The organism is Variovorax sp. CF079 (genome assembly GCF_900101545.1).
In the GTDB taxonomy this organism is placed as follows: Bacteria; Pseudomonadota; Gammaproteobacteria; order Burkholderiales; family Burkholderiaceae_C; genus Variovorax.
In genome coordinates, this window is the sequence record NZ_FMZU01000007.1 from 111,443 (window position 1) to 222,743 (window position 111,301).

112 protein-coding genes and 1 pseudogene (2 of these 113 cut by a window edge) are annotated in these 111,301 nt (G+C 67.9%); 63 read left to right on the forward strand and 50 right to left on the reverse strand.

All coding sequences use genetic code 11. From position 1 onward, the window contains the following. The 3 genes from rpmA to proB form a co-directional block, all read left to right on the forward strand. On the forward strand, positions 1-19 hold the final stretch of the coding sequence (gene rpmA / locus BLS74_RS11155; RefSeq protein WP_093105745.1) for a 50S ribosomal protein L27. Its footprint begins 239 nt before the window's first position; 19 of the gene's 258 nt are visible here — the last part of the coding sequence; the start codon falls outside the window, past its left edge; it ends in the stop codon at positions 17-19. Between the two features lie 68 nt (positions 20-87). Beyond that, positions 88-1,140 (forward strand): Obg family GTPase CgtA, encoded by a 1,053-nt coding sequence (gene cgtA, locus BLS74_RS11160; RefSeq protein WP_093105747.1) that lies wholly within the window; start codon positions 88-90, stop codon positions 1,138-1,140. Between the two features lies 1 nt (position 1,141). Further along, positions 1,142-2,293 carry a glutamate 5-kinase gene (proB, locus tag BLS74_RS11165; protein ID WP_093105750.1) on the forward strand — a complete coding sequence of 384 codons (1,152 nt, stop codon included), beginning with the start codon at positions 1,142-1,144 and terminating at the stop codon, positions 2,291-2,293. 4 nt (positions 2,294-2,297) lie between these two features. Here proB and BLS74_RS11170 read toward each other — a convergent pair whose 3' ends face one another. Together BLS74_RS11170 and BLS74_RS11175 are read right to left on the reverse strand one after the other, a co-directional pair. Further along, positions 2,298-2,942: a CNP1-like family protein gene (locus tag BLS74_RS11170; protein ID WP_348272422.1), complete on the reverse strand. Its 645-nt coding sequence runs from the start codon at positions 2,940-2,942 to the stop codon at positions 2,298-2,300. Further along, complete coding sequence (locus BLS74_RS11175) at positions 2,839-3,489, reverse strand: RNA pyrophosphohydrolase (RefSeq protein WP_093105755.1); 651 nt, start codon at positions 3,487-3,489, stop codon at positions 2,839-2,841. The genes BLS74_RS11170 and BLS74_RS11175 overlap by 104 nt, the downstream gene beginning before the upstream one ends. A 126-nt stretch (positions 3,490-3,615) precedes the next feature. On the opposite strand from BLS74_RS11175, the gene BLS74_RS11180 reads away from it, so the two are divergent. Together BLS74_RS11180 and BLS74_RS11185 are read left to right on the forward strand one after the other, a co-directional pair. Beyond that, positions 3,616-5,361, forward strand: coding sequence for a proline--tRNA ligase (locus BLS74_RS11180; RefSeq protein WP_093105757.1), 1,746 nt, complete (start codon positions 3,616-3,618; stop codon positions 5,359-5,361). Then, positions 5,358-6,002, forward strand: a complete 645-nt coding sequence (locus BLS74_RS11185; RefSeq protein WP_093105760.1) for a lytic transglycosylase domain-containing protein — start codon at positions 5,358-5,360, stop codon at positions 6,000-6,002. The genes BLS74_RS11180 and BLS74_RS11185 overlap by 4 nt, the downstream gene beginning before the upstream one ends. Here BLS74_RS11185 and BLS74_RS11190 read toward each other — a convergent pair. The 7 genes from BLS74_RS11190 to hemA all read right to left on the reverse strand — a co-directional run bounded on the left by BLS74_RS11190 (position 5,994) and on the right by hemA (position 12,625). After that, complete coding sequence (locus BLS74_RS11190) at positions 5,994-7,304, reverse strand: polyamine export protein PaeA (RefSeq protein WP_093105762.1); 1,311 nt, start codon at positions 7,302-7,304, stop codon at positions 5,994-5,996. The two genes, BLS74_RS11185 and BLS74_RS11190, sit on opposite strands and share 9 nt — an antisense overlap. Positions 7,305-7,355: 51 nt before the next feature. After that, on the reverse strand, positions 7,356-8,342 hold the full coding sequence (locus BLS74_RS11195; protein WP_093105765.1) for an AAA family ATPase: 987 nt from the start codon (positions 8,340-8,342) through the stop codon (positions 7,356-7,358). A 112-nt stretch (positions 8,343-8,454) separates the two neighbouring features. Continuing rightward, entirely contained in the window at positions 8,455-8,943 is a 489-nt protein-coding gene (locus BLS74_RS11200; RefSeq protein WP_093105767.1) for a cupin domain-containing protein, read from the reverse strand. A gap of 19 nt (positions 8,944-8,962) precedes the next feature. Next, positions 8,963-9,289: a Grx4 family monothiol glutaredoxin gene (gene grxD, locus BLS74_RS11205; RefSeq protein WP_093105770.1), complete on the reverse strand. Its 327-nt coding sequence runs from the start codon at positions 9,287-9,289 to the stop codon at positions 8,963-8,965. A gap of 29 nt (positions 9,290-9,318) precedes the next feature. Next, positions 9,319-10,170, reverse strand: a complete 852-nt coding sequence (gene prmC / locus BLS74_RS11210) for a peptide chain release factor N(5)-glutamine methyltransferase (RefSeq protein ID WP_093105772.1) — start codon at positions 10,168-10,170, stop codon at positions 9,319-9,321. After that, positions 10,170-11,258 carry a peptide chain release factor 1 gene (gene prfA, locus BLS74_RS11215; RefSeq protein WP_093105775.1) on the reverse strand — a complete coding sequence of 363 codons (1,089 nt, stop codon included), beginning with the start codon at positions 11,256-11,258 and terminating at the stop codon, positions 10,170-10,172. Before prfA ends, prmC begins: the two co-directional genes overlap by 1 nt. A 95-nt stretch (positions 11,259-11,353) precedes the next feature. Continuing rightward, entirely contained in the window at positions 11,354-12,625 is a 1,272-nt protein-coding gene (gene hemA / locus BLS74_RS11220) for a glutamyl-tRNA reductase (protein WP_093105776.1), read from the reverse strand. An 83-nt stretch (positions 12,626-12,708) separates the two neighbouring features. Between hemA and BLS74_RS11225 the strand changes: the two genes are divergently transcribed. Next, complete coding sequence (locus BLS74_RS11225) at positions 12,709-12,987, forward strand: hypothetical protein (protein WP_093105779.1); 279 nt, start codon at positions 12,709-12,711, stop codon at positions 12,985-12,987. 13 nt (positions 12,988-13,000) lie between these two features. On the opposite strand, the gene BLS74_RS11230 is transcribed toward BLS74_RS11225, so the two are convergent. The 6 genes from BLS74_RS11230 to ugpB all read right to left on the reverse strand — a co-directional run bounded on the left by BLS74_RS11230 (position 13,001) and on the right by ugpB (position 20,376). After that, positions 13,001-15,403, reverse strand: a complete 2,403-nt coding sequence (locus BLS74_RS11230) for a DUF3772 domain-containing protein (RefSeq protein ID WP_093105781.1) — start codon at positions 15,401-15,403, stop codon at positions 13,001-13,003. 43 nt (positions 15,404-15,446) lie between these two features. Beyond that, positions 15,447-16,187 carry a glycerophosphodiester phosphodiesterase gene (ugpQ, locus tag BLS74_RS11235; protein ID WP_093105784.1) on the reverse strand — a complete coding sequence of 247 codons (741 nt, stop codon included), beginning with the start codon at positions 16,185-16,187 and terminating at the stop codon, positions 15,447-15,449. Beyond that, positions 16,184-17,191 (reverse strand): sn-glycerol-3-phosphate ABC transporter ATP-binding protein UgpC, encoded by a 1,008-nt coding sequence (gene ugpC / locus BLS74_RS11240; protein ID WP_093105786.1) that lies wholly within the window; start codon positions 17,189-17,191, stop codon positions 16,184-16,186. Before ugpC ends, ugpQ begins: the two co-directional genes overlap by 4 nt. 19 nt (positions 17,192-17,210) lie before the next feature. Continuing rightward, positions 17,211-18,062, reverse strand: a complete 852-nt coding sequence (ugpE, locus tag BLS74_RS11245) for a sn-glycerol-3-phosphate ABC transporter permease UgpE (protein ID WP_093105789.1) — start codon at positions 18,060-18,062, stop codon at positions 17,211-17,213. Between the two features lie 14 nt (positions 18,063-18,076). Then, entirely contained in the window at positions 18,077-18,958 is an 882-nt protein-coding gene (gene ugpA / locus BLS74_RS11250; protein ID WP_093105791.1) for a sn-glycerol-3-phosphate ABC transporter permease UgpA, read from the reverse strand. Between the two features lie 107 nt (positions 18,959-19,065). After that, complete coding sequence (gene ugpB / locus BLS74_RS11255) at positions 19,066-20,376, reverse strand: sn-glycerol-3-phosphate ABC transporter substrate-binding protein UgpB (protein ID WP_093105794.1); 1,311 nt, start codon at positions 20,374-20,376, stop codon at positions 19,066-19,068. Between the two features lie 193 nt (positions 20,377-20,569). Here ugpB and serA point away from each other — a divergent pair, with 193 nt between their 5' ends. The 18 genes from serA to BLS74_RS11345 all read left to right on the forward strand — a co-directional run bounded on the left by serA (position 20,570) and on the right by BLS74_RS11345 (position 38,751). Continuing rightward, positions 20,570-21,799 carry a phosphoglycerate dehydrogenase gene (gene serA / locus BLS74_RS11260; RefSeq protein WP_093105796.1) on the forward strand — a complete coding sequence of 410 codons (1,230 nt, stop codon included), beginning with the start codon at positions 20,570-20,572 and terminating at the stop codon, positions 21,797-21,799. 86 nt (positions 21,800-21,885) lie between these two features. Continuing rightward, the gene (locus tag BLS74_RS11265; RefSeq protein ID WP_093105799.1) at positions 21,886-25,764 is read left to right on the forward strand and encodes a DUF3683 domain-containing protein; all 3,879 of its coding nucleotides are present in this window, start codon (positions 21,886-21,888) and stop codon (positions 25,762-25,764) included. Then, positions 25,761-26,201, forward strand: coding sequence for an HIT family protein (locus tag BLS74_RS11270; protein WP_093105802.1), 441 nt, complete (start codon positions 25,761-25,763; stop codon positions 26,199-26,201). Before BLS74_RS11265 ends, BLS74_RS11270 begins: the two co-directional genes overlap by 4 nt. Next, positions 26,201-26,614: a gamma-butyrobetaine hydroxylase family protein gene (locus BLS74_RS11275; RefSeq protein WP_093105804.1), complete on the forward strand. Its 414-nt coding sequence runs from the start codon at positions 26,201-26,203 to the stop codon at positions 26,612-26,614. Before BLS74_RS11270 ends, BLS74_RS11275 begins: the two co-directional genes overlap by 1 nt. 92 nt (positions 26,615-26,706) lie before the next feature. Then, the gene (gene ubiE, locus BLS74_RS11280) at positions 26,707-27,438 is read left to right on the forward strand and encodes a bifunctional demethylmenaquinone methyltransferase/2-methoxy-6-polyprenyl-1,4-benzoquinol methylase UbiE (RefSeq protein WP_093105807.1); all 732 of its coding nucleotides are present in this window, start codon (positions 26,707-26,709) and stop codon (positions 27,436-27,438) included. Between the two features lie 32 nt (positions 27,439-27,470). Further along, a complete protein-coding gene (locus tag BLS74_RS11285; RefSeq protein WP_093106156.1) occupies positions 27,471-28,520 on the forward strand; it encodes a Tim44 domain-containing protein in 1,050 nt (349 codons plus the stop codon). Between the two features lie 51 nt (positions 28,521-28,571). Further along, the gene (locus tag BLS74_RS11290) at positions 28,572-29,126 is read left to right on the forward strand and encodes a ubiquinone biosynthesis accessory factor UbiJ (RefSeq protein WP_093105810.1); all 555 of its coding nucleotides are present in this window, start codon (positions 28,572-28,574) and stop codon (positions 29,124-29,126) included. Then, positions 29,123-30,688 carry a ubiquinone biosynthesis regulatory protein kinase UbiB gene (gene ubiB / locus BLS74_RS11295; protein WP_093105812.1) on the forward strand — a complete coding sequence of 522 codons (1,566 nt, stop codon included), beginning with the start codon at positions 29,123-29,125 and terminating at the stop codon, positions 30,686-30,688. The genes BLS74_RS11290 and ubiB overlap by 4 nt, the downstream gene beginning before the upstream one ends. Positions 30,689-30,702: 14 nt before the next feature. Then, positions 30,703-32,151 carry a high affinity choline transporter 1 gene (locus BLS74_RS11300; RefSeq protein WP_093105815.1) on the forward strand — a complete coding sequence of 483 codons (1,449 nt, stop codon included), beginning with the start codon at positions 30,703-30,705 and terminating at the stop codon, positions 32,149-32,151. Positions 32,152-32,224: 73 nt separating this feature from the next. Next, positions 32,225-32,575: an FmdB family zinc ribbon protein gene (locus BLS74_RS11305; RefSeq protein ID WP_093105818.1), complete on the forward strand. Its 351-nt coding sequence runs from the start codon at positions 32,225-32,227 to the stop codon at positions 32,573-32,575. Positions 32,576-32,591: 16 nt separating this feature from the next. Continuing rightward, complete coding sequence (locus tag BLS74_RS11310) at positions 32,592-33,212, forward strand: DUF502 domain-containing protein (RefSeq protein WP_093105821.1); 621 nt, start codon at positions 32,592-32,594, stop codon at positions 33,210-33,212. A 31-nt stretch (positions 33,213-33,243) separates the two neighbouring features. Continuing rightward, the gene (gene aspS / locus BLS74_RS11315; protein ID WP_093105823.1) at positions 33,244-35,049 is read left to right on the forward strand and encodes an aspartate--tRNA ligase; all 1,806 of its coding nucleotides are present in this window, start codon (positions 33,244-33,246) and stop codon (positions 35,047-35,049) included. A 76-nt stretch (positions 35,050-35,125) separates the two neighbouring features. Then, on the forward strand, positions 35,126-35,593 hold the full coding sequence (gene nudB / locus BLS74_RS11320) for a dihydroneopterin triphosphate diphosphatase (RefSeq protein WP_093105825.1): 468 nt from the start codon (positions 35,126-35,128) through the stop codon (positions 35,591-35,593). Continuing rightward, complete coding sequence (locus tag BLS74_RS11325; protein WP_093105827.1) at positions 35,590-36,348, forward strand: endonuclease/exonuclease/phosphatase family protein; 759 nt, start codon at positions 35,590-35,592, stop codon at positions 36,346-36,348. The genes nudB and BLS74_RS11325 overlap by 4 nt, the downstream gene beginning before the upstream one ends. A gap of 70 nt (positions 36,349-36,418) precedes the next feature. Then, positions 36,419-37,150, forward strand: a complete 732-nt coding sequence (gene folE / locus BLS74_RS11330) for a GTP cyclohydrolase I (protein WP_093105830.1) — start codon at positions 36,419-36,421, stop codon at positions 37,148-37,150. Between the two features lie 5 nt (positions 37,151-37,155). Continuing rightward, positions 37,156-37,578, forward strand: coding sequence for a BLUF domain-containing protein (locus tag BLS74_RS11335; protein WP_093105833.1), 423 nt, complete (start codon positions 37,156-37,158; stop codon positions 37,576-37,578). Between the two features lie 31 nt (positions 37,579-37,609). After that, entirely contained in the window at positions 37,610-38,437 is an 828-nt protein-coding gene (locus BLS74_RS11340) for a DUF429 domain-containing protein (protein WP_093105835.1), read from the forward strand. A 116-nt stretch (positions 38,438-38,553) separates the two neighbouring features. Continuing rightward, positions 38,554-38,751, forward strand: coding sequence for a CsbD family protein (locus BLS74_RS11345; protein WP_093105838.1), 198 nt, complete (start codon positions 38,554-38,556; stop codon positions 38,749-38,751). Here the strand turns inward: BLS74_RS11345 and BLS74_RS11350 are convergent. The 6 genes and pseudogenes from BLS74_RS11350 to BLS74_RS11375 form a co-directional block, all read right to left on the reverse strand. After that, positions 38,727-39,113, reverse strand: a pseudogene (locus BLS74_RS11350) (ferritin-like domain-containing protein); the annotation flags it as partial. The gene BLS74_RS11345 and the pseudogene BLS74_RS11350 sit on opposite strands and share 25 nt — an antisense overlap. Before the next feature lie 29 nt (positions 39,114-39,142). Continuing rightward, positions 39,143-39,592: a hypothetical protein gene (locus tag BLS74_RS11355; protein WP_244503837.1), complete on the reverse strand. Its 450-nt coding sequence runs from the start codon at positions 39,590-39,592 to the stop codon at positions 39,143-39,145. Then, the gene (locus tag BLS74_RS11360) at positions 39,582-39,962 is read right to left on the reverse strand and encodes a hypothetical protein (protein WP_093105844.1); all 381 of its coding nucleotides are present in this window, start codon (positions 39,960-39,962) and stop codon (positions 39,582-39,584) included. Before BLS74_RS11360 ends, BLS74_RS11355 begins: the two co-directional genes overlap by 11 nt. Positions 39,963-39,995: 33 nt before the next feature. Further along, positions 39,996-40,376 carry a hypothetical protein gene (locus BLS74_RS11365; RefSeq protein ID WP_093105847.1) on the reverse strand — a complete coding sequence of 127 codons (381 nt, stop codon included), beginning with the start codon at positions 40,374-40,376 and terminating at the stop codon, positions 39,996-39,998. Between the two features lie 54 nt (positions 40,377-40,430). Then, positions 40,431-40,592, reverse strand: coding sequence for a DUF1328 domain-containing protein (locus BLS74_RS11370; protein ID WP_093105850.1), 162 nt, complete (start codon positions 40,590-40,592; stop codon positions 40,431-40,433). Between the two features lie 175 nt (positions 40,593-40,767). Next, positions 40,768-42,126: a CHASE3 domain-containing protein gene (locus BLS74_RS11375; protein WP_244503838.1), complete on the reverse strand. Its 1,359-nt coding sequence runs from the start codon at positions 42,124-42,126 to the stop codon at positions 40,768-40,770. A 107-nt stretch (positions 42,127-42,233) separates the two neighbouring features. On the opposite strand from BLS74_RS11375, the gene BLS74_RS11380 reads away from it, so the two are divergent. Continuing rightward, positions 42,234-42,866 (forward strand): response regulator, encoded by a 633-nt coding sequence (locus BLS74_RS11380; protein ID WP_015866882.1) that lies wholly within the window; start codon positions 42,234-42,236, stop codon positions 42,864-42,866. Positions 42,867-42,938: 72 nt separating this feature from the next. On the opposite strand, the gene BLS74_RS11385 is transcribed toward BLS74_RS11380, so the two are convergent. Next, positions 42,939-43,343, reverse strand: a complete 405-nt coding sequence (locus tag BLS74_RS11385; protein WP_093105856.1) for a response regulator — start codon at positions 43,341-43,343, stop codon at positions 42,939-42,941. Positions 43,344-43,629: 286 nt separating this feature from the next. Between BLS74_RS11385 and BLS74_RS35075 the strand changes: the two genes are divergently transcribed. Both BLS74_RS35075 and BLS74_RS11390 read left to right on the forward strand, forming a co-directional pair. After that, positions 43,630-43,836, forward strand: a complete 207-nt coding sequence (locus BLS74_RS35075; RefSeq protein ID WP_244503839.1) for a hypothetical protein — start codon at positions 43,630-43,632, stop codon at positions 43,834-43,836. Continuing rightward, entirely contained in the window at positions 43,833-45,851 is a 2,019-nt protein-coding gene (locus BLS74_RS11390; protein ID WP_244503840.1) for an AsmA family protein, read from the forward strand. The genes BLS74_RS35075 and BLS74_RS11390 overlap by 4 nt, the downstream gene beginning before the upstream one ends. A gap of 6 nt (positions 45,852-45,857) precedes the next feature. Here the strand turns inward: BLS74_RS11390 and moeB are convergent, their stop codons facing one another. The 3 genes from moeB to gpmA all read right to left on the reverse strand — a co-directional run bounded on the left by moeB (position 45,858) and on the right by gpmA (position 48,960). Continuing rightward, positions 45,858-46,619 carry a HesA/MoeB/ThiF family protein gene (gene moeB / locus BLS74_RS11395; RefSeq protein WP_093105861.1) on the reverse strand — a complete coding sequence of 254 codons (762 nt, stop codon included), beginning with the start codon at positions 46,617-46,619 and terminating at the stop codon, positions 45,858-45,860. Between the two features lie 55 nt (positions 46,620-46,674). After that, entirely contained in the window at positions 46,675-48,117 is a 1,443-nt protein-coding gene (locus tag BLS74_RS11400; protein WP_093105864.1) for a S41 family peptidase, read from the reverse strand. Between the two features lie 99 nt (positions 48,118-48,216). Further along, complete coding sequence (gene gpmA, locus BLS74_RS11405) at positions 48,217-48,960, reverse strand: 2,3-diphosphoglycerate-dependent phosphoglycerate mutase (protein WP_093105867.1); 744 nt, start codon at positions 48,958-48,960, stop codon at positions 48,217-48,219. 72 nt (positions 48,961-49,032) lie between these two features. On the opposite strand from gpmA, the gene BLS74_RS11410 reads away from it, so the two are divergent. The 6 genes from BLS74_RS11410 (at position 49,033) to nadA (ending at position 53,351) form a co-directional block, all read left to right on the forward strand. Next, a complete protein-coding gene (locus tag BLS74_RS11410; protein ID WP_093105870.1) occupies positions 49,033-49,440 on the forward strand; it encodes a rhodanese-like domain-containing protein in 408 nt (135 codons plus the stop codon). A 20-nt stretch (positions 49,441-49,460) separates the two neighbouring features. After that, positions 49,461-49,721 (forward strand): glutaredoxin 3, encoded by a 261-nt coding sequence (grxC, locus tag BLS74_RS11415; protein WP_093105873.1) that lies wholly within the window; start codon positions 49,461-49,463, stop codon positions 49,719-49,721. A gap of 108 nt (positions 49,722-49,829) precedes the next feature. Continuing rightward, complete coding sequence (gene secB / locus BLS74_RS11420) at positions 49,830-50,294, forward strand: protein-export chaperone SecB (protein WP_093105876.1); 465 nt, start codon at positions 49,830-49,832, stop codon at positions 50,292-50,294. 25 nt (positions 50,295-50,319) lie between these two features. Beyond that, positions 50,320-51,321 (forward strand): NAD(P)H-dependent glycerol-3-phosphate dehydrogenase, encoded by a 1,002-nt coding sequence (locus tag BLS74_RS11425; RefSeq protein ID WP_093105879.1) that lies wholly within the window; start codon positions 50,320-50,322, stop codon positions 51,319-51,321. A 32-nt stretch (positions 51,322-51,353) separates the two neighbouring features. After that, entirely contained in the window at positions 51,354-52,232 is an 879-nt protein-coding gene (gene nadC / locus BLS74_RS11430) for a carboxylating nicotinate-nucleotide diphosphorylase (protein WP_093105882.1), read from the forward strand. Between the two features lie 3 nt (positions 52,233-52,235). After that, complete coding sequence (gene nadA, locus BLS74_RS11435; RefSeq protein WP_093105884.1) at positions 52,236-53,351, forward strand: quinolinate synthase NadA; 1,116 nt, start codon at positions 52,236-52,238, stop codon at positions 53,349-53,351. A gap of 15 nt (positions 53,352-53,366) precedes the next feature. On the opposite strand, the gene BLS74_RS11440 is transcribed toward nadA, so the two are convergent. The 7 genes from BLS74_RS11440 to BLS74_RS11470 all read right to left on the reverse strand — a co-directional run bounded on the left by BLS74_RS11440 (position 53,367) and on the right by BLS74_RS11470 (position 59,145). Further along, the gene (locus tag BLS74_RS11440; protein WP_093105887.1) at positions 53,367-53,741 is read right to left on the reverse strand and encodes a 6-carboxytetrahydropterin synthase; all 375 of its coding nucleotides are present in this window, start codon (positions 53,739-53,741) and stop codon (positions 53,367-53,369) included. Positions 53,742-53,854: 113 nt separating this feature from the next. Next, a complete protein-coding gene (queE, locus tag BLS74_RS11445; protein ID WP_093105889.1) occupies positions 53,855-54,493 on the reverse strand; it encodes a 7-carboxy-7-deazaguanine synthase in 639 nt (212 codons plus the stop codon). Positions 54,494-54,499: 6 nt separating this feature from the next. Further along, positions 54,500-55,330, reverse strand: a complete 831-nt coding sequence (panC, locus tag BLS74_RS11450; protein WP_093105892.1) for a pantoate--beta-alanine ligase — start codon at positions 55,328-55,330, stop codon at positions 54,500-54,502. A 13-nt stretch (positions 55,331-55,343) separates the two neighbouring features. Beyond that, positions 55,344-56,222, reverse strand: a complete 879-nt coding sequence (gene panB, locus BLS74_RS11455; RefSeq protein WP_093106161.1) for a 3-methyl-2-oxobutanoate hydroxymethyltransferase — start codon at positions 56,220-56,222, stop codon at positions 55,344-55,346. Positions 56,223-56,277: 55 nt separating this feature from the next. Then, positions 56,278-57,849, reverse strand: coding sequence for an L-aspartate oxidase (gene nadB, locus BLS74_RS11460; protein ID WP_093105894.1), 1,572 nt, complete (start codon positions 57,847-57,849; stop codon positions 56,278-56,280). 180 nt (positions 57,850-58,029) lie between these two features. Continuing rightward, the gene (locus tag BLS74_RS11465) at positions 58,030-58,827 is read right to left on the reverse strand and encodes a segregation and condensation protein A (RefSeq protein WP_093106164.1); all 798 of its coding nucleotides are present in this window, start codon (positions 58,825-58,827) and stop codon (positions 58,030-58,032) included. Positions 58,828-58,938: 111 nt separating this feature from the next. Continuing rightward, complete coding sequence (locus tag BLS74_RS11470; RefSeq protein WP_093105897.1) at positions 58,939-59,145, reverse strand: DUF3460 family protein; 207 nt, start codon at positions 59,143-59,145, stop codon at positions 58,939-58,941. 132 nt (positions 59,146-59,277) lie between these two features. Between BLS74_RS11470 and BLS74_RS11475 the strand changes: the two genes are divergently transcribed. Together BLS74_RS11475 and BLS74_RS11480 are read left to right on the forward strand one after the other, a co-directional pair. Continuing rightward, positions 59,278-59,943, forward strand: a complete 666-nt coding sequence (locus BLS74_RS11475) for a hypothetical protein (protein ID WP_093105899.1) — start codon at positions 59,278-59,280, stop codon at positions 59,941-59,943. After that, complete coding sequence (locus BLS74_RS11480) at positions 59,944-60,444, forward strand: outer membrane protein assembly factor BamE (protein WP_093105902.1); 501 nt, start codon at positions 59,944-59,946, stop codon at positions 60,442-60,444. Here the strand turns inward: BLS74_RS11480 and BLS74_RS11485 are convergent. From BLS74_RS11485 to metG, 3 genes are read right to left on the reverse strand one after another with little or no spacing between them, the layout of a single operon-like run. Then, the gene (locus BLS74_RS11485) at positions 60,441-62,117 is read right to left on the reverse strand and encodes a SulP family inorganic anion transporter (protein WP_093105904.1); all 1,677 of its coding nucleotides are present in this window, start codon (positions 62,115-62,117) and stop codon (positions 60,441-60,443) included. The genes BLS74_RS11480 and BLS74_RS11485 overlap by 4 nt on opposite strands. Positions 62,118-62,145: 28 nt before the next feature. Beyond that, the gene (locus tag BLS74_RS11490; protein ID WP_093105907.1) at positions 62,146-62,358 is read right to left on the reverse strand and encodes a hypothetical protein; all 213 of its coding nucleotides are present in this window, start codon (positions 62,356-62,358) and stop codon (positions 62,146-62,148) included. An 8-nt stretch (positions 62,359-62,366) separates the two neighbouring features. Beyond that, on the reverse strand, positions 62,367-64,445 hold the full coding sequence (metG, locus tag BLS74_RS11495) for a methionine--tRNA ligase (protein WP_093105909.1): 2,079 nt from the start codon (positions 64,443-64,445) through the stop codon (positions 62,367-62,369). Positions 64,446-64,530: 85 nt separating this feature from the next. Between metG and BLS74_RS11500 the strand changes: the two genes are divergently transcribed. From BLS74_RS11500 to BLS74_RS11515, 4 genes are all read left to right on the forward strand, one after another. Continuing rightward, complete coding sequence (locus BLS74_RS11500; protein ID WP_093105912.1) at positions 64,531-65,070, forward strand: DUF1697 domain-containing protein; 540 nt, start codon at positions 64,531-64,533, stop codon at positions 65,068-65,070. Between the two features lie 68 nt (positions 65,071-65,138). Beyond that, the gene (locus BLS74_RS11505) at positions 65,139-65,432 is read left to right on the forward strand and encodes a BrnT family toxin (protein ID WP_093105914.1); all 294 of its coding nucleotides are present in this window, start codon (positions 65,139-65,141) and stop codon (positions 65,430-65,432) included. Further along, positions 65,410-65,748, forward strand: a complete 339-nt coding sequence (locus BLS74_RS11510) for a hypothetical protein (protein WP_212733654.1) — start codon at positions 65,410-65,412, stop codon at positions 65,746-65,748. Before BLS74_RS11505 ends, BLS74_RS11510 begins: the two co-directional genes overlap by 23 nt. 7 nt (positions 65,749-65,755) lie before the next feature. Beyond that, entirely contained in the window at positions 65,756-66,427 is a 672-nt protein-coding gene (locus BLS74_RS11515) for a YceH family protein (RefSeq protein ID WP_093105920.1), read from the forward strand. Here the strand turns inward: BLS74_RS11515 and BLS74_RS11520 are convergent, their stop codons facing one another. From BLS74_RS11520 to BLS74_RS11565, 10 genes are all read right to left on the reverse strand, one after another. Then, positions 66,428-67,642, reverse strand: coding sequence for a patatin-like phospholipase family protein (locus BLS74_RS11520; RefSeq protein WP_093105922.1), 1,215 nt, complete (start codon positions 67,640-67,642; stop codon positions 66,428-66,430). 45 nt (positions 67,643-67,687) lie between these two features. Continuing rightward, positions 67,688-68,629 carry a CysB family HTH-type transcriptional regulator gene (locus tag BLS74_RS11525; protein WP_093105925.1) on the reverse strand — a complete coding sequence of 314 codons (942 nt, stop codon included), beginning with the start codon at positions 68,627-68,629 and terminating at the stop codon, positions 67,688-67,690. 106 nt (positions 68,630-68,735) lie between these two features. Further along, positions 68,736-69,692: an ABC transporter substrate-binding protein gene (locus BLS74_RS11530; RefSeq protein WP_093105927.1), complete on the reverse strand. Its 957-nt coding sequence runs from the start codon at positions 69,690-69,692 to the stop codon at positions 68,736-68,738. A gap of 37 nt (positions 69,693-69,729) precedes the next feature. Next, positions 69,730-70,887, reverse strand: coding sequence for a c-type cytochrome (locus BLS74_RS11535; protein WP_093105930.1), 1,158 nt, complete (start codon positions 70,885-70,887; stop codon positions 69,730-69,732). 6 nt (positions 70,888-70,893) lie between these two features. Next, positions 70,894-71,673 (reverse strand): ABC transporter ATP-binding protein, encoded by a 780-nt coding sequence (locus tag BLS74_RS11540; protein ID WP_093105932.1) that lies wholly within the window; start codon positions 71,671-71,673, stop codon positions 70,894-70,896. Then, complete coding sequence (locus BLS74_RS11545) at positions 71,667-72,692, reverse strand: ABC transporter permease (RefSeq protein WP_093105934.1); 1,026 nt, start codon at positions 72,690-72,692, stop codon at positions 71,667-71,669. The genes BLS74_RS11540 and BLS74_RS11545 overlap by 7 nt, the downstream gene beginning before the upstream one ends. Then, on the reverse strand, positions 72,689-73,687 hold the full coding sequence (locus BLS74_RS11550; RefSeq protein WP_093105937.1) for an ABC transporter substrate-binding protein: 999 nt from the start codon (positions 73,685-73,687) through the stop codon (positions 72,689-72,691). Before BLS74_RS11550 ends, BLS74_RS11545 begins: the two co-directional genes overlap by 4 nt. A gap of 16 nt (positions 73,688-73,703) precedes the next feature. After that, positions 73,704-74,534 carry a class II aldolase/adducin family protein gene (locus BLS74_RS11555; protein ID WP_093105939.1) on the reverse strand — a complete coding sequence of 277 codons (831 nt, stop codon included), beginning with the start codon at positions 74,532-74,534 and terminating at the stop codon, positions 73,704-73,706. 3 nt (positions 74,535-74,537) lie between these two features. Continuing rightward, positions 74,538-75,644, reverse strand: a complete 1,107-nt coding sequence (locus tag BLS74_RS11560) for an LLM class flavin-dependent oxidoreductase (protein WP_093105942.1) — start codon at positions 75,642-75,644, stop codon at positions 74,538-74,540. A 30-nt stretch (positions 75,645-75,674) separates the two neighbouring features. Beyond that, complete coding sequence (locus BLS74_RS11565; RefSeq protein ID WP_093105944.1) at positions 75,675-76,685, reverse strand: ABC transporter substrate-binding protein; 1,011 nt, start codon at positions 76,683-76,685, stop codon at positions 75,675-75,677. Between the two features lie 138 nt (positions 76,686-76,823). Here BLS74_RS11565 and BLS74_RS11570 point away from each other — a divergent pair, with 138 nt between their 5' ends. From BLS74_RS11570 to BLS74_RS11685, 24 genes are all read left to right on the forward strand, one after another. Continuing rightward, a complete protein-coding gene (locus BLS74_RS11570; RefSeq protein ID WP_093105947.1) occupies positions 76,824-78,032 on the forward strand; it encodes an acyl-CoA dehydrogenase family protein in 1,209 nt (402 codons plus the stop codon). Beyond that, on the forward strand, positions 78,029-78,988 hold the full coding sequence (locus tag BLS74_RS11575; protein ID WP_093105949.1) for an ABC transporter substrate-binding protein: 960 nt from the start codon (positions 78,029-78,031) through the stop codon (positions 78,986-78,988). The genes BLS74_RS11570 and BLS74_RS11575 overlap by 4 nt, the downstream gene beginning before the upstream one ends. Continuing rightward, the gene (locus BLS74_RS11580) at positions 78,985-79,581 is read left to right on the forward strand and encodes a cysteine dioxygenase family protein (RefSeq protein ID WP_212733655.1); all 597 of its coding nucleotides are present in this window, start codon (positions 78,985-78,987) and stop codon (positions 79,579-79,581) included. The genes BLS74_RS11575 and BLS74_RS11580 overlap by 4 nt, the downstream gene beginning before the upstream one ends. Further along, positions 79,578-80,822 carry a rhodanese-like domain-containing protein gene (locus tag BLS74_RS11585; protein ID WP_093105952.1) on the forward strand — a complete coding sequence of 415 codons (1,245 nt, stop codon included), beginning with the start codon at positions 79,578-79,580 and terminating at the stop codon, positions 80,820-80,822. The genes BLS74_RS11580 and BLS74_RS11585 overlap by 4 nt, the downstream gene beginning before the upstream one ends. Positions 80,823-80,872: 50 nt before the next feature. After that, the gene (gene apbC, locus BLS74_RS11590) at positions 80,873-81,964 is read left to right on the forward strand and encodes an iron-sulfur cluster carrier protein ApbC (RefSeq protein WP_093105954.1); all 1,092 of its coding nucleotides are present in this window, start codon (positions 80,873-80,875) and stop codon (positions 81,962-81,964) included. A gap of 10 nt (positions 81,965-81,974) precedes the next feature. Continuing rightward, on the forward strand, positions 81,975-82,919 hold the full coding sequence (locus BLS74_RS11595) for a LysR family transcriptional regulator (protein ID WP_093105957.1): 945 nt from the start codon (positions 81,975-81,977) through the stop codon (positions 82,917-82,919). Positions 82,920-83,053: 134 nt separating this feature from the next. Further along, positions 83,054-84,862, forward strand: a complete 1,809-nt coding sequence (locus tag BLS74_RS11600) for an NADH-ubiquinone oxidoreductase-F iron-sulfur binding region domain-containing protein (protein WP_093105960.1) — start codon at positions 83,054-83,056, stop codon at positions 84,860-84,862. After that, a complete protein-coding gene (gene fdhF / locus BLS74_RS11605; protein ID WP_093105962.1) occupies positions 84,859-87,807 on the forward strand; it encodes a formate dehydrogenase subunit alpha in 2,949 nt (982 codons plus the stop codon). Before BLS74_RS11600 ends, fdhF begins: the two co-directional genes overlap by 4 nt. A gap of 206 nt (positions 87,808-88,013) precedes the next feature. Beyond that, positions 88,014-90,197: a LamG-like jellyroll fold domain-containing protein gene (locus BLS74_RS11610; RefSeq protein WP_348272423.1), complete on the forward strand. Its 2,184-nt coding sequence runs from the start codon at positions 88,014-88,016 to the stop codon at positions 90,195-90,197. A gap of 108 nt (positions 90,198-90,305) precedes the next feature. Then, positions 90,306-91,442, forward strand: coding sequence for an ABC transporter substrate-binding protein (locus BLS74_RS11615; protein WP_093105967.1), 1,137 nt, complete (start codon positions 90,306-90,308; stop codon positions 91,440-91,442). Between the two features lie 74 nt (positions 91,443-91,516). Next, on the forward strand, positions 91,517-92,101 hold the full coding sequence (locus tag BLS74_RS11620; RefSeq protein WP_093106172.1) for a DUF3305 domain-containing protein: 585 nt from the start codon (positions 91,517-91,519) through the stop codon (positions 92,099-92,101). Then, positions 92,094-92,702, forward strand: a complete 609-nt coding sequence (locus tag BLS74_RS11625) for a DUF3306 domain-containing protein (protein ID WP_093105970.1) — start codon at positions 92,094-92,096, stop codon at positions 92,700-92,702. The genes BLS74_RS11620 and BLS74_RS11625 overlap by 8 nt, the downstream gene beginning before the upstream one ends. Next, a complete protein-coding gene (locus BLS74_RS11630; RefSeq protein WP_244503841.1) occupies positions 92,626-94,740 on the forward strand; it encodes a 4Fe-4S dicluster domain-containing protein in 2,115 nt (704 codons plus the stop codon). The genes BLS74_RS11625 and BLS74_RS11630 overlap by 77 nt, the downstream gene beginning before the upstream one ends. Further along, entirely contained in the window at positions 94,737-95,354 is a 618-nt protein-coding gene (locus tag BLS74_RS11635) for a TorD/DmsD family molecular chaperone (RefSeq protein WP_093105973.1), read from the forward strand. Before BLS74_RS11630 ends, BLS74_RS11635 begins: the two co-directional genes overlap by 4 nt. A 104-nt stretch (positions 95,355-95,458) precedes the next feature. Continuing rightward, entirely contained in the window at positions 95,459-95,683 is a 225-nt protein-coding gene (locus BLS74_RS11640; RefSeq protein WP_093105975.1) for a formate dehydrogenase, read from the forward strand. A gap of 14 nt (positions 95,684-95,697) precedes the next feature. Beyond that, entirely contained in the window at positions 95,698-98,691 is a 2,994-nt protein-coding gene (locus BLS74_RS11645) for a formate dehydrogenase subunit alpha (protein WP_093105978.1), read from the forward strand. Positions 98,692-98,703: 12 nt separating this feature from the next. After that, on the forward strand, positions 98,704-99,324 hold the full coding sequence (fdh3B, locus tag BLS74_RS11650) for a formate dehydrogenase FDH3 subunit beta (protein WP_093105980.1): 621 nt from the start codon (positions 98,704-98,706) through the stop codon (positions 99,322-99,324). Then, positions 99,321-99,575, forward strand: a complete 255-nt coding sequence (locus tag BLS74_RS11655) for a hypothetical protein (protein ID WP_093105983.1) — start codon at positions 99,321-99,323, stop codon at positions 99,573-99,575. Before fdh3B ends, BLS74_RS11655 begins: the two co-directional genes overlap by 4 nt. A 16-nt stretch (positions 99,576-99,591) precedes the next feature. Next, the gene (locus BLS74_RS11660; RefSeq protein ID WP_093105985.1) at positions 99,592-100,812 is read left to right on the forward strand and encodes a formate dehydrogenase subunit gamma; all 1,221 of its coding nucleotides are present in this window, start codon (positions 99,592-99,594) and stop codon (positions 100,810-100,812) included. Then, positions 100,809-101,207 carry a hypothetical protein gene (locus tag BLS74_RS11665; protein WP_093105988.1) on the forward strand — a complete coding sequence of 133 codons (399 nt, stop codon included), beginning with the start codon at positions 100,809-100,811 and terminating at the stop codon, positions 101,205-101,207. Before BLS74_RS11660 ends, BLS74_RS11665 begins: the two co-directional genes overlap by 4 nt. Further along, positions 101,204-102,076, forward strand: a complete 873-nt coding sequence (locus BLS74_RS11670) for a formate dehydrogenase accessory sulfurtransferase FdhD (RefSeq protein WP_093105990.1) — start codon at positions 101,204-101,206, stop codon at positions 102,074-102,076. The genes BLS74_RS11665 and BLS74_RS11670 overlap by 4 nt, the downstream gene beginning before the upstream one ends. Positions 102,077-102,122: 46 nt before the next feature. Further along, entirely contained in the window at positions 102,123-104,639 is a 2,517-nt protein-coding gene (locus tag BLS74_RS11675; RefSeq protein WP_093105993.1) for an ABC transporter permease, read from the forward strand. A 44-nt stretch (positions 104,640-104,683) separates the two neighbouring features. Further along, positions 104,684-106,057 (forward strand): pyridoxal-phosphate dependent enzyme, encoded by a 1,374-nt coding sequence (locus tag BLS74_RS11680; protein WP_093105995.1) that lies wholly within the window; start codon positions 104,684-104,686, stop codon positions 106,055-106,057. Then, on the forward strand, positions 106,054-107,241 hold the full coding sequence (locus BLS74_RS11685; protein WP_093105999.1) for a trans-sulfuration enzyme family protein: 1,188 nt from the start codon (positions 106,054-106,056) through the stop codon (positions 107,239-107,241). Before BLS74_RS11680 ends, BLS74_RS11685 begins: the two co-directional genes overlap by 4 nt. An 18-nt stretch (positions 107,242-107,259) precedes the next feature. Here BLS74_RS11685 and BLS74_RS11690 read toward each other — a convergent pair whose 3' ends face one another. The 5 genes from BLS74_RS11690 to BLS74_RS11710 all read right to left on the reverse strand — a co-directional run. Beyond that, a complete protein-coding gene (locus BLS74_RS11690) occupies positions 107,260-108,255 on the reverse strand; it encodes an isopenicillin N synthase family dioxygenase (RefSeq protein ID WP_093106002.1) in 996 nt (331 codons plus the stop codon). Positions 108,256-108,271: 16 nt separating this feature from the next. After that, positions 108,272-109,015 (reverse strand): amino acid ABC transporter ATP-binding protein, encoded by a 744-nt coding sequence (locus BLS74_RS11695; RefSeq protein ID WP_093106004.1) that lies wholly within the window; start codon positions 109,013-109,015, stop codon positions 108,272-108,274. Beyond that, entirely contained in the window at positions 109,012-109,722 is a 711-nt protein-coding gene (locus BLS74_RS11700) for an amino acid ABC transporter permease (protein ID WP_093106007.1), read from the reverse strand. The genes BLS74_RS11695 and BLS74_RS11700 overlap by 4 nt, the downstream gene beginning before the upstream one ends. Beyond that, positions 109,719-110,414, reverse strand: a complete 696-nt coding sequence (locus BLS74_RS11705; protein WP_093106174.1) for an amino acid ABC transporter permease — start codon at positions 110,412-110,414, stop codon at positions 109,719-109,721. Before BLS74_RS11705 ends, BLS74_RS11700 begins: the two co-directional genes overlap by 4 nt. An 80-nt stretch (positions 110,415-110,494) precedes the next feature. Next, positions 110,495-111,301, reverse strand: the 3' portion of a protein-coding gene (locus BLS74_RS11710; RefSeq protein ID WP_093106009.1) for an ABC transporter substrate-binding protein. 24 nt of this gene lie beyond the right edge of the window; the window shows 807 of its 831 coding nt (coding positions 25-831); its start codon lies beyond the right edge, outside the window; its stop codon occupies positions 110,495-110,497.

The following is a 111,301-nucleotide window of genomic DNA, read 5'->3' on the forward strand; positions in this document are numbered from 1 at the left end:
CAACGTGACCCCGGCGTAAGCCAGTCACTTCGATCTGCTCGAAGCCCCGCTTTGCCGGGGCTTCTTCATTTGTAAACTGGACATCTCATGAAGTTCGTGGACGAAGCCTTCATCGACATCGCCGCCGGCGATGGCGGCAACGGCTGCGTGTCGTTCCGGCATGAGAAGTACAAGGAGTTCGGCGGCCCGAACGGCGGCGACGGCGGGCGCGGCGGCCATGTGTTCGCCGTGGCCGATCCGAGCCTGAACACCCTGGTGGATTTCCGCTTTTCGCGCCGCCACGATGCCAAGCGCGGGCAGCACGGCATGGGCTCGGACATGTTCGGTGCCGCCGGCGACGACATCACGCTCAAGATGCCGGTCGGCACCATCATCACCGACGCCGAAACTGGCGAGGTGCTGTACGAGCTGCTGACGCCGGGCGAGGTGATCACTATCGCCAAGGGCGGCGATGGCGGTTTCGGCAACATGCGCTTCAAGAGCGCCATCAACCGCGCACCGCGCCAGAAGACACCCGGCTGGCCCGGCGAGAAGAAGAGCCTCAAGCTCGAACTGAAGGTGCTGGCCGACGTGGGCCTGCTGGGCATGCCAAACGCCGGCAAGTCCACCCTCATCAGTGCGATTTCCAATGCGCGCCCGCGCATCGCCGACTACCCCTTCACCACGCTGCATCCGAACCTCGGCGTGGTGCGCGTCGGTCCGGAGCAGAGTTTCGTCGTCGCCGATCTCCCGGGCCTGATCGAGGGTGCCTCCGAAGGCGCCGGCCTCGGCCATCTGTTCCTGCGCCACCTGCAGCGCACCCGGCTGCTGCTGCACGTGGTCGACATCGCGCCCTTCGACGACGCCGATCCGGTCGCGCAGGCCAAGGCGATCGTCGGTGAGCTCAAGAAATACGATGCAGCCTTGTACGAAAAGCCGCGCTGGCTGGTGCTGAACAAGCTCGACATGGTGCAGGACGACGAGCGCGCCGCGCGTGTGAAGGACTTCGTCAAGCGGCTGCGCTTCAAGGGTCCGGTATTCGAGATCTCCGCGCTCACGCGCGAAGGCTGCGAGCCCTTGGTGCAGGCGATCTACCAGCACGTCAAGGCGCAACAGGTCGCCGAGCAACCGCCGACAGAGATCGATCCGCGTTTTGCCTGACATGACTTCAAGCTCGACCACCGGTTCCACCGCCCTGCGCGACGCGCGCCGCATCGTCGTCAAGGTGGGCTCCAGCCTTGTCACCAACGAGGGCCGGGGCCTGGATGAAAACGCCATCGGTGAATGGTGCCGGCAGCTCGCGACGCTGGTGCGCGACGGCCGCGAGGTCGTGATGGTGTCCAGCGGTGCCATCGCCGAAGGCATGAAGCGGCTCGGCTGGCGCACGCGCCCGCACGAGATCCACGAACTGCAGGCCGCCGCGGCGGTCGGGCAGATGGGCTTGGCGCAGATCTACGAGACCAAGCTGCGCGAGAACGGCATGGGCAGTGCACAGGTGCTGCTGACACACGCCGACCTGGCCGACCGCGAGCGCTACCTGAATGCGCGCTCGACGCTGGTGACCCTGCTCGCGCTCGGCGTGGTGCCGGTCATCAACGAGAACGACACGGTGGTCAACGACGAGATCAAGTTCGGCGACAACGATACGCTGGGCGCGCTGGTCGCCAACCTGGTGGAAGCCGACGCGCTGGTGATCCTGACCGACCAGAAGGGCCTCTACACCGCCGATCCGCGCAAGAATCCCGACGCGCGCTTCGTGCACGAGGCGGCCGCGGGCGATCCAGCGCTCGAAGCCATGGCCGGCGGCGCCGGCAGCAGCATCGGCCGCGGCGGCATGATCACGAAGATCCTGGCGGCCAAGCGCGCCGCAGGTTCCGGTGCCTCGACAGTGATCGCATGGGGCCGCGAGCACGACGCATTGCTGCGCCTTGCGCACGGCGAACCGATCGGCACGCTGCTGCTGGCGCAGACCGCCAAGCACCAGGCGCGCAAGCGCTGGATGGCCGACCACCTGCAGTTGCGCGGCGCGGTCACGGTGGACGCCGGTGCCGCCGCCAAGGTGCGGGGCGAGGGCAAGAGCCTGCTGCCGATCGGCATGACCAGCGTCGAGGGCGAGTTCTCGCGCGGCGACGTCATCGCCGTGCGGGACGCGCAGGGCATCGAACTGGCGCGCGGGCTGGCCAACTACTCGAGCGCCGAAGCCAGGCTGTTGTGCCGCAAGCCCTCAATCGAGTTCGAGCGGCTGCTGGGCTACGTGGCGGAGCCGGAGATGGTGCACCGCGATAACATGGTGCTGATGCCCGACAGCCGCTGAGGCCTCAGGGGAGCTCGCGCAGCGGGTTCTTGATCTGCTGAACCATCTCCCTCACAGAGGCACGCGGCGCGTGGCCGCGGCACAGGGCCTGCGCAGACAGCTCCTTGGCATAACGCGAGTTGCGATCGTCGATGCGCTTCCATTCCGGTTTGGGCACGTGGTGCCAGGCGCCCTGGTTGTAGCGGGCGTACTGCTTCACCTCCTCGGACGCACAGCGCACGCCTTCGTAGAAGGCATTGGTGGCCCCCCCAGCCTTGTTGCTGGCCACGACCACGTAGCGCACCATGCCGTCGCCGCCCAGGGTGATGGTGGCCGGATCGACGCCGTACTTGAGGCTCAGGTAGGGCGGCATCTCGATCGGGAGCAGCCGCTTTTCGTCGAAAGCGGGGGGTGGCGGCACTTCGCCTTCCTTCCACTCGTCAGCCTGAGCTGTCACCTTTGGCGGCGGCGGCATGCCGGCTTGTGCCCAGTCCGGATTGTCGGTGTCTCTCGGACCCGAGCCGCATGCGGTGAGCACGCATGCGAAGGTGAAGGCAAGAACGTGCCTAGCGCGGCACATGGAGAGGATCGGTTGGGTCGGGCGCTTGATGAGGGGCATTGGGATTCGGGTCGAAACTCGCCCCGGGGGGCAGTTCGAAGGTGGGTTCATGGCCTGCAGCGGGCGGGTGGCGCTCGAATTCGCGAGCGCGCACGTTGCTGCGCAGGAAGCGGTTGCGGAAATCCTGCCGAGGCAGGTAGCGTGCGAGTTCGGTCAGCGCCATTTCATAGACGCCGCGCTTGAATTCGACCACCACGTCCAGCGGGACCCAGTAGTCGTGCCAGCGCCAGGCGTCGAACTCCGGATGGTCGGTGGCGCGAAGATTGAGATCCCAGTCGTGGCCGATCAGCTGCAGCAGGTACCAGATCTGCTTCTGGCCCTTGTAGTGGCCCCGTGCGTCACGGCGGATGAACCGATCCGGCACCTCGTAGCGCAACCAGTCGCGGGTACGGGCCACGATGCGCACATGCTCCGGCTGGAGACCCACCTCTTCGTGCAGTTCCCGGAACATGGCCTGTTCGGGACTCTCGCCGCGATCGATGCCGCCTTGCGGGAACTGCCAGGAATGGGTGCGGATGCGTTTGCCCCAGAAAACCTGGTTTCTCTGGTTGAGCAAGATGATGCCGACGTTGGGCCTGAAGCCGTCCCGGTCGAGCATAATCAAACCCCAATTTTTTGAACTGAGTCGATTATGCATGCCGGGTTGCACTCGGCAAGCGACCGGTTCCGGGCCCTCTCGTGGCTCGCCCCTTGCCCCTGTACCTGGAACCCTCTCTCGCGACCGATGAAAGCTTCCCGATTCTTTATCTCCACCCTCAAGGAAGCGCCGGCCGATGCCGAGGTCGCGAGCCACCGGCTCATGATGCGCGCCGGCATGATCAAGAAGCTCGGCACGGGCATCTACACCTACATGCCGATGGGCCTGCGCGTGATCCGCAAGGTCGAGGCGATCGTGCGCGAGGAGATGAACCGCGCCGGTGCCGTCGAGCTCGCAATGCCGGTGGTGCAGCCGGCAGAACTCTGGGAGGAGAGCGGCCGTTTCCAGGGCTACGGGCCCGAGCTGCTGCGTATCAAGGACCGCCATGAGCGCGGCTTCGTCGTGCAGCCGACCAGCGAAGAGGTCGTGACCGACATCGCGCGGCAGGAAATCCGCAGCTACAAGCAGCTGCCGAAGAACCTCTACCAGATCCAGACCAAGTTCCGCGACGAGCGCCGGCCGCGCTTCGGCCTGATGCGCGGGCGCGAGTTCGTCATGAAGGACGCCTACAGCTTCGACCGCGACCTCGAAGGCGCGAAGGCCAGCTACCAGGTGATGGCGGACGCCTACCGCAAGATCTTCGACCGCTTCGGCCTGCGCTACCGTGCCGTTGCGGCCGACAGCGGCGCGATCGGCGGCGACGTGAGCCAGGAGTTCCAGGTCATTGCGGCGACCGGGGAAGATGCGATCGTCTATTGCCCCGACAGCGACTACGCGGCCAACATGGAGAAGGCCGAGGCGCTCGCGCCCGCCGTGCCGCGCGGTCCGGCGACCGAGCCGCTCGCCAAGACGCCCACGCCGGGCAAGAGCACCTGCGAGGATGTGGCGCTGCTGCTGGGCGTACCGCTTTCGACCACGGTGAAGTCGCTGGTGCTCGCGACCGACATCGTCGATGCTGCCGGCAATCCCAAGGGTTCCCAGGTCTGGCTGCTGCTGGTGCGCGGCGATCACGACATGAACGAGATCAAGGTGAGCAAGGTGCCGGGCCTGGACAACGGCTTCCGCTTCGCGACGAATGCCGAGATCGAGGATCACTTCGGCTGCAAGCCCGGCTACCTCGGGCCGCTCGCGCTGAAGCAGCCGGTGAAGATCGTCGCCGACCGCGAAGTGGCGGTGATGGCCGACTGGATCACCGGCGCCAACGAAGTCGACTTTCACATGACCGGCGTCAATTGGGGCCGCGACCTGCCCGAGCCCGACGCGGTGGCCGACATCCGCAACGTGGTCGCCGGCGACGCCTCGCCCGACGGCAAGGGCGTGCTGGCGATCGAGCGCGGCATCGAGGTCGGCCACGTGTTCGTGCTCGGCACCAAGTACAGCAAGCCGATGAACGCCACCTTCCTCGACGAGGCCGGCAAGCCGCAGTTCCTCGAGATGGGCTGCTACGGCATCGGCATCACGCGGCTGCCCGCGGCGGCCATCGAGCAGAACAACGACGAGCGCGGGATCATCTGGCCCGATGCCATCGCCCCTTTCACCGTGGTGGTCTGCCCGATCGGCATGGACCGCAGCGCCGAGGTCAAGACGGCTGCCGAAGCGCTCTACGAGGAACTGCTCGCAGCCGGCGTCGACGTATTGCTCGACGACCGCGGCGAGCGCCCCGGCGCGATGTTTGCCGACTGGGAACTGATCGGCGTGCCGCACCGCGTCGTCATTTCCGACCGCGGCCTGAAGGAAGGCCAGCTCGAATACCAGCATCGCCGCGACACGGCCGCGACCAAGGTGCCGGCGGCCGGCATCGCGGAGTTCATCAAAGGCAAGCTCGCGATATGAGCTTGTCGCGCCGCGCGTACCTGAGCGGCGCCGCCGCCGCAACCCTGTCGCTGGTGCTGCCGCAGCCGGCGCTGGCGGGCGCGCAGATCGAAGAGCCCTTGATCGATTCGGTGCGCACCGCGCTGAGCTCGGCCATTCACAACAAGGCGCCGCCGATCCCCGAGTTCAGCAACACCGAGGCGCGGCTCGCCTACCTGCGCTGGCTCGGCGCCATGAGCGAACGCCTCAAGAAGAAACTCGTCGACTGGCCGACGCGCAAGGAATTCCTCCAGACGGTCTGGTACGAATCGCGCCGCGCCGGCCTCGACGTCAGCCTGGTGCTGGGCCTGGTCCAGGTCGAGAGCAATTTCCGCAAGTACGCGGTTTCGAGCGCCGGTGCGCGCGGCTACATGCAGGTGATGCCCTTCTGGACGCGCGTGATCGGCGACAGCGACCCGGCCAAGCTGTTCCACATGCAGACCAACCTGCGCTTCGGCTGCGTGATCCTGCGCCACTACCTCGACCGCGAGGCCGGCGACCTGTTCATGACGCTGGGCCGCTACAACGGCAGCCGGGGCAGGGCGCCGTACCCGAATGCGGTGTTCGCCAACCAGCGGCTCTGGGCCTTCGACGACCGGCGTTCGGACTCGGCTTCAGCCTGAGGCCGCAGCGCCTGAGCCGGCGCGGGTGACCATCACCTGGTCGATGCGGTGGCTGTCCACGTCCATCACCTCGAAGGTGTAGCCGCTCCAGCTCACGCTGTCGGTACGCTTGGGCACGCGGCGCAGCATCACCATCAGGAAGCCGGCCAGCGTTTCGTACTCGTCGGCGTGCGGCAGCGCATCGATATCGAGCGCGCGCTGCACGTCCTGGATCGGCGTCACGCCGTCGATCAGCCAGGAGTTCTCGTCGCGCCTGACGATCTGCTGCTCTTCGTCCTGCGGCCCGACCAGGTCGCCCATCACCGTGCTCATCACATCGTTGAGCGTGATCACGCCGACCACCAGGCTGTATTCGTTGACGATGATCGCGAAGTCCTCGTGCGCCTGCTGGAACTGCTCGAGCACCTCGGTGAGCGAGAGCCGGTCGGGGATGACCAGCGCCTTGTGCAGCGGCAGCCCCTGGCCGAAGGAGAGCGGCTGGCCGCTCAGTACGCGCTGAAACATGTCCTTCGCGTCGACGTAGCCCAGCACGTGGTCGATGTCGCCCTCGCACACCGGATAGGCCGAAAAGGGCTCCGCCACGATGCGTGCGCGCAGCACTGCCTCGGAATCGTCTTTCAGGAACCAGGCGATGCGGTCGCGCGAGGTCATCACGCTGCTGACCAGCCGCGTGTCGAGCTCGAACACGTTGGCGATCACCTGCTGCTCGCGCACCGCGAGCACGCCGGCGCGCGCACCGGCCTCGGTCATGGCGAGGATGTCGGCCGAGGTGATCTTGTCGTCGCGCTGCATCGGCATGCGCAGCAGCTTGAAGAGCAGGTCGGTGCAGTGCGTGAACAGCCAGACCAGCGGCTTGAAGGTGGTGATGAGCACCTGCATCGGCCCGACCATGCGCACCGCGAGCCGCTCCGGATCGTTCATGCCCAGCCGCTTGGGAAACAGGTCGGCGAACACCAGGAATACCGCGATGATCGTGATGAAGGAGGCCAGGAAGGCCATGGTCTGCGCGGCCTCGGATCCGAGCCACAGCTCGAACAGCCGTGCGTAGTAGGGACTCAGCGAACCTTCGCCGACCACGCCGCCGAGGATCGCGACCGCATTGAGTCCGATCTGCACCACCGTGAAGTAGGGGCCGGGCTGCTCCTGCATGCGCATCACGCGGTCGGCACGTGCGTCGCCCTCGTCGGCCATCTGGCGCAGGCGCAGGCGGCGCGAGGCGGCCAGCGCGATCTCGGCCAGGGAAAAGAAAGCGCTCGTCGCAATCAGGGCGACGATGACGAGCAGGCTTTGGGTCAGGGTCACAGAATCATGGATCGGTCGACGAGGACCGCCATGGTGCCATGACCGCAGGACTTACTGGACGAAGCCGATCCGGCTGCGCCCGGCGCTCGCACGCGGCAGGTCGTCGATGCGCACCTCGTCGCGGCCGGCCAGCCGGGCGTTGCCGAAACCGGTCATCAGCGCGCGGCGCATCTCGCGCGGCGCGAGCGTCGCCAGGTGGTCGAGCACGTCGCCGGAAGGCTCTTCGGCCAGGAGCCGGCCCCAGTCGTGCTCCTTGCGGATCGAGGCATAGAGCTGGCGCGCGATCTGCCGCGCCGCCTCGGGCGAGGGCGCATCGACCTCGAACACGTTCATGCGGTTGAGGATGGGCTCGGGGATGCCGCGCAAGTCGTTCGCCGTCGTGATCCAGATCACCTGGCTGGCATCGATCGGCACTTCGGCGAACTCGTCGACGAAGGCATGGGCGGTGTCGTGCTCGAGCAGGTTGTAGAGCGCGCCCAGCGGGTCGTACTGGGCGTCGGCGCCGGCCTTGTCGATCTCGTCGATCACCATCACCGGGTTGGCGTACTGCCCGTCGACCAGCGTCTCGAACACCTTGCCCGGCTTGGAACCCTTCCATTGGGACGATGCGCCGGAGAGCAGCCAGCCGGCGGTCATCGAGTTCATCGGCACCAGCGACATGCCGGTGCCCAGCAGTTCGGCCAGCTTCTTCGCGAAGTGGGTCTTGCCGATGCCGGGCGGGCCGAGCAGCAGCATCGGCGTGACTTCGAGCCCGTCGCGGCTGTCCTGGGCCAGCGCGACATGGCGGCGCACGTCGTCGAGCACTTCGGTGAAGTTGGGCAACTGGGCGTAGAGCGCAGCCATCTCGGGGACGCCGCTGGGCTTGACCTGGAAGCGTTCGGGACCGCGTTCGAGCATGCGCTCGTAGGTGGTGCGCAGGTGTTCGTGGTCGCGCTCGGGGAGCTTGGCGAGTTTGCGCTCGACGTCGTGCGTGCGGAAGACGCTGCGCAGGTGGGCCACCGGCAGCTGGAAGGACGCGGGAACCAGATCGCGGGACATGCGGGAATCCATGGGACACCTCCGACTTCGAACACTCGGGTACAGCATAAGCCGTGCCCGATGTCCGTGCGTGTCTATGTTTTCTCGCTTTTGGGGTTTTGTGGCCGGGACTTCAGACGCCACCGTGCGGGTGTGTCGGGTCGACCCACAGCACCGACTCGGGCTTCTCGACCGGTTCGATGTCGAGATTGACCGCCACCGCCTCGCCATCGCTGCGGCAGAGCACGCATTCGAGCGCCTCGGTCGTGCTGGCGTTGATTTCCTGATGCGGCACGTAGGGCGGCACGTAGATGAAATCGCCCGGCCCGGCCTCGGCCGTGAATTCGAGGTGGACCCCCCAGCGCATGCGCGCGCGCCCGCGCACGACGTAGATCACGGATTCGAGGTGCCCGTGGTGGTGGGCGCCGGTCTTCGCATTGGCATGGATGGTCACCGTGCCGGCCCAGAGCTTCTGGGCGCCGACGCGCGCGAAGTTGATCGCCGCGGCCCGGTTCATGCCGGGCGTCTGGGCCGTATTGGTATCGAGCTGGTTGCCTGGAATCACGCGTACGCCGTCGTGCTTCCAGGCGGCGTCACCGTGATCGGCGTGATCGTGGCTCATGGACCGGCCGAGAAAAAGCTCAGGCCGGGCTGCCGTTGAGCATCTGCTGCAGTTCGCCCGACTCGTACATCTCCATCAGGATGTCCGAGCCGCCGACGAATTCACCCTTCACGTACAGCTGCGGAATCGTCGGCCAGTTGCTGTATTCCTTGATGCCCTGGCGAATGGCGTCGTCCTCGAGCACGTTGACGGTCTTGAGCGTGCGCGTGTCGACGCCCACGGCCTTGAGAATCTGGATCGCGCGGCCGGAGAAGCCGCACATGGGAAAACTGGCGTTGCCCTTCATGAAGAGCACGAGCTCGTTGGTCTTGACGAGGTCGTCGATGCGTTGCTGGGCTTCGGACATGGGGGGCTCCTGAAAATTAGCTGGGCGGATTATTTCACCGTGCGCCAGATCCCGCCGGAGCAGCGCGCGATGCCTGCCAAGTCGTCGCGGCTTTGGACTTCGGCGAAACCGCGGACTGCCAGCAGTTCCCGGACCGGGGCGGCCTGGTCGTAGCCGTGCTCTAGCAGCAGCCAGCCGCCGTCCCGCAGGTGCTCGGGCGCCGCCTGGACGATGCGGCGGATGTCGGCTAGACCGTCCGGCCCCGAAACCAGGGCGCCCCGCGGTTCGTGGCGCAGGGCGGCCAGATGGGCATCGTCGGCCGCGACGTAGGGCGGGTTCGAAACCACCAGGTCGTAGCTGGTGCCGGCGCCGTCCAGCCAGTCGGCTTCGACGAAGCGGACGGCCAAGCCGAGCCGCTGCGCGTTGGCGCGGGCAACGGCCAGGGCATCCGCGCTGGCGTCGACCGCCGTGACCTGCGCATCGGGGCGGGCGTGCCGGATGGCCAGCGCGATCGCGCCGCTGCCCGTGCCGAGGTCGATCACCGACGGCGCTGCGCGGCCTTCCAGGCATTGCAGTGCCCAGTCGACCAGGGTTTCGGTGTCCGGCCGCGGCACCAGGACGCGCGCGTCGACCTGCAGGCCGAGCCCGTGGAACTCCTTCTCGCCGACCAGGTAGGCGACCGGTTCGCCGGCCGCGCGGCGGGCACAGAGTTCGGCGAAGCGCAGCCAGGCGCTTTCCGGCAGCGCATCCGTGTCGTGCGCCAGCAGCCAGGCACGGTCGTCCAAGGGCCGGCCCAGCACATGCAGCAGCAGCAGCTGGGCATCGAGCCGCTCCACGCCCAGCGCCGCGGCCGCGGCGAGCATCTCTGCCGCGGTGGAGGGCGAATTCGGAACCGGCGGCATCACGCGGGCAGGCTCGCTTCCAGCTCCGCCAGCTGTTCGGCCTCGCGCGCCGACTGCAGCGCCGCCAGCACGTCACCCAGGTCGCCTTCCATGATCGCCTGCAGCTTGTAGAGCGTGAGGTTGATGCGGTGGTCGGTGAGCCGGCCCTGCGGGAAGTTGTAGGTGCGGATGCGGTCGGAGCGGTCGCCGCTGCCGATCAGGCCCTTGCGCAGCGCGGCGTCCTTGGCCGCGCGCTCGCTGCGGTCTTTTTCCTGGATGCGGGCCGACAGCACCTGTAGCGCCTTGGCCTTGTTGCGATGCTGGCTGCGGTCGTCCTGGCACTCGGCGACGATGCCGGTGGGGATGTGCGTGATGCGCACCGCTGAATCGGTCTTGTTGATGTGCTGGCCGCCGGCGCCGCTGGCGCGGTAGGTGTCGATGCGCAGGTCGGCGGGGTTGATCTGCACGGCCTGCGTTTCGTCGGGCTCGGCCAGCACGGCGACCGTGCAGGCGCTGGTGTGGATGCGGCCTTGGGTCTCGGTGGCCGGCACGCGCTGCACGCGATGACCGCCGGACTCGAAGCGCAGCTTGCCGAAGACCTCGTCGCCCGCGATGCGCACCACCACCTCCTTGTAGCCGCCGAGCTCGCTCTCGCTTTCGCTCACGATCTCGCAGCGCCAGCCGGTGCGCTCGGCGTAGCGCGTGTACATGCGCAGCAGGTCGCCGGCGAACAGCGCCGACTCGTCGCCGCCGGTGCCGGCGCGGATTTCGAGGAAGGCGTTGCGCGCGTCGTCAGGGTCCTTGGGAAGCAGCAGGCGCTGGAGTTCGTCCTCGAGCTGCCGCAGCTCGGCTTCCGCGCTCGCGATCTCCTCCTGCGCCATCTCGGCCATGTCGGGTTCGTCCTGCATCTCGCGCGCGCCAGCCAGGTCCGACTCGCGCTGCAGGTAGCGCGCGTAGCGGCCCGCGATCTGCGTCACCTCGGCGTGCTCGCGCGAGATGGTCCGGTACTGCGTCATGTCGGACATGATGTCTTCGCGCGAGAGCAGGAAGTCGAGTTCGCCCAGGCGTTGCGCGTAGCGCTCGAGTTGGTGGCGGAGAAAGGGTTTCAAGGGAGGCGGGCGGAAAGCGGGAAGAACAAGCCGCGCGATGCGCACGGCGACGGGGCGTGGGTTGCGGCGTGCGCAACCGGGCACGGCCGGCGTCGCTAACGCTCTTTGCGCAGGAACAGCCGCGAAATGGCCTGCGCCGTGTGCTCGCGGGCGCTGGCGTCGCCGGCATGCAGCTCGGCCATCGCGCCGTGCAGCATCTTTTGCGTGAGGCCGCGCGACAGCGCCTCCAGCACGGCCTCGACCGGCTCGCCCTTGGCCAGCAGCTTGCGCGCGCGGGCCAGTTCCATGGCGCGCCATTCGTCCGTCTGGGCATTGAGCTGCTGGATCAGCGGCACGGTGCCGCGCTGATCCAGCCAGTGCATGAAGCTGCGCACGCCGGCGTCGATGATGACTTCGGCCTCCGCCACCGCGGCCTGGCGGCTGGCGTGGCCTTGCTGCACGACCTGCGCCAGGTCGTCGACCGTGTAGAGATAGATGTCTTCGAGCGCCTTGACCTCGGGCTCGATGTCGCGCGGCACCGCGAGGTCGACCATGAACATCGGGCGGTGCTTGCGCAGCTTCAGCGCGCGTTCGACCGCGCCGAGCCCGATCAGCGGCAAGGTGCTCGCGGTGCAGCTCACGACGATGTCGAATTCGGCCAGGCGCGCGGGCAGATCGGCCAGCCGCATGGCTTCGCCGCCGAAGCGCGAGGCCAGCTTTTCGCCGCGCTCCAGCGTGCGGTTGGCGATGACGATGGATTTCGGCTCCTTGGCCGCGAAATGCGTCACCGCCAAGTCGATCATTTCGCCGGCGCCCACGAACAGCACGCGCGTCTGCTTCAGATCCTCGAACAGCTGCGCGGCCAGCCGGACGGCCGCGGCCGCCATGCTGATCGAGTGGGCGCCGATCTCGGTGGCGGTGCGCACTTCCTTGGCGACGGCGAAGGAGCGCTGGAACAGCTGGTTCAACGTGCTGCCCAGCGAGCCGGCCGTCTCGGCGGCGCGCACGGCGTCCTTCATCTGGCCGAGGATCTGGGCCTCGCCCAGCACCATCGAATCGAGGCCGGCAGCGACGCGGAAGGCGTGGCGGGCAGCCTGGTCGTCGTGCAGCGTGTAGGCATGCGAGCGCAGCAGGGCCGGGGCGACGCCGCCGCTCTCGGCCAGCCATTCGACCGTGTGGTCGAGCGCCGGGTGCTCGGCGGCGCAGTAGATCTCGGTGCGGTTGCAGGTCGAGATGATGGCGGCCTCCACGTCGGGATGCCGGTGGGAGCCGAAGGAATGCCGCAGGCTCTGCAGCGTGGGGGCTATCTGGTCGATCGCGAACGCGAACCGACCGCGCAGGTCGAGCGGCGCGGTCGTGTGGTTCAAGCCGAGAGCCCAGACTGTCATAACGGCTGATTATAAAATCCGCCGCCGCCATGGGTCGCCGCATTTGCGGATGGCCCCCAAAACCCGCGGCGCCTTTGTCTTCCATGTCCGCGCTCGATTTCCTGATTCACCTGCTCAACTTCGCGGCGCCGGCCTTCTTCGTCGCGCTCCTGCTCGCGTTGCTGTTTCGGCTTGCCATGCACAAGCGCAGCGCCGCGACCGGGCTGTGGACGCAGCTTGCCGTCAACTTCGCTGCCGGTCTGGCCGTGCTGATCGCCGGCCTGATCTTCTTCGGCCGTGACGGGCAGATCGCGACCTATGCCGCGCTGGTGGCGGTCTGCGGCACTGTCCAGTGGTGGCTCCTGCGCGGCTGGCGCGGCTGAACCGGCCTTTGGCTCAAACCGGCAAGGGCGGCGTCGGCGCGGGCGGCGCCGGCGGCTCTGTCGGCGACATCACCATGGTGGGCACCGCCAGCGGCAGCCCGGCCTCCTTGAGCAGGTCGAGAATGGCGAAGAGCAGGTCGCTGCGTACCCCGCCGGCGAGGCGCGGGCTCTGCACGTAGGCGATCGCCTGGAAGATCAGCATGCCGTTCTCGATGCCTTCGAGCGTGACCGTGGGCGCGGGCGAGGGCAGCACGCCGGCATGATCGGCGCAGGCCGCCAGCATCAGCTCGCGCGTGCGCTGGGCGTCGGTGTTGAGCGGCATCGGCAGGCGGATCAGCACGCGGCCCTCGGCGTTGGCCAGCGTCATGTTGCGCACGGTCTTGGTGATGAACTCCGAGTTCGGCACGATCAGCGTGGAGCGGTCGCCCAGCTGGATTTCGGTGGCGCGCACGTTGATGCGCCGCACATCTCCTTCGGCATTGCCCAGCACCACCCAGTCGCCGACCTTGACCGGGCGCTCGGCCAGCAGAATCAACCCGGAGATGAAATTCTGGACGATCGCCTGCAGCCCGAAGCCGATGCCGACCGACAGCGCGCTCGCCACCCAGGCGATGCGTTCGATGCCGATGCCCAGCGCCGACAGCGCGAAGGCGACCACCAGGATGCCGCCCACATAGCCGAGCAGCGTCGTGATCGAGCTCTGCATGCCGGGCTCGAGCGCGGTTTGCGGCAGGTAGTGCGCCTCCAGCCACTTCTTGATCACGCGCAGCGCGACGAAGCCGACGGCCAGCACTGCGACCGCGCTGAAGATCGCGCCCGGGACGAGCTCGAACTCGCCGATCTTCACGCCGGTGCCGAACTTGCCGCTGCGCTGGAACACCTCGCCCGGGCTGGTGCCCAGCGGCGTGGCCAGCGCGATCACCATGTAGAAGAACAATGCGACGCGGCTGAGGCCCGAGAGCACCACGGCCGCCTGGTCCAGCGTGCGCGGCGCGAAGCCGAAGCTCTTCTGCAGCTTCTGGCCGAAGTCGCTGCGCGAAGACACCAGCGCCATGAACAGGTCGTCGGCGAACTTGAACAGCACGTAGAAGGCCGATGCGACGATGCCGGTCCAGGTGAGCTGGCTGGCGAGGAAACTCGCCATCGCGACGTAGCCGACCGCCACCAGGGTCCAGATCACGATCACCGCTAGCGCCACGGCGCTCAGCAGGAAGCTGATCCACATCGGTCGTTCGGGCTCGGCGGGCGGCGGCTGGGCCGCCTCCGTCGTGGGGGCGGCCGCGGGCGCAGCCTGCGGCTCGCGCAGGCGCCAGAGCATCGTGCCGATCAGCGCGGTCAGTGCCAGCGCGGTGACCACGTGCGTCGCGACCACCGCCGCGAAGCTGGCGTCCACCACCGCATTGATCTGGGTCGGTGCCCAGACCAGCACGGCGATCAGCGCGGTGAGCCAGGGGAAGGGCGCCAGGCGCCGGGCCATCTCGTCGGGGATCGGCGGCAGCCGCCACGAAGGCCGGCCGTTGGACAGCAGCGCGCGGCCCAGGCCGACCACGAAGGCGATGAAGATGATGGACTGCACCACCGCCTGGGCCAGCTTGCGGATCTGCGGTCCCCATATGCCGTGGCGGTCGAGCGTGGCGAACACGCCCTGCGCCGCCAGCGCCACCAGCAGCACGTTGACGGCCACGATCGCGAGCACCAGCAGCGAGCGGCGCAGCCGCCCGGCCGGCAGCACGCGCGCCGCCAGTTGCGCCAGCCCGCGCTCGGCGGCCCAGTTGCCCAGCAGCACGAGCAGCAGCGCCACGGTCATGCTCGCCAGCGCTGCCGTTCGGTGCGCCGGCTCCCGCGCGGTGTCGAAGCTGGCTCGGAGCTCGTCGCCGAGCGTGGCCAGGCGTTCCACGTCGGCAGGCCAGGCGTCGCTGATGTCGAACCAGAACTGGCGGCCGAGCGGCGAGGGCGCGCGCTCGGTGAGCTGGGCCTCGAACAGCGCGCGGCGCTTGGCCAGCAGCTCGCTGCCGCGCTGCTGCGCATCGACCGTGACCAGGCGCGCCAGGCGGATGTCGGCGTCGAGCGCGTTGCGATCCTTCAGCAGCGCCGCGCGCTGGCGCGTGATGTCGGGATCTTCGGCCGCGGCGCCTTCGGCCGGCGGGTTGCCCAGCTCGCCCAGGCGCGCGTTGAGGTCGTTGAGCTGCCCGGTGCGCGAGGCGATGAACTTGTCGGCCTGGACACCGATGGCGTTGATGCGGGCGATGAGCTCGCGCACCTCGGCGTTGCTCTCGACGGAGTCGGGAATGCGGTCGAGCTGGGCCCGCAGATCGGCCACCGTGGCTTCCGGCGGGGCGGCGGTGCTCTGTGCAAAGGCGCCGCCGCAGAGGACGGCGGCCAGCAGCAGGGCCGCGAGGCGGTGCATCCAACTCATGGCTTCATCATAGAAGGGCTTCGCATCCGCCCCGCGCGCGGACTCAGGCCGCAGGACTGAATCGATCGACGCGGTCGGTGATGATGCCGTCGGTGCCGAGCTCGATCAGCCGCTTCGCCAACCACTCGTCGTTGACGGTATAGCTCAGCGCGCGCAAGCCGGCGGCATGCACCTGCGCCACGGTGGCAGCGTCCCACAGCGCATAGTTGCAGACGATCGCCGCGCAATCGAGTCGGCGCGCGGTGTCGAGCCAGCCCTCCCGCAGCGTGTCGAGCAGCAGGCCGCGCGGCAGTTCGGGCTGGGCCGACCGCGCACCCTCCAGGGATTCGGGCGCGAAGGAGGTCAGGAGGGGCGGCGCGACGGCCGAGCCGGCCCACAGCCGAGCGGCGAGCTGCGCGACGCGTCCGCCGGTGTTCAGTTCGACGCCCGGCGTCGGCTTGATCTCGATGTTGAGCGCGTAGCCGTTGGCGAGGCAGAAGCGGATCAGGGCTTCGAGGCTGGCAAGCGGCTCGCCGGCGTAGCGGCGCGAATGCCAGGCGCCGGCGTCGAGCTGCGTCAGCTCCGACCACGCACGCTCACCGGCGACGCCATGACCGTTGCTGGTGCGTTGCAGCGTGCTGTCGTGCAACAGGAAAGGGACGCCGTCGGCGCTGAGCTTCGCATCGCACTCGAACATGCGGTAGCCGTACTCGGCACCGAGGCGGAAGGCGGCGAGCGTGTTCTCGGGGGCCAGCTTGCCAGCGCCGCGGTGGGCGATCCAGAAAGGGTAGGGCCAGGGGGTCATGCCGTGCGCTTGCCCGAGCCTGCATCGAACCAATGCAGCTTGTCCTGGCGCGCGGCGATCCGGACAGTGTCGCCAGTGACCGGTGGCGTCTGGCCTTCGTCGGTGCGCATGACCAACTGCTCGTCGCCGATGCGCCCGTAGATCAGCCGCTCGGCGCCCAGCAGTTCGACGTACTCGACCTGCACCGACCAGCCGTCCGCATCGAGGGTCAGATGCTCGGGACGAATGCCGAGGATGGTGCCCGGCCGCACGCCGGGCGCGTGCTTCAGCAGGTTCATCGGCGGCGAACCGATGAAGCTCGCGACGAAGGTGGTGGCGGGACGCGCATACACCTCCTCGGGCGTGGCGAACTGGTCCATCACGCCGGCGTTCATCACGATGATGCGCTGCGCGAGCGTCATGGCCTCGACCTGATCGTGCGTGACGAAGAGCGAGGTGATGCCCAGCTCGCGGTGCAGCTTCTGGATCTCGAGGCGGGTCTGCGCGCGCAGCTTGGCGTCGAGGTTGGAGAGCGGCTCGTCGAACAGGAACACCTGCGGCTGCCGCACGATCGCACGGCCCATCGCCACGCGCTGGCGCTGGCCGCCGGAGAGCTCGCGCGGCTTGCGTTCGAGCAGGTGACTGAGCTCGAGGATCTTGGCGGCCTTGTCCACGCGCGCCTTGATCTCGTCCTTGGGCACTTTCGCGATCTTGAGCCCATAGGCCATGTTGTCGAAGTTCGACATGTGCGGGTACAGCGCGTAGTTCTGGAACACCATTGCGATGTCGCGCTGGGCCGGCTCGATGTTGTTGACCACGCGGTTGCCGATCGCGATCTCGCCCGCGCTGATTTCCTCCAGGCCCGCGACCATGCGCAGGAGCGTGGACTTGCCGCAGCCCGAGGGGCCGACGATGACGACGAACTCGCCGTGGTTGACGTCGGCCGAGACGCCGTGGATGACCTGATTGGCCTTGGCCCCGTGGCCGTAGCGTTTGATGACGTTGCGAAGAGAGATGGCAGCCATTGTGTCGTTGCTTTTTCGATTACTTCTCTGTGTCCACCAGGCCCTTGACGAACCAACGCTGCATCAGCACCACCACCACCGCGGGCGGCAGCAGCGCAAGAATGGCCGTGGCCATGATGATGTTCCAGTCGTTGGCCGCGTCGCCGCTGGCGATCATGCGCTTGATGCCGATCACCACCGGGTACATGTCCTCGGTGGTGGTCGCGAGCAGCGGCCAGAGATACTGGTTCCAGCCGTAGATGAACTGGATCACGAACAGCGCCGCGATCGAGGTTTGCGACAGCGGCACCAGGATGTCCTTGAAGAAGCGCATCGGCCCGGCGCCGTCCATGCGCGCTGCCTCCACCAGTTCGTCGGGCACGCTCAGGAAGAACTGCCTGAACAGGAAGGTAGCCGTGGCCGAGGCGATCAGCGGGATGGTGAGGCCGGCGTAGGTGTTGAGCATGTTGAGGTCGGACAACACCTTGTAGGTGGGCAGGATCCGCACCTCCACCGGCAGCATCAGCGTCACGAAGATCATCCAGAAGACCAGCTTCTTGAACGGAAATCGGAAATAGACGATCGCGAAGGCCGAGAGTAGCGAGATCGCGATCTTGCCGATGCTGATGACCAGCGCCGTGACCAGGCTCACCCACATCATTCGGCCCACAGCCGCCTTGGAGCCCTGCGTCTCGGCCGTGCCGGTGAGCGCCGCCTTGTAGTTCTCGACCAGGTGGCTGCCCGGCGTGACCGGCATCGGCACCTTCACGATCTCGTCGCGCGTGTGGGTCGAGGCCACGAAGGCCAGGTAGATAGGGAAGACGACGATCAGGATGCCGAAGATCAGCACCAGATGCGACAGCAGCGTCAGGCCGGGGCGGCGTTCAACCATGGCTCGCTCTCATTTCAGTACTGGACTTTCTTTTCGACATAGCGGAACTGGATGATCGTCAGCACCACGACGATCGCCATCAGCACCACCGACTGGGCCGCCGAGCCGCCGAGGTCGAGGGCGCGGAAGCCGTCGTGCCAGACCTTGTAGACCAGGATCGCCGTGTCGCGGCCCGGGCCGCCCTCGGTGGTCGCATGCACGATCGCGAAGGTGTCGAAGAAGGCGTAGACGATGTTGATCACCAGCAGGAAGAAGGTGGTCGGCGAAAGCAGCGGAAACTGGATCGTGATGAAGCGCCGCAGCGGGCCGGCGCCATCGATGGCCGCGGCTTCGATCAGCGCCTTCGGAATGGACTGCAGGCCGGCGAGGAAGAACAGGAAGTTGTAGGAAATCTGCTTCCACACGGCGGCCACCACGATCAGCGACATCGCGTGGTCCGAGTTGAGCAGGTGGTTCCATTGGAAACCCATGAGGCCGAGCCCGTAGGCCACGATGCCGATGGCCGGCGAGAACATGAAGATCCACAGCACGCCCGCGATGGCCGGTGCGACGGCATAGGGAATGATGAGGAAGGTCTTGTAGAACAGGCCGCCGCGCAGGATGCGGTCGGCGAAGATCGCGAGCATCAGCGAGATCGCGATGCCGCAGCCCGCCACCAGGGCAGAGAACAGCGCGGTGATCTGGAACGACTCGACGTAGGCCGGATCTTCGAACAGGGTCTTGAAGTTCTCCAGGCCCACCCAGACGGTCGAGGTGCCGAAAGCGTCCTCCGACTGCATCGACTGCATGACGGCCTGGCTCGCCGGCCAGAAGAAAAACACCAGGATCACCGCCATCTGGGGCGCGATGAGCAGCCACGGCAGCCACGAGGAGCGGAACAGAACGCGTTTTTCCATGAAGCCTTCGAATGAAGAAACCCGCCGGGCTCCGGGTGGAGCGAGGCGGGCGAGAGTCTACTGCGGCGCCGAATTCACGGCGCCTGACGTCCAGGCCGGCAAAGGCGTCAGCCCTTGTTCGCTTTCTGGAAGCGCTCGAGCTGCTCGTTGCCGCGCTGGATCGCGGCGTCGAGGGCTTCCTTCGGCTGTTTCTTGCCCGACCAGATCTGCTCGGTCTCCTCGTCGATGATGGTGCGGATCTGCACGAAGTTGCCGAGCCGGATGCCGCGCGACTTGTCGGTCGTCTTGCGGATCATCTGCGTGACCGCCACGTCGGTGCCCGGCTTCTCCTTGTAGAAGCCGGACTTGTCGGTCAGCTCGTAGGCCGCAGTGGTAATAGGCAGGTAGCCCGTGCGCTTGTGGCTGGCGGACTGCACGTCGGCCTTCGACAGGAAGTTGAAGAAGTCGGCCACGCCCTTGTATTCGGCCGGCTTCTTGCCCGCCATCACCCACAGGCTGGCGCCGCCGATCACAGTGTTCTGCGGCGCGCCTTGCACGTCGGGGTAGTAGGGCAGCGTCGAAATGCCGTAGGCGAACTTGGCGTCCTTGGAGACACGCGCGTACAGGCCGGAGGAGCCCGTGAACATCGCGCATTCACCGGCCGGGAAGGCGGCGTCCGGCACGTTGCCGCGGCCCTTGTAGACGAAGAGGCCCTGCTTGGCCATGTTCGCGAGGTTCTCGAAGTGACGCTGGTGCAACGGCGAGTTGAATGCGAGGCGGGCATTGGTGCCGCCGAAGCCGTTGTTCTGCGTTGCGAACAGCGTGTTGTGCCAGGCCGAGAAGCTCTCGAGCTGGGTCCAGCTCATCCAGCTGGTCGTGAAGGGGCACTTGTGGCCGCTGGCCTTGAGCTTGGCCGCCGCGGCCACCACTTCGGGCCAGGTCGTCGGCGCCTTGTCGGGATCGAGGCCGGCGGCCTTGAAGGCGTCCTTGTTGTAATAGAAGATGGTCGTCGAGCTGTTGAACGGGAAGCTCAGCATCTGGCCGTTGGGTGCCGTGTAGTAGCCGGCGACGGCCGAAATGTAGGCCTTCTGGTCGAACTTGGCGCCGCCTTCCTTCATCACATCGCCCACCGGCTTGATGGCGTTCTTGGAAGCCATCATCGTCGCGGTGCCGACTTCGAACACCTGCAGGATGTGGGGCGCATTGCCCGAGCGGTATGCCGCGATGGCGGCGGTCATGGATTCATCGTAGGTGCCCTTGTAGGCGGGCACGACCTTGTATTCCTTCTGGCTCTCGTTGTATTGCTTGGCGAGGTCGGCGACCCATTCGCCGAGGGGCCCGCTCATGGCGTGCCACCACTGGATCTCGGTTTGGGCGTGCGCCGGGATGGACAGCGTGGCGGCCAACGCCGAGGCGACGGCGAGCGTATTGAATCGCATGAAGACTCCTGAGGGGAAAGAAAAGCGCGGATGCTAGGCGGCGCGTATGACACGGCTGCGTCACATTTGTCGCACGGCGAGGGGGCTCGTCCAACCGGGGAAACCCTTTTGGCGCATGGCCGCACACCCCGCTTGCTGCGCCGCACCATGCTAGCATCGCCCTCCGATTTTTCAGCCCGTCGCCGGGGCTTCCATGAGCAAGACCTCCCTCGACAAAAGCAAGATCAAGTTCCTTCTGCTCGAAGGCATCCACCCCTCGGCGGTCGAGGTGCTGCGGGCCGCGGGCTACACGAGCATCGAGACGCTCGCCGGCGCGCTGCCGGAGGCGGAGCTCAAGGCCCGCGTCGCCGACGTGCACTTCCTGGGCATCCGCTCGCGCACGCAGCTGACGGCCGACGTGTTTGCCGCTGCGCAGAAGCTGGTCGCAGTCGGCGCCTTCTGCATCGGCACCAACCAGGTCGATCTGGATGCGGCGCGCGAGCACGGCGTGGCGGTCTTCAACGCGCCTTACTCCAACACGCGCTCGGTGGCCGAGCTGGTACTGGCCGAGGCCATCCTGCTCTTGCGCGGCGTGCCCGAGAAGAGTGCGGTGGCGCATCGCGGCGGCTGGCTCAAGTCGGCCGAGAACGCCTTCGAGATCCGCGGCAAGACGCTGGGCATCGTGGGCTACGGCTCCATCGGCGCGCAGCTGTCGGTGCTGGCCGAGGCGCTCGGCATGCAGGTGGCTTTCTTCGACGTGGTCACCAAGCTGCCGCTGGGCAACGCGCGCCAGGTGCGCGAACTGCACGATCTGCTGGCGCAAAGCGACATCGTGAGCCTGCACGTTCCGGAGACCCAGGCCACGCAGTGGATGATCGGCGCGGCCGAACTCGCGGCCATGAAGCCGGGCGCGATCCTGATCAACGCCTCGCGCGGCACCGTGGTCGAGATCGATGCGCTGGCCGAATCGCTCAAGCAAAAGAAGCTGCTGGGCGCCGCGATCGACGTGTTCCCGGTCGAGCCGCGCAGCAACAAGGACGAGTTCCAGTCGCCGCTGCGCGGGCTGGACAACGTGATCCTCACGCCGCACATCGGCGGCTCGACGATGGAGGCGCAGGCCAACATCGGCCTCGAAGTGGCCGAGAAACTGGTGAAGTACAGCGACAACGGCACCTCGACCTCCTCGGTCAACTTCCCCGAGGTGGCGCTGCCGGCGCACCCGGGCAAGCACCGGCTGCTGCACATCCACCGCAACGTGCCGGGCGTGCTGTCCGATATCAACCGCGTGTTCGCCGAGAACAACATCAACATCGCCTCGCAGTTCCTGCAGACCAACGAGAAGGTGGGCTACGTGGTGACCGACATCGATGCCGCGTACTCCGATCTCGCGCTCGAAAAGCTGGCGAAGGTGTCCGGCACCATTCGCAGCCGGGTCCTCTTCTAGACCCCTCCGGCAAGGTGCGCGGGGCTGACTTAAAATTCATGCCCCTGGTTCATGGGCGCGCAGCGCCCGACCGAGGCCACTCCCCGATGAATGCTCCGACCGCGTTGACGGCGTTGTTGTCGCAGGCCGAAGAGCCCGCGCGATTGCGTGAGATCCCTTACAACTACACGAGTTTTTCCGATCGCGAGATCGTGATCCGCCTCCTGGGCGAGCGCGGCTGGGAACTGCTGCAGACGCTCCGGGCCGAGCGCCGCACCGGCCGTTCGGCGCGCATGCTCTACGAGGTGCTGGGCGACATCTGGGTGGTGCAGCGCAATCCCTACCTGGTCGACGATCTGCTGGACAACCCGCGCCGGCGCGGCCAGCTGGTCGATGCGCTCAACCACCGCCTGTCCGAGGTGCAGAAGCGCCGCACGCCGGACGCGGCCGCGCAGCGCGACGCGCTGGTCGGCGAGCTGACCGCGCTGGTGGCCCAGGCGGTGCAGGCCTTCGACACCATGTTCCGCGATGTGGCGGCGCTCCGGCGCAAGGCCACGCGCGCGCTGGGCCGGCTCACGGCCAAGGACAACATCAAGTTCGACGGCCTCTCGCGCGTGTCGCACGTGACCGATGCGACCGACTGGCGGGTCGAATACCCCTTCGTCGTGCTCACGCCCGACACCGAGGTCGAGATGGCCGGGCTGGTCAAGGGCTGCATCGAGCTGGGGCTCACCATCATTCCGCGCGGCGGCGGCACTGGCTACACCGGCGGCGCGATCCCGCTGACCTGGAACAGCGCCGTCATCAACACCGAGAAGCTCGAGGCGATGACCGAGGTCGAGATGGTCTCGCTGCCCGGGCTCGATGCGCCGGTGCCCACCGTCTGGACCGAAGCCGGCGTGGTCACCCAGCGCGTGGCCGATGCGGCCGAGCGCGCGGGCTTCGTGTTCGCGGTCGACCCCACCTCGGCCGAAGCCTCCTGCGTCGGCGGCAACGTCGCGATGAACGCGGGCGGCAAGAAGGCGGTGCTCTGGGGCACCGCGCTCGACAACCTGGCCTCCTGGCGCATGGTGACGCCCGAGGCCGAGTGGCTCGAAGTCACGCGCATCGGCCACAACCTCGGCAAGATCCACGACGCCGACAGCGCGGTCTTCGATCTGCAGTACTTCGCGGCCGACGGGAAGACCAAGCTGCGCAACGAGCGGCTCGAGATCGTCGGCAAGACCTTCCGCAAGGAAGGCCTCGGCAAGGACGTGACCGACAAGTTCCTCTCGGGTCTGCCCGGCATCCAGAAGGAAGGTTGCGACGGCCTCATCACCAGCGCGCGCTGGGTGGTGCATCGCATGCCGGCGCACACGCGCACTGTCTGCCTGGAGTTCTTCGGCAATGCCAAGGACGCGGTGCCCAGCATTGTCGAGATCAAGGATTTCATGTTCGCGGAGCAGAAGCGCTCCGGGGTGCTGCTGGCCGGTCTCGAACATCTGGACGACCGCTACCTGAAGGCAGTGGGCTACGCGACCAAGTCCAAGAAGCACGGTGGCCTGCCGAAGATGGTGCTGTTCGGCGACATCGCCGGCGACGATGCCGATGCGGTCGCGCGCGTGACCTCCGAGGTGGTGCGCATCGCCAACTCGCGCAGCGGCGAAGGCTTCATCGCGATCAGCCCCGAGGCGCGCAAGAAGTTCTGGCTCGACCGCAAGCGCACGGCCGCCATCAGCAAACACACCAACGCCTTCAAGATCAACGAGGACGTGGTGATCCCGCTGCCGCGCATGGCCGAGTACACCGACGGCATCGAGCGCATCAACATCGAGCTCTCGCTTCAGAACAAGCTTGCGCTCGCCGACGAGCTCGAAGCCTTCTTCGTGCGCGGCAACCTGCCGCTGGGCAGAAGCGACGATGCCAGCGAGATTGCGTCGGCCGAGCTGCTGGAAGACCGCGCCGCCCAGGCCGCGGCGCTGGTGCGCGAGGTGCGGGCGATGTGGCAGGGCTGGCTCGATGACATCGAAGCGCTGTTCCCGCAGCTGCAGGACCACTCGCTGCGCGCGAGCTGGAAGACGCAGATCCGTGCGCCGCTTGCGGCCATCTTCAGCGGCGCCGAGTTCGCACCGATCCTGGCCGAGTGCAATGCCATCCACCAGCGCGTGCTCAAGGGCCGCGTCTGGATCGCGCTGCACATGCACGCGGGCGACGGCAACGTGCACACCAACATCCCGGTCAACAGCGACAACTACGAGATGCTGCAGACCGCGCATGCCGCGGTGGCACGCATCATGGTGCTGGCACGCAGCCTCGACGGCGTGATCTCGGGCGAGCACGGCATCGGCATCACCAAGCTCGAATTCCTGTCCGACGCGGAGCTGCAGCCCTTCACCGACTACAAGAAGCGGGTCGACCCGGAAGGGCGCTTCAACAAGGGCAAGCTGCTGCGTCCCGTGCTCGGCGATGGCGGCCCGCTGCATGCCGACTTGACCAACGCCTACACGCCCAGCTTCGGCCTCATGGGCCACGAATCGCTGATCATGCAGCAGAGCGACATCGGCGCCATTGCCGACAGCGTGAAGGACTGCCTGCGCTGCGGCAAGTGCAAGCCGGTGTGCGCGACGCACGTGCCGCGCGCCAACCTGCTCTACTCGCCGCGCAACAAGATCCTGGCGACCTCGCTCCTGGTGGAGGCTTTCCTCTACGAGGAGCAGACCCGGCGCGGCGTCAGCATCAAGCACTGGGAAGAGTTCGAGGACGTGGCCGACCACTGCACGGTGTGCCACAAGTGCCTGACGCCTTGCCCGGTCGACATCGACTTCGGCGACGTGTCGATGAACATGCGCAACCTGCTGCGCAAGATGGGCCAGAAGTCCTTCCGGCCCGGCAATGCGGCGGCGATGTTCTTCCTCAACGCCACCAATCCGCAGACCATCAAGATGATGCGCACCGGCATGGTCGATATCGGCTTCAAGGCCCAACGCCTGGCCAACGACCTGCTGCGGGGCCTGGCGAAGAAGCAGACCGCGGCCCCGCCGGCCACGCTGGGCCCGGCGCCGGTCAAGGAGCAGGTGATCCACTTCATCAACAAGAAGATGCCGGGCGGGCTGCCCAAGCAGACCGCGCGCGCGCTGCTGGACATCGAGGATGCCGACTACGTGCCGATCATCCGCAACCCGAAGGCGACCACCTCCGAGACCGAGGCCGTGTTCTATTTCCCGGGCTGCGGCTCGGAGCGTCTCTTTTCGCAGGTGGGCCTGGCCACGCAGGCGATGCTGTGGCATGCGGGCGTGCAGACCGTGCTGCCGCCCGGCTATCTGTGCTGCGGCTACCCGCAGCGCGGCAGCGGCCAGTACGACAAGGCGGAGAAGATGATCACCGACAACCGCGTGCTGTTCCACCGCGTGGCCAACACGCTGAACTACCTCGACATCAAGACGGTGGTGGTGAGCTGCGGCACCTGCTACGACCAGCTGCAGGGCTATCAGTTCGACAAGATCTTCCCGGGCTGCAGGATCATCGACATCCACGAGTACCTGCTCGAGAAGGGCATCACGCTAGGTGGCGCCGCTGGTGGCGGCTACCTGTACCACGACCCCTGCCACAGCCCGATGAAGCTGCAGGATCCGATGAAGACCGTCAAGGCGCTGGTCGGCGACAACGTGCTCAAGAACGACCGCTGCTGCGGCGAGTCCGGCACGCTGGGCGTGACGCGCCCGGACATCTCGACGCAGATCCGCTTCCGCAAGGAAGAGGAGCTGAAGAAGGGCGAGGCCGCGCTGCGCGACAGCGGCATGGTGGGCCCCAAGGCCAACGTCAAGATCCTCACCAGCTGCCCGAGCTGCCTGCAGGGCCTGAGCCGCTACGGCAACGACCTGAACAATGGCCTGCTCGAAGCCGACTACATCGTGGTCGAGATGGCGAACAAGATCCTCGGCGACGACTGGATGCCCGAGTACGTGGCCGCGGCCAATCAGGGCGGCATCGAACGCGTGCTGGTATGACGCGCGCGGCTGGCTGCCCTTTGTGCGACGAGCCTGGCGGACGTCTGGTCTTCGAGGCTGCGAAGTTTCGCGTCATCCATGCTGCGGAAGCGGGCTTTCCCGCGTTCTATCGCGTCGTCTGGAAAGACCACGTGGCCGAGTGGTCCGATCTGGGGCCGGAAGACCGCGCGTTGTGCATGGATGCGGTGGTCGCCGTGGAGCAAAGCCTGCGCAACGCCCTGGCGCCGGCCAAGATCAACCTCGCGGCGCTGGGCAACATGGTTCCCCACCTGCACTGGCACGTGATCGCGCGCTTCGATTGGGACCCGCGTTTCCCGGGGTCGGTCTGGGCCGAAGTGCAGCGCGAGCCCAATCCGGAACGCGAGGCCGGGATCGAGGTCAAACTGCCATCGCTGGAACGCGAGATGATCCAGCGCCTGGCGACAAGGAGTTTCTGATGGCAGGTTTGCAAGCCGGCGCGCCGACGCCGCAATCGATCACCGTGCACAACCAGTCGCGCGTGCTGGAGGTCGGCTTCTCCGACGGTGCTACCTTCCGCATCCCCTTCGAGCTGATGCGCATCTATTCGCCCTCGGCGGAGGTGCAGGGACACGGGCCGGGCCAGGAAGTGCTGCAGACCGGCAAGCGCAACGTCGGTCTGCTGGACCTGCAGCCGGTCGGCAACTACGCGGTTCAACCGAGCTTCTCCGACGGCCACGATACCGGCATCTTCTCGTGGGACCTGCTGTACGAACTCGGCGCCAAGCAGGACGAACTCTGGGCCGAGTACGAGCGGCGCCTGGCCGCTGCAGGCGTCGACCGCGATGCGCCGATGGCCGAGAAGGGCGGCCACGCCTGTGGCAGCCACTGAGCGCCGCGTTCTTTGGCCCAAAGCAACGAATGACCGCCGTCCCTGCGGGGTCGTCGGCTTGATGTGAACGCTTCCGGCCTAACATCGGGTGCATGAGCAGTACCCATTTCGGTTTCGAATCGGTCGAGGAAAGCGACAAGGCACGGCGCGTGCGCGGCGTGTTCGACTCGGTCGCAACACGCTACGACCTCATGAACGACCTGATGTCGGCGGGCCTGCATCGTGCCTGGAAGGCCTACACGGTGATGGTCGCCAACGTGGGCGAGGGCTCGAAGGTGCTCGACATCGCGGGCGGCACGGGCGACCTCGCACTGGCCTTCGCGAAGAAGGTGGGCGCAAGCGGCGAGGTGGTGCATACGGACATCAACGAAGCCATGCTGCGCACCGGCCGCGACCGGCTGCTCGATGGCGGCGTCGCGCTGCCCACGCTGGTGTGCGATGCCGAGAAGCTGCCCTTCCCGGATGATCACTTCGATGTCGTGTGCGTGGCCTTCGGCCTGCGCAACATGACGCACAAGGACCTCGCACTGAAGGAAATGAACCGCGTGCTGAAGCCGCGCGGCAAGCTCCTGGTGCTCGAGTTCTCCAAGGTCGCCAAGCCGCTTTCCAAGGTCTACGACTGGTATTCGTTCAAGGTGCTGCCGCTGCTCGGCAAGGTGGTGGCGGGCGACGATGCGAGCTATCGCTACCTGGCCGAGTCGATCCGGATGCATCCCTCGCAAGAGGAGCTCAAGACCCTCATGAAAGAGGGCGGTTTCGGACATGTGGACTATCACAACATGACCGGTGGCGTTGTCGCCCTGCATGTTGGAATCAAGTGCTGATGAAGAAATTTTTTGCCGAAAGAGGAGACGTCATGAAGAGTTTTTGGTCCGTTTTGCTGGTGTGCGCGCTGGCCGCTGTGAGCATCGACGCCGACGCACGCCGCCTGGGCGGCGGAACGTCGATCGGCAAGCAGTCGGGCAACGTGACGCAGCGCGAGGCAACGCCCACTGCGCCGGCCGCGCCCGGCGCCCCCGCACAGAACGTGAACAGCGCTGCGGCCAAGCCGGCCGCGGCCGCGCCCGCTGCGGCGGCGCCCAAGCGTCCGTGGGCCGGCATGCTCGGCGGCCTGGCTGCGGGCCTCGGCCTGGCCTGGCTTGCGCATTCGCTCGGCCTCGGCGCAGCCTTTGGCAACATCCTGCTGATCCTCCTGCTGGTGGTCGCGGCCGTGGTCGTGTGGCGCATCTTCGCGGCGCGTTCGCGCGCCAACGGCGCGTCCCGCAGCGGCGGCTTCGCGTTCCAGGGCGCAGGCCATCCCGCTGACGCCACGGCGCCTTCGCAGTACAGCCCGAACAACGTCGGCAACGACGCCTCGGCCCGTCCGTGGGAGCGCAACACCGCGGCCTTCGACGCCAGCCCGGCGCAGCAGCCCGATCACCCGGCCGAGCGCAGCACCGGCGGTTCGTCGATGGCGGGCGCGGCAGCGGCCGGTGGCAGCCTGATCGGTTCGGCCTTGGGCGGCTCGCAGTCCTGGGGCATCCCGGCCGGCTTCGATGTCGACGGTTTCCTCGCCGCTGCCAAGCGCAACTTCGTGACCCTGCAGGACGCCTGGGACCGCGCCGACATCGGAACCCTGCGTTCGATGATGACCGACGGCATGGTCGGCGAGATCCGCCAGCAGCTGGCCGAGCGCGAGAACCACACCGGCGGCCAGCCGAACAAGACCGAGGTCGTGATGCTGGATGCCAAGCTGCTGGGCATCGAGGATCTGCCCGAAGCCTATCTGGCCAGCGTCGAGTTCTCCGGCATGATCCGCGAGGACGTGTCCTCCGGCCCGAGCCCCTTCCGCGAAGTCTGGAACATGACCAAGCCGACCAGCGGCACGAGCGGCTGGCTGGTGGCCGGCGTGCAAGCTCTGCAGTAAAAGCACGCAGCGCCGCGGCCGGGAGGCCGACGGCTCAGGAATAATGGGGACATGGTCACACCATCGTCCCCATTTTCTTTTCTCGACGACTTCGTCAACCGCGTCGGCAGCCGCTTGCAGCCGCCCGATTGGGTCGTCCACGAGGTCCAGCACCGCGCCGTGCTGTTTCTCAACCACGTGCTGCAGCAGGAACCCGAGGCCCAGCAGCGGCTGATGCGCCAGCAGGGGCGGGTGGTCCAGTTCGAATGGCGCTTCGTCACGATGAAGTTCGTGGCCACGCCGGCCGGCCTGCTCGACCTGGCGCCCGAGGACGCCCTCTCCGAGCTCACGCTCGCGGTGACCGAGGAATCCCCGTTCGGCCTCGCGCGGGCCGCGTTCCGCGGCGACAAGCCGCCGGTGCGCATCGAAGGCGACGTGCAACTGGCGGCCGAGGTCAACTGGCTGGTCGACCACGTGCGCTGGGACGTCGAGGATGACTTGGCGCGCGTGATCGGCGATGTTCCCGCCCACACCATTGCCACCGGCGCCCGGCGCGTGGTGGCGGCACTGCGGCAGTTCGTCGGTGAGCGCGGCGGCAAGGCCGCCGGGCCCGCAGGCCCCGAATGAGGCGTTTCTACCGCGGCATCGTCATCGTCCTGGTCGCGCTGCGCTACGGCCTCGACGAGCTCGTGCTCACGAGCTTCCAAAAGCCCTGGCTGCGCGTGGTGGCGCGCGTCGTCTCGATCGGCCGCAATCTCGACGCGCCGCGCGGCCAGCGCCTGCGCGAAGCGCTGGAGAGCCTGGGGCCGATCTTCGTGAAGTTCGGGCAGGTGCTGTCGACGCGGCGCGACCTGCTGCCTGCCGACATCGCGGACGAGCTGGCCTGGCTGCAGGACCGCGTGCCGCCCTTCGATTCGAAGGTCGCGATCGCGACCATCGAGCGCGCCTTCCGTCGGCCGGTGGGCGAGATCTTCGTGCAGTTCGACGAGACGCCTGTGGCCAGCGCGTCGATCGCGCAGGTGCATTTCGCGACCATCCGCGACCCCGGCGGCGCCGTGCGCGAGGTCGCGGTCAAGGTACTGCGGCCCGGCATGCGCGGCGTGATCGAGAAGGACCTGGAACTCATGGCCATGATGGCCGCCTGGGTGGAGGGATTGTCGACCGATGCCAAGCGGCTCAAGCCGCGCGAGGTGGTGGCCGAGTTCGACAAGTACCTGCACGACGAGCTCGACCTGGTGCGCGAGGCCGCCAACGCCGCCCAGTTGCGGCGCAACATGAGCAAGCTCGAACTGGTGATGATCCCCGAGATGCTCTGGGACTTCTGCCATCCCGAGGTGATCGTGATGGAGCGCATGAAGGGCGTGCCCATCGCCCAGCTCGACCGCCTGCGGGCGGCCGGGGTCGACATCCCGAAGCTGGCGCGCGACGGCGTCACCATCTTCTTCACGCAGGTGTTTCGCGACGGCTTCTTCCATGCCGACATGCATCCGGGCAACATCCAGGTCAGCCTGGACCCGGCCACTTTCGGGCGCTACATCTCGCTGGACTTCGGCATCATCGGCACGCTGACCGAGTCCGACAAGGAGTACCTGGCGCAGAACTTCGCCGCCTTCTTCAGGCGCGACTACAAGCGCGTGGCCGAGCTGCACCTCGAAAGCGGCTGGGTTCCCGAAGGCACGCGCATCGACGAGCTCGAGGGCGCGATCCGCACCGTGTGCGAGCCTTACTTCGACCGGCCGCTGAAGGAGATCTCGCTCGGCATGGTCCTGATGCGCCTGTTCCAGACCTCGCGCCGTTTCCACGTCGAGATCCAGCCGCAGCTGGTGCTGCTGCAGAAGACCCTGCTCAACATCGAGGGCCTGGGCCGCCAGCTCGATCCCGAACTCGACCTCTGGCACACGGCCAAGCCTTTCCTCGAGAAGTGGATGAGCGACCAGATCGGCCCGCGCAAGCTGCTGGAGCAGCTGCGCGCCGAGGCGCCGCGCTACGCCAAGCTGCTGCCCCAATTGCCTCGGCTTCTGCACGATTTCCTCGAAAATCGGCCGGCCGACCACCGGCGCGAACTGATGGAACTGCTGGCCGCTCAAAAGCGGACCAACCGGCTCCTGCAGGCCATCATCTACGGTGGCATAGGTTTTGTATTGGGGTTGATCGCGATGCAGGTGCTGGTGCGCGTGCGTCTTTTCTGAAAGGAGATTTCGTCGTGCTGCTGACCCTGGTCATCATCTACCTGCTGCTCACGATCGCCGTCGGCCTGTATGCGGCCAAGCGCGTGAAGAACACCACCGATTTCGCGATCGCCGGGCGCCATCTGCCGCTCTACATGATCGTGACGACCACTTTCGCCACCTGGTTCGGCTCCGAAACGGTGCTCGGCATCCCGGCCAAGTTCATCGAAGGGGGCCTGAACGGCGTGGTCGAGGATCCTTTCGGCGCCGGCACCTGCCTGATCCTGGTCGGGCTCTTCTTCGCCGGCAAGCTCTACCGCATGACGCTGCTCACCATCAGCGACTATTACCGGGAGCGCTTCGGCCGCACCATCGAGATCGCTTGCTCGCTGATCATCATGCTGAGCTACCTCGGCTGGGTCTCCGCGCAGGTTACGGCGCTCGGGCTGGTGTTCAACCTGCTGTCGGGCGGCGTCATCAGCATCCCGATCGGCATGGTGATCGGCGTGGTCTCGATCCTGGCCTACACGCTGTTTGGCGGCATGTGGTCGGTGGCGGTGACCGATTTCATCCAGATGATCATCCTGGTGCTGGGCTTGGCGGTGATCGCGATGTTCGCGGGCAACATGGCCGGCGGTGCCGACAAGGTGATCGCCTTCGCCGCCAGCAAGGACCTGTTCCGGTTCTGGCCGGAGCCGAACTTCAAGGACATCATCTTCTTCTTCGCCGCCGCGATCACCATGATGCTCGGCTCGATTCCGCAGCAGGACGTGTTTCAGCGCGTCATGTCGGCCAACAGCGTGAAGGCCTCGACGCGCGGCCCGGTGATCGGCGGCGTCGCGTACATCCTGTTCGCCGCCGTGCCGATGTTCCTGGTGGCGAGCGCGCTCCTGATCATGCCGGAGCAGACCGCGACGCTGCTGAAGGAAGATCCGCAAAAGGTGCTGCCCATGCTGGTGCTCGAGAAGATGCCCTTCGTGATGCAGGTGTTCTTCTTCGGCGCGCTGCTGTCGGCCATCAAGTCGACGGCCTCGGCCACGCTGCTGGCGCCGAGCGTGACCTTCACCGAGAACATCTGGCGCCAGTTCCGGCCGGCCGGCAGCGACAAATCCAACCTGATGACGATGCGCATCACGGTGCTGCTCTTCAGCGTCGCCGTGCTCGCCTATGCGATCCGCATGCAGGGCACGCCGATCTACGAGCTGGTCTCGGGCGCCTACCAGGTGCCGCTGGTGGGCGCCTTCGTGCCGCTGGTCTGCGGCCTGTACTGGCAGCGCGCGACGACCCAGGGCGCCATTGCGGCGGTCGTGCTGGGCATCGGGGTCTGGCTGCTGTTCCTGGCCATGCCTTGGGGCGAGCAGTTCCCGGCACAACTGGCCGGTGTGCTGGCGGCCTTCGCCGGCATGTTCGCCGGCTCGCTGGCGCCACAGTGGGTCTCCAACACCCGCACGCCGCATCGTCCGCTGGCCGTCGACCCCGCCTGAGCGGCGGTGGGGCGGCGCTTATAATCGAGAGCTTTGCGAGCGGCCGCCGGCCGCTCATCCGCCCCCCGACCCCATGCCTATCTACGCCTACAAGTGCAGCGCCTGCGGCTTTGCCAAGGACGTGCTGCAGAAATTGTCCGATGCGCCCTTGACCGAGTGCCCGAGCTGCGGCGTGGGTGCGTTCAGCAAGCAGCTCACCGCCGCCGGCTTCCAGCTCAAGGGATCGGGCTGGTACGTGACCGATTTCCGCGACGGCGGCGGCAAGAAGGGCGCTGAAAAGGGCGCTGACGGTGCGGGCGCGCCGGCCGACGGAACTGCCGCGAAGCCGGCCGAAACTGCGGGCGCGCCGGCACCGTCCGCTGCGCCTGCCGCATCCCCCGCGCCGGCGCCGGCGCCTGCCGCTGCCGCGGCCAAGAACGACTGATCGAGCCGCACACGCCATGCTCGCGCTGCGCAAATGGGTGCTTTCCGGCTTGCTGGTCATCGTGCCGCTGGTCATCACGCTGGGCGTGCTGAACTGGATCATCGGCACGCTCGACCAGACGCTGTGGCTGCTGCCGGAAGATTGGCAGAAGTGGCTCAACGACCACAGGGTGCGCGGGCTGGGCGTGCTCTTGACGCTGGCGATCCTGCTGGCGGTCGGCGCGATCGCGAGCAATTTCGTCGGCAAGCGCCTGCTGGGATGGGGCGATGCCGTGGTGCGCCGCATTCCGGTGGTCCGCTCGATCTACTCCAGCGTCAAGCAGGTGTCGGACACGCTGTTCTCCGAGAACGGCAATGCGTTCCGCACCGCAGTACTGGTCGAGTGGCCGCGCGAAGGCGTGTGGACCATCGCGTTCGTGACCGGTGCTCCCGGCAGCGACGTGGTGGAGCACCTCGGCGGTGGCGACTACCTCAGCGTCTACGTGCCGACCACGCCCAACCCGACGGGCGGCTATTTCGTGATGCTCAAGCGCAGCGACTGCATCGAACTCAAGATGAGCGTGGACGACGCGCTCAAGTACATCGTGTCGATGGGCGTGGTCGTTCCCGGCGGCCCCGCAACCATCGCGATCAAATAAAACGCGCCACTGTCGGCGCCGGAATCCACCTATGGCCATGCGTTCTCACTACAGCGGTCTCGTGACCGAAGCCCTGCTGGGCCAAACCGTCACCCTGTGCGGGTGGGTCAACCGCCGCCGCGACCATGGCGGCGTGATCTTCATCGACCTGCGCGACCGCGAAGGGTACGTGCAGGTGGTGTGCGATCCCGATCGCGCCGCCACCTTTGCCACGGCCGAGGGCCTGCGCAACGAGTTCTGCGTACAGGTCACCGGCCTGGTTCGCGCGCGGCCCGAGGGCACGGTCAACGAGAACCTGAAGAGCGGCAAGGTCGAAGTGCTGTGCCAGGAGATGAAGGTGCTCAATCCTTCCGTCACGCCGCCCTTTCTGCTGGACGACGACAACCTCTCGGAAACCACCCGCCTCACGCACCGCGTGCTGGACCTGCGCCGCCCCGCGATGCAGCGCAACATGATGCTGCGTTACAAGGTCACGATGGAGGTGCGCAAGTTCCTCGACGCCAACGGCTTCATCGATATCGAGACGCCGATGCTCGGCAAGTCCACGCCCGAAGGCGCGCGCGACTACCTGGTGCCGAGCCGCGTGCACGACGGCTGCTTCTTCGCGCTGCCGCAGTCGCCCCAGCTCTTCAAGCAGCTGCTGATGGTGGCCGGCTACGACCGCTACTACCAGATCGTCAAGTGCTTCCGCGACGAGGACCTGCGCGCCGATCGCCAGCCCGAGTTCACGCAGATCGACATCGAAACCTCGTTCATGGCCGAGGAAGAGATTCGCGAGATGTTCGAAGGCATGATCCGCAAGGTGTTTCGCGCGGCGGCCGCAGTCGAGCTGCCGCCGTTCCCGGTCATGAGCTATGCGGACGCGATGTTCAAGTACGGCTCCGACAAGCCCGACCTGCGCGTCAAGCTCGAGTTCACCGAACTGACCGACGTGATGCGCAACGTCGAGTTCAAGGTCTTCGCGCAGGCCGCCAGCACCCCCGGCGGCCGCGTGGTGGCGCTGCGCGTGCCCGGCGGCGGCGCCGAAGGCGGCCTGTCGCGCGGCGACATCGATGCCTACACCGAGTTCGTCAAGATCTACGGCGCCAAGGGCTTGGCCTACATCAAGGTCAACGACGCAGCGCAGGGGCGCGAGGGCCTGCAGAGCCCGATCGTCAAGAACCTCAACGATGCCTCGCTGGCGGAAATCATCGCGCGCACCGGTGCGCGCAACGGCGACATCCTGTTCTTCGGCGCCGACAAGGAAAAGATCGTCAACGACGCCATCGGCGCGCTGCGCGTGAAGATCGGCCACAGCGCCTTCGGCCGCAAGAACGGCCTGTTCGAGGACCGCTGGGCGCCGCTCTGGGTCGTCGACTTCCCGATGTTCGAGTTCGACGAGGAAGGCCAGCGCTGGTCGGCCGTGCACCATCCCTTCACCGCGCCCAAGGACGGCCATGAAGACCTCATGGACACTGCGCCCGAGAAGTGCATCGCCAAGGCCTACGACATGGTGCTCAACGGCATCGAGATGGGCGGCGGCTCGGTGCGTATCCACCGCGAGGAGGTGCAGAGCAAGGTGTTCCGCGCGCTCAAGATCAGTGCCGAGGACGCCCAGAACAAGTTCGGCTTCCTGCTCGACGCGCTGCAGTACGGCGCACCGCCGCACGGCGGCATCGCGATCGGCCTGGACCGGCTGGTGATGCTCCTGAGCGGTGCGGAGTCGATCCGCGACGTGATCGCCTTCCCCAAGACCCAGCGCGCGCAGGACCTGCTGACGCAGGCGCCGAGCCCGGTCGACGAGAAGCAGCTGCGCGAGCTGCACATCCGGTTGCGCAACGCCCAGCTGGCCGCCTGAGCGGGCCGGGGCCAAGCATGAGCCGCCGGGCCGCCCCCAAGGCGAATACCGAAGCGCGCGGCGCGAAGGTTGGTTAGTGAGCGGGCGGCCCTGGAAGATTCCCGAGTCGGTGCTGGTCGTGATCCACACGCCGACGCTCGACGTGCTGCTGATCCGGCGTGCCGATGCCGAGGACTTCTGGCAGTCGGTCACCGGCAGCAAGGATGACATCGACGAACCGCTGGCGCTGACCGCGGCGCGCGAGGTTGCGGAGGAGACCGGCATCGATTGCGGCGAAGGCAGCGCGCTCGCCTCGCAGCTGCGCGACTGGCGGCTCCAGAACATCTACGAGATCTACCCCCGCTGGCGCGCCCGCTATGCGCCGGGCGTCACCCACAACACCGAGCACCTGTTCGGCCTCTGCGTGCCCGAGCGCCTGACGCCGCGCCTGGACCCGCGCGAACACACGGCCTGGCGCTGGCTGCCCTACCGCGAGGCGGCCGACGCCTGCTTTTCCCCTTCGAACGCCGAAGCGATCCTGCTGCTGCCACAATTTGCGCAATGAACGCGCCGACCAACAGCATCCGGGTGGCGACTTACAACATCCACAAGGGTGTGCAAGGCATCGGCCCCGCACGGCGCCTCGAAATCCACAACCTGGGCCATGCCATCGAGCAGCTCGATGCCGACATCGTGTGCCTGCAGGAAGTGCGCAAGATGAACCGGCAGGCCGCCGCCCGCTTCAGGCACTGGCCCGAGCTGCCGCAGGCCGACTTTCTCGCGCCCGAGGGCTACACGGCCGTCTACGAGACCAACGCCATCACGCGGCACGGCGAGCATGGCAACGCGCTGCTCACGCGCTGGCCGGTGCTGCGCAAGACTCATCAGGACATCTCCGACCATCGCTTCGAGCAGCGGGGGCTGCTGCACGTGGCGATCGACGTCGAGGGCCAGCCGGTGCATGCGATCGTGGTGCACCTGGGCCTCATCAAGGGCAGCCGTGTGCGCCAGGTCGCGCTGTTGCGGGAATTCATCGAGCGCGAGATCCCGCCCGGCGAGGCGCTGGTCGTGGCCGGCGATTTCAACGACTGGGGCGCGCGCATGCGCTACGCGATGAACGCCATGGGGCTGCGCGACACCGGCGACCTGCGCGGACCGCGCACGCTGACCTATCCCTCGCGCCTGCCGGTGACCCAGCTCGACTTCATCTACGGCCGCCAGGTCGAGCCGGTCGCCACCACGGTGCCGCGCGGGCCGATCTGGGCGCGCATGTCCGATCACCTGCCGCTGGTGACGGATTTCGTGCTATCAAAACAATAGCTTTGCGCGCAGGCGGGAAGCGCGCTGCAGGGTCATTCGCCCTGAATACATTCACTGTTAGGATGCTCTCATGCTAAGGAAAACCGACGCCGTAGAGCGCCCCGACGAAGGGGCCGAGGACGAGGGCACGCCCGTGTCCGTGAAGATCCGCGAGCGCCTTCTGGCCGCCCGCAAGCGCTTCCATGCCAACGACAATATCGCGGAGTTCATCGAGCCCGGCGAACTCGAGCGCCTGCTCGACGAGGTCGAAGGCAAGATGAAGCATGTGCTCGAGAGCCTGGTGATCGACCTGGACAACGACCACAACACCGACAACACGGCCCGCCGCGTCGCGAAGATGTACGTCAACGAGGTGTTCAAGGGGCGTTACGTGGCCCAGCCCTCGCTCACCGAATTCCCGAACGCCGAGCACCTCAACGAGCTCATGATCGTCGGCCCGATCACGGTGCGCAGCGCCTGCTCGCACCATTTCTGCCCGATCATCGGCAAGCTCTGGATCGGCGTCATGCCCAACGAGCAGACCAACGTGATCGGCCTGTCGAAGTACGCGCGGCTGGCCGAGTGGGTGATGAGCCGGCCCCAGATCCAGGAAGAAGCCGTGGTTCAGCTGGCCGACCTGATTCAGGAGCGCACGCAGCCCGACGGCCTGGCGCTGGTGGTCGAGGCCGAGCATTTCTGCATGCAGTGGCGCGGCGTCAAGGAGATGGACAGCAAGATGATCAATTCAGTGATGCGCGGCGCGTTCCTGAAAGACTCCAACCTGCGCCGCGAATTCCTTTCCCTTCTTCCCCGCCGGAGTTGAACGCCATGCTCGTACGACTTCTCTATGTGAGCCGCGCCGTCGATACCAGCTCCGACGCCATCGAAGCGATCCTCGCGCAATCGCGCTCGCACAACACTGCGTGCGGCATCACCGGCATCCTTTGCTATGGCGCAGGCGTGTTCCTGCAGGCCATCGAAGGCGGCCGCACGGCGATCAGCGAGCTGTACGGCCACATCCAGCGGGATCCCCGCCACAAGGACGTGGTGCTGCTGCACTACGAAGAAATCTCCGAGCGCCGCTTCGGCGGCTGGACGATGGGGCAGGTCAATCTGTCCAAGCTCAATATCTCGACCTTGCTCAAGTACTCGGAGAAGCCGGAGCTCGATCCGTATTCGGTCTCCGGGAAGGTATCGCTCGCGCTGCTCGAGGAACTGATGGCCACCGCCGCCATCGTCGGCCGGCACTGAGTCGCGCGCGGCGGCCGAGGCTGCATCGGCCATGCTGTTGCTGGGCTGCGATTTTTCGAGCGCACCGACATCGCGCAAGCCCATCGTGCTCGCGCTCGGAGCCGCGCAGGAGGGCGGCGTCCGGCTCTCGCGGCTCGAACGCTTCGCGACTCTCGACGCCTGGTGCCAATGGCTGGCGGATACGCCCGAATGGGTCGGCGCCTTCGACTTCCCCTTCGGCTTGCCGCGTGAACTGGTCGCACAGCTCGGATGGCCGCCGCAATGGCGGGCGCTCATCGCGCACTATGCCGGCTTGAGCCGCGACAGCATCCGCGAGACTTTCGCTGCCTTCTGCGCGGCGCGCCCCGCCGGCGGGAAGTTCGCGCACCGCGCCACGGACGGCCCGGCGGGCTCTAGTCCCTCGATGAAATGGATCAACCCACCGGTCGCCTTCATGCTGCACGCCGGCGTGCCGCGGCTGCTCGCGGCAGGTGCCGCATTGCCGGGACTGCACGCGCCGGCCGGCGGCGGCATGGCGCGTGTTGCGCTGGAAGGCTATCCGGGGCTTCTTGCGCGCGAGCTGATCGGGCGGCGCAGCTACAAGAGCGACGATGCCGCTGCCCAGAACGCACAGCGGCGCGCGGCGAGGATCGATCTGCTCGCCGCGCTCGAACGAGGTTCCACGCGTCTCGGCCTGCGTCTCTTTCTCGGCGCTGCCGAGCGCGATCAGCTGCTGGCCGATGCCAAGGGCGATTGCATCGACGCGGTGCTCTGCATCGTGCAGGCCGCCTGGGGTGCGGCCCGCAAGTCGAGCGCCGGTCCGGGCTATGGCCTGCCGGCGGCGATGGACCCGCTGGAGGGCTGGATCCTCACCGCCTGAAGTCCTACGGCAGATCAAGCCGGCTTCGGCACGCGGGGGCCTATGCGGGCCCGCTAGATTGGCTTTCAGTGGTTCGGTCGAACCACCCGTTCATCTCATCTTGCGAAGGAAGCGACATGAACAAGGACCAAGTGGCAGGCCGTGTCGACCAAGCCAAGGGCAAGCTCAAGGAAGCGGCCGGCAAGGTCAGCGGCAGCGAGAAGCTGCAGAGCGAAGGCGTGGTCGAGCAGGCCGGCGGCAAGGTGCAAAGCACCTACGGCGATGCCAAAGAGAAGGCCAAGGACGCCATCAAGCGCGGCGCGGACAAGCTCTGACGCCCATTCACCATGGCCTGCAGCTCCGTCGCCTCGTCGTAGTCCGCATGACTGCGGTCGAGCAATGTCTTCGGATTGAAGTCGCGCTGGCCTCCGAGCTGCACGATGCGTTCCGCGATCTTGTCGGAATGGGCGGACTCTTCGTTCGCATGCACGAGGCACTCGTCGGCGATCGCCGGCGAGGCCACGCCGTTGGCGGTGAAGTAGTGGCGCTTGTAGCGCAGCACGCAGACCAGCTCGGTGGCCAGCGCGTCATTGAGCAGCTTGACGATGTCGTCGCGCCACGGCCCGTAGCTGGGCGTCACGGCGCCGTCGTCGAGGTGCTTGGACGCCGCGTCGATGGCGGTCTGGTCGAGCGTCAGATGTTACGGGCGCTCCTTGACTGCGGTATTCATGGGGAATCCTTTCGTGAGGGGCCGGGGTTCTTGTGCATCAGCGTGGTCACGAGATCGGCCACGTCCGATGTCTTGAGGGCCGCGGCGAGCACTGCCGTGATCGACAGCAATCGCCAGGGCTTGACCAGCACGACCAGCGCACCCGCCGCCGCTGCCGCCGCCATCAGCTTGGCGGGCTGTTCGCGCGCATAGCGGTCGAGCAGCGGTCGCGCCAATTGGCCGACGGCGTTGGCGGGGTGCCTGCGCCACCAGCGCCGGGTCGCATTGCGCGCGACCGACGCCCAGTCGACCCGGTCGAGCACGCTTTCGCGCTGCGCGGGGCGCCGCCCCGAGGCTGGCCGTGGTGCATCGGCTGCGGCTTCGCTTCCTCGCAGCTGCTGCACCAGCGCCCGGCGGGAGATCGCGAGCCGTTGCTGCGGCGTCAGGTCCTGGCGCTCAATGGCCACGACCTTCTCCCGCCAGATGCAGCGCCTGGACGTCCGCGTCGAGCTGGGCGCGGATATCGCTGAAAGCATGAAATTCGCTCGGGCGCGAAGCAACATAGGCCGAGACGAGCGCGATCAGTACCGCGATGCCCGGAACGACGACCAGCACCCAGTGAAAGCTTCCGTGCAGCGCGCCGAGCATGGCGGCGACGCCGATCAGCCCCAGGGCGAGCATCGCGCTGGCGGCTGCAAGCGCGCCTGCCACGACCCGCGCGATCAGGCCCCGGCTCGCCTGCGCCGTTTCCAGCCTGGCCAGCGCAGCGTAGTTGGCGACGTGATCCGCGATCAGCTCCGGATGCCCGAGCACCGTGGAGAAAATGGGATGGAGCATGGTGCGGCAGGCAGCGGGAAGCGGAATTTCAGATCAATAGTCGTCGCGACTGCTGCGACGGCTGGCGAGGACGATCAGCGCCGTGATGGCGGCACCGGCCGCGGCGGCGACGAGCACGGAGCGAACCGGCTGGTCGGCGATGTACTTGCCCGTGACGTCGGCAGCCTGCTCGAAGCGGCGTTGCGCACGCGCGCTGGTCGTCGAGGCGGCATCCAGGCCGCGCTGTACCGCCTGCTGCACACGTGCCGCGATCTGCTCCACGGCGGGCTCCGCGTCGCGGCGCAGGTCACGAACCTTCTCTCCGGCGGCGTTCACTGCGTTCTGCGCGTAGGCGCGCGTGGTGTCGATCGCGTCAGCGGCGGTCTGGCGCGCCTCTTCGGCGATCTGCGAAGGGGTCTTGGTGGTCGTGTTCATGAAAATAGTCCTTCCGGAGATTGTTGTGAGAACCTGCTCATCGTAACGAGGCTGTCATCGTCGCATCAAGCCCGCGATGAAGCTGGCGAGGGCCAGCACGATGAAGATCACGAAAAGTATTTTCGCGATGCCGACGGCGCTGGCCGCGATGCCGCCGAAGCCGAACAGCGCGGCGATCAGGGCGATGACCAGGAATACGACTGCGTAATACAACATGCTGAACTCCTTTGGAGGATGGTCTCGTCGTTGTGAATGGCGGCCGGCCGGTTCAGAGGGTGAAACCGCGTGGGATTCACGTTAAGTGGGGGGGCGCCGAAGCCCTGTCAGCAGCAGCGGCCTGGGGGCGTAGGAGAGGGTCGAATCACGGTCGGGCCGCTCCCGAGCCGCGTATTCAGGCTGCCTTGGAGGAGCGAGGCGGGGAGGCGGGGAGCATCGCGCTCAGGCGCGTTCCCTGGCCGGGCGCCGACGAAATGGTGAGCTTGCCCTTGGCGGCTTCCACGCGATGCCGCATGCCTGCCAGGCCATGGGATGAAGGCCGGGTGCTGCGGGCGTCGAAGCCCTTGCCGTTGTCGGCGACTTCCACGATCACATGGTTGCCGTAGTTCTTCATGACGATGCTGGCTTCGGTCGCCTGCGCGTACTTGCTGATGTTGGTCAGGCTTTCCTGGACCATGCGATAGATGGTGAGCTGGTCGGCTTCGTTGAGCGCCACCGGCTCGAGCACCATCTCGATTTCCGTTCCCGAGCGCTCGGCGAATTCGCGGCCGAGGATTTCGAGCGAAGCGATGAGCCCGAGGTTGGCCAGCGACGAGGGCCTCAGGTCTTCGATGATGCGGCGCTTGAGCGCGATGCCGCTGTTGAGGAGCTCGTTCAGATGCTGCAGCCGCTGGATCGCGTCCGGCGAATCGATGAGGCGCGACTTCAGGCGTGCCACGTCCAGCTTGGCCGCGGTCAGCAGCGAGCCCAGCTCGTCGTGCAGCTCGCGCGCCAGGAAGCCGCGCTCGCTTTCCCGCACCTGCTGCAGGTGGGTGGCGAGCTCGGCCAGCGTCGCGGTGCGTTCGCGGACCTCGTCCTCCAGGGCATTGCGTTCGCGTTGCAGCGCCTCCTGCTGCCGCTCGCCGGCCGAACGCAGCACATGGGCCTGGCGCAAATACAGGTAGAAGGCCAGCAGGCCCGCCAATGCCACCAGCCCGATGCCGATGCGCGCAAAGCGCAGCGACTTCGCGATCTGGACCTGGCCCAGCATCAGCGCCTCGTTGCTGATCGAAATCAGTTCGCCGGCCTGCTGGCGGATGGCCTCCATCTCCTCGCGGCCGACGTCGGTTGTGATCACGAACTTCCAGGCGTCGTCGTTGCCGTCGCGTCGCAGCCGCACGCTCATGTCCATCTCCGCGAGCTTGCGCGAGACGTGCTTCGAGAGCTGGGTCAGGCGCGCCGTCTCGACGGGCTTTCCGGCATAGAGCACCTGCAGGGCGGCCAGTTGACCATCCACCTGCTTCACGGCAACGTCATACGGCTCGCGGTAGCGCGCCTCGCCCGTCAACAGATAGCCGCGCTGACCCGTTTCGGCATCGATGATGTTCTGCAGCAGCATGTTGAGCACCAGGCGCACGCGCTGCGCCTCGCCGACTTCGGTCAGGGCCTGGGTGGACTGGCGGTAGCCGGCCTCGTTGATGCCCACGAGCACGAGCGCGGCGAGCGTCGCGAGCGTGAGGCCGAGGGCCATCTTCGGGAAAGCTAACCAGCGCATGGGGTCTCCGCGGGATGCGGGCAGTTCAAATTCGGGAATAATCGACGTGGATCAGGGGGCGGCATGCCGCGACGCAAGAAACAGCGATACGACAAAGAAGGTACCAGATGATCAAGATCGGAATTGTGGACGACCACGCCATCGTGCGCTCCGGCTTGCGCCAGTTCTTCTCGGAACACGTCGACCTGCGCGTGGCGGGCGAGGCGGCCAGCGGACGCGAAGCGATCGAGCTGGTGCGCACCACGGAGCTGGATGTGCTCGTGATGGATCTCTCGATGCCCGGACAGAGCGGGATCGATGCGCTGGCGATGATCCGCGCCAAAGCGCCGGACGTGGGCATCCTCATCTTGAGCGGCTACCCCGAGGAGCACTACGCGATGAACCTGATCCGCCAGGGCGCGAGCGGCTATCTCAACAAGGAGTGCGACCCGATGGAGATCGTGAACGCGATCCGCACCATCTCGCTGGGCCGCCGCTACATCACGCCGGCGGTGGCCGAGCTGCTGGCGCGCCAGCTCGACCGCAAGGACGACGCGGCGCCGCACGAGCAATTGTCCGAGCGCGAGTTTCAGGTGTTTCTCAAGCTGGCCAAGGGTGAGACGGCGGGCGATATTGCCAAGACGCTTTCGCTTTCGGTCAAGACCGTCAGTACTTACCGCACGCGCCTGATGGAGAAGATGAATCTCTCTTCCAACAGCGACCTGACGTACTACGCGCTGAAGAACAAGTTGATCGATTGAGATTCCGGCGGCGGCTCCATCCCTGCGGGGCTGCCGCATGCTGGAAAAGACCATCGTTCGCGATGCGGGGCGTCAGCTCGAGCTGGACGGCTGGCGAAGCGCGGAGGACTGCCCGATGCAGAAGTCGATCAGCGCGTCGATCTCGTTCGATTTGTCGAACACGGCATCGACACCGAACTGGGCGCAGCGTTTGCGTATGTCGGGGGTGGCGTAGTTGCTGAGCACCACCACTTTCTGGTCGGGCCGGCGCGACACGCAAGCCTGCAGCACGCCCAGGCCGCTGCCTTGTTTCAGGAACAGATCGACGATGGCCAGTTCCCACTGGTCGCTGTTCTCGGTCAGCCAGCGGACGGCTTCCGTCTCGGTTTCGGCGAAACCGACGGCTGAGATGCAGGTGAGCTCCTCCAGAGTACCGACGAGATTCTCGCGGATCGTGACGTTGTCTTCGACGATGTAGGTGTTCAATCTGGGGTCCATTGGAGAACCGGCGCGTCTCTCTGGCGATCGAGCTCCGTGGACCGTGGGTCCCCGCGAAAGCCGTTTCGCAAAATGCTACAAATCAACAGCCCCGCATCATGCAGCGTTCGACGCCCTGCGGCTGTAGGCTTGTTCTTACGGCGGTGAACGATTTGCGGCCGTAGGCTTTGCCCCACAGCGGCTGCGGTCGAGCGCCGACCCCGGCGCCGGATGCGCCCCCTTACCCTCGATCCCGATGCGGATCGCTCCATGCCTTCGCATCCTTTCTCCAACGGAAGGCGCCGAGATGAACATCGTGTGGAACTACGTGGCCGTCGGCCTCTTGACCTTGGCGGCCGCCGCAGTCGTGGTGATCGGCGAGCCCGCGAACGCCGAACTGAAGCTCGCCGAAGCGGCGAAAAACGCGGCCGCGGTCGGCATCACCGCCATCTGCTTCCTCGCATCCCCTGCATCCATCGTCTCGACGCCGGACAAGAAGATGCCAGCACCGTGACCCCGAACACCGCCCACACGCCGCGCCGCTCGATCTGGATCAAGCTCGGCGCGGTGCTGCTGGGGCTGTTCGTGGCCCTCCTGCTGGTGCTGGCTTTCTTTCCCTGGGACGCGCTGCGGGAGCCGATCAACCGCTACGTCAGCGACAAGACCGGCCGCAAGTTCGAGATCACGCGGCGGCTGGATGTCGATCTCGGCTGGCGCGGCGCCACCGTCAAGCTCGACGGCATCGAATTCGCGAATCCTTCCTGGGCCCGCGACCCCTATCTCGTGCGTGCGCAGAGCGCCGAACTGGACCTCCGGCTGTGGCCGCTCCTGGCGCGCAAGGTCGTGATTCCGCGCCTGGCCCTGGTTTCGCCGTCGCTGGGCCTTCAGATGGAAGAGGACGGGCGGCGCACCTGGGCGCTGGGCAAGGACACTTCGGACGAAGCGACAGTGCCGACGATCGGCCTCCTGCAGATCGACGGCGGCGGGCTCGACTTCCTTGCGGAGCATTGGGGCGTGGACCTGCACGCCGATTTCAGCTTCGACACCAGCCGTGGCGACATGCCGCTCAGCTACCGCATCAAGGGCCGCTACCAGCGCCAGCCGCTCACGGCGGAGGGCCGTACCGGCAACGTGCTGCAGCTCAACGCGGCGGGCCAGCCGCCGTTCCCGCTCGAGATCAGTGCGGTCGCGGGTCACACCCGGCTGAAGGCGCAAGGCACGGTGGCCGAACTCGCCAGCCTGGATGGCGTCGACGCCCGCTTCGAACTCAAGGGCCAGAACCTCGGCGATCTGTACCGGTTGCTGGGCATCGCGCTGCCCCAGACTTCCCCTTACGCCCTCAGCGGCGAGCTGAAAAAGCGCGCGAAGCTGTGGGAGGTGCAAGGCCTCAAGGGCAAGCTGGGCCTCTCCGACATCGGCGGCGACATGCGGTTCGACCAGTCGCAGAAGCCGCCTTATCTCGCGGGCAGCCTCCGCTCGCGCGTGATGGACATGGACGACCTCGGCCCGCTGATCGGCTTGCCGCCGACGGCCCGTTCGGCCAATGCAGTCGAAGGTGTGGCGCCGCCGCCCAGCGTTGCCCAAGTCAAGCGCGCGCGGCGCGATCCCGGGCGCAAGGTGCTGCCCACCGCCACGCTGGACTTCGAGCGCCTGCGCGCCATGAATGCCGAGGTGAAGTACGTGGCCGACCGCATCCGGAACGTGCGCGAGCTGCCGCTCGACAAGGGCAGCGTGCAGGTGAAGCTGAAGGATGGCGTGCTGACGCTCGACCCGCTCGATGTGGGCGTCGCCAACGGCAGGCTGGCCGGCGCGATCCGCATCGATGCCACCCAGAATCCGGCCGACATCCGAGCGGCGCTGGACGTGCGCGCCATGCAGCTCAACCGCCTGATTCCCAAGGTCGAGACCCTGCGCACCAGCTTCGGAAAACTCGATGGGCGGATCAACCTGTCCGGGCGCGGAAACTCGGTCGCGGGCTGGCTGGGCAGCGCCTCCGGGGATGTGGCCGCTCTCACGGGCCGCGGGCAGTTCAGCAACCTGCTGCTGGAATTCATGGGCCTGGACGGCGGCGAGATCATCAAGTTCTTGCTGCGCGGCGACCGGAACGTCGTGTTGCGCTGCGCGGCGCTCGCCTTCGATGTCGACAAGGGGACGATGAACGGCCGCAGCCTGGTGTTCGACACCGAGGACACGGTCTTCAACGTGAGTGGCCATGCCAGCCTCGCGAACGAGACGCTGGATTTCGTGATCCGGCCGCAACCCAAGGACAAGAGCATCCTCTCGCTGCGCGGTCCGCTGGTTGTCGGCGGCACATTTGCATCGCCGTCGGCGGGCGTCCAGGCCGGCCCGTTGGCGACGCGCGGCATCGCTGCGCTGGCGCTGGGCACGATCAACCCCTTGCTCGCGCTCGCCGCGACCGTCGAAACCGGCCCCGGCGTCGATGCCGATTGCCAGGAGGTGCTGGCCCTGGCGAAGCGGCCGGTATCCCGGGAGGCAGCCGCTGGCGCTGCCAAGGCAAAGAAGCAGTAGCTTTTCTCAGCCGGCACCCGGCCGGTGCCCGCACACGCTGCAGCCCGGATCGCGGGCGACGCGCAGGGTGTCGAAAGCCGTCCGGCGCCCGTCGAACATCAGCAGGCTGCCGGCCAGCGAGGGGCCGATGCCGGCCAGCAGCTTCAGCGCCTCGCCGGCCTGCAAGGTGCCAATGGTGCCGACCACCGGCGCGAACACGCCGAGCACGGCGCAGCGCGTTTCCTCGAAGTGGGCATCGGGCGGGAACAGGCAGGCATAGCAGGGCGAGGCCGGATCGCGCGCGTCGTACACGCTCAGCTGGCCGTCGAAGCGGATCGCCGCGCCGGCCACCAGCGGCCTGGCATGGGCGACGCAGGCCCGGTTCACCGCATGCCGGGTGCTGAAGTTGTCGCTGCAATCGATCACCACGTCGGCCTCGGCGACCAGCCGCGCGAGCAGCGCATCGTCGGCGCGCAGGCGGTGCGTCTCGATGCGGATGTCCGGATTGATGCCGCGCATCGCCTCGGCGGCCGATTCGACCTTGGGCATGCCCACCCGCTCCGTGCCGTGGGCGATCTGGCGCTGAAGGTTGGTGAGATCGACCTCGTCGTCGTCGACCAGCGTGATGCGGCCGACGCCGGCCGCGGCGAGATAGAGCAGCACCGGAGAGCCGAGCCCGCCGGCACCGATCACCAGCGCATGGCCCGCACTGACGCGCGCCTGGCCGTCGATGCCGAACTCTTCGAGCAGGATGTGGCGCGAATAGCGCAGCAGGTCTTGGTCTTCCATGCGCTGCGCGGTCGATCGCCGGGGGGCGGTGGCTCCCGCGGGGAGCCGCCCGGGATCAGTTTTCCTTCTTTTCTTCCTTGTTCTCGACGATCACCTGCGTCTTGCTCACCAGCACGGGCTGACCCTTGAGCCGGTTGAAGGCCTGCATGAGCGGGAAGTCCTTGTCGGTGCCGAACTCGGGCACCTTGCGGTCCTGCGGCGGCTTCTTGGCTTCTTCCTCGAGCCGCTTACGGGCCTCGTCGCGGGCTTTTTCGCGCTCGGGGTCCTTGCTCTCCGGGCCCTGGCCGCTCGCCAGGTGCTTTTCGAGGTCGGCCTCGCGCATGCGCAGCGCGGCGAAGGGGCTGCCCTCGGCGCTTTCGTCGACCAGCACGTTCGGCACGATGCCCTTGGCCTGGATCGAGGTGCCGCTCGGCGTGTAGTAGCGCGCCGTCGTGATCTTGAGGCCGGTGTCGGGGCCGAGCGGGCGCACCGTCTGCACCGAACCCTTGCCGAAGGTCTGGCTGCCCATCACGATGGCACGCTTGTGGTCCTGCAGGGCGCCGGCCACGATTTCGCTGGCGGAAGCCGAGCCTTCGTTCACGAGCACCACCAGCGGCACCGTCTTGAGCGCCGCAGGGAGGGTGCGCAGCGGATCGCTGCCCGCGCGCCGCTGGTAGAACTCGGGCGCGGCCTTGTAGACTGACTTGCTCTCGGACAGCTGGCCGTCGGTGGAGACGACGGTGACGTTCTCGGGCAGGAAGGCGGCCGAGATGGCCACCGCCGCATCGAGCAGGCCGCCCGGATCGTTGCGCAGGTCGAGCACCAGGCCCTTCAGGTTGGGTTCCTGCTTGTAGATCTCGTCGACCTTCTTGACGAAGTCGTCGACCGTGCGTTCCTGGAACTGCGACAGGCGGATCCAGCCGTAGCCCGGCTCCATCACCTTGCCGCGCACCGACTGCGTGCGAATCTCCTCGCGCGTGATGGTCACCGGGAAGGTGCGGTTCTCGTCCTTGCGGAAGATCGTGAGCAGCACCTTGGTGTTGGCCTCGCCGCGCATGCGCTTGACGGCCTCGTTGAGCGAGAGGCCGCGCACCGCGGTGTCGTCGATCTTGGTGATCAGGTCGTTCGGCTTGAGGCCGGCGCGGAAGGCGGGGGAGCCCTCGATCGGCGACACCACCTTGATCAGGTTGTCCTCCTGCGAAATCTCGATGCCCACGCCGACGAAGCGGCCGGTGGTGCCCTCGCGAAATTCCTTGAAGGACTTCTTGTCGAAATACTGCGAATGCGGATCGAGCCCGGCGACCATGCCCGAAATCGCATCCGAGATGAGCTTTTTCTCGTCGACCGGCTCGACATAGTCGCTCTTCACCATGCCGAACACCGCAGCGAGCTGCTGCAGTTCTTCGAGAGGTAGAGGGGCCAGGGAGCCTCGTGCAACGGTTTGCAACGAGACGGTGGTCAGTGCGCCGGCCACGGCGCCGGCTGCAACCCAGCCGGTGATTTTCAATTTCTGGCCCATGTGTAAACGTCCTTGTCGCCTGTCAATCCAATATACACAGCTTGGAAGCAAGTTGTCTGCCGGGGTTCCGCGTACCCGTCGAAGCTGGAGCGGTTTTCGTCACGCCTTGCCTTGCGCAGCCACCGCGGCCACGGCTTTTTCGGCCGCCGCGGCGTCGCCGAGGTAGTAGTGCCGCAGCGGCTTGAGCTCGTCGTCCAGCTCGTAGACCAGCGGAATGCCGTTCGGGATATTGAGGCCCACGATGTCGTCGTCGGAGATGCCGTCGAGGTATTTCACCAGCGCCCGGATCGAATTCCCGTGTGCCGACACCACCAGCCGGCGCCCGGCGCGGATCGCCGGCGCCATCGATTCGTTCCAGAAGGGCAGCACGCGCGCCACGGTGTCCTTGAGGCATTCGGTCAGCGGTACCTGCTCCGGCGGCAGCTTGGCGTAGCGCACGTCGGCGCGTTCGCAGCGCGGATCGTTCGGCTCCAGCGGCGGCGGCGGGGTGCTGTAGCTGCGGCGCCAGACCAGCACCTGCTCGTCGCCGTACTTCTTGGCGGTTTCGGCCTTGTTGAGGCCCTGCAGCGCGCCGTAGTGGCGCTCGTTGAGGCGCCAGGAGTGCACCACCGGCAGCCAGGTGCGGTCGAGTTCGTCCAGCGTATGCCAGAGCGTGCGGGTGGCGCGCTTGAGCACGCTGGTGTAGGCGACGTCGAAGTCGTAACCCTCGGCTTTCAGGAGCCGCCCGGACTGCTTGGCCTGCTCGATGCCGGTGGCCGTCAGGTCGACGTCGGTCCAGCCGGTGAAGCGGTTTTCGAGATTCCAGGTCGATTCGCCGTGGCGGATCAGTACCAGTTTGTGCATGGGGGAAGGCCTTTGGAACGCAAGCGAAAAGTCGACATTCTAAAATCCGAGGTTTGCTACTCAAGGAACACCGTGAAATTCATCCTCGACAACTGGATGCTGATCCTGATCGCGCTCAGCTCGGGCGGCATGCTGGCCTGGCCGCTGCTGCGCGGGGCCAACGCCGGATCGCTCACGGCGCAGGGCGCGGTGCAGCTCATCAACCGCGAACGCGCGGTGGTGGTCGACGTGCGCGAACCCGAGGAGTATGCAGCCGGTCATGTGACCGGCGCGAAGAACGTGCCGCTCAACCAACTCGACGAAAAACTCGCTGCCGCGGTCAAGAACAAATCGGTGCCGCTGCTTCTGATCTGCGCCACCGGTGCGCGGGCCCAGCGCGCGGTGGCCACGGCCAAGAAACTCGGCTACGAGCAAGCGCAAGCGGTGGCCGGCGGACTCAAATCCTGGAAAGAGGCTAACCTGCCGATTGAAAAAGCCTGAACTTCCCGGATATACGCACGATGCAAGCCGTCAAGATGTACACCACCGCCGTTTGCCCCTATTGCATTCGAGCCAAGCAAATCCTCAAGGCCAAGGGCGTCGATCAGATCGAGGAGATCCGCGTCGACAGCGACCCTCAGGCCCGCGTCGCGATGATGAACACCACCCAGCGGCGCACCGTGCCGCAGATCTTCATCGGCGACACCCACGTCGGCGGCTGCGATGACCTGATCGCGCTCGACGGCCGCGGCGGCCTCATCCCGCTGCTGCAGGGCGCCTGAAGCCGCGGGGCGATAATCGCCCTTTTCGCATCCTCGCAGACCCATCTCCAGCCCGCTCTCGGGACCTTCTCCCCGGCGGGCGTTGTTTTGACCCTCGAAAGTTCAGCCATGGCCGACCAGCAAGCCCAAGATCCCGTCTTCCAGATCCAGCGCGTCTATCTGAAAGACCTGTCGCTCGAGCAGCCCAATTCGCCTGCCATCCTGCTGGAGCAGGAGCAGCCGACCGTCGACATCCAACTCGGCGTCGATGCCCAGCCCGTGACCGACGGCATCTTCGAGATCACCGTCTCGGCCACCGTGCAGACCAAGATCCAGGACAAGACCGTGTTCCTGGTCGAGGCCAAGCAGGCCGGCATCTTCGAGATCCGCAACTTGCCCGAAGACCAGATGGGCCCGATCCTCGGCATCGCCTGCCCGCAGATCGTCTACCCCTACCTGCGCGGCAACGTGGCCGACGTGATCCAGCGCGGCGGTTTCCCGCCGGTTCACCTGGCCGAAATCAACTTCCAGGCCATGTTCGAACAGCAGCAGGCCCAGGCGGCGGGCCAGCCCTCGCCGATCGTCACGCAGTAAGCGCAACGCAACTGCGCCGCCGCCGATGAAGATCTGCGTGCTCGGCGCCGGTGCCTGGGGCACGGCGCTGGCGGTCAATGCGGCCGGCCGCCATCCGGTCACCCTGTGGGCGCGCGATGCGGCCCAGGCCGAGGCCATGTCGGCGGCGCGCGAGAACCAGCGCTATCTGCCCGGCATTGCGCTGCCGCCCTCACTCACCATTCGCGCCGGCGATGCGCTCGCCGCGCTCGAGGGCGCCGATCTCGCGATCGTCGCGACGCCGATGGCGGCCTTGCGCGAACAGCTCGTTCTTTTGCGCGACGCCGCCTACCCGGTGGCCTGGCTTTGCAAAGGCGTCGAGCCGGCGCGTGCGGACCCGGGCGCCGTGGGGCTGCTGGGCCACGAGATCCAGGCCGTCGTCGCGCCCGATCTGATGGCCGGCGTGCTGAGCGGCCCGAGCTTTGCGCAGGAAGTCGCGCAAGGCCGGCCCACGGCGCTGGTTGCCGCCAGTCTCCATACGCAGCTGCGCGATGCGCTGGTCGCGGCCTTCCACGGCCCGACCCTGCGCGTTTATGCCAACGACGACATCGTGGGCGTCGAGGTCGGCGGTGCCGTCAAGAACGTGCTGGCGATCGCGACCGGCCTGGCCGACGGCCTGGCGCTCGGCCTCAATGCGCGCGCCGCGCTGATCACGCGCGGCCTGGCCGAAATGACGCGCTTCGGCGTCGCCCTCGGCGCCCGGGCCGATACCTTCATGGGGCTCTCCGGCCTCGGCGACCTCGTGCTCACGGCCACCGGTGATCTCTCGCGCAACCGCAAGGTCGGCCTGCTGCTGGCCCAGGGCCGGACGCTGGCCCAGGCGGTGGATTCGCTGGGCCATGTGGCCGAGGGCGTCTACTGTGCGCGCACCGTGGTGCAGCGCGCGCGCCACCTGGGCGTCGAAATGCCGATCGCCGACAGCGTGGTGGCGCTGCTTGACGGCCGCGTGCGGCCTGCGGAGGCGGTCGCTGAACTGATGGGGCGCGAGCCGGGCGTGGAATCCGGATGAAACCCGTGTGGCCCGGCTAAGCAAACAGAACAATGGACGACAACTTTTTCGATTTTTCCCCGGCCCGCGTGGCCGAGCTCGCGCAGACCGATGCCGCGCGGGCGTTGCGCGAGGACGCCGGCGACGGCGACCTCACGGCAGGCCTGGTGCCCGCCGGCGGGCACGCCACGGCGCGAGTGCTGCTGCGCGAGCCCGCCGTGCTGTGCGGCGCACCGTGGGTGGAGGCGGTCGTGCGGCAGCTCGATCCGCAGGCCCGTATCGTGTGGCATGGTGCAGAAGGCACGCAGTGCGCGGCCGAGCAGACCGTGCTCGAAATTTCGGGCGATGCGCGGGCCCTGCTCACTGCCGAACGCACCGCGCTTAACTTCCTGCAGCTGCTGAGCGCCGTCGCGACGCGCACCGCCACCTACGTCGAAGCGGTCCGCGGCACGCGCGCCGCCATCGTCGACACCCGCAAGACCCTGCCGGGCCTGCGTCTGGCGCAGAAGTACGCGGTGCGCGTCGGCGGCGGCACCAACCACCGAATCGGCTTGTACGACGCCATCCTGATCAAGGAAAACCACATCGCCGCCGCGGGTGGCGTCAGCGCCGCGCTGCAAGCCGCCGCGCGCGTGGCCGGCCAGGCAAAGTTCGTCGAAATCGAAGTCGAGACGCTGGACCAGCTCGACGAGGCGCTGGCCCAGGGCGCGCGGATGGTGCTGCTGGACAACATGGACCTGCCGACCCTGCGCGAAGCCGTGCGCCGCAACGAGGCGGCCGGAAAGACCCGCGCGGTGTTGGAGATCTCCGGCGGCGTCACACTCGAGAGCGTGCGTGCCCTGGCCGAGACCGGCGTCGATCGCATCTCGGTGGGCGCGCTGACCAAGGACATCAAGGCCATCGATTTTTCGATGCGCTTCCAGGAGGGCTGAGCCGTGGCGACTTCCGTCATCAGCGTCGACTACGAGCAGCCGGCCCAAGCCGGTGCCGCCTGCGACACGCGCCATGCCTGGGCGCGCGTCCCGCCCGAGCCGTCGCCAACCGAACGCGCAGCGCTGAAGCAGCGTATCCGCCGCCTGCTGCGCGAGCGCGATGCGGTGATGGTGTCGCACTACTACGTGCATCCCGACCTGCAGGACCTGGCCGAGGAAACCGGCGGCCTGGTGAGCGATTCGCTCGAGATGGCACGCTTCGGCCGCGACCATGCGGCAAGGACGCTGGTGGTTTCGGGCGTGCGCTTCATGGGCGAGACCGCCAAGATTCTGTCGCCCGAAAAGCGTGTGCTGATGCCCGATCTCGACGCCACCTGTTCGCTCGATCTCGGCTGCCCGGCCGATGCTTTCAGCGCCTTCTGCGACCGGCATCCGGACCACACGGTGGTCGTCTACGCCAACACCAGCGCGGCCGTGAAGGCGCGCGCCGACTGGCTGGTGACTTCAAGCTGCGCGCTCGACGTGGTGCGTGCGCTGGCGGCGCAGGGCCGCAAGATCCTCTGGGCGCCCGACCGGCACCTGGGCGACTACATCCGGCGCGAAACCGGCGCCGACATGGTGAGCTGGGAAGGCGCCTGCATCGTGCACGACGAATTCAAGGCGCTCGAGCTGGAACTGCTGAAAGAGGCCCATCCGCGGGCCAAGGTGCTGGTGCATCCAGAAGCGCCGGCCGACGTGATCGCGCTGGCCGATGCGGTGGGCTCGACCTCCGGCATCCTGAATGCGGCGCAGCGCATGGATGCAGCCGAGTTCATCGTCGCCACCGACAGCGGCATGCTGCACAAGCTGCGCACGCTCAATCCCGGCAAGATCTTCATCGAGGCGCCCACGGCCGGCAACGGCGCCACCTGCAAGAGCTGCGCGCACTGCCCCTGGATGGCCATGAACGGCCTGGCCGACCTGGCGCGCGTGCTCGAAACGGGCGCCGGCGAGATCCATGTCGACCCGGCGCTGGGCCTTCGCGCTCGCGTGCCGATCGATCGCATGCTGGCTTTCACGGCGGGGCTGAAAAACGGCCAGCCGGCCGGCAGCTTGGTCGCCGGCATCGGCGCGGCCTGAGCCGAGCCTCCGGCGTCAGGCGCCGAGCTCCAGCACGCACTCGTCGCCCAGCGCATCGCGCCAGACGCGCACCCGCGAGGGCGGCGGCCGCATGCCGGCCAGGGCCTTGGCGATGAACAGGCAAAGATTTTCCAGCGTGGGGATGCCCAGGCCCGGCACATCGTCGAGCAGGTGATGGTCGAGTTGCGCGCGTACGGCATTCAGATGCCCGCGCAACACGCCGAGGTCGATGACCATGCCGGTTTCGACATTGAGCGGGCCGCGTACGGCGACCTCCGCGTGGTAAGTGTGGCCGTGGATGCGGCGGCTGCCTTCGGCGTCGATCTCGCGCCTGAGGGTGTGGGCAGCGTCGAAAAAGAAGCGCTGGCTGATGGTGAGTTGGGTGGACATTGGCGTCAGTCGGGGAACACCGCGGAACCGGCTTTGCCGGGCCGCTGGTGTTGCCCCCGGAGAGGGGGTTGGCGGACCACACGAAGTGGGGGAGCCTGGGGGAGAGCTAAATTTCAGCGGATCCCGGTCAGTTTGTGGGTCTGCAGGCTGAGCCGCCAGCCGGGGCGGTGCATGCAGGTGTCGATGCACAGGGCCGTGTTCTCGGCCTGTGCCGGACCGTCCATCGGCTGCAGGAAGCGGTGCGCGAAGTGGCTGTCGGCCTGCAACGCGTCCAGGTCGAGGCCGGGCTGCGGCCACACCACCTTGAGCTCCTGCCCCGTGCGCTGGACCCAGGGCGCGCCGGCCTTCGGGCTGATGCAAAGCCAGTCGATGCCTTCGGGCGCAAGGACAGTGCCGTTGCTTTCCACCGCGATCCGGAAGCGGCGCGCATGCAGCGCGGCGATGAGCGCCGCGTCCACTTGCAGCAGCGGTTCGCCGCCGGTGAGCACGACCATCCGGTGCTCGGCGTCGCCGGCCGGCCATTGCGCGGCGATGGTGTCGGCAAGCAGCTCGGCGTTGGCGAACTTGCCGCCCAGCGTGCCGTCGGTGCCGACGAAATCGGTGTCGCAGAAGCGGCAGATGGCGCTCTCGCGGTCACTCTCGCGGCCGCTCCACAGGTTGCAGCCGGCAAAGCGGCAGAACACGGCCGGCGTGCCGGCCTGGGCGCCTTCGCCTTGCAGGGTGTAGAAGATTTCCTTGACGCTGTAACTCATGAAGACTCAGAGGTCGATTTCCAGGTTGTCGATCAGCCGCGTGGCACCCAGGCGCGCCGCGGCCAGCGCAACCAGCGGCTCGCCGGGCGCCGGCGCCTGCAGGTCGGCGCGGCGGCGCAGTACCAGGTAGTCGGGCTGCCAGCCGCGCTCTTTCAATGACTGCATCGCGCGCGCTTCGATCGCAGCCAAGTCGCGTTCGCCCGAACGCAGCGCGCTGTCCATGGCTTGCAGCGCCTTCGACAACTGCACCGCCTCCGCGCGCTCGGCCTCGCTCAGGTAGCCGTTGCGCGAGGACAGCGCGAGGCCGTCTTCGGCGCGCCGGGTCTCGCTGCCCACGATCTCGATCGGCAGCGCGAACTGCCGCACCATGTGGCGGATGACCATCAGCTGCTGATAGTCCTTCTTGCCGAACACCGCGACGCGCGGCTGCACGCAACTGAAGAGCTTCATCACCACGGTGCAGACGCCGACGAAGAAGCCGGGCCGGAAATGGCCTTCGAGGATGTCGGCCAGCACTGGGTCCGGATGCACCTTGCAGGTCTGCGGCTCGGGGTAGAGCGCCTTTTCGTCGGGCGCGAACAGAAGGTCGCAGCCGGCCGAGCGCAGCTTCTCGCAGTCGCTGTCCCAGGTGCGCGGATAGGTGTCGAAGTCCTCGTGCGGCAGGAACTGCAGCCGGTTGACGAAGATGCTGGCCACCGTGACGTCGCCCAGCGGCTTGGCCTGGCGCACCAGGGCCAGGTGGCCCTCGTGCAGGTTGCCCATGGTGGGAACGAAGGCCGGGCGCTGGAAGCGGCCCAGGTGCTCGCGCAGTTCGGGGAGGGTGCGGGCGATGTGCATGGTCGTGATCTGCCTACCAGGCGTGGAGTTGGTCGTCGGGGAAGCTGCCGTCCTTCACCGCGCGCACATAAGCTGCAAGAGCCTCTGCGATGCCGGGCGCATCGGCCATGAAGTTGCGCACGAACTTCGGCATCTTGCCGAGGTTGATGCCCAGCATGTCGTGCAGCACCAGCACCTGGCCGGCGGTGCCGCGGCCGGCGCCGATGCCGATGGTGGCGCAGTGCTTCAGTTCGGCCGTGAGCTCGGCGGCCAGGGCGGCCGGCACCATCTCCAGCACCAGCATCGCGGCGCCCGCGTCCTGCAGCGCATGGGCCTCGCGCTTGAGCAGGGCGGCGGCCTCGCTGCCCTTGCCCTGCACGCGGTAGCCGCCCAGCGCATGCACCGTCTGCGGCGTCAGGCCGAGGTGAGCGCACACCGGGATGCCGCGCTCGATCAGGAAGCGCACGGTCTCGGTGGTCCAGCCGCCGCCTTCGAGCTTGACCATGTGGGCGCCGGCCTGCATCAGCACCGTGGCGCTGGCGAGGGCCTGCTCGCGCGATTCCTGGTAGCTGCCGAAGGGCAGGTCGGCGATCAGCCAGGCCGTGCCCTGCACCCGGTGCAATCCCCGAAAGACGCTCTCGGTGTGGTAGCGCATGGCCTCCAGCGTCACGCCCACGGTGCTGTGCAGCCCCTGGCAGACCATGCCCAGGGAGTCGCCGACCAGCAGGCATTCGACGCCCGCCGCATCGGCCATGGCGGCGAAGGTGGCGTCGTAGGCGGTCAGCATGGTGATCTTCTCGCCGCGCGCATGCAGGTCCGCCAGGCGCGGCAGGCTGAGCGGTTTGCGCAGCGAGGGCGGGGAGGCGGGCGGCAGGGTGCCGTAGGGAGTGGCGGAGCCGGCGGCGTTCGACATGGTGGGCTTCTTCAACAGTGGCGCAGCGCGCCGTAGGTTCGAACCGGGCGGCGCCTCAGGCGGCCGGCGGTACCAGGATGGTCGGTGCCGCGGGCGCGGCGAGCGATGGATAGTCGCGGCTGAAATGCAGGCCGCGGCTCTCGCGCCGCGCCTGCGCCGAGCGCACGATGAGCTCGGCCACCTGCACCAGGTTGCGCAGCTCCAGCAGGTCGCGCGTGACGTGGAAGTGGGCGTAGAACTCCTGGATCTCGCTGTCCAGCAGCGCGATACGGTGAGCCGCGCGCTCCAGCCGCTTGTTGGTGCGCACGATGCCCACGTAGTCCCACATGAAGCGGCGCAGCTCGTCCCAGTTGTGCGAGATGACCACGGTCTCGTCGGCATCGGTGACGCGGCTGTCGTCCCAGGGCGGCAGCTCGGCGCCGGCGTGCGCCGGCGCCTCGGCGATGGCCTGTGCGGCCGCGCGTGCGAACACCATGCATTCGACCAATGAGTTGCTGGCCAGCCGGTTGGCGCCGTGCAGGCCGGTGCAGGCGGTCTCGCCGATGGCGTAGAGGCCCGGCACGTCGGTGCGGCCGGCGAGGTCGCTCAGCACGCCGCCGCAGGTGTAGTGCGCGGCCGGCACCACGGGAATGGGCTCGCGCGTGATGTCGATGCCCAGTTCGGCGCAGCGCGCGAGGATGTTGGGAAAGTGTTCCTGCAGGAAGGCCGGGCTCTGGTGCGAGATGTCCAGGTGCACGCAGTCCAGCCCGTGCTTCTTCATCTCGAAGTCGATGGCGCGCGCCACCACGTCGCGCGGCGCCAGCTCGGCGCGCGCATCGTGCGCGGGCATGAAGCGGGTCCCGTCGGGCAGCTTGAGCAGTCCGCCCTCGCCGCGCACCGCCTCGCTGATGAGGAAGGACTTGGCATGCGGGTGGTAGAGGCAGGTTGGGTGGAACTGGATGAACTCCATGTTCGCCACCTGGCAGCCCGCGCGCCAGGCCGCGGCGATGCCGTCGCCGGTGGCCGTGTCGGGGTTGGTGGTGTAGAGATAGACCTTGCCGGCGCCACCGGTGGCCAGGATGGTGTGGGGTGCGCGGAAGGTGACCACCTCGTCGGTCGCTGCATTCAGCGCATAGAGGCCCAGGCAGGCCGGGTCGGCCAGTCCGAGCTTGCGGCCGGTGATGACGTCGACCAGCGTGTGTTCTTCGAACAGTGTGATGCCGGGCGTGCGGCGCACGACCTCGATCAGCGTGCGCTGTACCGCGGCGCCGGTGGCGTCGGTCACGTGCACGATGCGGCGCTGGCTGTGGCCGCCTTCGCGCGTCAGGTGCAGTTCGCCGTTCTCGAGCGAGAAGGGCACGCCGAGTTCGCGCAGCCAGGCGATGGCCTCGGGCGCGTGCTCGACCACGAAGCGGGTGGCGGCCAGGTCGCAGAGCCCGGCGCCGGCGACCAGCGTGTCGTCCACGTGGGACTGCAGGCTGTCGTCTTCGCCCAGCACCGCCGCGATCCCGCCCTGCGCCCACTGGCTGGAACCGTCGTTCAGCGCGCGCTTGGTGAGCACGGCCACGCGGTGCGTGGGCGCCAGGTGCAGCGCGGCACTGAGGCCGGCCAGACCGCTGCCGACGATGAGGACGTCGAACTCATGCATATATCGCTCACCCCCAGGCTTGCCCACTTCGTGTGGCCGCCACCGCCCTCACCGGGGTCGCCACCAGCGGGCCGGCGAAGCCGGTTCCGCGGTGTCTCCCGAATGGGCCTGGCTTCGCCGGCCTCGAATTGATGACCACGCGTCGGGCAACGCCCGGCCGGCGCGCTGAATAGAGCAACATCATGCCGGGGCGTAGGCCAGCCGCACGTAGATCGGCGCGAAGGCCTCGGCCTGCGTGATGTCGATCAGCGTTTCCTTCGCGAGTTCGAGCATCGCGATGAAGGTGACGATCAGCACCGGCACGCCGCGCGTGACGTCGAACAGCTTCTCGAACTCGACGAACTGCCGCCCCTGCAGGTGGCGCAGCACGATGCTCATGTGCTCGCGCACGCTGAGCTCCTCGCGCGAGATCTTGTGGTGCTGCACGAGCTTGGCGCGCTTCAGGATGTCGGCCCAGGCCTCGCGCAGGTCGACCACGTTCACGTCGGGAAAGCGCGGCTTGAGCGACTGCTCGATGTAGACCTGCGCCTTCCAGAAATCGCGCCCGGCCTGCGGCATCGCGCTGATCGAAGCGGCCTGCAGCTTGGCCTGCTCGTACTCGAGCAGGCGGCGCACCAGTTCCGCGCGCGGGTCCTCGACCTCCTCGCCCTCGGCCGTCTTTTTGGGTGGCAGCAGCATGCGCGACTTGATCTCGATCAGCATCGCGGCCATCAGCAGGTACTCGGCCGCGAGCTCGAGGTTGGTCTGGCGCACCTGGTCCACATAGGTCAGGTACTGCCGCGTCAGTCCCGCCATCGGGATGTCGAGGATGTTGAAGTTCTGCTTGCGGATCAGGTAGAGCAGCAGGTCCAGCGGCCCTTCGAAGGCTTCGAGGAAGACCTGCAGCGCCTCGGGCGGGATGTAGAGGTCGTTGGGCAGCGCGAACAGCGGCTCGCCGTAGAGCCGCGCGAGCGCGACCTGGTCGATCACCTCGGGCATGGCCGCGATCGGCGGCGCGTCGTCGTCGACGACGTCCTCTGCCTCCACGGCACGGGCATCGTCGCCCGCCATGGTGGCCCGGGAGTGCGCTACAGGCCGGATGGGCACTTGTTACTTCACGCGCGTCTGGTAGACGTAGGGCTGCTGCGGCACATTGGCCTGGCCGTACTCCTCGAGCGCGTCGCGGTCGAGGTGCTTGTCCCACAGCAGCGCGCGGCCGGCGCGCTGTTCGGCTTCGAGGGTCGGCTTCTTTTCCTTCATCTCTTCGATGAAGTTCGTGATCTCGGAGGTGTAGTGGGGGCGGGCGAAGATGGACATGGGGGTTTGGACCTTTGCGGCGAATTTTACCGGGGCTCAATCCCGGCCATCCGGCACCGGTGGATTCCTCATTGTTGGAGGGGTCGCCATGCGCTAGCGTGGCGACTCCCAAACACCACAAGGAGACTGCCCATGCGCCGACTTTCGCTGTACCTCGCTTCGACGGCCGCGGCGGCCATTGCACTGGCGGCCTGCAGCGGCATGACCGGTACGCCGCAAAGCAAGATGAGCTTCTTCCTGACCAGCACGAACCCCGGCAAGGGCGCCGACTTCGGCGGCCTCGCGGGCGCCGACCGCTACTGCCAGAGCCTGGCGGCGAGCGCGGGCGCCGGCAACCGGACCTGGCGCGCCTACCTGAGCAACAGCGCCTTGGCCGGCAGCCCGGCGGTGAATGCGCGCGACCGGATCGGCAGCGGCCCGTGGCTCAACGCCAAGGGCGAGTTGATCGCCAGCAATGTCGACGGGCTGCACGGTCCTGACAACAAGCTCAACAAGCAGACGGCGCTGACCGAAAAGGGCCAGATCATCAGCGGAAGCGGCGACGCGGTCACCCTGCACGACATCCTGACCGGCTCCTCGCCCGACGGCCGTGCCGTGAGCGACGGCAAGGACAACACCTGCGGCAACTGGACCAAGAGTGGCGAAGGCTCGGCCATCGTGGGTCACCACGACCGCAGGGGGCTGGACGACAGTGCGCCCGCGAAGTCCTGGAACTCCTCGCACCCCACCCGCGGCTGCAGCCTGGACGCCCTCAAGTCAACCGGCGGCGGCGGCTTGATGTATTGCTTCGCACAATAAATGAGGCTCACCCCCAGGCTTGCCCACTTCGCCGCTTTGGCGGCGGTGCTGTGCCTGGGGGGTTGCGATCGACAGCGCATCAGCGAGCTGGAAGAAGGCGTCTCGACCGAGGCCGATGTGCGGACCCGCTTCGGCCAGCCGGAAAACATCTGGGACGCGCCGGGCGGCCGTGTCTTCGAGTACAACCGCCAGCCCCAGGGCCAGAAGAACTACATGATCACCATCGGCCCCGACGGCAAGATGAGCGCGCTGCGCCAGGTGCTCACGCCCGAGAACTTCGCCCGGGTGCAGCCCGGCATGGCGATGGAAGATCTGCGCCGGCTGCTGGGCAAGCCGGCCAGGCGCACGCCGTACCCGCTCAAGAACGAGACCGCCTGGGAATGGCGCTGGCTCCAGCCGCCGAATTCGCCGATGGTGTTCGTCGCCACGCTCAATGACGACCAGCGCGTGGTGCGCACCGGTTCTTCGCCCGACCGCAGCACCGAAGCCAATTCGAACTAGTGCGCGGCCTGGCCCGGCGCGCCCGAGGTGATCTCGTCCGCGAAGCCCGAGCGCACGATCACTTCGAGCGGTTGCGGCTGCAGCGACTCGATGCGCAGCACGCCGTCGCGCGCCAGCACCGCCTTGTGCAGCTGGCGCAGCGCGTCCAGGCCGGTGGCGTCGAGCGAAATCAGCTGCATCGCATCGAGCACCACCGTCATGCCGCGCGGGGCCCGCTCGACGGCCTGCACGGTCGGGTCCAGCTTGGCTGCGGCGCCGAAGAACAGCGCACCGTAGAGCCTGAAGGTCAGCACCGGCGGCTGCAGCGACACCATCTCGATGCTGAACAGCGTGCTCATGCGCCGGATGAACAGGGCACAGGCCAGCACGATGCCCGCCTGCACCGCCACCGTGAGGTCGAACACCACGGTGAGGAAGAAGGTGCCGAGCATCAGGAACCGGTAATGCTGGCTGAAGCGGCGCAGCATGTAGGGGGAGAACTCGTGCCATTCGCCCATGTTCCAGGCCACGAAGACCAGGATGCCGGCCAGCACCGCCAGCGGCACGTGCTGCGCGAGCGGCGCTGCCACCAGCACCACCACCAGCAGCGTGAGCGCGTGCACGATGCCGGCGATGGGCGAGCTGGCGCCGGCGCGCACGTTGGTCACGGTGCGCGCGATGGTGCCGGTGGCCGGCATGCCGCCGAAGAAAGGCGTGACCAGGTTGGCGATGCCCTGCGCCATCAGTTCCTGGTTGGGATCGTGGCGCGGCTGGCCGCTGGCCTGGTCGGCCACGCGCGCGCACAGCAGCGACTCGATCGCGCCGAGCAGCGCGATGGTGATCGTGGGCGTCACCAACTGCTTGACGGTTTCCCACGAGAAATCGGGCAGTGCGAAGCCCGGCACGCCCTCGGGAATGCCGCCGAAGCGCGTGCCGATGGTCTCCACCGGCAGGCTGAAGCCCCAGGACACCAGCGTCAGCGTGACCAGCGCGACGATCGGCCCCGGCATGCGCGAACCGGCGCGCACGGCGCGCAGCTCGGTCATGCGGCCCAGCACCAGGTGCACCGCATAGCCGAAGCGCGTCTTGTCGTGCAGGAGCTTCGGCCAGGCGAACAGGCCGATGAGGCAGGCCAGGCCGAGCCCGAAGGCGTAGGGATTGAAGCTGCCGAGGTTCTTGGCCAGCGTGTGCAGCTGGGAGAACATGTCGGCCGGCATCTTGGCGATCGAGAGGCCGAGCCAGTCCTTGAGCTGCGAGATCAGGATCAGCGCCGCGATGCCGTTGGTGAAGCCGATCACGATCGACACCGGCACGTAGCGGATCAGGTTGCCGAGCCGGAACAGCCCCATCAGCAGCAGCAGCAGGCCCGCGCAAGCGGTGGCGATCAACAGGTTCGCCACGCCGTAGCGCTCGACGATGCCGTAGACGATCACGATGAAGGCGCCGGCCGGCCCGCCGATCTGCACCGCCGAGCCGCCCAGGGCCGAGATCAGGAAGCCGGCGATGATCGCGGTCCAGATGCCGGCCTCGGGCTTGAGCCCGGAGGCGATCGCGAAAGCCATTGCGAGCGGCAGCGCCACGATGCCCACCGTGGCGCCGGCGCCGAGGTCCTTGAAGAAGCGTTCCCTGTCGTAGCCGGCCAGCGTGTCGATCAGTCGGGGGCGGAAGGGCGCAAGCTTCAATGGCGAGGTCATGACGCTATTGTGGATGCGCCTTTTTCGCTCAACGGTCTTCGCTGTCGGGCAGCACGGCATCGGCCGCGGCGCCTACTGCCTTGCCCGTGATGCGGGCGGTGCCGATCGCCGCATCGGCCGCCAGGCCGACCGCGCCGGCGCCCACGCTCACCACCGTGCTGGCGACGCTGACCACTGCGCAGCCGCCCAAGGGCAGGCAGAAAGCCAGGATCAGCGCGGCGATCGGGAAGAAGCGGTTCATGAGCGGCGCTAGCGTACCCGCATGCCGGGCGTTGCGCCACTCGTCGGCTCGAGCACGTAGATGCCGGGCTCTGCCTTCTCGTCGGCATGGCTGGCGGCCAGCACCATGCCTTCGGAGATGCCGAACTTCATCTTGCGCGGCGCCAGGTTGGCGACCAGCACCGTGAGCTTGCCGACCAGCTGCTCGGGCTCGTAGGCCGAGGCGATGCCGGAGAAGACGTTGCGGGTCTTGCCCTCGCCGGCATCGAGCGTCAGGTGCAGCAGCTTGGTCGAGCCTTCGACCTTCTGGCAGGCCACGATCTTCGCGATGCGCAGGTCGATCTTTGCGAAGTCGTCGATGGTGATGGTCGGGGCGATGCCTTCGCCGCCGGGGAGCGCGGTGGCGGGAGCGGCTTCCGGGGCCGGCTCGGGCGGCTCGAACAGCTGGTCGAGCTGCTTGGCGTCAACGCGCTGCATCAGGTGCTTGTATTCGCCGATCGGGTGACCCGTGCGCAATGGCGCATGGACGTCGCTCCACGCCAGTGGATCGATCTTCAGGAACTCCTCGACGTTCCTGGCGAGCGTCGGCAAGACGGGCTTGAGGTAGAGCGTCAGCAGGCGGAAGGCCTCGATGCAGGCCGAGCACACGTCGTGCAGCCGCGCCTCCTGGCCTGCCTGCTTCGCGAGCTCCCACGGCTTGTTGGCGTCGACGTACGCATTCACATGGTCGGCCAGCGCCATGATCTCGCGCAGCGCGCGCGCGAAGTCGCGGCTGTCGTAGAGGGTGCGGATGTTCTCCGCTTCGAGGCGCAGCACCTCCAGCACATGCAGGCCGTCGCTGCTGACCTGCCCCAGATGGCCGCCGAAGCGCTTGGCGACGAAGCCGGCCGCACGGCTCGCGATGTTGATGTACTTGCCGATCAGGTCGGCGTTCACGCGCGCGATGAAGTCGTCGGGATTGAAGTCGACGTCTTCCACCTTGGCGTTGAGCTTGGCCGCGATGTAGTAGCGCAGCCATTCGGGGTTCATGCCGATCGAGAGGTACTTGAGCGGGTCGATGCCGGTGCCGCGGCTCTTGCTCATCTTCTCGCCCGAGACCGTGATGAAGCCGTGCACGTTGACCTGGCTCGGCGTCTTGCGGCCGCTGAACTGCAGCATCGCGGGCCAGAAGAGCGTGTGGAAGTAGACGATGTCCTTGCCGATGAAGTGCACCTGCTCCACCGCCGGATCGGCGACGAACTCGTCGAAGCTTTGCGATGTGCGCGAAGCCTCGTGCCAGTGGGCGGCGGCCTGGCCCTTGTCGAAGTGGTTCTTCAGGCTCGCGAGGTAGCCCACGGGCGCATCGAGCCAGACGTAGAAGTACTTGCCCGGCGCATCGGGAATCTCGATGCCGAAGTAGGGCGCCTCGCGCGAGATGTCCCAGTCGGCCATGCCGGCCTCGAACCACTCGCTGGCCTTCTTCGCCATCTCGGGCTGCAGCTTGCCGTCCTGCGTCCACTTCTTCAGGAAGTCGACCACCTTCGGGTCGGAGAGCTTGAAGAAGAAGTGCTCGGAGCTGCGCAGCTCGGGCGTTGCGCCGGTGAGCGTCGAATAGGGGTTGATCAGCTCGGTCGGTGCATAGACGCTGCTGCAGACCTCGCAGGCGTCGCCGTACTGGTCCTTGGCGTGGCACACCGGGCATTCGCCCTTGATGTAGCGATCGGGCAGGAACATGCCCTTCACCGGGTCGTAGAACTGCTCGATGGTGCGCGTGGCGATCATGCCGCCCGCCTTGAGCTTCCTGTAGATGCCCTGAGCCAGCTCGGTGTTCTCCGCACTGTCGGTCGAGTGCCAGTTGTCGAAGCGGATGTGGAAGCCGTCGAGGTATTCCTTGCGGCCCGCGGCAATCTCGCCGACGAATTCCTGCGGCGTCTTGCCGGCCTTTTCGGCCGCGATCATGATCGGCGCGCCATGCGCGTCGTCGGCGCCCACGAAGTGCACCATGTGGCCCTGCATGCGTTGGAACCGCACCCAGATGTCGGCCTGGATGTATTCCATGATGTGGCCGACGTGGAACTTGCCGTTGGCATACGGCAGGGCGGTGGTGACGAAAAGCTTGCGCTGGGACATCGGGGAGGCGCTTTCTGGGGGAACGGAGGAGCCGGCGGGAGGGGCATTTTAGGCGGCCGGGCGCTGCTGATAGATTGGCCGGGACATGAAGCACGCTGTCTTCTTCCGCAATCTCAACCTGGGACGGCCGAACTGCCCGACCCGGGCGCAGTTCGAGGCCGCCTTCCTGGCGGCCGGTGCCGGGTCGGCTTCCTCCTTCCTCACCAACGGCACGCTGGTCTTCGAAGCGCGAAACAAGACCGAGGCGCGCAAGGTGCTGGCGCAGGCCTGCGAGGCGCTTGCGGCCGAGTGCGGATTGCGCGAGCCGGCCTTCCTGCGCAGCGTGGACCGCCTGGCCGAGCTCGTGGCTCTCGATCCCTTCGCAGCCGTCGATCGCGGCAGCGTCTACGAAGTCTGCGTGTCCTTCCTCGGCGCCAGGCGCGGGGCGCTGCCCGCGCTGCCGCTGGTCTCGAAGCGCCTGGACGTCGAAGTCCTTCACGCCACCGAGGGCGAGGCCTTCAGCATCAGCCGCGTCGTCGGCAACACGCCGGGCAGCCCGAACGCCTTCCTCGAAAAGCTGCTGGGCGCACCGGCGAGCACGCGGGCCTGGAACACGGTCGTGCGGCTGGTCGAGAAGCATTGCTGAGCCGCCTAGCAAACCAACCGTGGGTGCGGTGTGGTGACAAAAGGCACACAGCAGGCTAGGATGCCGGCATGAAGTCTTTTCGGTGGAGCCCGGAGAAAAACGACATGCTCAGGGCAGATCGAGGAGTCTCTTTCGAGAGCATTGTTGTCGCTATCGAATCGGGCGGCTTGCTGGATATCCTGGCCCACCCCAATCAGGTGAAATATCCGAGGCAGCGAGTACTCGTCGTGGCTTATGACGGCTATGCGTATTTGGTGCCGTTTGTCGAAGAGGAAGACTATTTCTTCTTGAAGAACGTCATCCCGAGCCGCAAAGCGACACGCGACTACTTGAATACGGGTGAATCAGATGCAGAACATTGACGACAACGAAAGCGAAATTTCCAGCGCCTACGACAAGGGAAAACTCAAGTCGGTCGCCACCAAGAGCGAGCTTGCCAAGTTCAAGGCGGTGGCGCGGGCCACCGCCATCAAGGATCGGCGCGTCAATATCCGCCTTTCCTCCGGCGACTTGAACGACATCCAGGTCAAGGCCCTCGAAGAAGGCATGCCCTATCAAACCTTGATTGCCAGCGTGCTTCACAAGTACGTCACGGGCCGCCTGGCAGAGCAGCCCGAACGCACCACTCCCTCGCCGCGCGCCGCCGCGCGCAAGCGGCGTCCCAGCTCCGCGAGTTGACTCGGTCATGACTCCGACCCTCCCCACCCTCTCCCTGATCGAAACCCGCGTGCTCGGCGTGCTGGCCGAGAAGCAGCGCACCGTGCCCGACAGCTATCCGCTGACCTTGAATGCGCTGGTGGCCGGCTGCAACCAGAAGACCAGCCGCAACCCGCTGATGGAGGCCTCGGACACCGACGTGCAGGCCGCGCTCGACAGCCTCAAGGGCTACAGCCTGGTCATGGAATCAAGCGGCGGGCGCGTTTCGCGCTACGAGCACAACATCGAGCGGGTGCTGCGCGTGCCCTCGCAGTCGGCCATCCTGCTGACGGTGCTGATGCTGCGCGGCCCGCAGACCGCCGGCGAACTGCGCATTGCCTGCGAGCGCATGCACAACTTCGCCGACATCTCCTCGGTCGAGGCTTTTCTCGACGAGCTCGCGGCCCGGCCGGCCGGCGCGCTGGTGCTGAAGATGTCGCGCCTGCCCGGAGCACGCGAGAGCCGCTGGGCCCATCTGCTCGCCGGCGAGCCGCCCGAGAGCACGCCGGAGACCCGCACCGCGAGCGGTCCGCAAGACGCCTCGCTCGGTGAAGTGGCGGCGCTGAAACTCAACGTGGCGCGGCTCGAGGCGGAGGTTGCCGCGCTCAAGACCTTGACGGCGCGGATCTGCTCCGAGCTCGGCATCGCCAACGACGGCTGATCAGGACGGCGCCCAGCCGAAGAAGCGACGCACTTCGTCGCGCTGCTTCAGCGTATCGGCCCGCCCGAGCGCCATCAGCTCGCGCGTGAAGCCCTGATCGAAGAGAAGATAGCTCGCGAGCGCCGCACCCTTGACCTCGTTGTGGCCCGAGAGCGCGTCGCGGCCGCCGAACAGGCGGCGCACCGCGCCGGGCAAGGCGCCCACATGGCGCGCGGCGATTGCGTCGATGCGCTCCGAGGGCGAGATCAGCAGCAGCTCGACCGGCCGCAGGCTCGTGTTCTGCCGCGCAACGGGCGGGATCAGCGCCAGCGTCTGGTTGATGCGCCGCAGGCGCTCGACGTCGACCGCCAGCGCATCAAGGAAGATGCTCGACAGTGCATGGCCCGCGATCTGCGCCATGGTCGGATAGCCGGTGAAGGTGTTGGGTGCGGGCGCTTCGCGCGGCTCGCTCATGCGGCCGGCGCCCACGGCGAGGATGCGCTGCGCGCCCAGGTGGATGGCGGCCGCGATCGGCGCCGACTGGCGCATCGAGCCGTCGCCGAAGTACTCGGTATGGCCGCCCAGGTCCAGGCCGGTGGACGGGAATACGAAGGGAATGGCCGAGGAGGCCAGCAGATGCGCGTGCGTGATGTGCCCCGGCACCGCGATGCGCTGCGAGCGCACCCAGGGTTCCATCGGTGCGGCCGCGTCGAAGAAGGTGACGTGCTCGCCCGAGCTGTAGCTCGACGCGGTCACGGCCAGTGCCTGCAGGTGGCCGTCGCGCATCAGTTGCGGAAGGCGGTCCAGCGGCACCATGCGCTCGAGCAGCTCGGCCAGCGGCGCGTTGTCCAGCAGCGAGCGCGGCGCGAGGCGCAGCCACTTGCGCAGCAACTGGCCCACGCCCAGCAGCAGGCGCCAGCGCGCGCCGGCATCGAGCATGGCCAGCGAATCGGCGCGGTACACCTGCTCGGTGCGAAAGCCCTGCCACACGTCGGCGATGCGCCGCACGGTGGCATCGAAGTCGTCGCTGCCGCAGGCCAGCGCCGCGGCGTTGATGGCGCCGGCCGAGGTGCCGGTGATCACGGCGAAGGGATTGCCCTGCGTCCCCGCACCCGCAGCGAGCCGCAGGTCGGCAATGGCTTCGAGCACGCCGACCTGGTACGCGGCGCGGGCGCCGCCGCCGGTTAGCAGCAGGCCGGTGGCGGGCAGGGGGGCGGATTCGGGCGGTGGTGGCATGAAGGGCGCCCAAGCGTACCCGCCCTTCGGCCCTTTCGCACGGTCCTAGGCTTCGTCGTGCACCGGCGAATCCGCAGCCAGCGCCTGCTCCACCACCTCGCGCGTCAGCGTCGGCGCAAAGGATTCGATGAAGGCATGCACATAGCCGCGCAGGTAGCTGCCGCGCCGCACCGCGAGCTTGGTGAGGTTGATGCCGAACAGCGGGCCGGCATCCAGCGCGCGCAGCTGCGTGTCGCGCTCGGCCTCGTAGGCGACGCCGGCGACGATGCCCACGCCCATGCCGAGCTGCACATAGGTCTTGATCACGTCGGCGTCCATCGCGGTCAGCACGATGCTGGGCGCGAGGCCTTCATCCTCGAAGGCGCGGTCGATCTTCGTGCGGCCGGTGAAGCCGGTGTCGTAGGTGATCAGCGGATAACGGGCCAGCGCCTCCAGCGTGAGCGCTGCATCGAGCAGCGCATGCCCCGGCGGCACGATCACCGAATGCGTCCAGCGGTAGCAGGGCAGCGCGACCAGCTGTGGATAGTCGCCCAGCGCCTCGGTCGCGATGCCGACGTCCGCCTCGCCGTCGATCAGCATTTGCGCGATCTGCTTGGGCGAGCCCTGGTGCAGATGGAGCTTGACGTCGGGGAAGTGGCTGCGGAACTCCTGCACCGCCACCGGCAGCGCATAGCGCGCCTGCGAATGCGTGGCAGCGATGGAGAGCAGGCCGCTTTGCCGCGCGACGAATTCCTGCCCCGCATGCCGCAGGTTGCTGCTCTCCATCAGCATGCGCTCGATGATCGGCAGCACATGGCCGCCGGGTTCGGTCAGGCCGGTCAGGCGCTTGCCGGCGCGCACGAAGAGCTCGATGCCGAGCTCTTCCTCGAGTTCGCGGATCTGCCGGCTCACGCCGGGCTGGGAGGTGTGGAGCGTGTGGGCGACTTCGGTGAGGTTGAAGCCGCAGCGCACGGCTTCGCGCACCGAGCGCAGTTGTTGGAAATTCATAGGGCTCGAACGGAGAACGGCGCCGCAAGGGGCGTGGCGCGCCATTGTCCGCAGGGGCCTCGGATCTGGGAACGACCGATTCGTTGATTCCAAATAATCAACTCATCTAACCGTTCGCAGAGAAGGACAGGTCGAAGGTGGAACGCACATCCAGCGGCTGCTTGATGAGCCCGACCTGGTGATAGAAGTCGGCCGTGCCCTGTTGGTCGGCAATCACCCGCGCATCGATGGGCACCCACTTCTGCTGGCGACGCTCGAACTGCAGCTTCGCGGCGTCGGCCGGGATGCCGATGATGCGTGCCAGCGTGGCCGAGAAGGCATCGACATTGCGGTACGACCAGCGCTGCGCGCGCACCACGCGCTGCAGGAAGTCCTGCAGCACCGGCCGCTTGGCGGCGATCGCTGCATCGGTGGCGGCCAGGTAGCTCAGGCCCGGCAGCAGGCCGCGGCCGCTCGCCAGCACCCGCGCATGCCCGCTGGTTTCGGCCAGCGCGGTGTAGGGCTCCCAGGTGGCCCAGGCATCGACCGAGCCTTGCGTCAGCGCGAGCTTGGCATCGGCCGGGGCGAGGAAGCGCAGGTTCACGTCCTCCGGCTTGAGGCCGGCCGTTGTGATGGCCTTCAGCGTGATGTAGTGGCCGATCGAGCCGCGGTTGGTCGCGATGCTCTTGCCCTTGAGGTCGGCCGCGCTCTTGAGCGGCGAGTCGGGCCGCACCAGCACGGCCGTGCCGTAGGCATCGGAACGGTTGGCGCCGATCGCCTTGACGCGCGTGCCGGCCGCGAGCGCGAAGATCAGCGGCGCATCGCCGATCGGCCCCGAGTCCACGGCTTCTGCATTGAGCGCTTCGGCCAGCGGCGCGGCGGCCGGGAACTCGGACCACTGGATGTCGTAGCTCAGGCCCTCGAGGCTGCCGGCCGCTTCGAGCAGCGCGCGCAGGCCGCCTTTCTGGTCGCCGGCCTTGAGCACGGGGCGCGATTGCGCATGCAGCGCGGGGGCCGGCAGCGCGAGGCTGGTGGCGCCGGCGAGCGTGTGGGTGATGAAGCGACGGCGGGATGCCTGGGTCATGAAGAAGACTCCTTGAATGTGATGAAAGAGGGCGGGCTCAGTGCACGAAGCCGCCCTTGACGAAGCGCACCGGCTCGGCGTCCATGCGCGCGATCAGGGCGCCGAGGCCGTCGGTGAGCGAAGCGTCTTGCGCGTCACGCGGCACCGCCTCGGTGCGGCACAGCAGGTCGTCCTCCGACCAGCCGGCCTGGCCCGGCGCGCTGCGGGCGCGCAGCCAGCCGCCGCGGTCCGCCAGCAGTTGCGTGCCGGCCAGTTGTTCCGTGCCTGCGACCAGTGCAAAGGCGTCCCAGGCATTTGGGTCGGCGATGCAGTCGATGCCGGACTGCGAGGAGGTGTCGCCCGGAGGTCGCAACAGCACGGTCACCAACCGCGGGTCTTCGAGCAAAGGCGCCGCCGCGGCCGAAGCCACGATGCGCAGGCGCTGGCCGCGCCAGCTCGCGAGCGTGCGCGGTGTGCGGCCTTCGCAGCGCACCGCGACATCGGGCAGGCCGATGGGCTGGGCCCAGAGGCCGGTCGCGCGCAGGCTCTGTCCCGCGCCCTGGGCCTTCATGAAATCGATCAGCGCCCAGGCCTCGCGCGCACCGAACAGCCCGTCGAAGGCCGGCATGGTGGGCGCGCCGTGCCTGTCCTGCATGCCGTGGAGCACGCGCCACAGCAGGTCGCCATCGGCGCGCCGCCACAGGAGCGGGCCGCTGAGGTTCGGCGGCCACACGGGCTGTGCGGCTGCCAGCGGACCCTGGCCGCGCCCGTCCGCGCCATGGCAGCCGATGCAGTGCTGCGCATAGAGCGCGCGTCCCTGCGCGATGGAGGCCGCGCTGAAGCCGGTGGGCGAGCGATGGAAGCTCGCGGGATAGGCCGCCACCAGCACCACATGGGCCTCGGGCCAGGGTGCGGCGGCCAGCAGCAGCGGAACCATCGCGACGAGCACGATCCGCCGCCGGCGCCAGACCAGCGCGAGCAACAAGGCAAACAGCGCAGCCGCGAGCACCAGCAGCGTGAGCGCGAGCCGCCGTGCCTGGCCGAGATCGATCAACAGGTTCTCGCCCGACAGGCGCAACGCCCATGGCCAAGCCGGCTGGCCATGGCTGGTGCCCGCGAGTCCGAGCCACGCGAGCAGCCGCAGCAGGCCGAGTTGCGCAGCCTGCAGAAAACCGATCAGCGCGTTGAGCCCATCGGCCTCGGCCAGCGGTGTCATCGGGATCTACCAGGTCGCATCCAAACCTAGATGACGCAGTGCTTCGTGCCGGAGTTCGGCCAGCCTCGGATGGCCGCGATGACGCGGGTAGGGCAGGTCGACTTCGAGCTGCGCCGTGATGCGCGCCGGCCGGTCGCTCAGCACGATCACCCGATTGGCGAGGAACAACGCCTCTTCGACATCGTGCGTGACCAGCAGCGCCGAGAAGCCCGTCCGCTGCCACAGGTTGACCAGCTCGCTCTGCATCGCGATGCGCGTCAGCGAGTCGAGCTTGCCCAGCGGCTCGTCGAGCACCAGCAGCTGCGGATCGTTGACCAGCGCCCGCGCCAGCGCGACGCGTTGCGCCATGCCCCCCGAGAGCTGATGGGGAAAGCTCTTCGCGAAGTCGGCAAGGCCCACGAGCCTGAGCGCATCGTCGACGCGCGAACGTTGCGTCTTCAGCAGGCCGCGCGCCTGCAGCCCGAGCGCCACGTTGTCCCACACGTTGCGCCACGGATAGAGCGTCGGGTCTTGGAACACCACGATGCGCGAGGGACCGGGTCGCGCGATGCGCTCGCCGTCCTGCGTGATGCTGCCGGTGGTGGCTGGCTCCAGCCCGGCCACCAGCCGCAGCAGCGTCGACTTGCCGCAGCCGCTAGGCCCCAGCAGCGCGACGAACTCGCCCGGCTGCACCGTGAGGTCGATGCCGTCTAGCACCTGCAGCACGCCGGCCGACAGCTGGAACCAGTGGCCGACGTTGCGCACCTCGATGCGTGCGCCGGCGGTTGTCGTCGCTGCGGCTACCACTTGACCGTCCCCTTCTGCCACGAGAGCGCGCGGTCGCGCACCGCGAACAGCAGCGTGATGAGGCCCGAGCACAGCACCGCCATCACCAGCAGCGCCGCATACATGTTGGCGTAGGCGGCCCAGCCCTGGGCCCACTGCAGGTACCAGCCGAGGCCGGCCTTCACGCCCATCATCTCGGCCGTGACCAGCACCGAGAACGAAGCACCGAGCCCCATGAAGAGGCCGACGAAGACCTGCGGCAGGGCAGCCGGCACCGCCACGCGCAGCACCAGGAACCATTCGGGCGCGCCCAGCGTGCGCGCCACGTCGTAGTAGTTCTTGTTGACCGAGGCCACGCCCGACCAGCTCAGCACCGCCACCGGGAAGAAGGTCGCGAGCCCGATCAGGAACACCGCGGCCGCATAGCTCGAGGGCGCGAAGAAGAAGGCCAGCGGCAGCAGCGCCGAGGCCGGCACCGGCCCGAGAAAGCGCAGCAGCGGATGCACCCAGTAGCCGGCGATGCGCGACCAGCCGATCCAGACGCCGGTCGCGAAGCCGACCCCCGCGCCGAGCACGAAGCCGTGCGCCAGCAGGCGCGCCGAATGCGCGGTCGAGAGGCCGAGCCGGCGCCAGTCCTCGTAGGCGACGTCGATCAGGCTTTGCGGCGGGGCGAAGAAGGGCGGTGGCAGCAGGCCCAGCTTGGCGGTCGCCACCTCCCACAGCGCGAGCAGCAGCGGGGCCGCGACCAGCCACTGGCCGGCCGGGCGAAGCACGCGTCCGATGCGGCCGGCGCGCGCGCCGAGCAGCGCGATCGCGAGCAGCAGCAGCGCCACCGCGATCGCGGCGCCACCGAATTCGGTGGTGAAATTCCAGTCGCTGAAGCCGACCTCCTTGTTGGGCCAGATCAGCGTGACTGCACCGAGCGCGAGCCACGCGGCCGCCGCGACGGTGCCGGTGCGCCAAACGCCGGCGAGTACCGGTTCGCGCAACGCAAGCGGCTGCGCCGGCGGCGCGTCCAGTACCTGCTCGGCCGTGGTCATGCGAGCACATCCACCGACACGTGGTTCGCGAGCCGCGCCGGATCGGTGTTCTGCTTCAGCACGCCGACCGAGCGGAAGTCGCGCGCATAGAACTCGACCTCGTCGCGCAGGCTTTTGCCGACGGGGTGGTGCCCATGCGTCAGCGTCCCCAGCAACGCCTGCAGATCCTCGACCGGCACCTTGGGCGAGTACTTGGCGAAGAGCTTGGCCGACTCGTTCGGGTTCTCGGCCACGAAGTCCGAGGCCTGCACGATCGCACGCACCAATGCCGCGACCACCGGCTTCTCCTTGCGCACCAGCTCGCCGCGCGCGCCGACGATGCAGCAGACCTTGTCCTTGTATTCGCCCGAGAGGTTGGAGGCCAGCTGGACGTAGCGGTCCTTGTTGCGCTTCTCGATCAGGTAGAGCGTCGGGTCGCCGTCGGCGATCGCCTGGATCTCGCCCTTGTTGACCGCGATGTCGAGCAGGTCGGCCGGGTACTGGCGCCAGGTCACATCGCGGTCCGCATCGATGCCGTTCTTCTTCAGCAGGATCGAGAAGAAGTTCTTGCCCGGGCTCGCGATGTCCGAGACGCCGATGGTCTTGCCCTTGAGCTTCTGCAGGTCGGTGATGCCGGCTTCCTTGACGCCCACCAGGCGCACGCAGCCGCCGTGCGAGCTGCCGACGATCTTGACGTCGAAGCCCGATTCGAGCGGCTTCAGCCAGCGATGGATCATGCCCACCGCGGCGTCGGCCTTGGCGGTGGCGAGCGATTCGAGCAGCTGGTCGGTGGAGCCGGTGTAGTTGACCAGGTCCACCTGCAGGCCGTTCTTCTCGAAGAAGCCGCGCTCCTGCGCCACCACCACCGGCGAGAGGCAGAAGGCGGTGGCGTTCCAGGCGAAGCTGAGCTTGCGCGGCTGCGACCAGGCGCGCGAGGCGAGCAGGCCGCTGGATGCGATGACGGCAGCGGCGCCGCCGGCGCGCAGCACGCGGCGGCGCGAAAAGGATGTGTTCATGGCGAAGGGCCTCGGATCAAAGAAGAAGTTCAGGCTCGGCCTCGACCAGCCCTTCGTAGAGGCTTTCGAAGGCATGCAGCGCGCCTTCGGGCCCGCCGATCTGGCCGTGCGTGTGGCGCGCGACCGCTTCGTCGATGGGATGCGGCGTGCCGGCGGCCTCGGCCAGGAGCTGCGTGTGGCAGGCGTTGTCGAGCGCGATGTACCACCAGGCCGCGGCCTCGACGGTCGGGCCGGCCGTCAGGATGCCGTGGTTCTTGAGGATCGCGCCCTTGCGATCGCCCAGCGCCTTCGCGATGCGCAGCCCCTCGCTCTCGTCGACCACCATGCCGGCGAAATCGTCGAAGAGCGCGTGGTCGTCGTGGAACACGCAACTGTCCTGCGTCAGCGTGTCCAGCTTGCGGCCCAGCGTCGACCAGGCCTTGCCGTAGGTCGAATGCGTGTGCGCGGCCGCGATGACCTTCGGGTTGTATTCGTGGATCGCCGCATGGATCGCGAAGGCCGCCTTGTTGAGCGGGCGCTCGCCGATCACTGTCTCGCCCTTCGAATTGACCAGCAGCAGGTCCGACACCTTGATGCGCGAGAAGTGCACGCCCAGCGGGTTGACCCAGAAATGGTCCGTGAGCTCCGGGTCGCGTGCCGTGATGTGGCCTGCCAGCCCCTGCGCAAAGCCGAAGCGCGCGAACAGGCGGAAGGCGCCGGCCAGCCGCTCCTGGCGATGGCGGCGCTCGGCTTCGATGCTGGGGCGCGGCGCAGGCGGATCGAACCAGTATTTCTGCTGCGGGTTCGGATTGAGTTGAAGTTGCTGCGACCTGGCGGCCGGGCGGTCGATGGAAAGAACGGCGCTCATGGCTCAGGCCGCCTTGCGCTGCGCGGCCACACGCTGCGCCACCAGTTCGCGCGTGCGCGGAATCAATTCGCGGCCGTAGTCGATCGCGTCCTCGAGCGGATCGAAGCCGCGGATCAGGAAGGTGGTGACGCCGAGCGCGTGATAGTCGAGCAGCGCATCGGCCACCTGCTCCGGCGTGCCGACCAGCGCGGTGCTGTTCGAGCGTCCGCCGATCTCCTGCGCGACCGCGGTCCACAGCCGCTTGTCGAGCCGCGTGCCATGCTCGGCCGCGGCCAAGAGGCGCTTCGCACCCTCGCTCTGCTGCGGACCGCCGCGGCCGAAGCCCTGCACCACGCGCAGCCGCCGGGTTTCGGTCAGGATGTTGTCGGCGCGCTCCCAGGCCTTGGCTTCGGTCTCCGCCAGGATCGGCCGGAACGAGACCGAGAAGCGCACGTTGCGCCCCTGCTTCGCGGCCTCGGCGCGCACGCGGCCCGTGAGTTCGGCCGCCTGGGCCAGCGATTCGCCCCACAGCGCATAGACGTCGGCATGCTTGCCGGCCACCGGGATCGCGGCTTCCGAGGCGCCGCCGAAATACACCGGCACGTGTGGCCGGCCGTTCAGTGTCTGCACCGGCTTCACTTCGGAGAACGCATCCTTGAATCGGTAGTGCGCGCCCTCATGGTCGAAAGGCTTGTCGCTGGTCCACACCTTGCGCAGCACCTCGAGGTACTCGTCGGTGCGCGCATAGCGCTGGTCGTGGTCGAGCCAGTCGCCGTCGCGCTTCTGCTCTTCGTCGGAGCCGCCCGAGATGTAGTGCACGCCAAGCCGTCCGCCGCTGAACTGGTCGAGCGAGGCGAACTGGCGCGCCGCCAGCGTCGGCGCCACGAAGCCGGGGCGGTGCGCCAGCATGAAGTGGATACGCTCGGTGACCGAGGCCGCATAGGCCACGGTCAGCGTGGCGTCGGGGCTGGTCGAGTGGTGCGGCACCAGCACGCGGTCGAAGCCGGCCGTTTCGTGCGCCTGCGCGAAGGCGCGCACGTAGTCGCGGTCGATCGCCGGGCCGCGCGCGGGGTGGATCTCCGAGACCTTCTGGGCCTGGATCATGCCGATGAATTCGATGCTGTCGCTCATGGGTGTTTCTTCCTTCGATGCAAAAAGTGGTCAGGCCGGGTTGTTGTTGCGCGAGAGGGCGGCGCCGAAGCTGCGGTCCCACAGCGGCGCCACCTCGGCCGGGCCGTCGAGCACGCCGAGCTTCTGGAAGGTGTCGGCCACCTCCTGGTGGCTGCGCACCGCGGCGTTGGTGACCGGGCCCAGCGCGTAGTCGTTGCTGCGGCCGTTGAAGAGCTCGATCAGGTCGCCCACCGGCACCCGCGTCTCTGCCGACTGCGCCTTCGCGTACTCGAGGTAGTTGCCGTTGGCCCAGGCGTAGGCGCGCTGCAGGCGCAGCAGGAAGTCGGTGATGGCGGCATGGCGCAGCGGCTCGTCCACCGCGCGCGGATTGGCATAGACCGGGAAGTTGCCCGAGAGATAGCCCTTGCCGGTCTTGATGGTGCGCGCGCCGTACTGGGTGCGGGCCAGCTGCCCGTTGTAGCCGTAGATGGCCCAGGCATCGAGGTCGCCGCGCGCGAAGGCCGAGAGGCCGTCCGCCGGACTCAGGTTGATGGGCTGGATGTCGTTGAAGCTGAGCCCGACCTCGGCCAGCTGTTTGCTCAGGTAGTAGTGCGCGGTGGTGGCGCGCACGTAGCCGACGCGCTTGCCCTTGAAGTCGGCGATGGTCTTGATCGGTGCGTCCTTGCGCGCCAGCGTCGCCTGGTTGTTCAGGTCTTCATGGATCACGGCGACGAAGCGCACCTTGGCCTTCTGGCGCGCCGCGAAGGTGGCCGGGATCTCGCTGCCCGAGCCAAGATCCAGCGCATCGCCCTGGATGGCCTCGATGTGGAGCACGCCGTTGTTGAGTTCGCGCCAGTCGATCCTGTAGGGTGTCTTGCCCTGGCCCGATGCCTCGAGCAGCGGGCGCCACAGGCCCTTGTAGGTGCCGATGCGCAGCGTGAGGCCGGAGAGATCGGTGGGCGCGGCGGCCTGTGCCCACGGGCCGGCGGCGCCGAAGGCCGCGGCCGTGCCGGCGGCTTGCAGCCATTGCCGGCGCGACCAGGCAGAAAGGATGGATGTCATGGAAAGCGCTCTTCTCGTGGACCTTGGGGAGGCGTGACCGTAATGCGCGCCGCGGCCGAAGAGAACGCAGAAATGCGAGTTTGGATATGCGGGATTCGTCGTTCCCCGCACCCGGCGCGGCCTTTAAGGTGCCGCACCATGAGTTCTCAAGTCCTGCGCCGCCTGCCGGCCGACCCCGCAACGGACGCCGCGCTGCTGGCCCGCCTGTCCGCCCTGTTTGCCGAGACCGCGGCCGACCACGATAGGAGCGGCGCCTTCCCGCGCGAGAACTTCGCCGAGCTGCAGGCGCAGGGGCTGATCGGCCTGGTCGCGCCGCAGGCGCATGGCGGCGGCGGTGCCTCGCTGGCGGCGGCGCGCCGCGTGCTTGCGGCCGTGGCCTGGGGCGAGCCCGCGACCGCGCTGATCCTCACCATGAGCTGGCTGCAGCAGCATGCGATCGGCCGCACCGACAGCCGCTGGCCGGCCCACCTGCGCGAGCGCGTGCTGCGCGATGCGGTGCGTGAGGGCGCGCTGATCAATGCCTTGCGCGTGGAGCCTGTACTCGGGTCGCCGGCACGCGGCGGCCTGCCCGCCACCACGGCGCGGCGCGAAGGCGCCCAGTGGAAGATCAACGGCCACAAGCTCTACACCACCGGCATCGAAGGGCTGACGTGGCTCGCCGTCTGGGCCCGCACCGACGACGAGGCGGCGCCGCGCACCGGCTTCTTCCTGGTGCCGCGCGGCGCGCCCGGCATTCGCGTGGTGGCCAGCTGGGACCACCTGGGCCTGCGCGCCTCGGGCAGCCACGAGGTGCTGTTCGAGGAGGTCGCGATCCCGCTCGATCACGCGGTCGATCTGCGCGCGCCGGCCGAGTGGGCGCCCGATGCCGGCAGCCAGACCGACATCGACGCGCATGCCACGCAGCACGCCTGGATGGTGGTGCTCTTGGGCACGCTCTACGACGCCGCGGCGCGTGCCGCGCGCGACTGGCTCGTCGGCTTCCTGAACCGGCGCGCGCCGAGCTCGCTGGGCGCCTCGCTCGCCAGCCTGCTGCGCGTGCAGGAGCACGTGGGCGAGATCGAGGCCCTGCTGCGCAGCAACCGCGTGCTGCTTGATCAGGCCACGGCCGAGGTCGACGCCGGCCATGCGCCGGCCGCCACCGACAGCGGCCTCTTGAAGTACACGGTCACGAACAACGCCATCCGCGCCGTCGAGCTGGCGCTGCAGCTCACCGGCAACCACGGCCTGGCGCGGCAGAACCCGCTGGAGCGCCACTACCGCGACGTGCTGTGCAGCCGCATCCATACGCCGCAGAACGATGCGATCCTGGTGGGCGCGGGCAAGGCGGCGCTGGGAGTGCGTTCATGAGCTCGCGCCGTCACTTGCTCAAGCAGGGCGCCGCACTCTCGCTGGCCGGCCCGCTGAGCGCGCTGGCGCAAGGCCGCGCGCACACGACCCTGGTGCTCGGCGACCAGGCCGGCGGCCTGCGTGCCTTGTTCGAAGCTTCGCGTGCACTCGAAGGCGCACCGTTCCAGTACCGCTGGGCCAACTTCCAGGGCGCCGCGCCGCTGTTCGAAGCCCAGCGCAGCGCGGCCGTCGACACGGCGGTCGCGGGCGACCTGCCGGTGCTCGCCGCGGCTGTGGGCAGGACGCCGCTCAAGATCGTCGCCACCCGCGTCGGCAAGCCCGAGGCGCTGGGGATCGTGGTGCAGCCCGACTCGCCGCTGCGCCGCGTGGCCGACCTGCGCGGCCAGAGCGTGGTGGTGTCGTCCGCGCGCGGCAGCATCTCGCAGTACCAGCTCTACGGCGCACTCGAAGAGGCGGGCGTGAAGCGCGAGGAGGTCAACCTGCGCTTCGTGCTGCCGACCGATGCGGCGGCCGCCTTCGCCTCGCGCCAGATCGACGCCTGGGCCATCTTCGATCCCTACTACGCGATCGCGCTGCAACAGGGCGGGCGCATCCTGCGCGACGGCGGCGGCATCAACACCGCGCTGGCCTTCATCACCGCGAGCGAGTCGGCGCTGGCCGACGCCGCCAAGCGCGCGGCCGTCGCCGATTTCCTGCAGCGGCTGGGCCGCGCCGGCGAATGGGCCAAGGCCAACGCCGAGGCCTATGCCAAGGTCTATGCGGAACTCACGCGGCTGCCGCTCGAGACCTCGCGCACCATCACCGCGCGCGCGGCCGTGACGGGCCGGCCCGTCAGCGAGGCCGACATCATCGCGCTGCAGGCCGTGGCCGACCGCTCGGCGCGCGACGGCATCCTGCCGCTGCGCGTGGACGTGCGGGCCATCACCGACACGCGGGTCTGGAAACCGGCAGCGTGAGCGCGCTGGCGCCGCTGCGCGAGTTCGTGGTCGATTTCGCCCGCCTGCTCGATACGCATCCCGACGAACCGCGCATCCTGGAGGAGGGCGGTGCGCTGCTGCGCCGGCTGGTGGCGCGCGACGACTGGCTGCCCGATGCCTATGCCCGGCCGCACCCCGAGCGCTACCAGCAGTTCCTGCTGCATGCCGACTCGACCGAGCGCTTCTCGGTCGTCAGCTTCGTCTGGGGCCCGGGCCAGGCCACGCCGGTGCACGACCACACGGTGTGGGGGCTGATCGGCATGCTGCGCGGGGCCGAGTACAGCCAGGCCTACCGCGAGCGGCATGGCGAGTTGCGCCCCGAGGGCGAGCCCTCGTGGCTTGCGCCGGGCGACGTGCAGGCCGTGTCGCCTCGCATCGGCGACGTGCACCGCGTGCACAACGCCTGCGACGACCGCGTGTCGATCAGCATCCATGTCTACGGCGCCAACATCGGTGCGGTGCGGCGCCATACTTACCCTGCGGGCGGCGGGCGCAAGCCCTTCGTCTCCGGCTACTCGAATACGCAACTGCCCAATCTCTGGGACCGATCCGCCGAACTTCACCATCCATGACTGCCACGCTGTCCTTTGTCGCCGTGCGCGCCCACCTGCTTGCGGGCGACGAGATCGCCTTGTTCGACGTGCGCGAGGAAGACCCCTTCGCACAGGCCCATCCGCTGTGGGCCGCGAACCTGCCGCTGTCGCGCATCGAGATCGATGCCTGGCGCCGCATGCCGCGCCGCGACACGCTGATCGTGGTCTATGGCGAGCACGAGGGCATCGACCTCGCGCCGCTCGCGGTCGAGCGCCTGGGCGCGCTGGGCTACACCCAAGTGCGCCTGCTCGAAGGCGGGCTCGACGGCTGGCGCCAAGCCGGCGGCGAGCTGTTTCGCGACGTCAACGTGCCGAGTAAGGCCTTCGGCGAACTGGTCGAGCATGAGCGCCATACGCCCTCGCTCGCGGCCGAGGAGGTGAAGGCGCTGATCGATGCCAAGGCCGACGTGGTGGTGCTGGACGCGCGCCGCTTCGACGAATACCAGACCATGAGCATCCCCACCGCGACCAGCGTGCCCGGCGCCGAGCTGGTGCTGCGCGTGCGCGAGCTGGCGCCAGATCCGGCCACGCGCGTGATCGTCAACTGCGCGGGGCGCACGCGCAGCATCATCGGCACGCAGTCGCTGGTGAATGCGGGCATCCCCAATCCGGTGGCGGCGCTGCGCAACGGGACGATTGGCTGGAAGCTGGCGGGGCAGGTGCTCGACCACGGCGCCACGCGCCGGGCGCCCGAAGCAGGTGAAGCGAACCGTGCCGCGGCGCGGGCTTCGGCGGAAGACGTGGCACGGCGTGCCGGCGTGCGTTGGGTCGATCTCCACGCGCTCGCCACCCTCGAAGCGCCTGGCCGCACGCTCTACCGCTTCGACGTGCGCACGCCCGAGGAGTACGAGGCCGGCCACCTGCCCGGCTTCGCGAGCGCGCCGGGCGGGCAGCTGGTGCAGGAGACCGATCACCACGTGCCGGTGCGCGGCGCGCGCATCGTGCTGGCCGATGACGACGGCGTGCGGGCGCCGATGACCGCGTCGTGGCTGGCGCAGATGGGGTGGGAGGTGCATGTGCTGGCGCCGCAGGCCGCGTCGGCGCGCAGTGACAAGGGTCCGGCACCGGCCAAGGCCGCGACGCCTGCGACCGGCCGCTACCGCCGGCCCTACGAAGGCACCGACGCGCCGCCCGAGGCGATGCAGGCCTACCTCGACTGGGAGTTCGGCCTGGTGGCGCAGCTGGAGTCCGACGGCACGCACGGCTTTCGCGTGCTCTGAATAGGCGCCGCGACGCGGCGGACTAGACTATCTGTCATTAGGAGTTACCAATGGCAGTTACCCAGGCGGCGCTCACCGAAGCGCTCAAGACCGTCCTCGACCCCAACACGGGCAAGGACTTCGTCAGCACCAAGGCGCTGAAAAACCTGCAGATCCACGAGGGCGACGTCTCCTTCGACATCGAGCTCGGCTATCCGGCCAAGAGCCAGATGCCGGCGATGCGCAAGGCGCTGGTGGCCGCGGCCAAGGGCGTGGCCGGCGTGGAGAACGTGTCGGTCAACATCGCGACCAAGGTCATCAGCCATGCCGTGCAGCGCGGCGTGCAGCTGATGCCCAACGTCAAGAACATCATCGCCGTGGCTTCGGGCAAGGGCGGCGTGGGCAAGAGCACCACCGCGGCCAACCTGGCGCTGGCGCTGGCGGCCGAGGGGGCCAGCGTCGGCCTGCTCGATGCCGACATCTACGGCCCGAGCCTGCCCATGATGCTGGGCATCGACCGCCGTCCCGAGAGCGAGGACGGCAAGACCATGGAGCCGCTGGAAAACCACGGCGTGCAGGTGATGTCGATCGGCTTCCTGGTCGACCAGGACGAGGCCATGATCTGGCGCGGCCCGATGGCCACCCAGGCGCTGGAGCAGCTCCTGCGTCAGACCAACTGGAAAGAGCTCGACTACCTGATCGTCGACCTGCCGCCCGGCACCGGCGACATCCAGCTGACGCTCTCGCAGCGCGTGCCGATGACCGGCGCAGTGATCGTGACCACGCCGCAGGACATCGCGCTGCTCGACGCCAAGAAGGGCATCAAGATGTTCGAGAAGGTCGGCGTGCCGATCCTCGGCATCGTCGAGAACATGGCGGTGCACGTGTGCTCGAACTGCGGCCACGTCGAGCACATCTTCGGCGCCGAGGGCGGCAAGAAGATGGCCGCGCAATACAACATGGAGTACCTCGGCGCGCTGCCGCTGGACATCAACATCCGCCTGCAGGCCGACAGCGGCAAGCCGACGGTGGTGGCCGATCCCGACGGCGAGGTGGCGGGCATCTACAAGTCGGTGGCGCGCCGCGTGGCGGTCGGCATTGCCGAAAAGGCGAAGGATTTCTCGGCCAAGTTCCCGACCATCACGGTCAGCAAGAACACCTGATCAAGCGCTCATGAACCTGCTCGCGTCCATGCGCTACCTCAGCGCGCTGCACGAGCACCGCCACTTCGGCCGCGCCGCGCAGGCCTGCCACATCACGCAGCCGGCCTTGTCGAACGCGCTGCGTGCGCTGGAGGCCGAGTTCGGCGTGGTGATCGTCAAGCGCGGGCGCACCTATTCCGGGCTGACGCACGAGGGCGAGGCCGTGCTGGCCGCGGCCCACCGCATGCTGCACGAGAACGAGGTGCTGCAGCAGCTGCTCAAGAGCGAAGAAGACCGTCCGCGCGGCAACCTGCGCATGGCCGCGGTGCCGACCGCGATGCCGATGCTGGCGCGCTTCGCGGGACGGCTGCGGGCGCGCCATCCGGGCATCGTGCCGACGGTGCTGTCGATGAGTTCGCTCGAGCTCGAAACCGGGCTGGAAAACCTGTCGCTCGACCTGGCCCTCGGCTACACCGAGCGCATGCGAAGCGGCGAGGTCAAGCTCACGGCCTGGCCGCAGAGCATCGAGCACTATTACCTGGTGCGCCGGTCGGCGAGCGCCGACCAGCCGGCGCTGCAGTTCGGCGCGCCCATCGCCTGGGCAGAAGCGGGGCGGCTGCCCCTGTGCCTGCTGACGCCGGAAATGCACAACCGCTCCATCGTCGACCAGGCCTTCGCCGATGCCGGCGTCTCGGTGAAGCCGGCCATCGAGACCAATTCGGTGCTGACGCTGGCGCTCAGCGTGAGCGCCGGGGACGTTTGCGCCGTGCTGCCCGGCGGCATGGTCGATGCCGTGCGCAGCCACGGCGAACTGGAGGCGCTGCCCCTGGTGGCGCCGGAGGTGCGCACGCCGATCGGCTTCATGACGCAGACGGCCGTGCGGCCCTCGCGCGCCCTCGATGCGGCGCTGGCGCTGGTCCAGAGCCCGGCCTGGCAGCAGGAAGTCGCGGCGCACAGCGGAGCGCTGCGCGGCTAGTGAGGTGCGCCGCATCATTTCTTTATTGAATCGCCCCATGTGCGGATTCAATTTGCCGAAAACCGCAGGCGGGGCGACAGTCGGGCAGGCCGTGCCTTCGCGCGGCCGGACAGTCCGCAACAACGGCCGAGGCAATGAACTACCCAGGCACCCAGAACGCCGTCCAGGCGATCCCGCTCGCGACCCCCGATCAACTGCGCGAGCGCATCCGCCGCAAGAGCAAGCTCAAGGGCCGGCAGCCCGAGACCGAAGCGCTGGCGGAGGTGCGCGCACTCATCGGCCCGCGGCCCGATGACGGCTGGCGGCGCGACCTGCTGATCGAGCAGCTGCACCTGCTCAACGATGCGCACGGCGGGCTGCACGACCGCCACCTGGTGGCGCTGGCCTCGCTCATCAACGTTCCGATGGCCGAGGTCTACGAGGTTGCGACCTTCTATCACCACTTCGAAGTGCTGCGCGGCGACGAGCAGGCACCCGGGCTCACGATCCGCGTGTGCGATGGCCTGGCCTGCGAGCTGGCCGGCGCACAGGACCTGCTCGCGCGGCTGCCTGCGCTGCTGGGCGCGGCGGGCCGCGACGACGTGCGCGTGATCTCCGCGCCCTGCATCGGCCGCTGCGAGCAGGCGCCGGCCGCGGCGGTGCACCAGCGCGCCGTGCCGCTGGCGACCACCGACCGGCTGCTGCAGGCGCTGGACGCCAGGCCGTCAGTGCCCGAGACCTTCAACTTCGTGCCGGCGGCGCTGGCCGAGAAAAGCGTCTCGCCGCCGCCCGAAGGGATCGCGGAGATCCCCGCCTTCACGGACTACGCCACCTACCGCGCCAACGGCGGCTATGCGCTCGCGGCCGCGCTGGTCAACGGCGAAGAGGACGCCGAGGCCGTGCTCCGCGCGATGGAAGACTCGGGCCTGCGCGGCCTCGGCGGCGCGGGCTTTCCGGCCGGGCGCAAGTGGCGCATCGTGCGCGAGCAGCCGGCGCCGAAACTCATGGCGGTGAACATCGACGAGGGCGAGCCCGGTACCTTCAAGGACCGTACCTACCTCGAGCGCGATCCGCATCGCTTCCTCGAAGGGCTGCTGGTGGCCGCGCAGGTCGTGGGCACCGAGGCCTGCTACATCTACCTGCGCGACGAATACCACGACTGCCGCCGGCTGCTCGAGGCCGAGCTGGCCAAGCTCAAGGCCGACCCGCCCTGCACGCTGCCGCGCATCGAGCTGCGGCGCGGCGCCGGCGCCTACATCTGCGGCGAGGAGTCCGCGATGATCGAGAGCATCGAAGGCAAGCGCGGTGAGCCGCGCATGCGCCCGCCCTATATCGCGCAGGTCGGCCTGTTCGGCCGGCCGACGCTGGAGCACAACTTCGAGACGCTCTACTGGGTGCGCGACATCGTCGAGAAAGGCCCGCAGTGGTTCAGCGGCTTCGGCCGCCACGGGCGCAAGGGGCTGCGCAGCTTCAGCGTGAGCGGGCGCGTCAAGAACCCCGGCGTCAAGCTCGCACCGGCGGGCATCACGGTGCAGGAGCTGATCGACGAATACTGCGGTGGCATGCTGCACGGCCACACGCTTTACGGCTATCTGCCCGGCGGCGCCTCGGGCGGCATCCTGCCGGCGCGCATGAACGACATCCCGCTGGATTTCGACACGCTGCAGCCTTACGGCTGCTTCATCGGCTCGGCCGCCGTGATGGTGCTGAGCCAGCACGATCGCGCGCGCGATGCGGCGCTGAACATGATGCGCTTCTTCGAACACGAGAGCTGCGGCCAGTGCACGCCCTGCCGCGTCGGCACCGCCAAGGCGGCGGCGCTGATGCAGGCGCCGGTGTGGGACAACGCCACGCTGGAAGACCTCGCGCAGGTCATGGGAGATGCATCGATCTGCGGGCTGGGGCAGGCCGCGCCCAATCCGATCCGCTGCATCCAGAAGTACTTCCCCGAGGAGATCGCGTGAACGCTCCCACACGACTTGCCGAAGTGATTCCGCAGACCATCGAGTTCAAGCTCGACGGCCGCGCCGTCCAGGCCTTCGAAGGCGAAACCATTCTTCAGGCCGCGCAGCGCCACGGCGTCGATATCCCGCACCTTTGCTACAAGGAGGGCCTGCGCCCCGACGGCAACTGCCGCGCCTGCGTGGTCGAGGTGAAGGGCGAGCGCACGCTCGCGCCGAGCTGCTGCCGCAATGCGACGGCGGGCATGGAGGTGCAGGCCAGCAGCGAGCGGGCGCTGAAGAGCCAGAAGATGGTGGTCGAGATGCTCTTGTCCGATATGCCGGACCGCGGGTACAAGTGGAACGACGAGGCGGTGGCGAAGGCTGCGAGCCCCCACCCCATCCCTCCCCCTCTGGGGGAGGGCGGGGGTGGGGGCTTCCCCGTCGGCCAGCACGGCGAGCTCAGCGAATGGGCCGAACGCCTCGGAATCTCCGTCCGCCCCGAGCTCAAGGCCCTGCGCCGCGAGCAACCCAAGGCCGATGTCTCGCACCCCGCGATGGCTGTCAACCTCGACGCCTGCATCCAGTGCAACCGTTGCGTGCGCGCCTGCCGCGAGGAGCAGGTCAACGACGTGATCGGCTACGCGATGCGCGGCGGGGATTCGAAGATCGTGTTCGACCTCGACGACCCGATGGGCGACAGCACCTGCGTGGCCTGCGGCGAATGCGTGCAGGCCTGCCCGACGGGTGCCTTGATGCCCAAGAGCCAGATCGGCTCGCAGCAGGTCGACCGCAAGGTCGATTCGGTCTGCCCCTTCTGCGGCGTGGGTTGCCTGATCACCTACAACGTCAAGGACGAGAAGATCGTCAGCGTCGACGGCCGCGACGGCCCGGCCAACCACAGCCGGCTCTGCGTCAAGGGCCGCTTCGGCTTCGACTATGCGCACCATCCGCAGCGCCTGACCAAGCCGCTGATCCGCAAGCCCGGCGTGCCCAAGGACTTCAACGACGCACCGCGGCCCGGCGACTGGCACGACGCCTTCCGCGAGGCCAGCTGGGAAGAGGCGCTCGCGCTCACCGCGGGCAAGCTCAAGAGCCTGCGCGACACGCACGGCAAGAAGGCGCTGGCCGGCTTCGGCTCGGCCAAGGGCAGCAACGAAGAGGCCTACCTGTTCCAGAAGCTGGTGCGCACCGGCTTCGGCAGCAACAACGTCGACCATTGCACGCGGCTGTGCCACGCCTCCAGCGTGGCGGCGCTGCTCGAAGGCGTGGGTTCGGGCGCGGTGAGCAACCAGGTCAACGACGTGGAGCATGCGGACCTGATCTTCATCATCGGCTCCAACCCGACCGCCAACCATCCGGTGGCCGCCACCTGGATGAAGAACGCCGCCAAGCGCGGCGCGAAGATCGTGCTGGCCGACCCGCGCGTCACCGACATCGGCCGGCACGCCTGGCGCACGCTGCAGTTCAAGGCCGACACCGACGTCGCGATGCTCAATGCGCTGATCCACGCGGTGATCGACGAGGGCCTGGTCGACGAGGCCTTCGTCCGCGACCGCGCCAGCAACTTCGAGGCGCTGCGCGAGAACGTCAAGGGCTACAGCCCCGAGGCGATGGCGCCGATCTGCGGCATTCCGGCCGAGACGCTGCGCGAAGTGGCGCGGGCCTTCGCCAAGGCCAAGGGCGCGATGGTGTTGTGGGGCATGGGCATCAGCCAGCACGTGCACGGCACCGACAACGCGCGCTGCCTGATCGCGCTGGTCACGGTCACCGGCCAGATCGGCAAGCCCGGCTCGGGCCTGCATCCGCTGCGCGGGCAGAACAACGTGCAGGGCGCGAGCGATGCGGGGCTGATCCCGATGATGTTCCCCAACTACCAGCGCGTCGACAACCCGGGCGTGCACGCTTGGTTCGAGAACTTCTGGGGCATGCCGCTCGACGAGAAGCCGGGCTACACGGTGGTCGAGATCATGCACAAGGCGCTGGCGCCGGACAGCGATCCGCACAAGATCCGCGGCATGTACATCATGGGCGAGAACCCCGCGATGAGCGACCCGGACCTCAACCATGCGCGCCATGCGCTCGCGAGCCTGGAACACCTGGTGGTGCAGGACATCTTCATGACCGAGACCGCGTGGCTGGCCGACGTGGTGCTGCCGGCCACTGCCTGGCCCGAGAAGACCGGCACCGTGAGCAACACCGATCGCATGGTGCAGCTTGGCAAGAAGGCGCTCAACCCGCCCGGCGATGCGAAGCCCGATCTCTGGATCATCCAGCAGATCGCAAAACGCATGGGCTTGGCCTGGAACTACGAGGGCGAGGAGTCCGGCGTGGCCGCCGTCTACGAAGAGATGCGCCAGGCCATGCATGCGGCCATCAGTGGCATCACCTGGGAGCGGCTGCAGCGCGAATCCAGCGTGACCTACCCCTGCCTGGACGCGGACGATCCGGGCCAGCCGACTGTCTTCATCGACGACTTCCCGACCGCCGACGGCCGCGTGAAGCTGGTGCCGGCCGACATCATCCCGGCCGACGAGCGGCCCGATGCCAAGTACCCCTTCGTGCTGATCACCGGGCGCCAACTCGAGCACTGGCACACCGGCAGCATGACGCGCCGCGCCACCGTGCTCGATGCGCTGGAGCCGATGGCCACGGCGTCGATGAACCAGAGCGACCTGGAGACCCTGGGCCTCCAGGCGGGCGACGTGGTCACGATCCGCTCGCGCCGCGGCGAGGTGGCGATCCACGTGCGCCGCGACGACGGAACGCCGAACGGCGCGGTGTTCGTGCCCTTCGCCTACTACGAGGCGGCAGCCAACCTGATGACCAATGCGGCGCTCGATCCCATGGGCAAGATCCCGGAGTTCAAGTACTGCGCGGTGCAGGTGCTGCGCGGCGGCGTGCCGGTGGCCGCCGCGGGCTATGGAACCGGGGCGGTGGCAACGGTGGAAACGGCGACGGCGCACTGAAAAGCGGCATCGTGATGTGACATTTTTGGCATGGCGAGCGTCTTTCTGACGCCGGACGTCGCACCGCGGGCACGCATGCCAGGCGCGGCCCTGCGCGAGGACCTTGGCTCGAGTGACTGGCATATATGTTGCTGGCCGTAACTTATCCAGCACATAACAACGCCAAGTCAAACGTGGACCAGCCAAAAAACGACAACGACATTTCATTGGATCGCCGCCTCTTCTGCGTGGGCGCAGTGAGCTTCGCAGCCCTGGGAACCGCGGCCTGCGGAGACGGTGGGAGCAGCGGCTTCGGCAGCGCCGGCGCGCTCGGCACCACGCAACAGAATGCGGCGACTTCGACGGCCACGTCCACCGAGGTCGCTGCGACCGAGCCTGTCACCAACTCCACCTTGACGTCGCAAGCGCGAAAGTTCACGCATCCCGGTCTGCTGCACACCGAGGCCGATTTCGAGCGCATGCGAACCAAGATCGCGGCCGGCGCCCAGCCCTGGGTCGACGGCTGGAACGCGCTCACCTCCAGCAGCCGTGCCCAGCTCGGCCGCGCGCCCGTGCCGCTGGCAACGGTGGTGCGCGGCGGCGACGGCGAGAACCACCGCACCATGGTCGAGGACATGGCGCGCGCCTACCAGTTCGCGCTGCGTTGGAAGGTCTCCGGCAACACCGCCTACGCGGACCTGGCGGTGCAATACCTCGACGCGTGGTCGTCGACGATGACGGCACTCAACGGCAACTCCGACCGCTTCCTGGCCGCCGGCATCTACGGCTACCAATGGGCCAATGCGGCCGAGATGATGCGCAGCTATCCGGGCTGGTCGTCCGAAGGCGTCGCGCGCTTCCAGAAGCTGCTGCTGGAGGTGTTCTATCCGCTCAGCCACAGTTTCCTGATCAAGCACAACGACGCGAACATCACCAACTACTGGGCCAACTGGGATCTGTGCGCCATCTGCGCCATCCTGGCCATCGGCGTCTTCTGCGATCGCACCGACCTCTATGACGAGGCCATCGCCTACTACAAGACCGGCCGCGGCAACGGGGCGGCGGCACACAACGTCTACATGCTCCACCCCGGCTACCTGGGGCAATGGCAGGAAAGCGGCCGGGACCAGGGACACGCCACGCTCGGCATGGCGCTGACCGGCCTGCTGTGCGAAATGGCCTGGAGCCAGGGCGAGGACCTCTACGGCTACGGCAACAACCGCTTCCTCGCCGCCGCCGAGTATGTGGCCATGTCGAACCTGCAGGACGGCAACGGCCAGTACTACTCGCCGCCGTTCTCGACCTACGTCAACAGGCAGGGGACTTTCACCGTGGTGTCGACGGCCGGGCAGCCCAACCTGCGCCCGTGCTGGGAGTCGATCTACAACCACTACGTCAATCGCAAGGGGCTTGCGGCGCCCTGGGTGGCGACCATCGCCGCCCAGATACGCCCCGAGCGCAGCGAATGGGGCGGCGACCAGCCGAGCTTCGGCACGCTGACCTACAGCCGCGATCCCGTAGCCGCGGGCACGCCGCCGAGCGGCCTCACGGCCTACGTCACCGCCAACCAGGTACTGCTGTCGTGGTGGGGCAGTGCAGGCGCGACGAGCTACAAGGTCAAGCGCGGCCCTTCGGCGAACGGGCCTTTCGCCACCGTCGCCAGCGTCACCGACCCTCGCACCTACACCGACACGCCGGGCAACGGCGTCTGGCACTACGTCGTCACCGCGGTGAGCGCAAGCGGCGAGAGCAGCGTCTCCAACGTGGCGCGCGTGGCCTTGCCCAGCGAGCTGCGCGCGCAACTGCCGCTGGATGCGGCCAGCGGAACCACGGCCGCCGATGGCAGCGGCAACGGCCAAAACGGCACGCTGCAGGGCGGCGCCAGCTGGGGCGAAGGCCGCAGCGGCGGCCGCGCGCTGGCGCTCGACGGCAGCAGCGGCCACCTCGCGCTGCCCACCGGTGTGCTCTCCAGCCTGGGCGACTTCACGATCGCGCTGTGGGTGTACTGGAATGCCGCCGTCACCAACACACGCGTGTTCGACTTCGGCTCCAGCGACATCGCCTACCTCGCACTGCTGCCGCGCGATGCCGGCGGCTCGATGCGCTTCACGGTGACCGGCACCACCTGGTACGGCGAGCAGAGCATCGTGGCGAGCGCGTTGCCCACCGGCCGCTGGGTGCACCTGGCGGTCACCCTGTCGGGCACCACCGGCACGCTGTACGTTGACGGCGTGGCCGCCGGCAGCAACAACGCGATTGCGCTCGCGCCCTTCCAGCTCGGCGACACCACCCAGAACTGGCTCGGCCGCTCGCAGTACCCGGCCGACCCTTGCTTCAACGGGCGCATGCAGGACCTTCGTATCTACAGCGGCGCGTTGAGCGCAGCCGAGATCGCGGCGCTCGCGGCCTGAAGCGTCGGACGACGCCTGCCGTTGATCTAGGGTTAACCCCTAGGCCCCATCGATTTTAAGTTACAGTAAGTGACTACTCGTTACATGAGCGCCTGACTCACTTACTCGATGGAAAAACCGATTCAACGCCGGCACGCGATCCAACGCCTTGCCGCCGCGAGCGCCGCGCTGGCACTTCCGGCTTGGGCCCAACCGGCGCGCATCGTGCTCGGGCAATCGGCCGCATTCAGCGGCCCGGCCGAGCAGCTGGGCATTCAGATGAACAAGGGCGCGCGCATCTTCTTCGATGCGCTCAATGCCTCGGGCGGCATCAACGGCCGCAGCGTCGAACTGCGCACGCTCGATGACGGCTACGAGCCCGAGCGCTGCAAGGCGAACACCGACAAGCTCATCAAGGACGAGGTCTTCGCGCTCTTCGGCTACGTCGGCACGCCCACCTGCCTGGCGGCGATGCCGCTGGTCGATGCGGCGAAGATTCCGTTCTTCGGCCCGTTCACCGGTGCCGAGGCCCTGCGCGAGCCGTTCCGCAAGACGGTGTTCCATGTCCGTGCCTCTTACTACGACGAGACCGCGCTGATCGTGAAGCAGCTCACCTCGCTGGGCCTCAGGAAGATCGCGGTGTTCCACCAGAACGATGCCTACGGCCAGGCCGGGCTGGAGGGCGTGAAGCGTGCGCTCAAGCCGCTCGCCCTGGACCCGGTGGCCGTGGGCAAGGTCGAGCGCAATTCGGTGAACGTCGCGCAGGCGGTAAAAGACATCACTGCCGCCGGCCCCACGGCCGTGGTGCAGATCGGCGCCTACAAGGCCTGCGCGGCCTTCATCCGCGAAGCGCGCAAGGCCGGCTACGGCGGCACCTTCTTCAACGTGTCCTTCGTCGGCACCGAGGCGCTGGGCGACGAACTCGGCAAGGACGCCCGCGGCATCATGGTCAGCCAGGTGATGCCCTCTCCGTTCTCGACCAACACGCCGATCTCGCGCGAATACCTGGAGGCCGCGCGCAAGGCCGGCCCTGAGGCCAAGCCCAACTATTCGAGCATGGAAGGCTACGTGGCCGCCAAGGTGCTGGCCGAGGGACTTCGCCGCGCGGGCCGCGCGCCGACGCGCGATTCGCTGGTCGCCGGCCTGGAGTCGATCCAGAACGCCGACTTCGGCGGCTTTCGCGTCGACTTCAGCGCCCGCAATCACGCGGCATCGAGCTACGTCGATCTGTCGATGCTGACGCAGGACGGCAAGGTTCGCCTTTGAGCTTGGGAAGCGGCTGCGCCGGCGCGAAACCCCGCTTGCATGTCGCCGGCGGCGCATCGGCTATCGTCCGCCGCATGGTCCCATCCGAAACCCCATCCGAGGGCGCACACCCTTCTCTCGCCGTGGCGGTCGTGATGCGGCGCGAGCGGCTCCACGGCCCGTCGAGCCATTGGCAGCCCTGGCGCTGGACGCTCGACGAGGTGGTGCCCGACGAGCCGGGCTTCGGCGACGCGCCGCGGCTCTTGCGCGACGACGAGGGCGCGCAGCGCTGGCTGCACCCGGGCTTCCAGGTCGAATTGTTTCGCGATGAAGCAGAGGGTTACCAGCTCAACGCAACAACGCCCGCGCCCTGCTGGTTCGTGATGTGGCGCATGGAAGAAGAGGCGACGCTGGCGCCGGAGCCGATTGCGCGGCCGCTGGTGGTGACGTTGAGCTACAACGAAGCGGGCCGCTGGCTCGATGCGCAGGAGAATGTCGAGCAGGTGCCGGCACCCGAAGAAGTGGTGGCGTGGCTGCGCGCCTTCGTCGAAGAACACTATGTGCTCGAGCCCAAGCGCCGCAAGCGGCCGGAGAGCTTCAAGCCGCTGGTCGACCGCTTCGGCAATGCGGCCAGCGTGTCGACCGAGAAGAAGCGCGGCCGGGGAGCGGGCGATGTCTGAAGGCTTTTTCGATCGCTGGTCGCGGCGCAAGCAGCAGGTGCGGGAAGGGGAGGTGCCCGCGCCTGAGCCGGTGGCGGCCGTGCCGGTTGTGGCGCCTGCGCTTGTGGAGACGCCTGGCCCCCATCCCAACCTTCCCCCAGAGGGGGAAGGAGAGATGCCACCGCCGCCGCCTACGCTGGCTGATGCTGAAGCGCTCACCATCGACTCCGACTTCAAGCCCTTCGTCGCGAAGAACGTCGCGCCGGAGGTCAAGAACGCGGCCTTCAAGAAGCTGTTCGCCGATCCGCACTTCAATGTGATGGACGGGCTGGACACCTACATCGACGACTACTCCCAGTCGACCCCGGTGCCCGAGAGCGTGCTGCGCCAGATGGCGAGCGCGAAGTTCCTGAACCTGTTCGAGGAAGAAGAATCGAAAGAAGACCCTGAGGCCCACGCACCCCCGGACGTGGCACAGTCGATGCCTCCCGAGGAAGTTCCCAGCCCGCCGGTTGCCGATGCGCAACCCGCCAGCCAAGAGACCGATGACCACCACGCTGATCTGCGACTGCAACAAGACGATGCCCCTCGAGCCGAAGACGCTCGGGACGGCACTGGCTGAGAACCTGCCTCTCCATTCGGCACTGTGCCGGCGCGAGGCGCCGGCCTTCCAGCGCGCGATCCAGTCCGGCGACGAGGTGGTGGTGGCCTGCACGCAGGAGAAGCGCTTGTTCGGCGAGCTCGCGCAACAGACCCCGGATGCGGTGTCTCCGATCCGCTTCGTCAACATCCGCGAAACCGGCGGCTGGAGCCGCGACGCGAAGAGCGCGATGCCGAAGATCGCCGCGCTGCTCGCCGCCGCCAGCCTGCCCGAGCCTGATCCCGTGTCGACGGTCAGCTATGCGAGCCAGGGCCGCTTGCTGATCGTCGGTGCGCTCGACGAAGCGGAGAAGGCGGCTGCGCTGGTGGGCGACGCGCTGGACGTCACGATCTTTTCGCAGGGCCCCGGCATGCTCGGCGGTGCGCAGGAGCGCCGCTGGCCGGTGATCGCGGGCCGCATCGATTCGCTCGCCGGCTGGCTCGGCGCCTTCAAGCTGCAGTGGACGCGCGACAACGCGATCGACCTCGATCTCTGCACGCGCTGCAACGCCTGCCTCGCCGTCTGCCCGGAACAGGCCATCGGCTTCGACTACCAGATCGACAACGCCAAGTGCACCTCGCACCGCGACTGCGAACGCGCCTGCGCGGTGGCCGGCGCGATCGATTTCAGCCGCGCGCCCGCGCAACTCGACGGCGCCTTCGACCTGGTGCTCGATCTCGGCGCCGCGCCGCTCATCGACTGGCATGCGCCGCCGCAGGGCTATTTCCACCTGGCCGGCGGCCTCGCGCATGCGCAGGGCCTGCAAACCCTGCTGCGCTTGCGCGAGCTGGTCGGCGAGTTCGAGAAGCCGAAGTTCTTCGACTACAAGCAGAAGCTTTGCGCGCACAGCCGCAACGAAGTGGTTGGCTGCAATGCCTGCATCGAGGTCTGCTCCGCGCATGCGGTGACGAGCGACAAGGAACGCCAGCGCATCGTCGTCAACCCGAACCTCTGCGTCGGCTGCGGCGCCTGCACCACCGTCTGCCCGACCGGAGCGCTCGGCTACACCTATCCGCGCACGCCCGACCAAGGCCTGAAGCTGCGCACGCTGCTTTCCACCTATGCAGGCGCGGGCGGGCGCGATGCCGTGCTGCTGCTGCACAGCCAGGAAGGCGGGCAGGCGCTGGTCGAACGGCTCGGGCGCGACGCGCAGCTCGGCCGCGCGCAGGGCGTGCCCGCGAACGTGATTCCGATCGGCCTCTGGCATGCCGCAAGCACCGGCATCGACCTCTGGCTCAGCGCGGTCGCCTTCGGCGCTTCGCAGGTGGCCGTGCTCGCGACCGGTGAGGAGGCGCCGGCCTACCTCGATGCGCTGCGCAAGCAGATGGCGATCGCGCAGGCGCTGCTGCTGGGGCTGGGCTACACGGGAACTCACTTCCGGTTGATCGAGGCGGCGACGCCCGCGGCCCTGGATGCCGCGCTGGCCGCCTTGCGCGACACGCGCCAGCAGCGGCCGGCCACGGCGGCGCGCTTCGCGGTCGGCACCGAGAAACGCAGCACGCTCGAACTCGCGCTCGACCACCTCATCGACGCGGCGCCGGCGCTGAAGGCGGCGCCCGAAACGGCGCTCGCGATTCCGCTGCCGGCAGGCTCGCCCTTCGGCACGATCGAGGTCGACAAGAACAAGTGCACGATGTGCCTGGCCTGCGTCAGCGCCTGCCCGGCCAGTGCGCTGCAGGACAACCCGAACGCGCCGCAGCTGCGCTTCGTCGAGAAGAACTGCGTGCAGTGCGGTCTTTGCGAAACCACCTGCCCCGAGGACGCGATCTCGCTGGTGCCGCGGCTGCTGGTCGCGGCCGAGCGCAAGCAGCCGGTGGTGCTCAACGAGGCCAAGCCTTGGAGCTGCATCCGCTGCGGCAAGCCCTTCGGCACGCAGAAGGCGATCGAGGCCATGCTCGGCAAGCTCGCGGGCCATGCGATGTTCCAGGGCGAGGCGCTCGAGCGGCTCAAGATGTGCAGCGACTGCCGGGTCATCGACCTGTACAGCGCGCAGAACGAAATGAAGATCACGCAGTTATGAGCGATAGTTTTCCGGTTTCCTCCGCGCTCGACGAGGAGCTTGCGCGCGCCGAGCTCTACGGCCTGCTGGCGCGGCTCTGGTATGCGGCGCCCGATGCCGAGTTGCTCGGCGCCTTCCAGGTCGCGCCGACCGAGGCGCCGGCTGCGGGCGCCTTTCTCGAAGAGCCCTGGCGCCAGCTCGTGGGCGTGGCGCGCGGCCTCGACGCCGCGGCGGCGAAGAGCGAGTACGACGCGCTCTTCGGCGGCATCGGCAAGCCCGAGGTCTACCTGTTCGGTTCGCACTACCTGAGCGGCTTTCTCAACGACAAGCCGCTGGCCCAGCTGCGTACCGACCTCGACCGGCTCGGCCTGGCGCGCGAGCAGGCGGTCTCCGAGACCGAGGACCACATCGCCTGCCTGTTCGAAGTGATGCGCTACCTGATCGCGGGCGAGGACGTCGCGGTCGCCAATCTCACGCAGCAGCAGGCCTTCTTCTCGACCCATGTTCAGTCTTGGCTGCCCGCCATGTGCGATGCGGTGGCGCAGCATCCGAAGGCGAACTTCTATGCCGCGCTGGCGGTGCTGACACGCGCATTCGCAGAGGTCGAAGCGCAGGGCTTCGACATGCTGAACTGAGTCTGAGGGAAATAGATTTACGAAATATCAGGGTCTCGACTAGTATCCAAATATATGTAACTGGTTTCATATCTAGTTCCACCCAGCCACTCCTGGAGTTGTTAATGCAGGACAGCCAATCCGCCGGTCCCAAGCCGGCGTCCCGCCGCGGGTTCTTTTTCGGCGCCGCCTCGGTCGGCGCAGCTGCAGCAGCCGTCACGGTGCTGCCCAAAGTCGCGCCGGAGCCCGTTTCCGCCGCCACACCCGTTCCGAAGCCTGCGCCCGAGAAGGGCGGCGGCTACACGCTGAGCGAGCACGTCAAGCACTACTACAAGACCACTTCGGCCTGAGGACGAACACCACCATGTTGTTGACCCGGAAAGCGACCGGCGCTGCGCTCGACAGTGCCTCTTCCCGTTCCTCTTCTTTCTCCTCCTCGCCCTTCGTCCACAGCCTGCGGCGCGGCCTCGCCAATGCGTTGCCGACCATGGACCGGCGCGCCTTCCTGCGGCGCTCCGGGCTGGGTGTCGGCGTGGGTCTGGCCGCGGGCCAGCTCACGCTGATGCGCAAGGCCGAAGCCGCCGGGGATGGCAAGCCGGCTGCGGTCGGCGCCGGCAAGATCGAGATCAAGCGCACGGTCTGCACGCACTGCTCGGTCGGCTGCGCCTCGGACGCGGTGGTCGAGAACGGCGTCTGGGTGCGGCAGGAGCCGGTGTTCGATTCGCCGCTCAACCTGGGTGCGCACTGCGCCAAGGGCGCGGCGCTGCGCGAGCACGGCCACGGCGAGTACCGGCTGCGCTATCCGATGAAGCTGGTGAACGGCAAGTACGAACGCATCAGCTGGGACACGGCGCTCGACGAGATCACCGCCAAGCTCAAGGAGCTGACCAAGGCCAGCGGCCCCGATTCGATCTACTGGATCGGCTCCAGCAAGCACAACAACGAGCAGGCCTATCTGCTGCGCAAGTTCGTGAGCTTCTTCGGCAGCAACAACTGCGACCACCAGGCGCGCATCTGCCACTCGACCACGGTCGCCGGCGTGGCGAACACATGGGGCTACGGCGCCATGACGAACTCGTACAACGACATGCGCAATTCGAAGGTTGCGCTCTACATCGGCTCGAACGCGGCCGAGGCCCATCCGGTGAGCATGCTGCACATGCTGCATGCCAAGGAAAACGGCTGCAAGATGATCGTGGTCGACCCGCGCTTCACCCGCACCGCGGCCAAGGCCGACGAGTACGTGCGCATCCGTTCGGGTTCGGATATTCCCTTCCTCTTCGGCATCCTGTACCACATCTTCAAGAACGGCTGGGAAGACAAGAAGTACATCAACGACCGCGTCTTCGGCATGGACGAGGTGCGCGCCGACGTGATGGCCAAGTGGACGCCCGACAAGGTCGAGGAAGCCTGCGGCGTCAAGGAAGCCCAGGTGCTGAAGGTCGCGACCTGGCTCAACGAGAACCGCCCCGGCACCATCGTCTGGTGCATGGGCCAGACCCAGCACACCATCGGCAACGCGATCGTGCGCGCCTCCTGCATCCTGCAGCTGGCGCTGGGCAACGTGGGCAAGTCGGGCGGCGGCACCAACATCTTCCGCGGCCACGACAACGTGCAGGGCGCCACCGACGTCGGCCCCAACCCCGATTCGCTGCCCGGCTACTACGGCCTGGCCGAAGGCTCGTGGAAGCATTTCGCCGCCACCTGGGGCGTGGACTTCGAGTGGATCAAGGGCCGCTTCGCTTCGCCCGCGATGATGGCCAAGCCGGGCCTCACGGTCTCGCGCTGGATCGACGGCGTGCTCGAGAAGAACGAGCTGATCGACCAGGATTCGAATCTGCGCGGCGTCTTCTACTGGGGCCATGCGCCCAATTCGCAGACCCGCGGCCTCGAGATGAAGCGGGCCATGGACAAGCTGGACCTGCTGGTGGTGGTGGACCCGTACCCCTCGGCCACCGCGGCGATGGCGGCGATGCCGGGCCGCTCGGAAGACCTGAATCCGAATCGCGCGGTGTATCTGCTGCCGGCCTGCACGCAGTTCGAAACCAGCGGCTCCGTCACCGCCTCGAACCGCTCGCTGCAATGGCGCGAGAAGGTGATCGAGCCGCTGTGGGAAAGCCGCAGCGACCACATGATCATGCAGCAGTTCGCCGACCGGCTCGGCTTCGGCAAGGAGCTCAGCAAGAACTACAAGATGCAGAAGGTCAAGGGCATGGACGAGCCCGTGCCGGACGACATCCTGCGCGAGATCAACAAGTGCGTCTGGACCATCGGCTACACCGGGCAGAGCCCCGAGCGGCTGCAGGCCCACATGCGCAACATGGGCGCCTTCGACGTGCGCACGCTCAGGGCCAAGTCGGGCAAGGACAAGGTCAACGGCTACGACCTCTCGGGCGACTACTTCGGGCTGCCGTGGCCCTGCTATGGCACCCCCGAGCTCAAGCATCCGGGCAGCGCGAACCTCTACGACACCACGCGGCACGTGATGGACGGCGGCGGCAACTTCCGCGCGAACTTCGGCGTCGAGCGCAACGGCAAGAACCTGCTGGCCGAGGACGGCTCGCATTCGCTGGGCGCCGAGATCACCACCGGCTATCCGGAGCTCGACCACCTGCTGCTCAAGAAGCTCGGCTGGTGGGACGAGCTCACCGCGGCCGAGAAGCCCAAGGCCGAGGGCAAGAACTGGAAGACCGACAGCTCGGGCGGCATGATCCGCGTGTTCATGAAGAACCACGGCTGCCATCCCTTCGGCAACGCCAAGGCGCGCGCGCTGGTGTGGAACTTCCCCGATGCCATCCCGCAGCACCGCGAGCCGCTCTATGGCACGCGGCCGGACCTGATGGCCAAATACCCGACGCACGACGACAAGATGGCCTTCTGGCGCCTGCCCACGCTCTACAAGAGCGTGCAGCAGAAGAACATCGCCGACAAGGTGGCCGAGAAGTTCCCCTTCATCATGACCTCGGGCCGGCTGGTCGAGTACGAGGGCGGCGGCGAGGAAACCCGCTCCAACCCCTGGCTCGCCGAGCTGCAGCAGGAGATGTTCATCGAGATCAACCCCAAGGTAGCGGCCGAGAAGAACATCCGCAACGGCGAGCGCGCCTGGGTGCACACGCCCACCGGCGCCAAGCTCAACGTGCAGGCGCTGGTCACCGAGCGCGTGGGTCCCGACACCGTGTTCATGCCCTTCCACTTCTCCGGCCACTGGCAGGGGGCGGACATGCTCGCCTACTACCCCAAGGGCGCGGCGCCGGTGGTGCGCGGCGAGGCGATCAACACCTCGACCACCTACGGCTACGACAGCGTGACCATGATGCAAGAGACCAAGACCACGGTCTGCAACATCGAGAAAGCATAAAGAGGAATCGATATGGCAAGAATGAAGTTCGTCTGCGATTCCGAGCGCTGCATCGAGTGCAACGGTTGCGTCACGGCCTGCAAGAACGAGAACGAGGTGCCGTGGGGCGTGAACCGCCGCCGCGTGGTGACGCTCAACGACGGCGTGCCGGGCGAGAAGTCGATCTCGGTGGCCTGCATGCACTGCTCCGACGCGCCCTGCATGGCGGTGTGCCCGGTGCAATGCTTCTACCGCACCGAAGAAGGCGTGGTGCTGCACGACAAGGATGTCTGCATCGGCTGCGGCTACTGCTCCTACGCCTGCCCCTTCGGCGCGCCGCAGTTCCCCTCGCAAGGCACCTTCGGTGCGCGCGGCAAGATGGACAAGTGCACTTTCTGCGCCGGCGGCCCCGAGGCCAACGGCTCGCAGGCCGAGTTCGAGAAGTACGGGCGCAACCGCCTGGCCGAAGGGAAGCTTCCGGCCTGCGCCGAGATGTGCTCGACCAAGGCGCTGCTGGCCGGCGACGGCGACGTGGTGGCCGACATCTTCCGCACCCGCGTGCTGCATCGCGGCAAGGGCGCCGAAGTCTGGGGCTGGGGCACGGCCTACGGTTCGCAGCAGGCCGGCACGCCGACCAGCGGAGGCACGAAATGAGGCGCGCACTGGCGACGACGGCAGTCCTGGCCTCTGCCGTGCTGCTGCTGGCGGCCTGCGGCGAGAAGCCGCAGACCAACGCCGAGGGCGTCAAGCTCGATGCCGCGCCCTGGACCGGCACCGGCACGCAGCAGAACGCGGGCACGGCATTCACCGCGTCGGGTTGGCAGGTCGGCGACAAGAACGCCTGGCAGCAGCAGCTCAAGACCCGCGCGCAGAACGGCCAGAACGACTACGTCAGAGACAACTGAGCGGAAGGAAGGCTGCATGAACAAGGCTCTTCTGAACGCCCTGGTCCTCATGGCCGCGCTGGCCGCCGGCCCGGCCCTGGCCCAGGCGCCGAACCCGGCTGCCGGCGGCGCGGTCGCCCAGCCGCCTGCCGCCGCTGCGGCGCCGCCGCAGCAGCAGGCCGGCGGCATCAAAAGCCAGAACATCTTCGAGGTCAAGCCCGAGGCGAGCGCCGATCCCAACTACCTGCAGCAAAGCAATGCCGAGCGCGCGAAGGTGCAGCCCGGCAACAACGCGCCGATGTGGCGGCAGGTGGGCGAAGGCGTGACGGGCTACAGCAGCCTGCCGAAGTCTCAGGCGCCCGAAGCCGGCAACCTGATCCAGCGCTTCGTGCAGTACCCGGGCTCGCGCTATACCAACGCCGGCGAGGCCTGGCGCCAGGTGCGCAACGACTGGATCATTCCCTACGGTGCGGCGCTGCTCTTCGTGGTGCTGCTGGCGATCGCGATCTTCTATTTCACGCGCGGCGCGATCGGCCTGCACGGCACCGAAACCGGCCGCAAGATCGAGCGCTTCACGCCCTTCGAGCGCGCCACGCACTGGTCGAACGCGATCGCCTTCGTCACGCTGGCCGTCTCGGGCCTGGTGATGGCCTTCGGCAAGTTCTTGCTGCTGCCCATCATCGGCGCCGCGTTGTTCGGCTGGCTGACCTATGCGCTGAAGACCGTGCACAACTTCGTCGGCCCGCTGTTCGTCGTCACGCTGATCCTGATGTTCATCACCTTCGTGCGCGACAACTTCCCGCGCAAGGCGGACCTCCAGTGGCTGGCTCATTTCGGCGGCCTGTTCGGCGGCAAGGAGGTGCCTTCGCACCGCTTCAACGCCGGCGAGAAGGTGGTGTTCTGGGGCGGCATCCTCGTGCTCGGCAGCATCGTGGCCGGCTCGGGCCTGTTCCTCGACAAGCTGCTGCCGGGCTTCGTCTACACGCGCGGCGAGATGCAGATCGCGCACATGGTCCACGCGGTGGCCACGCTGCTCATGATGGCGATGATCATGGGCCACATCTACATCGGCACGCTGGGCATGAAGGGCGCCTTCAGCGCCATGCGCCACGGCTATGTCGACGAGACCTGGGCCCGCGAACATCACGAGCTCTGGTACGACGACATCGCTGCCGGCAAGATTCCCGTCCAGCGCAGCGCCGAGGTCTCGGGCGCCGCGCCCGCGAAGACCGTCCGGGTCGAAGGAAGCCCCTCATGAAGAAGATGCTGATCGTCTGCGGCCTGGCCCTGGGCCTGGCCTCCACCGCTTTCGCCAAGCTGCCGGCGCCGCCTTCCACGCCCGAGGCCAAGCTCAAGGCCGCGGAGACCGCGGCCAAGACCGCATGGACAGGCAAGGTCGATGCCTACCAGCTCTGCCAGGCGCAGGACAAGGTGGCGGCCAAATACCGCGCCAGCGCAGCAGCGGCCGGCAAGCAGTTGCCGCCGGCGCCGGCGACGCCCGCCTGCACCGACCCAGGCCCCTTCGCCTTCGTGCCGCCGGCCGAGCAGAAGCCGATCGAGGCCGCGGGTGCCCATTCGCCGGCCGCCACGGCAGCTGCGCCGCCGAGCACCGCCCAGCCAGCGGCGGCGACGAATCCCACGCCGAAACAGTGACGACTGCCTTGCCGCTTCCGCGCCTGACTTCGGCCCGCGCCGAACTCACGCGCGAAGTGGAGGTCGTCGACGAGCACGGCGAACGCGGCGTCGTCTCGATCCCGGCCGAGCGCGACCTGACGGTCTACGTCGACCGCCGCGAACTGGTCACGCTGATGACGCTCGGCGCCCAGCCCGAGCTGCTGGTGCTGGGCTACCTGCTGAACCAGCGGCTCATCGAGTCCGCGGCCGACGTCGAATCGATCACGGTCGACTGGGAGGTGGGTGCGGCCGCCGTGAAGACCCATGCCGGCATCGACCGCATCGAGGAGCGCACCGCCAAGAAGGTGGTGACCACGGGCTGCGGCCAGGGCAGCGTGTTCGGCGAGCTGATGGCCGGCATCGACAAGCTCGAGCTGCCCGCCACGCGCATGCGGCAGGCGCAGCTCTATGCGCTCGTCAACGTCATCCGGCTCCAGGAGAGCACCTACAAGTCGGCCGGCTCGGTGCATGGCTGCGCGCTGTTCACGCTCGGCCAGGGTGATGAAGCGCACATGCAGTGCTTCGTCGAGGACGTGGGGCGCCACAACGCGATCGACACCATCGCCGGCTGGATCGCGATGCAGCCCGCAGAAAGGCTTACGGGCGGCCGCGTGTTCTACACCACCGGGCGCCTCACGAGCGAGATGGTGATCAAGTCGGCCCAGATGGGCGTGGCCATCGTGGTCTCGCGCAGCGGCATCACGCAGATGGGTCATGAGGTCGCGATGCGCGTGGGCTTGTGCGCGATCGGGCGCGCGACCAACAAGCGCTTCGTCTGTTATGCCGGCGCCGAGCGGCTGGTGTTGCAGCCTGAGCTCGCGGGCGCCCGCGTCACGAGCGCCGCCTAAGCCCTTCGGTTTGGCCGGGCCTTGCGGCTCGGCTATCGTCTCGCCCATGAATGCTTCTCTTCGCCTAGGCTGGCGCACCCTCTGGCGCGACTTGCGCGCCGGCGAACTGCGGCTCCTCATCGTGGCCGTGCTGCTTGCCGTGGCGGCACTCACCGCGGTCGGTTTCTTCGCCGACCGGCTCAAGGGCGGACTGCAGCGCGATGCGCGCCAGCTGCTCGGCGGCGATGCGGTGCTGGCGAGCGACAACCCGACGCCGAAGGCTTTCGTCGAACGTGCACGTGCGCTCGGCCTGCAGGACGCCAGCACCTACGGTTTTCCGACCATGGCACGCGCCAGCGAGGAGCAGGGCGGCGCCAGCAAGCTGGTCGCGCTCAAGGCGGTGGAGGACGGCTATCCGCTGCGCGGCAGCCTGCAGGTGAGCACCGAGCCCGGCGTGCCGGGCCGGCCGACGCGGGACGTGCCGGCGCCGGGCGACGCCTGGGTCGATGCGTCGCTGCTCGAATCGCTGGCGCTCAAGGTGGGCGACACGCTGCTTTTGGGCGATGCCGGCCTGCGCATCGCGCGCGTGATCACGCTCGAGCCCGACCGCGGCGCCGGCTTCATGAGCTTCGCGCCGCGCGTGATGCTCAACCAGGCCGACGTGCCGCGCACCGGCCTCGTGCAACCGGCCAGCCGCGTCAGCTATCGCTTTGCCGTGGCCGGCGAGGCGCGCGCCGTCAAGACCTTCAGCGACTGGGCCGACGCAGCGATCAAGAAGGGCGAGCTGCGTGGCATGCGCCTCGACTCCTTCGAAAGCGGCCGCCCCGAGATGCGCCAGACGCTGGACCGGGCCGAGAAGTTCCTCAACCTGGTGGCGCTGCTGGCGGCGCTGCTGTCGGCCGTGGCGGTGGCGCTGGCCGCGCGCGGCTTCGCGGCCAGCCACCTGGACGATTGCGCCATGCTGCGCGTGCTGGGCCAGAGCCAGCGCACCATCGCGCAGGCCTATGCCTTCGAGTTCGCCGCCATCGGCCTCTTCGCCAGCGCGCTCGGCGTGGCCATCGGCTACAGCGTGCACTATGTCTTCGTGCTGCTGCTCGCGGGCCTGGTCGAGACCGCATTGCCCGCGGCCACCCTCTGGCCCGTCGCCTTCGGCCTCGGCATGGGACTCACGCTGCTGTTCGCCTTCGGGCTGCCGCCGGTGCTGCAGCTCGCGCAGGTGCCGCCGCTGCGCGTGATCCGGCGCGACGTCGGCAACCTGAAGCCGGCCTCGATCGCGGTGCTGGCGCTTGGCGTGGCCGGCTTTGCCGCCTTGCTGGTGGCGGCCAGCAGCGACCTGAAGCTGGGGCTGATCGCGGTCGGCGGCTTCGCGGCGGCGGTGGCGGTGTTCGCGCTTCTGAGCTGGATCGCGGTGCTGCTCTTGCGCCGCAGCGTCAACGAAACGACGGCGCCGCGCTGGCTGGTGCTGGCGACGCGCCAGATCTCGGCGCGGCCGGCCTATGCGGTGGTGCAGGTCAGCGCGCTGGCGGTGGGCCTGCTGGCGCTGGTGCTGCTGGTGCTGCTGCGCACCGATCTCGTGGCCAGCTGGCGCAAGGCCACGCCGCCCGACGCGCCGAACCGCTTCGTGATCAACGTCATGCCCGACCAGAGCGAGGGCTTCCAGAAGACCCTGCGCGACAACGGCGTGAGGAAGTTCGACTGGTATCCCATGATCCGCGGGCGCCTCGTCGCCATCAACGGCAAGTCGGTCTCGCCCGACGACTACGCGGACGACCGCGCGAAGCGGCTGGTCGACCGCGAGTTCAACCTGAGCACCAGCGCCGAGGCGCCGGCGCACAACGTCGTCACGGCCGGCGCATGGAAGCCCGGCGCCGCCGGCGAGCTGAGCGTCGAGGAAGGGCTGGCCGAGACCCTGGGGATGAAGCTCGGCGACAGCCTGCGCTTCGACATCGGCGGCATGCAGAACGATGCGCGCATCACCTCCCTGCGCAAGGTCGACTGGGGTTCGCTGCATGCCAACTTCTTCGTCATGTACACCGTGGATGCGCTGCCCGAGGTGCCCGTCACCTACATGGGCGCGTTCCGCGCGCCGGACGTGAAGGGCTTCGACAACGCGCTGGTGCGCAGCTACCCCAACGTGACCAACGTCGACATGAGCGCCACCATCGGCCAGGTGCAGCGCGTGCTCGACCAGGTGATCCGCGCGGTGGAGTTCCTGTTCGGCTTCACGCTCGCGGCCGGCCTCGTGGTGCTGTTCGCGGCCGTCACCGCCACGCGCGAGGAGCGCGCGCGCGAGTTCGCCGTGATGCGCGCAGTCGGCGCGCGCGGCAGCCTGCTGCGCCAGGTGCAGCGCGCCGAACTCGTGGGCGTGGGCCTGCTGGCCGGCTTCCTCGCGAGCATCGTCGCCTCGCTGATCGGCTGGGGCCTGGCGCGCTATGTGTTCGACTTCACCTGGACCGCTTCGCCGCTGGTGCCCATCGCCGGCTCGCTGGCCGGCGCCGTGCTCGCGCTCGCGGCCGGCTGGTGGGGCCTGCGCGAAGTGCTGCGCCGGCCGGTGGTCGACACGCTGCGGCGGGCAGCGGAGTAGGCGCAGGGCGACTACGATCATGTCGACTGCACAAGGTGGACGACATGACGACTGAAACCCGACCCGCGGTGCTGGACCTGATCGGCAACACGCCGCTGGTGCAGGTCACGCGGCTGGACACCGGCCCCTGCACGCTGTTCCTCAAGCTCGAGTCGCAGAATCCCGGCGGCTCGATCAAGGACCGCGTCGGCCTCTCGATGATCGATGCGGCCGAGCGCGACGGCCGCCTCCAACCCGGCGGCACCGTGGTCGAGGCGACGGCCGGCAACACCGGCCTGGGCCTGGCGCTGGTGGCGCGCGCCAAGGGCTATCGCGTGGTGCTGGTGGTGCCCGACAAGATGTCGACCGAGAAGGTGCTGCACCTCAAGGCGCTCGGCGCCGAGGTGCACACCACGCGCTCGGACGTGGGCAAGGGCCATCCCGACTACTACCAGGACTTCGCCGCGCGGCTCGCGAAGGAGATCCCCGGCGCCTTCTTCGCCGACCAGTTCAACAACCCCGACAACCCGCTCGCGCACCAGTCCAGCACCGGCCCCGAGATCTGGCAGCAATGCGGGCACGACGTGGATGCGATCGTGGTCGGCGTCGGCTCGGGTGGCACCATCACCGGGCTCACGCGCTACTTCCGCGAACTGCAGCCGCAGCTCTTTTTCGTGCTGGCCGATCCGGCGGGCTCGGTGGTCGCGGAGTACACGCGAAGCGGCACGGTGGGCGAAGCCGGATCGTGGGCGGTCGAGGGCATCGGCGAGGACTTCATCCCGGGCATCGCCGATCTGTCGGGCGTGAAGCATGCGTATTCGATCACCGACCTGGAAAGCTTCGGCACCGCGCGCGAGCTGCTGCGTGCCGAGGGCATCCTCGCCGGCTCCTCCACCGGCACGCTGCTGGCTGCAGCGCTGCGCTTCTGCCGCGCGCAGACGCGGCCGCTGCGCGTCGTCACCTTCGTCTGCGACACCGGCACGCGCTATCTCTCGAAGGTCTACAACGACCAGTGGATGCTCGACCAGGGCCTGCTCGTGCGCGAGCACCATGGCGATCTGCGCGACGTGGTCTCGCGCCGCTTCGAGGACGGCAGCGTGATCAGCGTCGGCCCCGAGGACACGCTGCTCACCGCCTTCCAGCGCATGCGGCTGGCCGACGTGTCGCAGCTGCCGGTGCTCGAAGGCGCGCAACTGGTCGGCGTGATCGACGAATCCGATCTGCTGCTGGCCGTGCATGCGGACGCCGGCCGCTTCCGTTCGAGCGTGAAGAGCGCGATGACCGATGTGCCCGAGACTCTGCCGTCCGGCGCCAGCCTGGCCGAGCTCGAGGCCGTGCTCGACCGCGGCCTGGTGGCGATGATCGCGGACGAGTCCGGATTCCACGGCCTCATCACCCGCGTCGACCTGTTGAATCACCTGCGGAGAAGCTTGAAATGACCCAGGACCCCCCCAACACCCCGAAGAAGGGTTTCGCCACCCGCGTGATCCATGCCGGCCAGTCGCCCGACCCCTCGACCGGCGCGATCATGCAGCCCATCTATGCGACCTCGACCTATGTGCAGCAGAGCCCCGGCGTGCACAAGGGGCTGGACTACGGCCGCTCGCACAACCCCACGCGCTGGGCGCTGGAGCGCTGCATCGCCGACCTCGAAGGCGGCTCGGCGGCCTTCGCCTTCGCCTCCGGCCTGGCCGCGATCTCGACCACGCTCGAATTGCTGGACGCCAATTCGCACATCGTCTCGGGCGACGACGTCTACGGCGGCACCTTTCGCCTGTTCGAGCGTGTACGGGCGCGCAGCGCGGGGCATCGCTTCAGCTTCGTCGACCTCACCGATCCCGCCAGGCTCGTCGCCGCGCTGCGGCCGGACACGCGCATGGTCTGGGTCGAAACGCCGACCAACCCGCTCTTGCGCCTGGCCGATCTGCGCGCCATCGCCGAGATCTGCCGCGAACGCGGGATCTTGAGCGTGGCCGACAACACCTTCGCGAGCCCGTGGGTGCAGCGTCCGCTGGAGGCGGGCTTCGACGTCGTGGTGCACTCGACCACCAAGTACCTCAACGGCCATTCGGATGTGATCGGCGGCGTCGCCATCGTCGGCCGGGAAGCGCGGCACGAGGCGCTGCGCGAGCGCCTGGGCTTCCTGCAGAACTCGGTGGGTGCGATCGCCGGGCCCTTCGACAGCTTCCTCACGCTGCGCGGCGTGAAGACGCTGGCGCTGCGCATGGAGCGCCATTGCAGCAGCGCGCTCGTGCTGGCGCAGTGGCTCGAACGGCAGGCGCAGGTCGCGCGGGTGCACTACCCGGGCCTGCCTTCGCATCCGCAGCACGAGCTGGCCCGGCGCCAGATGGAGGGCTTCGGCGGCATGATCTCGATCGACCTGCGCTGCGACCTGGCCGGCACGCGGCGCTTCCTCGAGGCGGTGCAGATCTTCTCGCTGGCCGAAAGCCTGGGCGGCGTCGAGAGCCTGATCGAGCACCCGGCCATCATGACCCACGCCACCATTCCAGCCGAGACGCGCGCGCGGCTGGGTATCGGCGATGGGCTGGTGCGGCTGTCGGTGGGCGTGGAAGACCTGGACGATCTGCGCACCGATCTGCAGCAGGCGCTGGCGAAGATCTGAGTCCGGACTGCCGCGCGCCTACAGCACCGCGCTGCGCAGTTGCGGGAACACCTTCGACACCTTGTCGAGCAGGTAGTCGCCATAGATGCCGTTGAAGGCATGCACGTTGGCGCGGTCCCAGCGCGTGGCGCTGTCGTCGACCACGGCGGGCTTCGGCAGGCCTTCAATCGGCCGCACGCGCGCATGGAAGTTGGGGTCGAAGAAGAGCGGGAACGAAAGCCGGTCGCGTCCCGAGGTGTTGCGGATCACGCGATGCGGCGTCGAGCGGTAGAGGCCGCCGGTCATGCGGTCGAGCATGTCGCCGATGTTGATGACGAAGGCATCGGGCACCGGCGCGGCATCGATCCAGCCCTGGCCCGTGCGCACCTGCAGTCCGCCGATGTCGTCCTGCCGCAGGATGGTGAGCAGGCCGTAGTCGGTGTGCTCGCCCACGCCCCATTGCACGTCGAGGTTCGCGGGCACCGGCTGCGTCGGGTAGTTGAAGATGCGGAACAGGATCAGCGGGTCGGCCGTGTAGCGCTCGGCGAAGTAGGAGGCGGGCAGACCCAGGCTCAACGCGATGCCTTCCATCAGCGTGTGGCCGAGCCGCGTGGCAGCCTGCATGTAGTCGAGGATCGCGGTCTTGAAGCCGGGCAGGTCGGGGAACAGGTTGCGCCCGTGCACCGGCGTGCGCGCCAGCACCAGCGGATCGTCGTCGGGCAGCTCGGTGCCGAGGTAGAGCCCTTCCTTCCAGTCGGGCCGGCCCGAGGTGAGTTCTCCCGCGACTGGAAAGTAGCCGCGCCAGGCGCGGCCGCCGAGTTCCATGCGCCATTGCATCTTGGTTGCTTCGCCCTGCGCGAAGAAGGCGCGGCTCAGGTCTTCGAGCCGCTGCGTCAGCGCGGGGTCGATGCCGTGGCCGGTGATGTAGAAGAAGCCGTGCGCGCGGCAGGCCTCACCGATCTGCGCGGCGACCGCGGCGCGCTCGCGCGTCGATGCGGTGAGCGGCGCGATGTCGATCAGGGGCAGCGAAGTCATGGCGATGTCCAGGGTATCAAACGGCATGCGCGAAGGGCGTGCGGATGTCGGCAAGAAACTGCTGGGCGCGCGGGTGTTGCGGCCGGTTGAAGAAGTCGTCGGGCGTCGCGCGTTCGAGCACGCGGCCGGCGTCCATGAAGAGCACGCGATCGGCCACGTCGCGCGCGAAGCCCATCTCGTGCGTCACGACCACCATGGTCATGCCTTCGCGCGTGAGGTCGCGCATCACCAGCAGCACCTCGCCGACCATCTCGGGGTCGAGCGCGCTGGTGGGCTCGTCGAAGAGCATCAGCGGCGGCTGCATGGCCAGCGCGCGTGCGATCGCCACGCGCTGCTGCTGGCCGCCCGAGAGTTCGGACGGAAAGGCGCTTGCCTTGTGGGCCAGGCCGACGCGATCGAGCAGGGCCATCGCGCGTTCCGTCGCCTCGGCGCGCGAAAGGCCGCGCAGCTGGATCGGCGCCAGCGTGCAGTTGCCGAGCACCGTGAGATGCGGGAACAGGTTGAACTGCTGGAACACGAAGCCGATGTGCGAGCGGAAGTCGTTGAGGTCGATGCCGCGCGCATGGATGTCGCGGCCATCGACCGTGATGTGGCCCGACTGGATCGGCTCGAGCCGGTTGATGGTGCGGATCAGCGTGGACTTGCCCGAGCCCGAAGGCCCGCAGACCACCACGACCTCGCCGCGGGCGATGCTCTCGTTCACCTCGACCAGCGCCTGGTAGTCGCCGTACCACTTGTTGACGTTGTCGAACTGGATCATGCGGGTGCTTTCGGTGCAGAGCGGACGAGCGTGCGCCGGCTGGTGCGCGCCTCCAGCCAGTAGGCGAAGCGCGAGAGGCCGAAGCACATGACGAAGTACGTGAAGCCGAGCACCAGGTAGACCTGTACCGGCTTGGTGAAGACCTGGGTGTTGATCTGCGAGGCGATGAAGGACACCTCCGCCAGCCCGATGATGTAGCCCAGCGAGGTCTCCTTGATGGTGGAGACGAACTGGTTCACCAGCGATGGCAGCATGCTGCGCAGCGCCTGCGGCAGCACCACGAAGCGCATTGCGCGGCCGTAGCCCAGGCCCAGAGAACGCGCGCTCTCGACCTGGCCGCGCGGCACGCCCAGGATGCCGGCGCGCACGATCTCGCCGATGTAGATGCCGTCGAACACCACCAGCGCGATCAGCATGGTGCTGAACTGGTCGGTCTTGACGCCGGTCACGCTGGGCAGGAAGAAGTAGGCCCAGAACACCACCATGAGCAGCGGCGTGCCGCGCACCACGAAGGCCACGGTGGTGACCGGCCAGCGCAGCCAGCGCCAGGGGGCGACGCGCGCCAGGCCCAGCAGCAGGCCGAAGGGCAGGGCGAGCACCAGCCCCAGCGCGGCCAGCAGCACGGTGAGTGCGAGGCCGCCCAACGGGCCGTTGGGGTATTGGCCGATCAGGAAGTAGATCCAGTAGGTCTGGACCAGCTCGATCATGCGGCCCTCGGCGGAAAGCGGTGCTGGTACCAGCTGGCCGCGCCGGTGATGATCATCGACACCGTGAGATAGGCCGCCGTGGCGAAGGCGAAGGATTCGGCGCTGCGGAAGGTCGCGCTCTCGACCTGCCCGGCCTGGTACATGAGCTCGGCCACGCCGATCACGGTCGCGATGCTGGTGCCCTTCCAAAGATTGAGCGTCTGCGAGATGAGGGGCGGGATCGTGACGCGCAGCGCCTGCGGCAGGATGATGCGGCGCATGGTCGCGAGAAAGCCGAAGCCGAGCGCCCGGCCGGCTTCCATCTGCACCGCGGGGATCGCGCGGATGCCGCTGCGGATGTCTTCGGCCATGTAGGCCGCGGCGTAGAGGCCCAGCGCGACCACCGCGCTCATCGCCTCGATGCGGCCGCTGTAGAGGCGCTGCTTGATGTCCTCGGGCAGGAGCTCGGGCGCGCCGAAGTACCAGAACAGCATGTGCGCGAGCAGCGGGATATTGCGTATGGACTCGACATAGGCGAAGCCCAGCCAGCGCAGCGGCGCGGCCGGCGCCAGGCGCAGCAGCGCCACCACCAGCGCAATGGGCAGCGCCAGCATCAGCGAGGCGGCCAGCAGTTGCAGCGACAGCAGGAAGCCCGCGACGAGCATGTCGTGGTACTTCCCCGTGATGAGCAGGGTGTAGTCGAAGGGCAGCATGAACGGATACGTCGGCACCCGCGTCGTACGGGCGCGGGGCACATCCTACGCATCCGGCGCCGCGGATGCCCGGCGCGGGCTCAGCTGTCGATCTTGTCGGTCTCGATCTTGAAGCTGCGCTTGTCGAAGCCCGACTTGGTCTTCGGGCCGTACCACTTGAAGAAGATCTTCTCGGCCTCGCCCGATTTCTCGAGCTCGCGCAGCGTCTCGTCGACCACCGCCTTGAGGCCGGTCTCGCCCTTCCTGATGCCGATGGCGAGCGCCTCGGTGCTGAGGTTCTGCGGCAGCACCACGTACTGCGCCTTCTGCGGGCCGAGCTTGGCGTAGCTGTTGAGCAGCGCGGCCTCGTCGTCGACATAGCCCACGCCCTTGCCCTGCTGCAGCGCCTGGAAGGCCTGCTGGCTGGTGTCGAAGGTCACGACCTCGGCGCCTGGAACGGCCTTCTTGATGTTGGGCTCCTGCGTGCCGCCGCGGATGGTCAGCACCTTCTTGCCCGAGAGCTGCGGCACCGCGGTGATGCCGCTGTCCTTCTTGACGATGGCCTTCTGGCCGGTGACGAAGGTGGTCAGCGAGAAGTCGATCTGCGCCTCGCGCTCCTTGTTGTGCGTGAGGCCGGCGGCCACCAGGTCGACATGGCCCTGCTGCAGCTCGGGAATGCGCGCCGCGACGGCGATCTGCTTCAGCACCGGCTTGACGCCGATCTTCTTGGCGATCGCGTTCACCAGATCGACCTCGTAGCCGATGATCTCGCGCGTCTTGGGATCGATGAAGGTGGCGGGCTCGTCGGTGCCCAGCACGCCGACGACCAGTTGGCCCTTTTTCTTGATATCGGCGAGTTGGTCGGCATGGACGGCGGTGCCCAGGAGCAGGGCGGCCGCGGCGAAGGC

Coding starts and splice junctions, on each gene's coding strand:
- moeB (WP_093105861.1), bottom strand. CDS start 46,619: ATGGAAGACCAAGACCTGCTGCGCTATTCGCGCCACATCCTGCTCGAA.
- ugpQ (WP_093105784.1), bottom strand. CDS start 16,187: ATGACCCCCTGGCCCTACCCTTTCTGGATCGCCCACCGCGGCGCTGGC.
- BLS74_RS11665 (WP_093105988.1), top strand. CDS start 100,809: ATGAAGAAGATGCTGATCGTCTGCGGCCTGGCCCTGGGCCTGGCCTCC.
- BLS74_RS11660 (WP_093105985.1), top strand. CDS start 99,592: ATGAACAAGGCTCTTCTGAACGCCCTGGTCCTCATGGCCGCGCTGGCC.
- panB (WP_093106161.1), bottom strand. CDS start 56,222: ATGTCGAACGCCGCCGGCTCCGCCACTCCCTACGGCACCCTGCCGCCC.
- BLS74_RS11555 (WP_093105939.1), bottom strand. CDS start 74,534: ATGAGCGCCGTTCTTTCCATCGACCGCCCGGCCGCCAGGTCGCAGCAA.
- BLS74_RS11375 (WP_244503838.1), bottom strand. CDS start 42,126: ATGCGCTGGTTAGCTTTCCCGAAGATGGCCCTCGGCCTCACGCTCGCG.
- BLS74_RS11690 (WP_093106002.1), bottom strand. CDS start 108,255: ATGACTTCGCTGCCCCTGATCGACATCGCGCCGCTCACCGCATCGACG.
- BLS74_RS11380 (WP_015866882.1), top strand. CDS start 42,234: ATGATCAAGATCGGAATTGTGGACGACCACGCCATCGTGCGCTCCGGC.
- BLS74_RS11535 (WP_093105930.1), bottom strand. CDS start 70,887: ATGACACCGCTGGCCGAGGCCGATGGGCTCAACGCGCTGATCGGTTTT.
- BLS74_RS11465 (WP_093106164.1), bottom strand. CDS start 58,827: ATGCCCGAGGTGATCGACCAGGTCGCGCTCGCGCGGCTCTACGGCGAG.
- BLS74_RS11290 (WP_093105810.1), top strand. CDS start 28,572: ATGGTCACACCATCGTCCCCATTTTCTTTTCTCGACGACTTCGTCAAC.
- BLS74_RS11230 (WP_093105781.1), bottom strand. CDS start 15,403: ATGAGTTGGATGCACCGCCTCGCGGCCCTGCTGCTGGCCGCCGTCCTC.
- BLS74_RS11520 (WP_093105922.1), bottom strand. CDS start 67,642: ATGCCACCACCGCCCGAATCCGCCCCCCTGCCCGCCACCGGCCTGCTG.
- BLS74_RS11565 (WP_093105944.1), bottom strand. CDS start 76,685: ATGACATCCATCCTTTCTGCCTGGTCGCGCCGGCAATGGCTGCAAGCC.
- BLS74_RS11525 (WP_093105925.1), bottom strand. CDS start 68,629: ATGAATTTCCAACAACTGCGCTCGGTGCGCGAAGCCGTGCGCTGCGGC.
- panC (WP_093105892.1), bottom strand. CDS start 55,330: ATGCACATCGCCCGCACCCTCCCCGAACTGCGCGAGCACCTGGGCCGC.
- BLS74_RS11340 (WP_093105835.1), top strand. CDS start 37,610: ATGCTGTTGCTGGGCTGCGATTTTTCGAGCGCACCGACATCGCGCAAG.
- BLS74_RS11425 (WP_093105879.1), top strand. CDS start 50,320: ATGAAGATCTGCGTGCTCGGCGCCGGTGCCTGGGGCACGGCGCTGGCG.
- ubiB (WP_093105812.1), top strand. CDS start 29,123: ATGAGGCGTTTCTACCGCGGCATCGTCATCGTCCTGGTCGCGCTGCGC.
- secB (WP_093105876.1), top strand. CDS start 49,830: ATGGCCGACCAGCAAGCCCAAGATCCCGTCTTCCAGATCCAGCGCGTC.
- BLS74_RS11170 (WP_348272422.1), bottom strand. CDS start 2,942: ATGAACCCACCTTCGAACTGCCCCCCGGGGCGAGTTTCGACCCGAATC.
- BLS74_RS11695 (WP_093106004.1), bottom strand. CDS start 109,015: ATGATCCAGTTCGACAACGTCAACAAGTGGTACGGCGACTACCAGGCG.
- BLS74_RS11195 (WP_093105765.1), bottom strand. CDS start 8,342: ATGTCCCGCGATCTGGTTCCCGCGTCCTTCCAGCTGCCGGTGGCCCAC.
- serA (WP_093105796.1), top strand. CDS start 20,570: ATGAGCAAGACCTCCCTCGACAAAAGCAAGATCAAGTTCCTTCTGCTC.
- BLS74_RS11500 (WP_093105912.1), top strand. CDS start 64,531: ATGAAGCACGCTGTCTTCTTCCGCAATCTCAACCTGGGACGGCCGAAC.
- BLS74_RS11545 (WP_093105934.1), bottom strand. CDS start 72,692: ATGACCACGGCCGAGCAGGTACTGGACGCGCCGCCGGCGCAGCCGCTT.
- grxD (WP_093105770.1), bottom strand. CDS start 9,289: ATGTCCGAAGCCCAGCAACGCATCGACGACCTCGTCAAGACCAACGAG.
- ubiE (WP_093105807.1), top strand. CDS start 26,707: ATGAGCAGTACCCATTTCGGTTTCGAATCGGTCGAGGAAAGCGACAAG.
- grxC (WP_093105873.1), top strand. CDS start 49,461: ATGCAAGCCGTCAAGATGTACACCACCGCCGTTTGCCCCTATTGCATT.
- BLS74_RS11635 (WP_093105973.1), top strand. CDS start 94,737: ATGAGCGATAGTTTTCCGGTTTCCTCCGCGCTCGACGAGGAGCTTGCG.
- BLS74_RS11440 (WP_093105887.1), bottom strand. CDS start 53,741: ATGTCCACCCAACTCACCATCAGCCAGCGCTTCTTTTTCGACGCTGCC.
- BLS74_RS11285 (WP_093106156.1), top strand. CDS start 27,471: ATGAAGAGTTTTTGGTCCGTTTTGCTGGTGTGCGCGCTGGCCGCTGTG.
- BLS74_RS11345 (WP_093105838.1), top strand. CDS start 38,554: ATGAACAAGGACCAAGTGGCAGGCCGTGTCGACCAAGCCAAGGGCAAG.
- apbC (WP_093105954.1), top strand. CDS start 80,873: ATGGCAGTTACCCAGGCGGCGCTCACCGAAGCGCTCAAGACCGTCCTC.
- BLS74_RS11370 (WP_093105850.1), bottom strand. CDS start 40,592: ATGTTGTATTACGCAGTCGTATTCCTGGTCATCGCCCTGATCGCCGCG.
- BLS74_RS11180 (WP_093105757.1), top strand. CDS start 3,616: ATGAAAGCTTCCCGATTCTTTATCTCCACCCTCAAGGAAGCGCCGGCC.
- BLS74_RS11270 (WP_093105802.1), top strand. CDS start 25,761: ATGACGCGCGCGGCTGGCTGCCCTTTGTGCGACGAGCCTGGCGGACGT.
- BLS74_RS11365 (WP_093105847.1), bottom strand. CDS start 40,376: ATGAACACGACCACCAAGACCCCTTCGCAGATCGCCGAAGAGGCGCGC.
- BLS74_RS11335 (WP_093105833.1), top strand. CDS start 37,156: ATGCTCGTACGACTTCTCTATGTGAGCCGCGCCGTCGATACCAGCTCC.
- BLS74_RS11655 (WP_093105983.1), top strand. CDS start 99,321: ATGAGGCGCGCACTGGCGACGACGGCAGTCCTGGCCTCTGCCGTGCTG.
- BLS74_RS11620 (WP_093106172.1), top strand. CDS start 91,517: ATGGTCCCATCCGAAACCCCATCCGAGGGCGCACACCCTTCTCTCGCC.
- proB (WP_093105750.1), top strand. CDS start 1,142: ATGACTTCAAGCTCGACCACCGGTTCCACCGCCCTGCGCGACGCGCGC.
- BLS74_RS11705 (WP_093106174.1), bottom strand. CDS start 110,414: ATGCTGCCCTTCGACTACACCCTGCTCATCACGGGGAAGTACCACGAC.
- BLS74_RS11570 (WP_093105947.1), top strand. CDS start 76,824: ATGAGTTCTCAAGTCCTGCGCCGCCTGCCGGCCGACCCCGCAACGGAC.
- BLS74_RS11200 (WP_093105767.1), bottom strand. CDS start 8,943: ATGAGCCACGATCACGCCGATCACGGTGACGCCGCCTGGAAGCACGAC.
- BLS74_RS11530 (WP_093105927.1), bottom strand. CDS start 69,692: ATGACCCAGGCATCCCGCCGTCGCTTCATCACCCACACGCTCGCCGGC.
- BLS74_RS11615 (WP_093105967.1), top strand. CDS start 90,306: ATGGAAAAACCGATTCAACGCCGGCACGCGATCCAACGCCTTGCCGCC.
- BLS74_RS11185 (WP_093105760.1), top strand. CDS start 5,358: ATGAGCTTGTCGCGCCGCGCGTACCTGAGCGGCGCCGCCGCCGCAACC.
- ugpA (WP_093105791.1), bottom strand. CDS start 18,958: ATGGAAAAACGCGTTCTGTTCCGCTCCTCGTGGCTGCCGTGGCTGCTC.
- prmC (WP_093105772.1), bottom strand. CDS start 10,170: ATGCCGCCGGTTCCGAATTCGCCCTCCACCGCGGCAGAGATGCTCGCC.
- queE (WP_093105889.1), bottom strand. CDS start 54,493: ATGAGTTACAGCGTCAAGGAAATCTTCTACACCCTGCAAGGCGAAGGC.
- cgtA (WP_093105747.1), top strand. CDS start 88: ATGAAGTTCGTGGACGAAGCCTTCATCGACATCGCCGCCGGCGATGGC.
- hemA (WP_093105776.1), bottom strand. CDS start 12,625: ATGACAGTCTGGGCTCTCGGCTTGAACCACACGACCGCGCCGCTCGAC.
- BLS74_RS11310 (WP_093105821.1), top strand. CDS start 32,592: ATGCTCGCGCTGCGCAAATGGGTGCTTTCCGGCTTGCTGGTCATCGTG.
- BLS74_RS11480 (WP_093105902.1), top strand. CDS start 59,944: ATGAGGCTCACCCCCAGGCTTGCCCACTTCGCCGCTTTGGCGGCGGTG.
- BLS74_RS11700 (WP_093106007.1), bottom strand. CDS start 109,722: ATGATCGAGCTGGTCCAGACCTACTGGATCTACTTCCTGATCGGCCAA.
- BLS74_RS11680 (WP_093105995.1), top strand. CDS start 104,684: ATGACGACTGAAACCCGACCCGCGGTGCTGGACCTGATCGGCAACACG.
- BLS74_RS11360 (WP_093105844.1), bottom strand. CDS start 39,962: ATGCTCCATCCCATTTTCTCCACGGTGCTCGGGCATCCGGAGCTGATC.
- BLS74_RS11490 (WP_093105907.1), bottom strand. CDS start 62,358: ATGAACCGCTTCTTCCCGATCGCCGCGCTGATCCTGGCTTTCTGCCTG.
- BLS74_RS11685 (WP_093105999.1), top strand. CDS start 106,054: ATGACCCAGGACCCCCCCAACACCCCGAAGAAGGGTTTCGCCACCCGC.
- BLS74_RS35075 (WP_244503839.1), top strand. CDS start 43,630: ATGAACATCGTGTGGAACTACGTGGCCGTCGGCCTCTTGACCTTGGCG.
- BLS74_RS11600 (WP_093105960.1), top strand. CDS start 83,054: ATGAACTACCCAGGCACCCAGAACGCCGTCCAGGCGATCCCGCTCGCG.
- BLS74_RS11595 (WP_093105957.1), top strand. CDS start 81,975: ATGAACCTGCTCGCGTCCATGCGCTACCTCAGCGCGCTGCACGAGCAC.
- nadB (WP_093105894.1), bottom strand. CDS start 57,849: ATGCATGAGTTCGACGTCCTCATCGTCGGCAGCGGTCTGGCCGGCCTC.
- BLS74_RS11550 (WP_093105937.1), bottom strand. CDS start 73,687: ATGAACACATCCTTTTCGCGCCGCCGCGTGCTGCGCGCCGGCGGCGCC.
- BLS74_RS11400 (WP_093105864.1), bottom strand. CDS start 48,117: ATGGGCCAGAAATTGAAAATCACCGGCTGGGTTGCAGCCGGCGCCGTG.
- BLS74_RS11485 (WP_093105904.1), bottom strand. CDS start 62,117: ATGACCTCGCCATTGAAGCTTGCGCCCTTCCGCCCCCGACTGATCGAC.
- BLS74_RS11625 (WP_093105970.1), top strand. CDS start 92,094: ATGTCTGAAGGCTTTTTCGATCGCTGGTCGCGGCGCAAGCAGCAGGTG.
- folE (WP_093105830.1), top strand. CDS start 36,419: ATGCTAAGGAAAACCGACGCCGTAGAGCGCCCCGACGAAGGGGCCGAG.
- BLS74_RS11575 (WP_093105949.1), top strand. CDS start 78,029: ATGAGCTCGCGCCGTCACTTGCTCAAGCAGGGCGCCGCACTCTCGCTG.
- BLS74_RS11640 (WP_093105975.1), top strand. CDS start 95,459: ATGCAGGACAGCCAATCCGCCGGTCCCAAGCCGGCGTCCCGCCGCGGG.
- BLS74_RS11175 (WP_093105755.1), bottom strand. CDS start 3,489: ATGCTCGACCGGGACGGCTTCAGGCCCAACGTCGGCATCATCTTGCTC.
- BLS74_RS11630 (WP_244503841.1), top strand. CDS start 92,626: ATGACCACCACGCTGATCTGCGACTGCAACAAGACGATGCCCCTCGAG.
- ugpB (WP_093105794.1), bottom strand. CDS start 20,376: ATGCGATTCAATACGCTCGCCGTCGCCTCGGCGTTGGCCGCCACGCTG.
- BLS74_RS11385 (WP_093105856.1), bottom strand. CDS start 43,343: ATGGACCCCAGATTGAACACCTACATCGTCGAAGACAACGTCACGATC.
- aspS (WP_093105823.1), top strand. CDS start 33,244: ATGGCCATGCGTTCTCACTACAGCGGTCTCGTGACCGAAGCCCTGCTG.
- BLS74_RS11265 (WP_093105799.1), top strand. CDS start 21,886: ATGAATGCTCCGACCGCGTTGACGGCGTTGTTGTCGCAGGCCGAAGAG.
- BLS74_RS11675 (WP_093105993.1), top strand. CDS start 102,123: ATGAATGCTTCTCTTCGCCTAGGCTGGCGCACCCTCTGGCGCGACTTG.
- metG (WP_093105909.1), bottom strand. CDS start 64,445: ATGTCCCAGCGCAAGCTTTTCGTCACCACCGCCCTGCCGTATGCCAAC.
- ugpC (WP_093105786.1), bottom strand. CDS start 17,191: ATGGCTGCCATCTCTCTTCGCAACGTCATCAAACGCTACGGCCACGGG.
- nadC (WP_093105882.1), top strand. CDS start 51,354: ATGGACGACAACTTTTTCGATTTTTCCCCGGCCCGCGTGGCCGAGCTC.
- BLS74_RS11225 (WP_093105779.1), top strand. CDS start 12,709: ATGTCCGCGCTCGATTTCCTGATTCACCTGCTCAACTTCGCGGCGCCG.
- ugpE (WP_093105789.1), bottom strand. CDS start 18,062: ATGGTTGAACGCCGCCCCGGCCTGACGCTGCTGTCGCATCTGGTGCTG.
- gpmA (WP_093105867.1), bottom strand. CDS start 48,960: ATGCACAAACTGGTACTGATCCGCCACGGCGAATCGACCTGGAATCTC.
- BLS74_RS11505 (WP_093105914.1), top strand. CDS start 65,139: ATGAAGTCTTTTCGGTGGAGCCCGGAGAAAAACGACATGCTCAGGGCA.
- BLS74_RS11585 (WP_093105952.1), top strand. CDS start 79,578: ATGACTGCCACGCTGTCCTTTGTCGCCGTGCGCGCCCACCTGCTTGCG.
- BLS74_RS11645 (WP_093105978.1), top strand. CDS start 95,698: ATGTTGTTGACCCGGAAAGCGACCGGCGCTGCGCTCGACAGTGCCTCT.
- BLS74_RS11560 (WP_093105942.1), bottom strand. CDS start 75,644: ATGAGCGACAGCATCGAATTCATCGGCATGATCCAGGCCCAGAAGGTC.
- BLS74_RS11475 (WP_093105899.1), top strand. CDS start 59,278: ATGCGCCGACTTTCGCTGTACCTCGCTTCGACGGCCGCGGCGGCCATT.
- BLS74_RS11325 (WP_093105827.1), top strand. CDS start 35,590: ATGAACGCGCCGACCAACAGCATCCGGGTGGCGACTTACAACATCCAC.
- BLS74_RS11515 (WP_093105920.1), top strand. CDS start 65,756: ATGACTCCGACCCTCCCCACCCTCTCCCTGATCGAAACCCGCGTGCTC.
- BLS74_RS11275 (WP_093105804.1), top strand. CDS start 26,201: ATGGCAGGTTTGCAAGCCGGCGCGCCGACGCCGCAATCGATCACCGTG.
- BLS74_RS11470 (WP_093105897.1), bottom strand. CDS start 59,145: ATGTCCATCTTCGCCCGCCCCCACTACACCTCCGAGATCACGAACTTC.
- fdh3B (WP_093105980.1), top strand. CDS start 98,704: ATGGCAAGAATGAAGTTCGTCTGCGATTCCGAGCGCTGCATCGAGTGC.
- BLS74_RS11305 (WP_093105818.1), top strand. CDS start 32,225: ATGCCTATCTACGCCTACAAGTGCAGCGCCTGCGGCTTTGCCAAGGAC.